The 105,463-nt window shown below is 44.7% G+C and carries 100 protein-coding genes (1 of these 100 running past the window's edge); 71 read left to right on the top strand and 29 right to left on the bottom strand.

Annotated features, from left to right (window positions below):
* Positions 1-596 precede the first annotated feature (596 nt).
* The gene (locus AKJ31_RS23180) at positions 597-872 is read left to right on the top strand and encodes a hypothetical protein (RefSeq protein ID WP_169780619.1); all 276 of its coding nucleotides are present in this window, start codon (positions 597-599) and stop codon (positions 870-872) included.
* A 228-nt stretch (positions 873-1,100) separates the two neighbouring features.
* Here the strand turns inward: AKJ31_RS23180 and AKJ31_RS22495 are convergent, their stop codons facing one another.
* Positions 1,101-1,256 carry a DUF3012 domain-containing protein gene (locus AKJ31_RS22495; protein ID WP_072161221.1) on the bottom strand — a complete coding sequence of 52 codons (156 nt, stop codon included), beginning with the start codon at positions 1,254-1,256 and terminating at the stop codon, positions 1,101-1,103.
* A 747-nt stretch (positions 1,257-2,003) separates the two neighbouring features.
* Here AKJ31_RS22495 and AKJ31_RS04910 point away from each other — a divergent pair.
* The 19 genes from AKJ31_RS04910 to AKJ31_RS04815 all read left to right on the top strand — a co-directional run bounded on the left by AKJ31_RS04910 (position 2,004) and on the right by AKJ31_RS04815 (position 14,956).
* A complete protein-coding gene (locus AKJ31_RS04910; protein ID WP_053407951.1) occupies positions 2,004-2,582 on the top strand; it encodes a hypothetical protein in 579 nt (192 codons plus the stop codon).
* A 134-nt stretch (positions 2,583-2,716) separates the two neighbouring features.
* Positions 2,717-3,226: a hypothetical protein gene (locus AKJ31_RS04905; protein WP_053407950.1), complete on the top strand. Its 510-nt coding sequence runs from the start codon at positions 2,717-2,719 to the stop codon at positions 3,224-3,226.
* A 148-nt stretch (positions 3,227-3,374) separates the two neighbouring features.
* Positions 3,375-3,641 (top strand): barstar family protein, encoded by a 267-nt coding sequence (locus AKJ31_RS04900; RefSeq protein WP_025527397.1) that lies wholly within the window; start codon positions 3,375-3,377, stop codon positions 3,639-3,641.
* A 221-nt stretch (positions 3,642-3,862) separates the two neighbouring features.
* Entirely contained in the window at positions 3,863-4,183 is a 321-nt protein-coding gene (locus AKJ31_RS04895) for a hypothetical protein (protein WP_029811223.1), read from the top strand.
* Positions 4,184-4,346: 163 nt separating this feature from the next.
* Positions 4,347-4,706, top strand: a complete 360-nt coding sequence (locus tag AKJ31_RS04890) for a VOC family protein (protein ID WP_053407949.1) — start codon at positions 4,347-4,349, stop codon at positions 4,704-4,706.
* 135 nt (positions 4,707-4,841) lie between these two features.
* Entirely contained in the window at positions 4,842-5,177 is a 336-nt protein-coding gene (locus tag AKJ31_RS04885) for a hypothetical protein (RefSeq protein WP_211263033.1), read from the top strand.
* 171 nt (positions 5,178-5,348) lie between these two features.
* Positions 5,349-5,813 carry a GNAT family N-acetyltransferase gene (locus AKJ31_RS04880; RefSeq protein ID WP_053407947.1) on the top strand — a complete coding sequence of 155 codons (465 nt, stop codon included), beginning with the start codon at positions 5,349-5,351 and terminating at the stop codon, positions 5,811-5,813.
* A 202-nt stretch (positions 5,814-6,015) separates the two neighbouring features.
* On the top strand, positions 6,016-6,684 hold the full coding sequence (locus AKJ31_RS23350) for a hypothetical protein (RefSeq protein ID WP_053407946.1): 669 nt from the start codon (positions 6,016-6,018) through the stop codon (positions 6,682-6,684).
* A 157-nt stretch (positions 6,685-6,841) separates the two neighbouring features.
* Positions 6,842-7,387 (top strand): hypothetical protein, encoded by a 546-nt coding sequence (locus tag AKJ31_RS04870; RefSeq protein WP_053407945.1) that lies wholly within the window; start codon positions 6,842-6,844, stop codon positions 7,385-7,387.
* A gap of 140 nt (positions 7,388-7,527) precedes the next feature.
* Positions 7,528-8,124 carry a hypothetical protein gene (locus tag AKJ31_RS04865; protein ID WP_053407944.1) on the top strand — a complete coding sequence of 199 codons (597 nt, stop codon included), beginning with the start codon at positions 7,528-7,530 and terminating at the stop codon, positions 8,122-8,124.
* Between the two features lie 145 nt (positions 8,125-8,269).
* Positions 8,270-8,770 carry a DUF2569 domain-containing protein gene (locus AKJ31_RS04860; RefSeq protein ID WP_053407943.1) on the top strand — a complete coding sequence of 167 codons (501 nt, stop codon included), beginning with the start codon at positions 8,270-8,272 and terminating at the stop codon, positions 8,768-8,770.
* A 162-nt stretch (positions 8,771-8,932) separates the two neighbouring features.
* Entirely contained in the window at positions 8,933-9,538 is a 606-nt protein-coding gene (locus tag AKJ31_RS04855; RefSeq protein WP_053407942.1) for a hypothetical protein, read from the top strand.
* 635 nt (positions 9,539-10,173) lie between these two features.
* Positions 10,174-10,422: a bacteriocin immunity protein gene (locus tag AKJ31_RS04850; protein ID WP_211263032.1), complete on the top strand. Its 249-nt coding sequence runs from the start codon at positions 10,174-10,176 to the stop codon at positions 10,420-10,422.
* 173 nt (positions 10,423-10,595) lie between these two features.
* A complete protein-coding gene (locus AKJ31_RS04845) occupies positions 10,596-11,027 on the top strand; it encodes an NUDIX hydrolase (protein ID WP_025579966.1) in 432 nt (143 codons plus the stop codon).
* A 137-nt stretch (positions 11,028-11,164) separates the two neighbouring features.
* Positions 11,165-11,686, top strand: coding sequence for a hypothetical protein (locus tag AKJ31_RS04840; protein ID WP_053407941.1), 522 nt, complete (start codon positions 11,165-11,167; stop codon positions 11,684-11,686).
* Positions 11,687-12,309: 623 nt separating this feature from the next.
* The gene (locus tag AKJ31_RS04835) at positions 12,310-12,762 is read left to right on the top strand and encodes a DUF6998 domain-containing protein (RefSeq protein ID WP_000349471.1); all 453 of its coding nucleotides are present in this window, start codon (positions 12,310-12,312) and stop codon (positions 12,760-12,762) included.
* A gap of 153 nt (positions 12,763-12,915) precedes the next feature.
* Entirely contained in the window at positions 12,916-13,530 is a 615-nt protein-coding gene (locus AKJ31_RS04830; protein ID WP_053407940.1) for a hypothetical protein, read from the top strand.
* Positions 13,531-14,163: 633 nt separating this feature from the next.
* On the top strand, positions 14,164-14,502 hold the full coding sequence (locus AKJ31_RS04820) for a hypothetical protein (protein WP_053407938.1): 339 nt from the start codon (positions 14,164-14,166) through the stop codon (positions 14,500-14,502).
* 133 nt (positions 14,503-14,635) lie between these two features.
* Positions 14,636-14,956 (top strand): hypothetical protein, encoded by a 321-nt coding sequence (locus AKJ31_RS04815; protein ID WP_053407937.1) that lies wholly within the window; start codon positions 14,636-14,638, stop codon positions 14,954-14,956.
* Between the two features lie 105 nt (positions 14,957-15,061).
* On the opposite strand, the gene AKJ31_RS04810 is transcribed toward AKJ31_RS04815, so the two are convergent.
* Entirely contained in the window at positions 15,062-15,352 is a 291-nt protein-coding gene (locus AKJ31_RS04810) for a type II toxin-antitoxin system RelE family toxin (RefSeq protein WP_053407936.1), read from the bottom strand.
* The gene (locus tag AKJ31_RS04805) at positions 15,342-15,590 is read right to left on the bottom strand and encodes a type II toxin-antitoxin system Phd/YefM family antitoxin (RefSeq protein WP_005377003.1); all 249 of its coding nucleotides are present in this window, start codon (positions 15,588-15,590) and stop codon (positions 15,342-15,344) included. The genes AKJ31_RS04810 and AKJ31_RS04805 overlap by 11 nt, the downstream gene beginning before the upstream one ends.
* A gap of 207 nt (positions 15,591-15,797) precedes the next feature.
* Between AKJ31_RS04805 and AKJ31_RS04800 the strand changes: the two genes are divergently transcribed.
* From AKJ31_RS04800 to AKJ31_RS04735, 12 genes are all read left to right on the top strand, one after another.
* The gene (locus tag AKJ31_RS04800; protein WP_157052310.1) at positions 15,798-16,244 is read left to right on the top strand and encodes a hypothetical protein; all 447 of its coding nucleotides are present in this window, start codon (positions 15,798-15,800) and stop codon (positions 16,242-16,244) included.
* 171 nt (positions 16,245-16,415) lie between these two features.
* On the top strand, positions 16,416-17,525 hold the full coding sequence (locus tag AKJ31_RS04795; RefSeq protein WP_053407934.1) for an HNH endonuclease: 1,110 nt from the start codon (positions 16,416-16,418) through the stop codon (positions 17,523-17,525).
* A 1,691-nt stretch (positions 17,526-19,216) separates the two neighbouring features.
* A complete protein-coding gene (locus tag AKJ31_RS04790) occupies positions 19,217-19,918 on the top strand; it encodes a hypothetical protein (protein ID WP_053407933.1) in 702 nt (233 codons plus the stop codon).
* Between the two features lie 852 nt (positions 19,919-20,770).
* On the top strand, positions 20,771-21,217 hold the full coding sequence (locus AKJ31_RS23395) for a DUF2971 domain-containing protein (RefSeq protein ID WP_342665530.1): 447 nt from the start codon (positions 20,771-20,773) through the stop codon (positions 21,215-21,217).
* Positions 21,218-21,344: 127 nt separating this feature from the next.
* Entirely contained in the window at positions 21,345-21,746 is a 402-nt protein-coding gene (locus AKJ31_RS04775; protein ID WP_053407931.1) for a hypothetical protein, read from the top strand.
* 203 nt (positions 21,747-21,949) lie between these two features.
* Positions 21,950-22,165 (top strand): DUF4177 domain-containing protein, encoded by a 216-nt coding sequence (locus tag AKJ31_RS04770; protein WP_010450692.1) that lies wholly within the window; start codon positions 21,950-21,952, stop codon positions 22,163-22,165.
* A complete protein-coding gene (gene yidD / locus AKJ31_RS22460; RefSeq protein WP_342665528.1) occupies positions 22,126-22,392 on the top strand; it encodes a membrane protein insertion efficiency factor YidD in 267 nt (88 codons plus the stop codon). Before AKJ31_RS04770 ends, yidD begins: the two co-directional genes overlap by 40 nt.
* On the top strand, positions 22,392-22,781 hold the full coding sequence (locus AKJ31_RS04765) for a hypothetical protein (RefSeq protein WP_053407930.1): 390 nt from the start codon (positions 22,392-22,394) through the stop codon (positions 22,779-22,781). Before yidD ends, AKJ31_RS04765 begins: the two co-directional genes overlap by 1 nt.
* Positions 22,782-22,985: 204 nt before the next feature.
* Entirely contained in the window at positions 22,986-23,246 is a 261-nt protein-coding gene (locus AKJ31_RS04760) for a hypothetical protein (protein ID WP_053407929.1), read from the top strand.
* 1,931 nt (positions 23,247-25,177) lie between these two features.
* A complete protein-coding gene (locus tag AKJ31_RS04745; protein ID WP_053407926.1) occupies positions 25,178-26,059 on the top strand; it encodes an acyl-CoA thioester hydrolase/BAAT C-terminal domain-containing protein in 882 nt (293 codons plus the stop codon).
* A gap of 145 nt (positions 26,060-26,204) precedes the next feature.
* On the top strand, positions 26,205-26,390 hold the full coding sequence (locus AKJ31_RS04740) for a hypothetical protein (RefSeq protein WP_053407925.1): 186 nt from the start codon (positions 26,205-26,207) through the stop codon (positions 26,388-26,390).
* Between the two features lie 136 nt (positions 26,391-26,526).
* Positions 26,527-27,213 carry a DUF4336 domain-containing protein gene (locus AKJ31_RS04735; protein WP_053407924.1) on the top strand — a complete coding sequence of 229 codons (687 nt, stop codon included), beginning with the start codon at positions 26,527-26,529 and terminating at the stop codon, positions 27,211-27,213.
* Between the two features lie 255 nt (positions 27,214-27,468).
* On the opposite strand, the gene AKJ31_RS04730 is transcribed toward AKJ31_RS04735, so the two are convergent.
* The gene (locus AKJ31_RS04730; RefSeq protein ID WP_053407923.1) at positions 27,469-28,944 is read right to left on the bottom strand and encodes a Na+/H+ antiporter NhaC family protein; all 1,476 of its coding nucleotides are present in this window, start codon (positions 28,942-28,944) and stop codon (positions 27,469-27,471) included.
* An 18-nt stretch (positions 28,945-28,962) separates the two neighbouring features.
* Positions 28,963-30,306, bottom strand: coding sequence for a glutamine synthetase family protein (locus AKJ31_RS04725; RefSeq protein WP_053407922.1), 1,344 nt, complete (start codon positions 30,304-30,306; stop codon positions 28,963-28,965).
* Between the two features lie 339 nt (positions 30,307-30,645).
* Here AKJ31_RS04725 and AKJ31_RS04720 point away from each other — a divergent pair, with 339 nt between their 5' ends.
* The 9 genes from AKJ31_RS04720 (at position 30,646) to AKJ31_RS04680 (ending at position 40,824) form a co-directional block, all read left to right on the top strand.
* Positions 30,646-31,392 carry a gamma-glutamyl-gamma-aminobutyrate hydrolase family protein gene (locus AKJ31_RS04720; RefSeq protein WP_053407921.1) on the top strand — a complete coding sequence of 249 codons (747 nt, stop codon included), beginning with the start codon at positions 30,646-30,648 and terminating at the stop codon, positions 31,390-31,392.
* Positions 31,393-31,409: 17 nt separating this feature from the next.
* Positions 31,410-31,967, top strand: coding sequence for an HTH-type transcriptional regulator PuuR (gene puuR, locus AKJ31_RS04715; protein WP_053407920.1), 558 nt, complete (start codon positions 31,410-31,412; stop codon positions 31,965-31,967).
* Positions 31,968-32,002: 35 nt separating this feature from the next.
* Positions 32,003-33,487 (top strand): aldehyde dehydrogenase, encoded by a 1,485-nt coding sequence (locus tag AKJ31_RS04710; protein ID WP_053407919.1) that lies wholly within the window; start codon positions 32,003-32,005, stop codon positions 33,485-33,487.
* Positions 33,488-33,524: 37 nt separating this feature from the next.
* A complete protein-coding gene (locus AKJ31_RS04705) occupies positions 33,525-34,802 on the top strand; it encodes an NAD(P)/FAD-dependent oxidoreductase (RefSeq protein WP_053407918.1) in 1,278 nt (425 codons plus the stop codon).
* A 17-nt stretch (positions 34,803-34,819) separates the two neighbouring features.
* The gene (gene aguB / locus AKJ31_RS04700; RefSeq protein WP_053407917.1) at positions 34,820-35,686 is read left to right on the top strand and encodes an N-carbamoylputrescine amidase; all 867 of its coding nucleotides are present in this window, start codon (positions 34,820-34,822) and stop codon (positions 35,684-35,686) included.
* A gap of 12 nt (positions 35,687-35,698) precedes the next feature.
* A complete protein-coding gene (gene aguA / locus AKJ31_RS04695) occupies positions 35,699-36,781 on the top strand; it encodes an agmatine deiminase (RefSeq protein WP_053407916.1) in 1,083 nt (360 codons plus the stop codon).
* A gap of 54 nt (positions 36,782-36,835) precedes the next feature.
* Positions 36,836-38,263, top strand: coding sequence for an NAD-dependent succinate-semialdehyde dehydrogenase (locus AKJ31_RS04690; RefSeq protein WP_053407915.1), 1,428 nt, complete (start codon positions 36,836-36,838; stop codon positions 38,261-38,263).
* A gap of 14 nt (positions 38,264-38,277) precedes the next feature.
* The gene (gene gabT / locus AKJ31_RS04685) at positions 38,278-39,549 is read left to right on the top strand and encodes a 4-aminobutyrate--2-oxoglutarate transaminase (RefSeq protein WP_053407914.1); all 1,272 of its coding nucleotides are present in this window, start codon (positions 38,278-38,280) and stop codon (positions 39,547-39,549) included.
* Between the two features lie 258 nt (positions 39,550-39,807).
* Positions 39,808-40,824, top strand: a complete 1,017-nt coding sequence (locus tag AKJ31_RS04680; RefSeq protein ID WP_053407913.1) for a manganese-dependent inorganic pyrophosphatase — start codon at positions 39,808-39,810, stop codon at positions 40,822-40,824.
* 54 nt (positions 40,825-40,878) lie between these two features.
* Here AKJ31_RS04680 and AKJ31_RS04675 read toward each other — a convergent pair whose 3' ends face one another.
* The 5 genes from AKJ31_RS04675 to AKJ31_RS04655 form a co-directional block, all read right to left on the bottom strand.
* Positions 40,879-42,726 (bottom strand): putative bifunctional diguanylate cyclase/phosphodiesterase, encoded by a 1,848-nt coding sequence (locus tag AKJ31_RS04675; protein ID WP_245639019.1) that lies wholly within the window; start codon positions 42,724-42,726, stop codon positions 40,879-40,881.
* A 94-nt stretch (positions 42,727-42,820) separates the two neighbouring features.
* Positions 42,821-43,294, bottom strand: coding sequence for a putative pterin-binding protein (locus tag AKJ31_RS04670; protein ID WP_053407911.1), 474 nt, complete (start codon positions 43,292-43,294; stop codon positions 42,821-42,823).
* Between the two features lie 325 nt (positions 43,295-43,619).
* The gene (locus AKJ31_RS04665; protein ID WP_053407910.1) at positions 43,620-44,486 is read right to left on the bottom strand and encodes a DMT family transporter; all 867 of its coding nucleotides are present in this window, start codon (positions 44,484-44,486) and stop codon (positions 43,620-43,622) included.
* 139 nt (positions 44,487-44,625) lie between these two features.
* Positions 44,626-45,627: an HD-GYP domain-containing protein gene (locus tag AKJ31_RS04660; protein WP_053407909.1), complete on the bottom strand. Its 1,002-nt coding sequence runs from the start codon at positions 45,625-45,627 to the stop codon at positions 44,626-44,628.
* Positions 45,628-45,644: 17 nt separating this feature from the next.
* A complete protein-coding gene (locus AKJ31_RS04655) occupies positions 45,645-48,995 on the bottom strand; it encodes an MHYT domain-containing protein (protein ID WP_053407908.1) in 3,351 nt (1,116 codons plus the stop codon).
* 202 nt (positions 48,996-49,197) lie between these two features.
* Here AKJ31_RS04655 and AKJ31_RS04650 point away from each other — a divergent pair, with 202 nt between their 5' ends.
* The gene (locus AKJ31_RS04650) at positions 49,198-49,611 is read left to right on the top strand and encodes a GNAT family N-acetyltransferase (RefSeq protein WP_245639018.1); all 414 of its coding nucleotides are present in this window, start codon (positions 49,198-49,200) and stop codon (positions 49,609-49,611) included.
* A gap of 55 nt (positions 49,612-49,666) precedes the next feature.
* On the opposite strand, the gene AKJ31_RS04645 is transcribed toward AKJ31_RS04650, so the two are convergent.
* Positions 49,667-50,560, bottom strand: a complete 894-nt coding sequence (locus AKJ31_RS04645) for a cation diffusion facilitator family transporter (RefSeq protein WP_053407906.1) — start codon at positions 50,558-50,560, stop codon at positions 49,667-49,669.
* A gap of 200 nt (positions 50,561-50,760) precedes the next feature.
* Positions 50,761-51,639, bottom strand: coding sequence for a LysR family transcriptional regulator (locus AKJ31_RS04640; protein WP_053407905.1), 879 nt, complete (start codon positions 51,637-51,639; stop codon positions 50,761-50,763).
* Between the two features lie 145 nt (positions 51,640-51,784).
* Between AKJ31_RS04640 and AKJ31_RS04635 the strand changes: the two genes are divergently transcribed.
* On the top strand, positions 51,785-52,363 hold the full coding sequence (locus tag AKJ31_RS04635; protein WP_053407904.1) for a class I SAM-dependent DNA methyltransferase: 579 nt from the start codon (positions 51,785-51,787) through the stop codon (positions 52,361-52,363).
* A 54-nt stretch (positions 52,364-52,417) separates the two neighbouring features.
* On the opposite strand, the gene AKJ31_RS04630 is transcribed toward AKJ31_RS04635, so the two are convergent.
* Positions 52,418-54,403: an acetoacetate--CoA ligase gene (locus tag AKJ31_RS04630; protein ID WP_053407903.1), complete on the bottom strand. Its 1,986-nt coding sequence runs from the start codon at positions 54,401-54,403 to the stop codon at positions 52,418-52,420.
* 221 nt (positions 54,404-54,624) lie between these two features.
* Between AKJ31_RS04630 and phhA the strand changes: the two genes are divergently transcribed.
* Both phhA and AKJ31_RS04620 read left to right on the top strand, forming a co-directional pair.
* A complete protein-coding gene (gene phhA, locus AKJ31_RS04625) occupies positions 54,625-55,416 on the top strand; it encodes a phenylalanine 4-monooxygenase (protein WP_053407902.1) in 792 nt (263 codons plus the stop codon).
* The gene (locus AKJ31_RS04620; RefSeq protein WP_053407901.1) at positions 55,409-55,735 is read left to right on the top strand and encodes a 4a-hydroxytetrahydrobiopterin dehydratase; all 327 of its coding nucleotides are present in this window, start codon (positions 55,409-55,411) and stop codon (positions 55,733-55,735) included. Before phhA ends, AKJ31_RS04620 begins: the two co-directional genes overlap by 8 nt.
* Before the next feature lie 75 nt (positions 55,736-55,810).
* Here AKJ31_RS04620 and AKJ31_RS04615 read toward each other — a convergent pair whose 3' ends face one another.
* Together AKJ31_RS04615 and AKJ31_RS04610 are read right to left on the bottom strand one after the other, a co-directional pair.
* Positions 55,811-58,135 carry a bifunctional diguanylate cyclase/phosphodiesterase gene (locus AKJ31_RS04615; protein WP_053407900.1) on the bottom strand — a complete coding sequence of 775 codons (2,325 nt, stop codon included), beginning with the start codon at positions 58,133-58,135 and terminating at the stop codon, positions 55,811-55,813.
* Between the two features lie 153 nt (positions 58,136-58,288).
* Positions 58,289-58,804, bottom strand: coding sequence for a hypothetical protein (locus AKJ31_RS04610; RefSeq protein ID WP_157052306.1), 516 nt, complete (start codon positions 58,802-58,804; stop codon positions 58,289-58,291).
* A gap of 96 nt (positions 58,805-58,900) precedes the next feature.
* Between AKJ31_RS04610 and AKJ31_RS04605 the strand changes: the two genes are divergently transcribed.
* From AKJ31_RS04605 to secF, 4 genes are all read left to right on the top strand, one after another.
* Complete coding sequence (locus AKJ31_RS04605) at positions 58,901-59,569, top strand: flagellar basal body-associated FliL family protein (protein ID WP_211263031.1); 669 nt, start codon at positions 58,901-58,903, stop codon at positions 59,567-59,569.
* A gap of 109 nt (positions 59,570-59,678) precedes the next feature.
* Entirely contained in the window at positions 59,679-60,155 is a 477-nt protein-coding gene (locus tag AKJ31_RS04600; protein WP_053407898.1) for a hypothetical protein, read from the top strand.
* Between the two features lie 138 nt (positions 60,156-60,293).
* A complete protein-coding gene (gene secD / locus AKJ31_RS04595) occupies positions 60,294-62,135 on the top strand; it encodes a protein translocase subunit SecD (RefSeq protein WP_053407897.1) in 1,842 nt (613 codons plus the stop codon).
* 2 nt (positions 62,136-62,137) lie between these two features.
* The gene (gene secF / locus AKJ31_RS04590; protein ID WP_053407896.1) at positions 62,138-63,037 is read left to right on the top strand and encodes a protein translocase subunit SecF; all 900 of its coding nucleotides are present in this window, start codon (positions 62,138-62,140) and stop codon (positions 63,035-63,037) included.
* An 83-nt stretch (positions 63,038-63,120) separates the two neighbouring features.
* On the opposite strand, the gene AKJ31_RS04585 is transcribed toward secF, so the two are convergent.
* Positions 63,121-63,852 carry a dienelactone hydrolase family protein gene (locus AKJ31_RS04585; protein WP_053407895.1) on the bottom strand — a complete coding sequence of 244 codons (732 nt, stop codon included), beginning with the start codon at positions 63,850-63,852 and terminating at the stop codon, positions 63,121-63,123.
* Between the two features lie 255 nt (positions 63,853-64,107).
* Here AKJ31_RS04585 and AKJ31_RS04580 point away from each other — a divergent pair, with 255 nt between their 5' ends.
* The 5 genes from AKJ31_RS04580 to AKJ31_RS04560 all read left to right on the top strand — a co-directional run bounded on the left by AKJ31_RS04580 (position 64,108) and on the right by AKJ31_RS04560 (position 70,651).
* Positions 64,108-65,925 carry an extracellular solute-binding protein gene (locus AKJ31_RS04580; RefSeq protein ID WP_053407894.1) on the top strand — a complete coding sequence of 606 codons (1,818 nt, stop codon included), beginning with the start codon at positions 64,108-64,110 and terminating at the stop codon, positions 65,923-65,925.
* A gap of 45 nt (positions 65,926-65,970) precedes the next feature.
* Positions 65,971-67,059 (top strand): microcin C ABC transporter permease YejB, encoded by a 1,089-nt coding sequence (locus tag AKJ31_RS04575; protein ID WP_053407893.1) that lies wholly within the window; start codon positions 65,971-65,973, stop codon positions 67,057-67,059.
* Positions 67,059-68,096, top strand: coding sequence for an ABC transporter permease (locus AKJ31_RS04570; RefSeq protein ID WP_053407892.1), 1,038 nt, complete (start codon positions 67,059-67,061; stop codon positions 68,094-68,096). The genes AKJ31_RS04575 and AKJ31_RS04570 overlap by 1 nt, the downstream gene beginning before the upstream one ends.
* Positions 68,097-68,098: 2 nt before the next feature.
* On the top strand, positions 68,099-69,691 hold the full coding sequence (locus AKJ31_RS04565; RefSeq protein WP_053407891.1) for an ABC transporter ATP-binding protein: 1,593 nt from the start codon (positions 68,099-68,101) through the stop codon (positions 69,689-69,691).
* Positions 69,692-69,847: 156 nt separating this feature from the next.
* Positions 69,848-70,651, top strand: a complete 804-nt coding sequence (locus tag AKJ31_RS04560; RefSeq protein WP_053407890.1) for a MetQ/NlpA family ABC transporter substrate-binding protein — start codon at positions 69,848-69,850, stop codon at positions 70,649-70,651.
* 54 nt (positions 70,652-70,705) lie between these two features.
* Here AKJ31_RS04560 and AKJ31_RS04555 read toward each other — a convergent pair whose 3' ends face one another.
* Complete coding sequence (locus AKJ31_RS04555; protein ID WP_053407889.1) at positions 70,706-72,478, bottom strand: sensor domain-containing phosphodiesterase; 1,773 nt, start codon at positions 72,476-72,478, stop codon at positions 70,706-70,708.
* Positions 72,479-72,849: 371 nt separating this feature from the next.
* Here AKJ31_RS04555 and AKJ31_RS04550 point away from each other — a divergent pair, with 371 nt between their 5' ends.
* Positions 72,850-73,740, top strand: coding sequence for a LysR family transcriptional regulator (locus AKJ31_RS04550; protein ID WP_053407888.1), 891 nt, complete (start codon positions 72,850-72,852; stop codon positions 73,738-73,740).
* On the opposite strand, the gene AKJ31_RS04545 is transcribed toward AKJ31_RS04550, so the two are convergent.
* Positions 73,721-74,353 (bottom strand): response regulator transcription factor, encoded by a 633-nt coding sequence (locus AKJ31_RS04545; RefSeq protein WP_053407887.1) that lies wholly within the window; start codon positions 74,351-74,353, stop codon positions 73,721-73,723. The two genes, AKJ31_RS04550 and AKJ31_RS04545, sit on opposite strands and share 20 nt — an antisense overlap.
* Positions 74,354-74,600: 247 nt before the next feature.
* Between AKJ31_RS04545 and AKJ31_RS04540 the strand changes: the two genes are divergently transcribed.
* The 5 genes from AKJ31_RS04540 (at position 74,601) to vctC (ending at position 78,856) form a co-directional block, all read left to right on the top strand.
* Positions 74,601-75,044, top strand: a complete 444-nt coding sequence (locus tag AKJ31_RS04540; protein ID WP_053407886.1) for an RNA-binding S4 domain-containing protein — start codon at positions 74,601-74,603, stop codon at positions 75,042-75,044.
* Positions 75,045-75,235: 191 nt separating this feature from the next.
* Positions 75,236-76,147 carry a siderophore ABC transporter substrate-binding protein gene (locus AKJ31_RS04535; protein ID WP_053407885.1) on the top strand — a complete coding sequence of 304 codons (912 nt, stop codon included), beginning with the start codon at positions 75,236-75,238 and terminating at the stop codon, positions 76,145-76,147.
* A gap of 67 nt (positions 76,148-76,214) precedes the next feature.
* A complete protein-coding gene (gene vctD, locus AKJ31_RS04530; protein ID WP_053407884.1) occupies positions 76,215-77,153 on the top strand; it encodes an iron chelate uptake ABC transporter permease subunit VctD in 939 nt (312 codons plus the stop codon).
* Positions 77,143-78,093, top strand: a complete 951-nt coding sequence (gene vctG, locus AKJ31_RS04525; RefSeq protein WP_053407883.1) for an iron chelate uptake ABC transporter permease subunit VctG — start codon at positions 77,143-77,145, stop codon at positions 78,091-78,093. The genes vctD and vctG overlap by 11 nt, the downstream gene beginning before the upstream one ends.
* Before the next feature lie 7 nt (positions 78,094-78,100).
* Entirely contained in the window at positions 78,101-78,856 is a 756-nt protein-coding gene (gene vctC, locus AKJ31_RS04520) for an iron chelate ABC transporter ATP-binding protein VctC (RefSeq protein ID WP_053407882.1), read from the top strand.
* Positions 78,857-78,927: 71 nt separating this feature from the next.
* Here the strand turns inward: vctC and cueR are convergent, their stop codons facing one another.
* Together cueR and AKJ31_RS04510 are read right to left on the bottom strand one after the other, a co-directional pair.
* Entirely contained in the window at positions 78,928-79,314 is a 387-nt protein-coding gene (gene cueR / locus AKJ31_RS04515; RefSeq protein ID WP_053407881.1) for a Cu(I)-responsive transcriptional regulator, read from the bottom strand.
* Positions 79,315-79,358: 44 nt separating this feature from the next.
* Positions 79,359-80,327: a helix-turn-helix domain-containing protein gene (locus tag AKJ31_RS04510; protein ID WP_053407880.1), complete on the bottom strand. Its 969-nt coding sequence runs from the start codon at positions 80,325-80,327 to the stop codon at positions 79,359-79,361.
* A gap of 118 nt (positions 80,328-80,445) precedes the next feature.
* Between AKJ31_RS04510 and AKJ31_RS04505 the strand changes: the two genes are divergently transcribed.
* The 9 genes from AKJ31_RS04505 to AKJ31_RS04465 all read left to right on the top strand — a co-directional run bounded on the left by AKJ31_RS04505 (position 80,446) and on the right by AKJ31_RS04465 (position 90,499).
* Entirely contained in the window at positions 80,446-82,443 is a 1,998-nt protein-coding gene (locus AKJ31_RS04505) for a TonB-dependent siderophore receptor (protein ID WP_053407879.1), read from the top strand.
* 83 nt (positions 82,444-82,526) lie between these two features.
* The gene (locus AKJ31_RS04500) at positions 82,527-82,817 is read left to right on the top strand and encodes a DUF2218 domain-containing protein (protein WP_053407878.1); all 291 of its coding nucleotides are present in this window, start codon (positions 82,527-82,529) and stop codon (positions 82,815-82,817) included.
* Positions 82,818-83,176: 359 nt separating this feature from the next.
* Entirely contained in the window at positions 83,177-84,370 is a 1,194-nt protein-coding gene (locus tag AKJ31_RS04495) for an acetate/propionate family kinase (protein ID WP_053407877.1), read from the top strand.
* A gap of 295 nt (positions 84,371-84,665) precedes the next feature.
* Positions 84,666-87,023 carry a hypothetical protein gene (locus AKJ31_RS04490; RefSeq protein ID WP_053407994.1) on the top strand — a complete coding sequence of 786 codons (2,358 nt, stop codon included), beginning with the start codon at positions 84,666-84,668 and terminating at the stop codon, positions 87,021-87,023.
* Positions 87,024-87,457: 434 nt separating this feature from the next.
* Positions 87,458-87,931, top strand: coding sequence for a GNAT family N-acetyltransferase (locus tag AKJ31_RS04485; protein ID WP_053407876.1), 474 nt, complete (start codon positions 87,458-87,460; stop codon positions 87,929-87,931).
* Positions 87,932-88,063: 132 nt separating this feature from the next.
* Positions 88,064-88,681: an HAD family hydrolase gene (locus AKJ31_RS04480; protein ID WP_053407875.1), complete on the top strand. Its 618-nt coding sequence runs from the start codon at positions 88,064-88,066 to the stop codon at positions 88,679-88,681.
* 121 nt (positions 88,682-88,802) lie between these two features.
* Entirely contained in the window at positions 88,803-89,366 is a 564-nt protein-coding gene (locus AKJ31_RS04475; RefSeq protein WP_053407874.1) for a sugar O-acetyltransferase, read from the top strand.
* A gap of 92 nt (positions 89,367-89,458) precedes the next feature.
* Complete coding sequence (locus AKJ31_RS04470; protein ID WP_053407873.1) at positions 89,459-89,854, top strand: VOC family protein; 396 nt, start codon at positions 89,459-89,461, stop codon at positions 89,852-89,854.
* 135 nt (positions 89,855-89,989) lie between these two features.
* Positions 89,990-90,499: a GNAT family N-acetyltransferase gene (locus AKJ31_RS04465; protein ID WP_053407872.1), complete on the top strand. Its 510-nt coding sequence runs from the start codon at positions 89,990-89,992 to the stop codon at positions 90,497-90,499.
* A gap of 62 nt (positions 90,500-90,561) precedes the next feature.
* Here the strand turns inward: AKJ31_RS04465 and AKJ31_RS04460 are convergent, their stop codons facing one another.
* The 8 genes from AKJ31_RS04460 to AKJ31_RS04425 all read right to left on the bottom strand — a co-directional run bounded on the left by AKJ31_RS04460 (position 90,562) and on the right by AKJ31_RS04425 (position 102,521).
* A complete protein-coding gene (locus AKJ31_RS04460) occupies positions 90,562-92,676 on the bottom strand; it encodes a TonB-dependent receptor (protein WP_053407871.1) in 2,115 nt (704 codons plus the stop codon).
* A gap of 115 nt (positions 92,677-92,791) precedes the next feature.
* On the bottom strand, positions 92,792-94,102 hold the full coding sequence (locus AKJ31_RS04455; protein WP_053407870.1) for a lysine N(6)-hydroxylase/L-ornithine N(5)-oxygenase family protein: 1,311 nt from the start codon (positions 94,100-94,102) through the stop codon (positions 92,792-92,794).
* Positions 94,103-94,168: 66 nt separating this feature from the next.
* Entirely contained in the window at positions 94,169-95,944 is a 1,776-nt protein-coding gene (locus AKJ31_RS04450; protein ID WP_053407869.1) for an IucA/IucC family protein, read from the bottom strand.
* Entirely contained in the window at positions 95,932-96,861 is a 930-nt protein-coding gene (locus AKJ31_RS04445; protein ID WP_053407868.1) for a GNAT family N-acetyltransferase, read from the bottom strand. The genes AKJ31_RS04450 and AKJ31_RS04445 overlap by 13 nt, the downstream gene beginning before the upstream one ends.
* The gene (locus AKJ31_RS04440) at positions 96,854-98,650 is read right to left on the bottom strand and encodes an IucA/IucC family protein (protein WP_083439952.1); all 1,797 of its coding nucleotides are present in this window, start codon (positions 98,648-98,650) and stop codon (positions 96,854-96,856) included. The genes AKJ31_RS04445 and AKJ31_RS04440 overlap by 8 nt, the downstream gene beginning before the upstream one ends.
* Positions 98,651-98,838: 188 nt before the next feature.
* Positions 98,839-100,836, bottom strand: coding sequence for a Fe(3+)-hydroxamate ABC transporter permease FhuB (gene fhuB / locus AKJ31_RS04435; protein ID WP_053407867.1), 1,998 nt, complete (start codon positions 100,834-100,836; stop codon positions 98,839-98,841).
* A complete protein-coding gene (locus AKJ31_RS04430; protein ID WP_211263039.1) occupies positions 100,836-101,705 on the bottom strand; it encodes an iron-siderophore ABC transporter substrate-binding protein in 870 nt (289 codons plus the stop codon). The genes fhuB and AKJ31_RS04430 overlap by 1 nt, the downstream gene beginning before the upstream one ends.
* A gap of 48 nt (positions 101,706-101,753) precedes the next feature.
* The gene (locus AKJ31_RS04425) at positions 101,754-102,521 is read right to left on the bottom strand and encodes an ABC transporter ATP-binding protein (protein ID WP_053407865.1); all 768 of its coding nucleotides are present in this window, start codon (positions 102,519-102,521) and stop codon (positions 101,754-101,756) included.
* 149 nt (positions 102,522-102,670) lie between these two features.
* Between AKJ31_RS04425 and AKJ31_RS04420 the strand changes: the two genes are divergently transcribed.
* The gene (locus AKJ31_RS04420) at positions 102,671-103,879 is read left to right on the top strand and encodes an MFS transporter (RefSeq protein WP_053407864.1); all 1,209 of its coding nucleotides are present in this window, start codon (positions 102,671-102,673) and stop codon (positions 103,877-103,879) included.
* A gap of 36 nt (positions 103,880-103,915) precedes the next feature.
* Here AKJ31_RS04420 and mtgA read toward each other — a convergent pair whose 3' ends face one another.
* The gene (gene mtgA / locus AKJ31_RS04415) at positions 103,916-104,593 is read right to left on the bottom strand and encodes a monofunctional biosynthetic peptidoglycan transglycosylase (protein ID WP_053407992.1); all 678 of its coding nucleotides are present in this window, start codon (positions 104,591-104,593) and stop codon (positions 103,916-103,918) included.
* 311 nt (positions 104,594-104,904) lie between these two features.
* Here mtgA and AKJ31_RS04410 point away from each other — a divergent pair, with 311 nt between their 5' ends.
* A protein-coding gene (locus AKJ31_RS04410) for a glutathione S-transferase family protein (RefSeq protein WP_053407863.1) crosses the window boundary here: on the top strand, positions 104,905-105,463 show its 5' portion. Its footprint extends 89 nt past the window's final position; the window shows 559 of its 648 coding nt (coding positions 1-559); the start codon lies at positions 104,905-104,907; the stop codon falls past the right edge of the window.

The following is a 105,463-nucleotide window of genomic DNA, read 5'->3' as shown; positions in this document are numbered from 1 at the left end:
GTGTTTACGGCACAATGTTTTAGGTAGGGTGGTGGCGTTGTTCACCCCTTAATGCGGCGTTAGTTGCCAACGAGGAAAACGCAGCCAGAACAGAATGTTCAGGGTTAATGCCCGTGTATTTTTGGTTAGGTTTACGTATTTCAATTTTTAGTTATTTAAGTTTTTGAAATCGTGCTTTGTTTCTTGTGTGGTTTGTTTTTCTGTTTCAGAAACTGATTTATATGTTGAAAGACAGCTCTGTAACATTGTCTTCCAAAAGAGCTTTTGGTGTTGTGAATCTCTTTTCTACGGCGTTTCATGTTCCAAGTGGTTTCAGTGACAGTTGCTTTGAAACTGCGCCTGATTTGAGTGCTCCAAAACACGTAAAGCTAGCGTTGGCAAAGCAGTAATTAGCTCCAAATCAAAGCTTTAGGTTTGGCAACTAACAAAGCATTCAAGAGGGATTCACAACGCTTGGCATTTTTGCTTCTACTTCAAATTTAGTGTTTATGGCACAATGCATTAGGTTTGGGTGGAGGCGTTGTTCACCCCTTAATTGGGCGTTAGTTGCCAACGAGAAAAACGCAGCTAAAACAGAATATTTAGGGCTAGTGTTCGTGCTTTTCTGGCTCGGTTTTGTATTTCAAATTTTAGTCTTTCAGGGTTGTGCAAATCAGGCTTTGTTTTTTGTGGTCGGACTTTCCGTTTCAGAAGCCGACTCACTTGTTGAGAGTCAGCTCTGTGATATTGTCTTTTTTAAAGAGCTTTTCGGTGTTGTTAGTCCGTTTTCTACGGCGTTGTGTGTTCCAAGTGGTTTCAGTGACAGGCGCTTTGAAACTGCGCCTGATTTGAGTTTCTTAAAACACGTAAAGCTAGTGTTGGCAAAGCGGTAATTAACATCAAATCAAAGCTTTAGGTTTGGCAACTAACAAAGCATTCAAGAGGGATTCACAACGCTTGGCGGTTTTGGTTTGAATCGGCTTTAGTGTTTACGGCACAATGCTTTAGGTCGGGTGGTTTGCGTTGTTCACCCCTTAATGCGGCGTTATATTTGCAGGTGAGTTTAAGGGTTGAGAAGTAGCAGTGCTAGGATAAGCTAATCCCTAGCACCACGTCAGATATTAAAGAATGCAATGCTTAGCGAAGTCAGCAGCTTCATTGGCTGACCAATCACCTTTTGGTTTTTCTTTTAAGTCGTTACACCACGCTTCGCTGCCGACTTCAGTACAAGCCGAAAGTGCGAAACAAACAAAGACTAAGCTAAGTAGCTTTTTCACGATAATAACTCCTTTCATATCGTATATAATTTGATTCATTAAATGTGTAATATCAGTTAATGTCAAATAAGTTATTAGTAATTGATAACAAAGAGTTAGTTCACCGAACAACAAATATAACAAGGCGTTTAAGGCGGATTCACAACGCTTGGCGATTTCAGTTCAAGTCAGCTTAAGTGTTTAAAGTACAATAGCTTAGGTTTAGTGGTCGCGTTGTTCACCACTTAACGCGGCGTTAGTTGCCAACGAGGAAAAACGTACCTAAGAAGAATGTTTAGGGCCAATGTCGTGTGTTTTTGGCGAGGTTTTCGTATTTCAATTTCTAGTTTTTGGGGTTTGTGAAAATCGTGCTTTGGTTTCTTGTGCGGTTTGGTTCTTCTGTTTCAGATATCGATTAGCTTGTTGAAAACCTGCTCTGCTGCCTTGTCGTTACAAAAGGTTTGTTTGGTGTAAAAAGTCCGTTTTCTACGGCGTTGTGAATCCCAGATGGTTTCAGTGACAGACGCTTTGAAACTACGCCTGATTTTAGTTTTTCAAGGTACGAAAAATGGGTGTTGGCAAAGCGGTAATTGACTTCAAATGAAAGCTTTAGGCCTGGCAACTAACAAGGCGTTCAAGAGGGATTCTCAACGCTTGGCAGTTTTGGTTCAAAGTTTAGCTTTTGTGTTTATGGCACAATGGATTAAGTCGGGTGGTATAGCGTTGTTCACCCCTTAACGCGGCGTTAGGGTAATTGTTGGAAGTCTTATGGACGTTGAAGTTCGAAAAATATCAGGCCACATGTATGGTCTTGGAAAATATCTATTGGCTCACGGTATAGAGCATGTGATTTTTACTGGCATGAGGAATCCATTTTGGTCATCGATGGGTGTCTTACATGTTGCTCAGGCTGCTGAGATTTTAATAAAGTCGGCGATTGCTCAAGAGCATCCGCTGTTAATCTTCACGGATTTGCCGAAACTATCTCAAAATACCGAAGAACGACTTACAACTTCTCAGTTGATGGCTAAAGCTAAAACTGTTCAATATAGTAAGCTTCCGGATTTGTTATGGGCTGCTACTGGTTATGAAATCAAGCATCTCGATGTTTATAGAGAAATGGGTGAACAGCGAAACCGTATTCAGCATTTAGCTGTACCTGATGATGATTTCAATGATCTAGTATTCCGTTTTTGCATCCAAGTTATCGATCCTTTAATGGTGCATTTTTTTTGCGAGCATTTCTTGGATAATTTGGATTTTGACGACCTCTACATCTATGAGGACAACCTTTTAAGCGACTCAATTGACGCTACGGGTTTGAAGTACGAGGGTAAATTACCCTAACAAACTGTTCAAGAGGGATTCGCAACGCGTGGCATTTTCACTATGCGTTGGTTTTAGTGTTTTAGGTGGTATGCGGCGACTTCGGTATTGCGCTGCTCACCCCTTAACAGGGCGTTATGTTTTTCGAGGATTAAATGTACTTAATAGAACTATTTTCGGCTAAGGAAGACCAAGTTAAGCTGATTACTTTCGTTTTCTCTGCATTACTAGCCGTTGGTGTTTTGCTTACAAATCAGTATTTTTCCCAACGTAGAGCGCGTCAAGAATATTTACTCAAAAAGATTGAAGAGTTGGCTCAATTATCAATCGAGTACACCGATCTATGTACTGAAATCCTAGATCATATACAAAGTCAAAGAGCTGACTACCCGACAGTAAGTCGAGAACACAGACGGCGCTTGATGGCTAATATCCGTCAAATGGAGTTAATCGTAGGGCTATACTTTCAAGACTCAGGTTTTGACCCGAATGATTACCATATGTGGAATATGCGAGTCCTAGACGTTTTAGAGAAAGGTATGGCTTGTGACGAAGGTGAAGTGTATTGTTTATTTGAAGACGCTCGTCAACATGTTGTGGACAGTGACGCTAAGTTAGCCGTGATTTGTTCTGGTTTGGTTAAGAGGTTCGGGCACAAAACATAACAAACTGTTCAAGAGGGATTCGCAACGCGTGGCATTTTAACTATGCGTTGGTTTTTGTGTTTAAGGTGGTATGCTGCGGCATCGGTATTGCGTTGCTCACCCCTTAACAGGGCGTTATAGCGCAGCGGTATTTATCAGAAGAGGGATTATGCGCATTGATTTAATAATGATCGAGAACGAAAATCAACTTCATGAATTAATGGCTAATTGCTTTGGTTTTCCAGATTATTATGGAAAAAACTGGGATGCTTTTTGGGATTGCCTTTGTGATTCGGATTTGCCTAAAGTCATAGAGTTTGTAGGTTCTAGTCATTTGAAGTCAGCTCACCCAGAGAGTTTCGAATCTTTAAAAAGTTGTTTTGATGACTTGAGCCGAGAGTATCCAAATATAGGTACCAGAGTAGATTGGAACTAATGCGCTATAACAAACAATTTAAGAGTGATTCAGCACGCTTGGCATTTTTGGCTTGGGTCAAGTTTAGTGATTAAGGTGTTCTAATTAAGTATCGTGGTAGCGTGCTTCACACCTTAATTGGGCGTTATGTGTTTCACGAACTACAAGCTAACTCTCAAAATTAACCTAAATCTAGTTGCATAATGCAGTTATGTATTATTTCACAATATTGGAGAGGGATTATGTCTAAAATACAGCATCTATTTGACTCTTCTGGCGATTGGTTAGGCTTTCGAATTGGTAAAAATGTATACAATTCAGACGCTGACTGGGTTGCTTGGTTACCTTGGGGAGACGATGATGTGGTGACTACTGATGGAGATTACCTAGGTACTATTACCAACGGCAATCGCTTGTATCATTTCAGTTCCAAACCTTATCGCGGATATCCGGGCTATCCTGGTTACCCCGGTTATCCAGGATACCCTGGCTATCCCGGATTTGCAGGTTATTCACCATTACCTTTCGGTGCTCGTGATGTAACTATGCCTAAACCAGAGTAAAACACACATAACAAACTGTTCAAGAGGGATTCGCAACGCGTGGCATTTTTACTATGCGTTGGTTTTTGTGATTAAGGTGGTATGCGGCGGCTTTGGTATTGCGTTGCTCACCCCTTAACAGGGCGTTATACGCTTATCAGGACAATCAAAAAGGAGCAAGGAAATGAATCAGCATGAAAAACTTAATTATGTTGAGTTTGGCGCAAAAGACTTAGAGTCGACAAAATCATTCTTCTCTTCAGTTTTCGGTTGGGAGTTTGTCGACTACGGACCTGAATATACAGCTTTTTCAAATCAGGGATTAGACGGTGGTTTCTTCAAATCTGATTGCTGCAGCCAAACTAATACGGGTGGAGCACTTTTAGTATTCTACAGCTCTGACGTTGAAGGTACTCTAAATAAAGTCGTTCAAAGTGGTGGTGAAATCATTCGCCCTATATTCGAATTTCCTGGCGGTTGCCGTTTTCATTTTCTAGAACCAAGTGGTAATGAGTTCGCAGTTTGGTCGGAAGCCCGCGTATAACAAAGCATTCAAGAGGGATTCACAACGCTTGGCAGTTTTGGTTTGAATCAGCTTTAGTGCTTACGGCACAATGGTTTAGGTCGGGTGGTTTGCGTTGTTCACCCCTTAATGCGGCGTTATATGCAGGAGGCAAATATGGATTATACTCCGAATAAGATCGCACTATCAGAGCGGGTAGCTTGTGCTCTTTTATCTGTATTTCTAACTGTCTACGGTGGCTACGGTTTATATAAAAACTATCTATACATTCCTGCAAAACGTGGTGGTGTTCATTTTAGCAATGAACCAGCGTGGCTAATGTATGGCGCATTCGTGTGTGGATGTATTGTCATGATCTCTGTGATTGTTGACCACTACGATGAACGGAATAATGAGCGTGGTTATAGGATTTTTCGTAACGTATTTAAATATATAGGTTTTGGGTTAAGTTGCTTTGCAGCACTGTGGAACTTGGAAAATCTAATCGAGTAATGCATATAACAAGCAATTTAAGAGGGATTCACAACGCTAGGCACTTTTGCTTTTACTTCAAATGTAGTGTTTTCGGTGCAGTTTGTTAGGTTGGGTGGTGGCGTTGTTCACCCCTTAATTGGGCGTTAGGTTTATTGTCGATATCAGGAGGTCAATTTGATCATTCGTTTAATGACGGAAAAGGATTTACCAAGTGCAGCTCTCGTTCATAAGTCTGCGTTTGTTAGGCAAAACTACTCAAATGAATGGTTAGAATGTAATTTGAATGCCTTCCCACGTTACTTGATTTATGTAGCTGATATTGATAATGAAATCGTCGGTTATATTATTTGGGTACAGAAAAGTGGCTTTCGTCCTGAAGCCGTTTTGGAATTAGAGCAACTAGCCGTCATGCCGAATTCTCAGGGAAATGGTATTGGTCGAAAGCTGATCGTCGAATCATTGCCTCAGGTAAAAAATCAGCTTGCTCTTAAACAATCAATTTTGAAGCACGTGTTAGTTACTACAAGAGCTGATAATTATGCTCAAGAACTATATAAAAGCACTTTAGGCGCTGAAGTCGAGACGACAATTTCCAATTTATATTCGGCCGATGAAGTGTTGATGATTGCTCGGAACATAGGCAAACAAACCTAACAAACGCTTTAAGACGGATTCGCAACGTGTGGCAGTTTTGGTTTGAATCGGCTTGTGTGTTTACGGTGTAATAATTAAGTGTCGTGGTAGCGTTGCTCACCACTTAAGCGGGCGTTAGGCAAACTATTCAAACTTATCGTATGTCTGATTGAACTTGGTTATTATATGGACTTTCATCCCATAAAGTATAAAGGGCAAATTTATGCGAAATATTCTGCTGGTTTTAGCTAGCTTTAGCGTTTTATCTGGCTGTACTTCACTAAAACATAATGGTGGAGGTGTTGAAGAAACACTTATTGATCACCCGCCGATTGGTGTTGAGGCTGTAGCTTATGTGGGTGATGAAATGCTAGCGAAAGGAAAGCAAACCACAGTGAATGCGATATCTTTGAAGCACAGCACCTCCGTAGGTGTGCTCGGTGGTTACACTTTTTCTCCGGGCATTTATACGCAAATAGGACACAGCCAAAATAAAATTTTCTATACACCGACACAATACGGTATGGTTCAAGCAAGCGCATTAGCAGACCCTTATGGTGGCATGTACGTAGATCAGAAAACCCGAGAAATTTGTGGCGTTTCTACTTTAGGAGGCACGGTGTGTACATCTGCTGAGTTTAAAAATATCAAGCATACAACGAACGACATGCTATCTTTTCAACAGACACTACTCTATTCCGGTAAAGTTGGTAATAAAATCAATATTAGCTATCGCGAATTTAGCAATGGTCAAGCACGAGCTGCGTTTACAAATGATGTTGAATATGACTTAAATTCATCAAAAGTAATCGGGTATAAAGGTGCTCAAGTAGAGATTATTGAGGCAAATAACCATAGTGTTAAATACAAAGTACTCAAAAACTTTCGATAACGCGTTTGCCTAACAAAGCATTTAAGAGTGATTCCCAACGCTTGGCATTTTTCATTCCATCGTTGGGTTTAGTGTTTACGGTGGTATCGTTAGGTTTAGTGGTAGCGTTGCTCACACCTTAATACGGCGTTATATTAATTTTTTGAGTTAGGTATTTATGGCAAATTTAATAGATAGAGTAGTAATTGCGAATGCTCCAATTGATCCCACTGCATCTGAATTTCTTGTTTCAATTAGCCCGCACTATCCATCTATAATCATTACTGCTCTTATTGGTATTGGCAGCATTTTCACTTCTGCTGCTGTTGTTTACATAACTCGTAAGAACCAAGAATCTCAGAACCGAGCAAAGCTATCGGAGCTTCGTTACGAATGGCTAAAAGAGTTTAGAGAGACCGCATCAGAATTTATAGGTGTTTGTACTCATATAAAATCTTGCTTCAACAATCATAGTTTCGAGAAAGGTCAATTCGACCTTCTTCAAATGCAAGCGTACTCTCTACGAAGTCGGTTAATTTTAATGTTAGATACGGATACTGACATTAAGTTAGTCATTGAAAAATTAACTCAAGACTTAATCGTTAGTGCCATCGATACAAATATAAATGACAGAGACTACCTGTCTTATTTGGACCAAAATCGAGCACAATTCATTGAAGTGGCCAATCAATTTTGGTCTCAAGTCCAAGCGGAACTAAATTAATATAACAAACGCTTCAAGACGGATTCGCAACGCTCGGCGGTTTTGGTTTGAATCGGCTTTTGTGTTTTCGGTGCAATAATTGAGTGTCGTGGTAGTGTTGCTCACCACTTAAGCGGGCGTTATAAATACGAGGAAGAATTGTGGTAGAAATTGATAATGAAGAACTGGAGCGAAGAGCAGCTATTACACTTGAGTGTGGTGGGGTACAGCCAATGCATAATTTGTTTTATACATACTCTGTAAGATATTCTGCCGAAAGAGCTATCGCCGCCTTCAAACAATATGACTATCTACTTACCCAAACAAATGACGCTTCAACACTAATTAGTGAGGTACAGGAAGCTATTCTTCACGTTGGGGCATTATCAAGATATTTTTGGCCTTCACCATCTGGGCGTAAGAAAGACAAACAGCAAAGAGCGTTGAGAATGCAGAGAGGTGAATACTTGAAGAATCTGTACAAGCTTACAGATGACTCACCTTTAGCAAATCGCGAACTTAGAAATGCCTGGGAGCACTTCGATGAAAAAATGGACACATACTTACTCACTCAAATGGCAGGGTCTTTTTTCCCGTCGCCAATCATAGGTTCACATGAGTTAGCGGATAGTCCGACCGGAAAAATATTTAAACTATTAGACCCAGAGGTTGAATGTTTAGTTTTACTGGGGCAAAAGTTCTTTTTCGCTCCCTTAAGGCACGAAGTCGAGCGCATATTTCCAGAATTTACGAAATAGTATTTATAACAAAGCGTTTAAGGCAGATTCACAACGCGTGGCATTCTCAGTTTAAATTGAGCTTTGTGTTTAAGGTGTAATGGTTTAGGTTAGGTGGCTGCGTTGCTCACTACTTAACGCGGCGTTATGTACTTAGGAGTAAAGTATGGAAACAACGGAAGTATCTGAAAGAAATGAGCCACTAAAAATTGGTGGTTGGCTAATCCTTATCGCTATTGGTGTTGTCATCGCACCTGTTAGATTGTTGTATTTTGTGGGTGTTACTTATCCTTCAATTTTTATTGATGGAACGTGGGAGGTGCTTACGACTTATGATAGTGAGATCTACTCACCGCTTTGGGGACCTATCATAATCGGAGAAATAGTGGGTAATCTACTGTTTGCATTCTTGGGAATTTATTTGGCTTACCTATTTTTTACGAAAAGGTCGGTATTTCCTAAGTGGTATCTTGGGTTGGCCATAACCTCTACGGCCTTTATCCTGATAGATGCGTATCTTGTATCTATAGTGTTACCAGAAATGGAAGTGTTTGACTCTGAAACAACGCAAGAAGTGGTGCGTAGCTTGTTTACCTTATGTGTTTGGTCTCCCTATCTTTTATTCTCTCAAAGGTCAAAAAGTACGTTTATAAAAGTACGTACATAACAAAGCGTTTAAGAGGGATTCTCAACGCTTGGCAGTTTTGTTTCAAAGCTTAGCTTTTGTGTTTATGGCACAATGGCTTAAGTTGGGTGGCATCGCGTTGTTCACCCCTTAACGCGGCGTTAGGCTTTCCATCGTTAATATTCATGATTGAGGAGTACATGAATGGATTGGCTACATAAGATAGGTACATTGCTACCAGTAACAGTTGTGGTAGCTATATCACTCTTTATTCTAAGAGAATGCGTTGATCTTGTTAAAAAATATCGTGAAAAACAAAGGAAAACTAGAGCAATCAAGTTACTACTAGCAGAAGAACTAGAACGGAATCATTGGGCTCTTTTGACGGTTTTCAATGTACTAAAAGAGATTAAAGAGTATACAGATGAACAAAAAGAAGTTGAATACTCATTGATTATCGCTCGGAATGGTTTGGAGCATTATCATGCCGAACTTGAAGATGGGCACTCTGGGTCGGGAATATTCCGGTTCGACTTCTCTGTCTATGAAAAGCTTTTAGTCTCGATAGCTGAACTTGATGAAAAATTATTTGAAGCGATCAGTGCAACGTATACTAAAACTAGAGAATTAAATCACTATCGAGATACACTTTTAGACTACCTCAGCGGCGAAGATCTTGCACCTACACCTGAAATCACAAAAGGCTTCTTATGTGGCTTGTCTGAAGAAGAAGCTGATTATTATGGGTACTTAAATGATTCCTACAAGCTATTAACGGGCACTACGTTAGAGAAAAAGCGATTGTGGTAACAAAAAGCCTAACAAAGCGTTTAAGACAGATTCCCAACGCTTGGCATTTTTCATTCCATCGTTGGGTTTTGTGTTTACGGTGGTATGGTTAAGTTTCGTGGTGGCGTTGCTCACTACTTAACGCGGCGTTAGTTGCCAACGAGAAAAACGCAGCTAAAGCAGAATGTTTAGAGTTAAAATCAGTGTGTTTTTGGTGGGGTTTCGTACTTCAATTTTGAATCGCTCGGGTTTGTGAAAATCGTTCTCAGGTTTCTTTTGTGGTTGGATTTTCCGTTTCAGAAATCGGTTTATATGTTGAAAGTTAGCTCTGTAACATTGTTTGTCCAAAGGCGCTTTTTGGTGTTGTTAATCCGTTTTCTACTGCGCTTTGTGTCCCAAGTGGTTTCAGTGACAGGCGCTTTGAAACTACGCCTGATTTGAGTTTTTCAAAGCACGTAAAAACAGTGTTGGCAAAGCGGCAATCAACTTCAAATCAAAGCTTTAGGCTTGGCAACTAACAAAGCATTTAAGAGGGATTCACAACGCTTGGCAGTTTTGGTTTGAATTGGCTTTAGTGTTTACGGCACAATGGTTTAGGTTAGGTGGTGGCGTTGTTCACCCCTTAATGCGGCGTTATGTGACTAAAGGAGGTTAATTTGAATATTGGGAAACTAAGTAAAGAGCAATTGATAGAGTTAGCGAACAGGTTTCTAAATGCTGAAAGTGAAGAAGAAAGCTCTTACTTGTACAACGAGTTCAATAAGCAATTCAGTCATCCCGATGCTGCAAACTTGTTTTTCTACCCTGAAAACTATAATGCTAGAAAAATGGGTTTGTCGGATTATGCTCCTACAGTCGAGGAAGTAATAGAAATCGCATTACGACATAAACCAATTCAGCTTTAAGTTCGTGAAAGTTCAGCTTGAAATCCACACATCACATAACAAACTGTTCAAGACGGACTGCCAACGCGAGGCACTTTTGTTTCTGGTTAGGTTAAGTGATTACGGTGGTTTATTTAGGTTTTGTGGTAAGTTGGCAGCCACTTAACAGGGCGTTATATGCACGGGAGAGTTCAGTGGAAGAAAGAATCCGAAAGAGGGAAGTCAAAGTCTGCCCTATAGTGCTTAGAAAATCAGGAAACAATCGCGAGTTACTGCTGTTTGAACATCCATTAGCTGAAGTTCAGTTGGTTAAAGGCACATTAGAACAGTCGGATATTTCTATTGAAAGTGCCGCCTTGAGAGAGCTGAAAGAAGAATCAGGGTTATCTAGCGTATCAAGAACTCGCTACCTAGGTAGTTGGGAAAGCGGTTTTCAAAATCATTTGTGGCACTTCGTGCTTTGTGAAATAGAGCAACAATTACCGAATAATTGGAGTTTCTTTACTCAAGACGACGGCGGGCATGAATTCAATTTCTTCTGGCATAAAGTAGGCAGTCAGCCCGATTTTAAGTGTCATAAAGTATTCTCTGACGCCATCAAACAAGTGGAAATTCTGTGCATATAACAAACAATTTAAGAGGGATTCACAACGCTTGGCATTTTTGCTTCTACTTCAAATTTAGTGTTTATGGCACAATGCTTTAGGTTCGGTGGTTGCGTTGCTCACCCCTTAATTGGGCGTTATACGTAACGGAGTTGGTTATGAGTTTTCTAACATTAACTGAATCAAGAGACTTATTAGATAAGTGTAAGTTTGAGCTTTCCTTACTGACGGCTTGCAAGTCGAACCCAGAGTGCGAATATCATGCCTTTAACTTAGTAGTTGGATTGAATCACCTTTTTGAATGGGCGTTCAAAGAAGGGGATTTCGAGCGTAAAGTCTCGTGCTTTGCTCGCTTCAACCCTTTCCAAGATGAAGTATCGCGTGATTTCAAGGAAGTATTAAGCGAGTTTAAGGAGCCCTGTAAAGTCAACCCTTACCAAATGACTATCCGTCAGCTTTGTAATGGGGCTAAACACTTCAAAAAGAAAGCGAATTATCAGTCTAAACGCAATGTCACTGCGGTTATGGGAAGTCTCCATATGGGCAGTGAAGTTGCTGCTATGGGGGCTTTTAGTCACTATAGTTATTTGGTCGATATCGATGGTACAGATGTTGAAATATTAGAGTTATTGAAAGTTCAGGTTGAGGCTTGGAGCGACTTCTTTGAAAGTAACGTATAACAATCAATTTAAGAGGGATTCACAACGCTTGGCATTTTTGCTTCTACTTCAAAATTAGTGTTTATGGCACAATGCTTTAGGTTGGGTGGAGGCGTTGTTCACCCCTTAATTGGGCGTTAGTTGCCAACGAGGAAAAATGTACCTAAAGCAGAATGTTTAGGGCCAATGTCCGTGTGTTTTTGGCTAGGTTTTCGTATTTCAATTTCTAGTTATTAGGTGTTGTGAAAATCGTGCTTTGGTTCCTTGCGCGATTTGGGTTTTCTGTTTCAGAAGCTGATTAGCTTGTTGAAAGCCTGCTCTGCTGCATTATCGTTCCAAAAGGTTTGTTTGGTGTTCAAATTCCGTTTTCTACGGCGTTGTAAATTCCAAGTGGTTTCAGTGACAGGCGCTTTGAAACTGCGCCTGATCTAAGTATCTCAAGATACGAAATATGGGCGTTGGCAAAGTCCAGTAAACTTCAAGTCACTGCCTTGGGCTTGGCAACTAACAAACTGTTCAAGAGGGATTCCCAACGCTTGGCGGTTTGGTGTTAAATTTGGTAAACGTGTTTACGGTGCTATTTTAAGTAAGGTGGTGGCGTTGGTCACCCCTTAACAGGGCGTTAGGCGAAAAGAGGTATTAAATTGGATCACGAGAAATTTCAAAGCCTAGTTAAAGGCTTGTACCAGACTGTATCAGAACTAGAAAATATGTTTCCTGGTAGACACTTTACTCCTGACGGTCACATGGTTGGTAGTCTGGGAGAATGTCTGGTAGCTGACGCTTATAGGCTTGAACTATTGACTGCTTCTAATAAAGGTTTTGACGCACTCAGTCCATCAGGAGCTAAGGTTGAAATCAAGGCAACTCAATCTACTCGTGTCGCTTTTAGAAGTTGTCCAGAGCATGCAATAGTAATTAAGATCCTCCCAGACGGGACATTTGAAGAATTCTATAACGGCAGTGGCTCACGTATTTGGGAGCTGTTTTCAGGCAAACCTCTACCCAGCAACGGGCAATATCAAATTGCATTGTCGAAGTTGGCTACCTTGAACAAACAAGTGCCAGAATCCGAAAAACTTGAGCAATTCGCCTAACAAACAATTTAAGAGGGATTCCCAACGCTTGGCACTTTTGCTTCTACTTCAATTTTAGTGGTTACGGTACAATGCTTTAGGTTGGGTGGTAGCGTTGCTCACCCCTTAATTGGGCGTTAGCTGGCATAGGCAGCATTACATTAAAGGCATAATATGGAAGTTAATTATAAGAACTACAATGCAAAGTCCCTATTGGAGGCTTTATCTACTATCGATGCTGACGCATATCCCGAGAACTATAAGAATTTGACTGAGCAAATTGCCCTCAGGCAAGAAGAAATAGATGCGTTTTATCAAGAGCAAGAATTGGCTCAGAAGTTAAAGTGGAGTAGAGCTTTAACTTTCGTAGGTGTCAGCCAAGTATTGGTTGCATTAATTGCTATTGTTATGTTGGTTCTTTCTCTGCCGACTTTAACAATGGCTAAGATTGGTATGTCAATTTTTATAGTATTGCTAAATGGTATTGCGGGGATAACGCTAATCAAGCGCCTTCCTAAAGGTTACCTGTTGTCGTTTGTTAACCTAGGCCTTCAAGTTTTTTCTTTTGGCGCTGGTCATTTCTATTTCAATTATTACGGATTAGGCGGTGTATTCTTAGCGTTGGACTGGGTAAGTGACACATACAATTGGTTCTCAGCATCATTTAATCTTGGCGGCTCTTTGTTTGAACTCTCAACCCAAAGTGAGCATGGCTTCTTGCAAGTGGACCTTCTAGCGATATTATATCTTTGGGTTGTTAGTAAGGCATCGTCAAAAATAACCAGCTAACAAAGCGTTTAAGAGTGACTCACAACGCGTGGCATTTTTGATTTGCGTTGGGTTGTGTGATTACGGTGCTTTGCAGGAGCATTTTTATTGCGTTGCTCGCACCTTAACGCGGCGTTAGGTTGCTTTTAAGATTGCAGGCTTGGTAGTTCTGCGCTAAGCCACTTCAAGTCCATCGGTTGAAGTTACTTTCGCGTCTGTGTGGATCGAGCATCTTCATGTGAAAGCGCCGTTTTGTGGCTAAATTTCGAGTTCAGTGGTTCACCGTATTTGAGTCTGAACGGCCAAAATAGTCGTCAGAAACCGCTTGTTCCAAAAAGCTCTGTGGTTCGGTGTTTTTAAATTCGGCGCACGTTGGTTTTGGTGAACCACCGCAAATTTAGTGAAGCGCTTGTTATTAAACTTCAGTGGCTGTTGCGGTGCACTCAGCATTGGTGTTTTATAGGTCAACCACTGCATTCCAAATCAGCAAAGGCGCATGAAATAAGCATTCCTAACAAACTGCTTAAGACGGACTGCCAACGCGCGGCGGTTTTACTTCTGGTTAGGTTTGGTGTTTACGGTGGTTTATTTAAGTTTGGTGGCAGGTTGGCAGCCACTTAGCAGGGCGTTAGGTGTTTTAGGGAAAACTCAACTATGAAAAAGTTTTTTGATTGGTTTTTTCAACAAAAACACATTGAGAGTTGGTTCAAGTGGCTCGAGTGGGTAACGCTTACCGCTGCAATAGGAGCTGCGTACTGGGAAACAAAAAGCAATTGGGTCTTAGCTTTAGTTGTTCTCAGCTTTATTTACGTTTGTTACGCAGCAATAACCGGAGTTGGTTATGTGTTTTGGAGTGCATTTGCTAGGTATGAGCCGAAAAAAGCGACGATAGAAAACATTTCTTACGTAGTAGGCCCCATAATTGGATTTGGTGTTTTCTATGTTTTGACGCTTGTTTTCATTGGGATATTAGAGCTTGGCAAAAACACCTAACAAACAATTCAAGCAGATTCGTAACGCTTGGCGAATTTACTATGCGTTGGTTTTTGTATTTTAAGTGGTTTGCAACGGCTTGGTCAGTGCGTTACTCACTACTTAATTGGGCGTTAGTTGCATTTAGGAGTTTATGAACGATAACGATAGAACAAGTAAGCTAAGAAAAATGGCTACGATTTATCTGCTTTGTTTGTTGTTGCCCTTTGTCTCATCTGCTTTTACAGGTAAGGATAATGGGCGCGCGCTGTTATTTATTGTCTGGCCGTTGGTATCACTTTGGTACTTCCTAGCCTACAGAAAAGTAGCAAATACTTACGAATGCGCAATCGCAAAACACTTAGCATTCAGTAAAGGTGGTGGTGGGACTTTTCACGGGGTTTTGTATAGCTTGTCATCATTTATAATATTCGTGTTGGTCGCGTTTCCTATCTACGAAATGTTTACGCAGTAGCAACTAACAAGGCGTTCAAGAGCGATTCCGCAACGCGTGCCAGTTTCGCTTCGCTCACAGTATGGCACGCATCACGTCACGCCTTAACGCGGCGTTATACCGCAATCAATCATCTAACCTTTTCATAGCGTTACGGTAAACATCGCTACGTTCGCGTTTCCCGACAGCTAAGACGGTTACAATGATGACATCGTCTTCAACTTTGTAGACGAGACGGTAGCCCGATTGACGCAGCTTAATTTTATACATGTTGTCAGCTCCAGAAAGCTTTGAAGCCGGGACATGTGGGTTATCTAAGCGCTCGATTAGCTTTTTCTTAAATTGTTGTTGCAGAGTAGAGCCAAGCTTTTTCCACTCTTTGAGTGCGCTCTTTTTAAAGTCGAGTTTATAGGTCATCAATATTTACCGAAATGCTCTCTTCAGACTCACGCTCTTTAGCGATAGCTAGTAGTTCAAGATCTTCGAGTCTGTCCATCATCATTTCGTACGCTTCGGCAGGTACACAATAAAATGCTGGCTCATTTCGGTTTAGTACAGCAACAGGTTCGCCGTAAGCACTAGTTGCAACTTTCATAGGATTAGCTTTCAACTCAGTAATGCTTGCAGCAACATCGGCTAAAATTCTAGTGGTCATATATTAGGTCTCTTAAGTGGTCTTTATGTTGGTCATTTTAGCCTCAACCAAGCGGTATAACAAGACGTTTAAGACGGATTCCCAACGCTCGGCATTTTCGGTTTGCTTCATCTTTGGTGTTTACGGCACAATACTTTAAATGTAGGGGTATGCGTTGCTCACCACTTAACGCGGCGTTAGCCATCAGTCGATATGGAGTTCGAAGCTTTGAAAGATTCTGAGTTTAAAAGTTTTTCGCATAAACTGCCTTTAGGTCATGAAATCTCAAGTAATGGTCAAAACATATCTGTAATAGGCAATTATCGACCAGATATCTCAATAAAGGATGCTAGTGGCACGATTCAAATTGTGCTTGAAAGTGAAACAAAGTCAGATAGAAAAGCGTTTATTGGCGCACTCACACATGCTTTCAAATATGCAGATGAGTCCAATGTGTCCTTTACCTTGGTATTTGTTATGAAAGAAACTGGTAGTCAAACTACAGTTGAGCAAGTAGCAAATAATCTAAGACCGTATTATGTTTGGTTGCAAGGGGTGGTTACGACAAAATTAAAAGGTACATTTTTAATTTCTGATGACGCTTACGTAAAATCTAAGGAATGTGGTGAAAGAATACTGTCCACAGAATTTCAAGCTAGGTGTCATCGCCTTTAAAGATGGCTAACAAACTGTTTAAGAGTGATTCGCAACGCGTGGCATTTTCACTATGCGTTGGGTTCAGTGTTTAAGGTGGTATGCGGAAGCTTCGGTCTTGCGTTGCTCACACCTTAACAGGGCGTTAGCATTACAGGGCTGTGGCATTCTGTTAAAGATAGATTGAATATAATGAGAATTGATAATTATAGATGTGCATATTGTGGGCTTGAACTTAAGTCAAACACTTATGGAAATATTGATCATATTAAGCCCAAAGGGTCGTATTTTGGTCAAAACTTTGAATTTGATAACTTAATTGTTATTTGCCCTGCATGTAATGCGCGACCTAAATTTACTGGAGTAGAGTTCAGTAATTACCTATTGCAACTATTGACTAAGTCCAAGGACTATTACGATATCGTAGAAGACCATAGATTTGATGGAAGTCACGTATTTGAAGCAGATATAACGGCCAAAAACAACAACAGGTCGTTGTTTTTTGTTTGTAAAAGCGTCGCTTCTTTTGTTACCTCTAATTTAACAAGTGTCATTAAAGAGATTGAGTCATATAGGTTGGAAACAGACTTTGATTACTATGTACTTGCATTTCCGGGAATCTTGTCTTCAGAGCAGACCACTCGGCTTAAAAAACACAATATTGTTGTATGGGATGCAAGGCATATTGCTAAACTATTCAGAACTGAAATAGATGAAGTGGGTGACGATAAATTTGGCTATTTTTACGGATTACTTGATAGTCATGGTTCCATATCTCAAGAAGAGATATTAGTAAACAAACTAAGGAACTGTGACGTTGGCATTAAGTCTTGGAGTTTATACCAGAAGCTAGTTGGCGAAATACTAGAGCATTTGTTTTGCCCACCACTCAATAAACCTATTTCTGAATCACCTGATTTAGAGGAAGCAAATCGAAGAGATTGGATTATTCCCAACTATAGTGATACTGGCTTCTGGCAGTATTTACGTGATAAATACCAAGCAGAATATTTAGTTGTTGATGCTAAGAATCACACAAAACCAATTAAGAAAACACATGTGCTACAAATGGCAAACTATTTGAAACCACATGGGGCAGGTATGTTTGGAATCCTAGTCACAAGAAATGGAGCAGATAAATCGTCGTTGCTTACTATCAGAGAGCAATGGGTCACCGCACAAAAGATGATAGTAGTTTTAACTGATTCAGATGTAGAAGCTATGCTGTTAGAAAAAGCAGCCTCTGGTGAACCTTCAAATGTATTAGCTGGGATTATTGAAAAGTTCAGGTTGTCGATGTAATGCTAACAAGCAATTTAAGAGGGATTCACAACGCTTGGCACTTGTGCTTCTACTTCAAATTTAGTGTTTATGGCACTATGCGTTAGGTTGGGTGGAGGCGTTGTTAACCCCTTAATTGGGCGTTAGTTGCCAACGAGGAAAACGCAGCTAATGCAGAATGTTTAGAGTTAAAGTCAGTGTGTTTTTGGTGGTTTTTCGTACTTCAATTTTGAATCGTTCGGGTTTGTGAAAATCGCTCTCTGGTTTCTTTTTTGGTTGGATTTTCTGTTTCAGAAACCGATTTACTTGTTGAAAGTCAGATTTGTAATATTGTCTTCTCAAATAAGCTTTTCGGTGTTGTCAGTCCGTTTTCTACGGCGTTGCGTGTTCCAAGTGGTTTCAGTGACAAACGCTTTGAAACTACGCCTGATTTGAGTTTTCCAACATACGTAAAGCAAGTGTTGGCAAAGCGGTAATACACTTCAAATCAAAGCTTTAGGTTTGGCAACTAACAAAGCATTCAAGAGGGATTCACAATGCTTGGCAGTTTTGGTTTGAATTAGCTTAAGTGTTTACGGCACAATGGGTTAGTTCGGGTGGAATGCGTTGTTCACCCCTTAATGCGGCGTTAGTTGCCAACGAGGAAAAACGTGCCTAAAGCAGAATGTTTAGGGTTAATGTCCGTGTGTTTTTGGCTAGGTTTTCGTATTTCAATTTCTAGCTAATTGGGTTTGTGAAAATCGTGCTTTGGTTTCTTGTACGGTTTAGTTTTTCTGTTTCAGAAACCGATTTATATGTTGAAAGTTAGCTGTGTAACATTGTCTGTCCTAAGGAGCTTTTTGGTGTTGTTAGCCAGTTTTCTACGGCGTTGTATGTTCCAAGTGGTTTCAGTGACAGGCGCTTTGAAACTGCGCCTGATTTGAGTTTCTTAAAACACGTAAAGCTAGTGTTGGTAAAGCGGCAATTAACATCAAATCAAAGTGTTAGGTTTGGCAACTAACAAAGCATTCAAGAGGGATTCACAACGCTTGGCAGTTTTGGTTTGAATCGGCTTTAGTGTTTACGGCACAATGGTTTAAGTTTGGTGGTCTGCGTTGTTCACCACTTAATGCGGCGTTATACGCAGAGTGACTCTTGCTGATTATTCCTTGTGCCAAAGTCACCTTTTCTTGTAGTTCTTCGCTTTGTATTTCCTTGTGTTTTCGTTAAATCATCAGGTAATGTCCCCGAAGTCTTCAGGCTCAAATTCGACGCGGTAGTGTTTGTTGAAACTCAGCTCTATCAAGTAGTCTGCCCAAAAGCTTACGTGCTTGCTGAAGTTCTGTTTTCTTTGGTGTTGTGTGTTTCAAGTGCGCTTCAATCAAAAATCGCTGAATGTCTTAGTCTCACAAAAGTGCATCAATACACATAAAAAATCGTGCTTACAAAGTGGGGCTTGGCTTAAAATCGTAGCTTCAGCGTTGGGCGTATAACAAAGCATTTAAGCGCGATTCACAACGCGTGGCATTTTTGGTTTGCGTCGAATCTTGTGTTTAAGGCGCAATGCGGTAGCCGTTGTGTATTGCGTTGTTCACGCCTTAATGCGGCGTTATGCTTGTTACCGATTTTCTGGTAGTGTATGATTTTCAATCGCTAGTACGGCGTTGAGCTTATCCTTTATTGCGATAACTCTTGCTTATCTAAATAATTAATGCAAAGCAATCGAGGTTCATGTGAATCAAGATAATTTTAAAAAAATTAATAATTTTTCTTTAATTTTTGTCGCATTTGTTCTTATCCAGCCAGTCATCGCGTTAATGATGGATTTGCCAAGCTCACTTTTTGTTTTTAAGAAAGTAGCTGATCTGCTAAATATTGATTTTATACAGAGTGGTGGTCGTTATGTTATAGCCGCAATTAACATTGTAGTTATTACTTGTTTATACATTAAAAAATATCGTGCTTTTACATTAAAGTTTTCCCTCGCTTTGTTGAGTTGTGCCATTATTGCTCACCTATTGATTGGCGTACAATTACCCTTCTATGGTAAAGCGCAGACATCTATGTATGGCATGATCGATAATGGCGACTATTTTTCTGCCATTTACGAAGCGAGGAATTATGGTTTTAGCAGCGAAGACGTCATATTAACCTCCAATGGTTATAAAATATTTGTGCCTGAAAGTTATGATTTTGGCTTTTCTTTTGTATCATATTTAATTGCCTTTGGATTGAATTTGGTATTGTTAAAATGGAACCGTAACAACAAGCCAGCGAAGACTAACCGTACTCCTAATGAGTTTAAGAAGTTTGATACTTACTATGATCCCAGACTGCCAGAGCGTTCATGTCCAAATTGCTCAAGTAGTATTAAGAAAGGCAAAGTTGTGTGCGGTAGCTGTGGGAAGTTGGATAGTAGCGTAATATCAACATAGCAAATTGTTCAAGAGTGATTCTTTACTATCTATACGCTGGTTTCAGGGATTAAGGTGTTATGCGGAGGTTTCGCAGATAAAGCAGAGTGTTTAGGGTTAAAGTCAGTGTGTTCTTGCTTGGGCACCGGATTTCAATTTTGAATCATTCGGGTTTGTGAAAATCTTGCTTTGGTTTCTTGTGTGGTTGGATTTTCTATTTCATAAACTGATTTAATTATTGAAAGTCAGCTCTGTAACACTGTTTTTCCAAAAGGGCTTTTTGGTGTTGTTAGCTCGTTTTCTGCGTCGCTGTATGTTCCAAGTGGTTTCGGTGATAGACGCTTTGAGTCTGCGCCTGATTTTAGTTTTTCAACGTGTAAGTATTGGCAAAGCGGCAATCAACTTCAAATCAAAGCTTTAGATTTGTCAATTAACAAAGCATTCAAGAGGATTCCACAACGCTTGGCAGTTTTGGTTTGAATAAGCTTTAGTGTTTACGGCACTTGGTTTAGTTTGGGTGTAATGCGTTGTTCACCCCTTAATGCGGCGTTATGACACAAAACCACGGGAGTTTATTTTGGATAACCTTTGGTTTAAATATAGAGGTATCTCGAAGTACACTCTTGCGATATCTCTAAACAAACAGATTTACTTACCTACTTCAAGCCAACTCAACGATCCGTTCGACGCTCAGTTACTTCCAAGTAGTTTCATGCAGAATTGAGAAAGTTGGGTGCTACTCCATCCAGAGATGATTTTGATTTACATGAATCCTACGCTAAAAAACAGCTGCAAAATTATGGTATTTACAGCCTCAGCAGAAAGCCCAATGATATTTTAATGTGGTCGCATTATGCGTAATCTCATACCGGTATCTGTATTGGTTTCAATGAAGACATAACTTATTATTTTTGTGGTTTTGACTGGACAATTTGGGTTATGGAAGTACCGTATGAGAGCGAGCTCACATTTAAAAAGATCCTCGAAGATCTGCAATCCAAATCAAGATTCAACAGTGTCCATGTTTTTGCTAACCATTGTATGCTGGGGCAGGCGTTGCTTGAAGCTGCACTGACTATAAAGCATGAAAGTTGGAAATACGAAAACGAGGTGCGTGTAGTTTCAGAGATGAATAGTTTTCAAAGTTTCATGAGCGCCGCAATAGACTGCGTAATTCTAGGTAAGGGCATTAGTAAATCTGACGAATTCACTTTACGTTCAATTCTATCTGCGTCTGAATGGAGCCATGTCAAAATTTATCGTGCTGTCCGCAGTGAGGCTGCTTTGGCATTGAAGCTAATAGAAGCAAATGTGCCATAACAAATCATTTAACAGTGATTCGCGAGGCTCGGTGTTTTCGGTTTCAATTGGTTTGTTGATTGCGGTGCTGTGTTTGATTAAGTTGTCAGCGTTGCTCATTACTTAACGTTGCGTTTGGAGTTTATGCATGAAATTCATCTTTAGTGGCGTTTTTGCATCGATTGCTTATAGCTCTATTGGAGCAGAGCAGGTAACAACTCAAGACTTATATGAGAAGTTCAACATGAGAACCATCTACAGTTCTTATGGCCAGCGTCTTAAGTATTATTGTGAAAGTTATCCTAAACAATTCTTTTCTATAGAGGGGGCTTCATTTGTTTCTGATAGTCGTCTTGAGTTAGTTTCAGGTGAAGATGTTTGGTTTTTTACTATTTCAGAGCCAAATATCATATCTGTGGGTAATCATATAACTTCAGGCACATATAATAGTGTTTCAACGTATGCACTTTACTTTGATCGCAAGGCTCAGGATTGGAAGGCAAAGGAAACATATATAGATATACCGAAGGATTGTGAGAGCTATGAATAAAACTACTAACAATAAATTTAGAGTGATTCAGCACGCGTGGCATTGATTCAGCTTAAGTGCTTACAGCACAAAGCGTTAGGTTGAATGTCCGCGTTGCTCGTACCTTAATGCGGCGTTATACAGCAAATGTCACAATATTCATCTTGATGCATTTTATTGCTTATTGTAATATCCCGTTTTTATGAAATTAGTTGGTTATAAAGATGACAAAGTTTACAGAGTATAAAGTGGTTCACATTGTTGAAGGTGGCTGTGGCACAATCCTCCTAGGCGCAAGTGGTTTGCCTGTGCAAAAAATGGAAGCAGAACTGAACAAATATGTACAAGATGGCTGGCAGGTTGTCTTTCAAGTTGTTGAGCAAAAGCGCTTTATGCTGTTTTGGAAGCGCGAGGCTGTGATTATTACTCTTGGCCGATAAGTTTGCTCAAGTATATCTCTCTGAAATTGATCCACCTCTATCAGGTTAGCGGTGGTTCAAGGCAATTGTTAAATATTGAATGTAATTTTGAGCCTACTTGTTCTGAATACACCAAACAATGTATTGCAAAGTATGGGGCGATAAAAGGTTGGAAACTTGGCTTGACAAGAATTAAGCGGTGCAATCAACCTGACCTCATTGAAAAAATATATGATGAGGTACCGTAATGCGCTTATTTGAACCGATTGAACAGTTAGAACAAAAAGAAGAGTTGTTGAGAAGCCGGGTAAATTCATTACCTGAAACCCAAAAAAAAGAATTCTATGAACGTCAATCAAAAAAACACAAGGATCCAGACACCTACGCAACGTTGAACTGGTTCTTCCTTGGCGGTTTTCACCACTGTTACATGGGCAAATATGCACTATTTGCATTGGAGCTGGCAGTGTTAATTGTAAGCATCATTGGCCTTATTCTAGGTCATTCTAGTGCATTTCTTATACTCGTATTGCTAGTTATCTATGAATTACCACAACTGTTTTTTTCACAGAAAATCGCGAGACAGCACAACTATAAGTTATCTTGTGAAATCTTCAATGACGTACGAAGAGACTAGGTTGGAGTTGCTGTATAACAAACTGTTCAAGAGTGATTCGCAACGCGTGGCATTTTTACTATACGTTAATTTTAGTGATTAAGGCGGTTTGCGGTGGCATCGGTGTTGCGTTAATCTCCCCTGAATTGGACGTTATGCTTTATAGGGTAATAAAGTAACATTTTATGGGTTTTTTAATATTACTATGTTAAATAGGATGGAAAAATGGAAGAAAAACAAGTAACTAAATCAACTCTAACTACTACAGCTATGGTGGCTATAATTGCTTGTATTATTGCGGTGAGTGTTTCTTATTCACACTTTATGGAAGCACAAGTGGTGGAGTATAATGATGGGGAATTATTTGGACAATATCTTGCAGCGATATCTATGGGTGTAATCGCCTTTGTATGCTTATGTGTAGCAGTGCGAAGTTTGCTGATTAAGTCAGGAAAAATAAAAGTAAAAAACTTAGAAGTAATATAAAAATAAATTTTGTTGTATTTTAAAGAAGAAAAACTATTGAAGTGCGAGTTACTTTGTTAATTAAAGGTGCTTTAAGAGTATCCACTGAGAAATTCATCGTTGAATCTCTAACATAACAAGTCATTCAAAGCGACTCGCAACGTGTGGCTGAGTTGTTTGAGTAAGTTTTTCGTTTGCGGCGCAATACGGTAAGTTAGTCATTGCGTCGCTCGCACTCTAATGCAGCGTTATGCGACAAGGCTAAAACTTTAGATTTCTTCAATTTAGTTCTCTTTAGCAACTCGTTTTCTGTTTCGGCAAACCAACATTTTCGGCTCAAGTTCTTAAATTTCTCAAATCGTCAAACATGTCAAAGTTCGTGAAGTGGCTTCATTAAAAATCGCTCTTGGGCGCGGAAAGTTTTCGGGCGTAAAGTGTGGAAAGGGCAAGTTCATGGAAGCCTGTATTTACTGGCATTGTGGTTCGTTAAGTTTCTCGCAAGAAAAAGACAATTCTTCGCTTTAAGGCAGCGTTCCGTGCTTGTGGCTGCCTTTTTAGGAGATGTTGAGTCCGTTGGTTCTTGAATTACAAAAAGCTATCTGCGCGTTTGTGGTTTTTCGTGTTTAAGGTAATGTTTTCGTTAGCCAATGTAGCAATGCCGAAAAACTGCATAACAAACAATTTAAGCAGATTCAGCACACGTGGCATTTTTGGTATACGTTGATTTCGTTGGTGAAGTGCTTTTCTGTAACTTCGGTATGGCGTGCTTCATCCCATATCTAGGCGTTATATTCTCACGGAAAAAATATGAACTATCTCGCTAAGTTTGTTTTCTTATTCCGGTGCTAAATATTCATGTTGCATACTATCTCCCGGAAGGTGGAGGCATGAGAGAATTGATAGTTAAGAACACGTTAGTAACCCTAGTGGTTGGTTCTTCCATTATATGGTTAATTTCGCTAGGTGACTTTCTAGCTACAGCATCAAGATATCCGGCTGATTATATGTATTTGGTCTTGGGAATAGTTTTGGCTGTCCTAATATCTATCTATACAGTTCGTGATCTTGAAGAAAATTCGTGGCATAAGTCTTTTGCAATTTACTTCGTATACTATTTCGGCGCATTGAGTTTGTTTGCAGATGGGCATCAAGCTGGGTGGAGTCACAGCGAGAGTCTTCTTGATAAGCTGTTTATGTCGGGGTTTTATCTTTTTGTGTTTTCATTTTCGTTTGTTGTCCCGCTTATCATTGGCTTAATATCTTTCACTCACGCCTACCTTCTTTCCATCGCGGTTACAAATAGACGCGTATAACAAAGCATTTAAGACGGATTCACAACGCTCGGTGGTATTGGTTCAAAGTTCAGTGTAAGTGTTTATGGCAAATACTTAAGTTTGGATGGTATAGCGTTATCGCCCCTTAACGCGGCGTTATTACTCACTATGGAGATTGATCGCAATAAGGTGTTTGAGTGATTTTTGTACAGGTATGCTTTGGTACTCTAAGGGGATAAGCTTAACTATGTCAGGCGCTTAAAATGCTAGATACTTGCTTGTCCAACACCAAAATTCTTATCATAGAGTTTGCTAAATATTATCTAGCGGCGGTTGTCGTTATTGGCCTGAAAGGTGAACTCTTCAATATCGCCTTAAGGGTTTGGTCTGATAATCAAATGTCTTTCTATGGTGACGGTTTGTGGCAAATCACTTTGATTTTAGCCTTCTTTGTAACTTGCTGCGTCTTGTTTAATAAGTACAGCCCGGAATAGTCGTGAAATTGCGTCATAACAAACATCCTAAGAGTGATTTGGCACGTGTGCCATTACTACTATGCGTTAGATTTAGTGGTTAAGGGTTGTCTTCATCGTCATCGGTATTACTTTGCTCACCCCATAAACCAAACGTTAAGCGGCAATCTAGCAGGTCGACATCTTTATAGCCTAAGAGAGAAACATGAGATTATCTAAAGCAGTGATTTTAGTTTCGACACTTTTATGTTCATTTTGTGCGTCTGCGGTTTCTCAACGACCTATCGATGACTCAGCGATCGTAGGTGAACTTTATTACACTGAAGGTAGGATGAATCAACCCGTTATTATGATTTTAGGTGGGTCTGGAGGTGGTGATTTCGTTGAGAAGTATGCTGTAGTCCGAGTGAGTGTAAACGAGTTGGTAAGTAAAGGTTATGCGATTCTTTCACTAACTTACTTTGATCAAGAGAGCCAATCATCGCGTATACCAACATCACTGAAGCGAGTGCCGCTTGAATACTTCGAACAGGCATTTAATTGGGTCCAAACTCAACCTGAGTTAAAGAAAAACTCTATTGCAGTATACGGTACAAGTCGTGGTGGTGAGTTGGCCCTGATTCTAGCGAGTAAATTCGCAATCATTGACCTAGTTGTTGCCGGTGTACCGAGTGCATATGTATGGAGCTCTTATGACCGATACCGGACTAGAAAAGATATCTTAAAACTAATTAAAACTGATCCATGCCAATCAGCATGGACATGGAAGGGGAAAGATATTGCCAATATTTGTTTAAAGTATTCAGTCAACTATAAACCTTGGTATAACGTCATAGATAATAAAGAACTGGTGGAAGGATTTTTGATCCCTGTAGAGAAGAGCAGTGCTGCGATATTGCTGACTTCTGCACGGTATGACACTGTATGGCCTTCCTACGAAATGTCAAAACAGATTATGTCTAAACTTGATTCAAGTAATTACGCTTATCCGTATAAACACATTAGCTATCGTTCAGATCACTTTATACATACTAGAAGCTGGCCTGATGTGTCTGAGTTTATTGAATTGCATTATCCTGCCCATTAGCAGGAAATTACGCATAACACAGCATTTAAGAACGATTCCCAATACTCGGAATTGTTAGCTTTCAAGAAAACTATAACTATCTCAAAGAAATAAAATCTCAACTTAATTAAACTGGTTGCTTATTGTCAGCTACAAGGAAATATATATGTCTGTAGACAATGATAAACAAGAAGTTACTGTTGTAGATGTAAAAATGCCATTTATGTCGATGGTTGTTTTTATGGTTAAGTTTGCTATTGCTTCGATCCCTGCCTTTATAATCCTAAGCGTTATTTTTGGTATTTTAATGGCATTGTTTGGTGGCATGTTCCACGGTATGGGACGGTATTAAAAGCTCCAAAGGGCTTCATAGGAGTTCAACGCTTTATTACTTTCGATTCTAATCGGCTTGAGTGTTTACGACACAATAGCCTAAGTCGAGTAAGCAGCGTTTCACCACTTAAGCGGACGTTAGTGATTGGAGGAGCATGGAAAAATTAGCGAATGAAATATGGATATTTGATGGTGAACCTGTTCAGTTCTTAGGGTTGCCTTATTCCACTCGAATGACGGTTGTGAGACTTTCTAGTGGAGATCTATGGGTTCACAGTCCAATCAAGTTATCAGCTTCAATTGCGGAGCAAGTTAACAGTCTAGGGTGGGTTAAATATTTAATTGCTCCCAACCATTTACACCACTTGTTCTTATCTGAATGGGTTTCCGCTTATCCTGACGCTGAAGTTTATGGCACCAATGAGGTGATTAAAAAACGTCGCGATATCTCTTTTCATACCTCTCTTAATAACCCGCAGAGTTACGCTTGGGAACCTGACATTGAACAAGAATTGTTTTCTGGTTCTCCGCTAATGGAAGAGTGTGTGTTTTACCATAGTAGTTCAAGTACCTTAATTGTTACCGACTTAGTTGAGAACTTTTCAGGTCAGGACTTTAACTACTGGCAACGGGTTGTGGTGAAAGGTGTTGGTATACTCGCCCCTAATGGGAAAATGCCTTTGGATTGGCGTTTAAGCTTCATGTTTGGTAAAGCTGACGCGCGGAAACACCTTAATAGGTTGTTGTCTTGGAACCCGCAAATACTAGTCATGGCTCACGGCGAAATTGTGCATGAAAATGCCGACGAGTTCTTACAGCAGTCTTTCAAGTGGTTAGTATGAGAACTCATTGACAAATCGCATAATAAAACGCTTATCCGATGTTTGGTGCTCCCACTTTCTTAAGGGCTATGAGTTCAAAGTTGCTAGGATAGACTTACACTCTAAATTTGTTGCGCAGAATAGCTGCACCGGCTAAAACACTTCTTCAATTGCTGATTTTAAACAGCGTATGCCTTTTTGGGTCAATACATTCAATTTCGCAAACACAAAGCCCCGCTAAAATTAGCGGGGCTTTAGGCGTTTGATAGTGCAGTGTTACGCGATAATTAAGAAGAAAATCGCGGTGGCAATAATACCGATCAGAGCATAAGGGAACTGAGTTGTCGCGTGTTGCATTGATGTACAACCAGAACCTTGCGCAGATAGAACAGTCGAGTCACTGAAGAAGCATGAGTGGCTCCCCGCTGCTGATGCAGACAATAGCGCTGCGACGGTTAAATGTAGTGGTACACCCAGTTGTTCGCCCAGAGGTAGAACAATTGGCATCGCCACTGCGAACGTTCCCCAAGAGGAAGCAGTCGCGAATACCAACGCACCCGTAATCATAAAGATAATTGCAGGGAAGTAAGACGGCGATAGGTAAGGACTCACGGTTTCAATCACATATTGGGTGACACCTAAAGAGTCGTTGACCGATTTCAGCATGAAACCACCAATAACCGTAGCCAAAGGTAGAAGCATCACTTTAATGCCGTCGTAAACCGCTTCGAACATATCGTTCATCGAAATCAGCTTTTGCGCGCCGTAGAAACTGATGGTAAAGATCAGTGCGACAAAAACACCCGCCAGTAGGTCGATACCGAAGTACCAGCTTGCCGCAACAAGGACGATCATTGGCAATAGGAAGTTGATAAGTCCCATCGTTGGATTGGTGTGCGCAGACACATCAGAGCCAAAATCGACATCTGTCGCGCCGTCTGGACGTACCTGACCATTCTTCGCACGCTGCTCAGCCTTTTTCATAGCGCCTAAGTCTGGGATTTTTTCCATTGCAACCAGCAGAACAATCACCAAAGTTACCCAGCCGTACGCCATGTATGGAATCGCTTCAATATACGCTTTGATACCCTCACCAGCTTCTGCCACGCCGTTTGCTTCTAGCAGCGAGCTAAAGAAAATTGCCCAAGTGGAAATTGGTACAAGGATACAAATAGGCGCAGCAGTAGAGTCGACTAAGTAAGAAAGTTTTTCACGAGAGATTTGGTAGCCGTCAGTGACTTTCTTCATCGAGGAAGAAATCGCAATCGCGTTGAGGTAGTCATCGATAAAGATCAGAATACCCAAAGCAAACGTCATTAGCATTGATTGCTTACGACTCTTTACTTTCGTGACCAGCATGTCAGAGAAGCTTAAAATACTGCCGCCTTTCTCCAACACCGCGATCAAACCGCCCATCAGACCACATACTAGGATGATCCAAGCGATGGTTTCGTCCATCATCACGCTCATTGAAATATCAACGATCTGTTCTACCGCTTCGGTTGGGTTGAGAAGTAGAACCCCTGCAATTGCGCCGCTAAAGAGCGCTTCTACCGTGCGGTGTGTTGTCAGAGCGAAAACTAACACCAGTGCAGTAGGTAAAAGGCTCATCCATCCATAAGCTTGTCCCTCTTGGTGGTTCAGCCCTATGGTCGTAAAAAATACGAACGTTGCAATAGAGATAAGAGAGACAATGATGTGTTGAATGTTGATTTTAAGCGGCGCATCCATCGCCTTTGTTTGCGTAGTCATAAAGTGCATTTCCTTTGTTTATGCCGAGTGCAACATCCAGTCGATTTCCAGAGGAGTAATCGCTCGCTCAAACTCTGCGAGTTCACTCCGTTTGCAAGCTAGATACAAATCGATAAAGTCCCTTGAGATGTATTGAGCCAGCTCACTGCGTTCCAGTTGCTCGAGAGCTTCTGACATACGCAGCGGCAACTCAATCGCATCTTCACTGAGAGTCGGTGGACATTGGTCTTTGGTATAGTTTTCACTCGCTAATACCGCGGAAAGTACTACTGCAGCGAGAATGTAAGGGTTAACGTCAGCGCCGGCAATGCGGTGCTCAATGCGGCGGTTTTTGCTATCGCTGATAGGCACACGCAATGCAACACCGCGGTGGTTCTCGCCCCAATCGGCTTTCGTCGGGACGTAAGCACCAGGAACAAAGCGGCGGTAAGAGTTAACGTTAGGACAGATCAGCGCCATGGCATCGGATGTTTGTTCAAGCATCGCAGCCATGGTTTGATAGAAGAGGGAGCTTGCTTGACCGTCTGGTTGACTAAAGTGATTGTTACCGTCTTTATCAACTAAGCTCAAGTGAATGTGCATGCCATTGCCCGCTTGTTCGCCAAACGGTTTTGCCATGAATGTTGCATCGAAACCATGTTGATGCGCGATTTGTCGAATCAAACGCTTGGCGATGATGATCTCGTCACAGGCTCTAAGCACATCTTTGGAATGATTAAAGTTAATCTCGAATTGCCCCGGTGCAGATTCAGATAAGGCACCAGAGGTATTTAAACCTTGCTCTAGGGCGACGCGGTTTAGGTCAGTTAGGAAATCCGCGTAGTCGTCTAATCCATCTAAATCGTAAACTTCCGTGTCTTTCTCACGTGTTTTCTTGGTTGGGTTAATCGCGGTTAACGGCTCACCGTTTTCGCCACGTTTTTTATCAACCAAATAAAACTCAAGCTCGAGAGCAACACACGGATATTGGTCTTTAGCGTGCAGCTTTTGCAGCATCTCAGCAAGAATATTGCGAATGAACAATCGATTCGGTTTCTCACCGCTGTCGTCCATCATACTTAACAGCACTTGGCCAACTTGCTCTTTTGCGGTTGGCATCAACGTGCCACTCACGGGAAAGCACAGATTATCTGGTTCACCCAAATCTTCTCCCAACCCTGCAGATTCGACCACGTTACCTTTGGTATCTAGCGTAATAGTAGAAAGAGGCAGCGCGACACCTTTGCTGAGCTTATCCAGTGCACTTACTGGGATTCTTTTCCCCCTAGGGGTAGCGTTAATATCGGTAAAGATAAGGTCGATAAACTCAATATCAGGCCACTGTTGTTTAAAATTTTGTACTTCCTGTAGATACAATTCCATGTACTTCTCCAATTAGCCTGACGAGTTAAACTACAGATAAGTAAATTAACAATTAACTTACACCTTATTGATGGAAGTGCGGTTTTATTCATTTATCTTTAGTTTAAACAAACACTTATATTGTGTTTTTTGGCTTTAGCTGGTTTGTTTTGCGTGTTTTTGTTAACTATTTTTTAACAGTCGATTTTATTTTGTTCAATATAATGAGCAGAAATATCGCTTTTATTGGTTAAAAAAGTGGCAGGAATCACGTTTTTGTTACATTTTTAAATATCTGTGTTGATAATTTTGTACATGGTTTGTAGTTTAAATGTTAAATAAATCGAACATGGAAATGTCATGTCAGGAACACGCAAACCCATCATTGGCGTTGTTAGCTGCACCAAGCAGTTGGGTGGTTATCAAATACAAGCGGTCAATGATTTTTATCTTCGCGCAGTCAAAGACTTTGGCGGGCTACCGATTATGTTGGCTCCAGAAATGTCAGGTGATGAAATCGCGCCTATCTTAAAGTTGTGCGATGGCTTCTTGTTTCCAGGTAGTCATTCTAACGTTGCTCCACACCGTTATAACGCGACGCACACTGAGAATAAAAAGGACGAAGCCCGTGACGAGCTATCGCTCACCTTGATTCGCCATGCGGTTGACCAAAACATTCCTTGCCTTGGCATTTGTCGTGGTTTTCAAGAGATGAATGTCGCACTTGGGGGCACGTTGAATCCGGCGGTTCATGAGTCTGGCTTCAATGACCATCGCGAGTCGCCTGTTGAAGATTTCGAACAAAAGTATGCGCCGGCACACGCCGTATTGGTTCAAAAGCAGAGTTTGTTCGAGCAATGGCTGGTACAGAATCATTGGGAAAGCACCGCCTTTTTTGAAGTGAACACGCTGCATAACCAAGGTGTAGATCAGCTCGCTCCGCAACTACAAGTAGAAGCTAAGGCCCCGGACGGCCTGATAGAAGCCTTTAGCCTACCGCAGCAAAAATTCTTCGTAGGTGTTCAGTGGCACCCAGAATGGAAAGCAAAATCGAATCATTTCTCACAAATATTATTTAAAGAGTTTATTATGGCAGCCTCACGTTAACGTTTGGAGCTGCATGAATGGACAATCAAGAGATTGGTAAAAATATTGTTCAGTTACGAAAAAAACATGGATTGTCACAAAGGGAACTAGCAGAACGAGCTGGTATTACCCATAGCGCTATTTCTTCAATCGAGAATGGCAAAGTGAGCCCGTCTGTCAGCTCGCTACAAAAAATCGTCAATGTATTTTCTTTATCACTATCAGAGTTTTTCATTTTTGAACAAACCACGAGCGATGAAGTGAAGGTTGTCGTGCCTCCAACAGAGCTAGTTGAGATGGGTAGCGAGTCAGTTTCGATGAAATTGGTGACAAACGGCAGCAAAGATCAGGTTATCGGATTCTTGATCGAAGAGTACGCACCACACGGAACGACTGGTGCGGCAGAAATTAAACACGAAGGCGAAGAGATTGGCACCGTATTAGAGGGTGAAATCACTCTGGAATACAAAGGAAAGTCTCACGTCATCAAAGCCGGCGAGTCGTACGTTATTGATACGACGCAGCCACACAGATTTACGAATCACACAGACAAGGCTTGTCGAATGATAAGTGCGCATACGCCGACCACATTCTAAGTGGCGCTTGCCTTGTGTGATCACAAGGAGAGCGTATGAAAACCCAAGAGCAATGGATAGAGCTAAAAAACAATCTAAACATCGAAAACAGGGCGTACATAAACGGCGAGTACAGCGCGGCATTAAGTGGACAAACGATCCCTGTCGTGAATCCCGCGACAGACGAAATATTTACCGAGATCGCCCGTTGTCAGAGTGAAGATGTCGACCTTGCCGTATCGTACGCTCGTCAAGCATTTCAATCAGGCCAGTGGAGCGAGAGTAGCCCAGCTCATCGCAAAGCGGTACTTAAGCAGTTTGCTGACCTGATTGACCAACACCAAGAAGAGTTAGCACTGCTAGAAACTCTTGATACTGGTAAACCTATCTCTCACAGCTTCTCTACCGATATTCCTGGCGCGGCGAGCTCTTTGCGCTGGTACGCCGAAGCGATCGACAAAGTGTACGGTGAAGTTGCCCCAACAGAAAAAGACGTACACGCTTTTATTTCTCATCAGCCAATTGGCGTGGTTGCTGCAGTTGTGCCGTGGAACTTCCCACTTTGGCTCGCGTGCTGGAAGCTTGGCCCTGCTTTATCGGCTGGTAACAGCGTGATCTTAAAACCCTCAGAGAAGTCATCACTGACCGCTATCTTCTTAGGCCAACTTGCGTCTCAAGCGGGCTTGCCAACAGGCGTTTTCCAAGTCGTGACGGGTTATGGTCATGAAGCTGGCGACGCGCTGGCGAAACACCAAGACGTAGACTGCATCGCATTCACAGGCTCGACGCGTATCGCTGGTCAACTGATGGTTAGCTCGGGTGAGAGCAACCTAAAGCGTGTATTTGCCGAAGCGGGCGGTAAAAACGCAAATATCGTGTTTGACGATTGTGATGATTTAGACCGCGCAGCAGCAGAAACCGCTGCAGGGTGTTTCTATAACCAAGGTGAGGTGTGCGTCGCGGCAACTCGTCTGCTCGTTCACGAAAGCATTAAAGAACAGTTCATAGAAAAAGTGATTCAAGCGTCGAAAGCGTTCACACCAAAAGACCCAATGGACCCAAGTTCATCCATGGGCGCGCTGATCGACCAAGACCATAAATCAAAAGTGTTGGAATACATCTCATTGGGCGAATCCGACGGCGCAAACGTACGTTGTGGCGGTGATGTCGATGGGCAAGGCGCGTTTGTTTCGCCAACCATTTTAGACAACGTCGACAACAAGATGCGTGTCGCTCAAGAGGAAATTTTTGGTCCGGTGCTTTGTGTCATTTCATTCAAAGATGAAGCGCAAGCAATTGAGATCGCTAATGATTCGAAGTACGGCTTAGGCGCTGCACTTTGGAGTAGCAATATCAACCGTGTTCATCGCGTAGCAAAACAACTGCAAGCCGGCTCGGTTTGGGTTAACAACTACAACGAAGGTGATATGACGGTCCCATTTGGTGGGTTCAAAATGAGCGGAAATGGTCGAGACAAGTCTCTACACGCGATTGAAAAATTCACTGAAACCAAAACCACTTGGATTCGCCTCCATTCTTAAGCCTGCTGACGATTACGATAAATAAAGGAATAGTTCTATGAACAAGCATACGGATTCGTTCTACGCGCACTCTGTGCCAAACATGCCGGATTACCCACAACTGCAAGACAACATCGAGTGCGATGTGTGTGTAGTCGGTGCGGGGTTCTCTGGTCTTTCTTCTGCGCTACACCTAGCGGAAAAAGGTTTTAAAGTCGTTGTGCTAGAAAGCGCAAAAGTGGGCTTTGGAGCAACTGGTCGTAACGGCGGTCAAATCGTTAATAGCTACAGCCGAGATGTTGACGTGATTGAAAGCCGTTACGACCAAAACCAAGCCAAAGCTCTGTGCGACATGATTTTTGAAGGCGGCGATATCATCCGTGGCCTGATCGACAAATACGACATCAACTGCGATTACAAGCAAGGCGGCTTGTTCACGGCACTGAACAGTAAACAACTCAAAGGGCTAGAAGAACATAAGAAGAACTGGGAGCGTTACGGCAACGACCAACTGACTCTGCTTGACGCAGGAGAAGTAGAACAAGCGGTAGGTACGAAAGTGTACACTGGCGGTTTGCTGGATATGCGCGGTGGTCACATTCACCCGCTTAAACTGGCGTTAGGTGAAGCCGCTGCGTTTACGTCTCTGGGTGGTCAAGTCTTTGAGCAGTCGGCGGTCGTGTCGATTGATAAAGGCATTAACCCAGTAGTGAAAACAGCGCAAGGCAGCGTGAAAAGTAAGTACGTGGTATTGGCAGGCAACGCCTACCTTGGCGGTTTGGCGCCAAACATCAGTAACAAAGCGATTCCGTGTGGCACGCAAGTGGTGGCGACTCAGCCTTTGAGTGATGAGCAGCTCAAACAAGTGCTGACCAGCGACTACTGCGTTGAAGACTGTAACTACTTGCTTGACTACTTCCGATTAACCGCTGACAAGCGTTTGTTGTTCGGAGGCGGCGTGGTTTACGGTGCGCGTGACCCAGAAAACATCGAAGCACTGATCCGTCCTAAGATGGAAAAAGTCTTCCCGCAGTTGAAAGGGATCAAGATTGATTACACCTGGACGGGTAACTTCTTGCTGACGTACTCACGCATGCCGCAATTTGGCTCGTTTGCAGACAACATTTATTACCTACAAGGCTACAGCGGTCACGGTGTAACTTGTACTCATCTAGCAGGCAAGTTGTTGGCTGAAACCCTGACAGGACACGCAGAACGTTTTGACGCGTTTGCTGCTCTGAAACATTACTCCTTCCCGGGTGGCCGCCACTTCCAAATTCCGTTTACGGCAATGGGTGCGGCTTACTACAACCTACGTGACAAACTGGCGATTTAAGAGATAAGGAATATCCAATGAGCAAAGTAGTGAAATTTGCGGCCCTTCAACTGACGAAAAGCTGGGATCTGGAAGATAACTTAGCTAAAGCAAAAAAGGCGATTCGTGAAGCAGCACAAAACGGTGCGAACGTGATTCTTCCACAAGAGTTATTTGCTGCCCCTTACTTCTGCAAAAGACAAGAAGCGAAGTATTTCGAGCTTGCGGAAGAAACGGAGAATTGTCGTCTTATTAAAGAGATGAGTGCGTTGGCGAAAGAGCTCGGCGTGGTTATTCCTGTCAGCTACTTTGAAAAATCGGGCAATACGTTTTTTAACTCGCTAGTGATGATTGATGCAGATGGCACGGTATTAGATAACTACCGCAAGTCACACATTCCTGATGGCCCGGGTTACAGCGAAAAGTACTACTTTAGCCCTGGCGATACCGGTTTTAAAGTGTGGCAAACAAAGTTTGGTAAGTTTGGGGCTGGGATTTGTTGGGACCAGTGGTTTCCAGAGCTTGCACGCAGTTTGGCTCTACACGGCGCGGAAGCGATTTTCTATCCAACTGCAATCGGTTCTGAGCCTCAAGATCCAACACTGGATTCTCGTGATCACTGGCAACGTACAATGCAAGGTCACTCGGCAGCCAATTTAGTTCCAGTCATCGCGTCAAACCGAGTCGGCACTGAAGTTGATGATGGTATCGAGACCACGTTCTACGGCTCATCTTTTATCACTGACCACACCGGTGCAAAAATTTCGGAAGCACCACGTGAAGGTGAAACCATCATTTACGCAGAAATCGACCTCGCTGCGACAGCGAAAGCGCGTCACGCGTGGGGCTTGTTCCGCGACCGTCGTCCAGACCTTTACACCAGCGTTGGTAAATTAGCTGTTTAAAGAGGCGTTAAAATGAAGTTATCGACAACACCAGCGCAAGATGGCTTCTATTTTCCGGCTGAGTTTCAGCCGGTTAGTGAAGTTTGGTTAGCGTGGCCAGAAAGGAAAGACAACTGGCGAGATGGCGCGTTACCCGCGCAAGAAACCTTTGCCAGAATCGCGAACTTAATCGCGGAAGTGACCAAGGTTTGCGTGGCGGTATGCTCGCACAACTTTGACCGAGCACGTCAAATGCTCCACTCAGATGTACGTTTGGTCGAAATCCCATTTAACGACGCGTGGATGCGCGATATTGGACCGACCGTGCTTGTGAATCAGGCGGGTGAACGCCGTGGGATTAGTTGGCAATTTAACGCGTGGGGCGGCGAATACAACGGGCTTTACGATAACTGGCAGCAGGACGATCTTGTCGCTGGTTCGGTGTGCGACATCATAGGTATTGATTATTACCGCGCTCCGTTTGTTCTTGAAGGTGGGGCGATTCACACCGATGGTGAAGGCACGCTTTACACTACAGAAGAGTGCTTACTCAGTCCGGGGCGAAATCCGCAGTTGAGCAAAGCGCAAATCGAAGAGCAGTTAAAGGTGTATCTCGGTATCGAAAAAATCATTTGGTTGCCAAATGGTTTATTCAATGACGAAACAGACGGCCATGTTGACAACCTGATGCACGTGATCGCGCCGGGTAAGGTGGTTCTGAGTTGGACCGATGACCCAAGCGATCCGCAATACGCGTTGTCTCGTCAAGCAGAGCAAGTACTGAGATCGCAGCAAGATGCGAAAGGGCGCGAGATAGAAATTGTCCGTTTGCCATTGCCGGGTCCGCTGCATTACAGCGAGCGCGAAGCTAATGGTATTGATGCCAGTTCAGGGATGAGCCGACAAGCTGGCGAACGCCTAAGTGCTTCTTATGCCAACTTTCTTATCGTTAACGGACATGTGTTCTTGCCGATGCTGGACGAAGAAACCGATGCCGTTGCGATCGAGATTTTGCAAAACGCGATGCCGGAATACCAAATCATCGCGATACCGTCGAGAGAGGTTCTACTCGGCGGAGGGAACATTCACTGCATTACGCAGCAGATCCCCGCTTAAACACAAGCTCGCCGCTGACTCAGCGGTGATGATGAGTTGTCAAAAGGAATGACCATGCAACAGATACAAAACCAAAGCCTTGTTTCGTTTATGGTAGCGAACCCACAACAGGGCATTGCAGTGACTAATCCGGCGACCGGAGAGCTTCTCGGGTACGCACCTGTCTCAACCGAGAATGACATTTTAAATGGCATTGAACGTGCTAGTGTGGCGCAGAAAGAATGGGCGGCACTGCCAGCAAAAACGCGCGCTGGTATGCTCAATCGTTGGTTCCAACTTCTATTGGAAAACAAAGCAGACCTTGGCCGTCTGATGACGTTAGAGCAAGGTAAGCCGCTAGTAGAAGCTCAAGGTGAAGTGCTTTACGGCGCGAGCTTTATCGAATGGTTTGCTGAAGAAGCGAAACGCACTTACGGCGAGACGATTCCTGCGCCGAGTGCAGACAAGCGTTTGGTTACCATCAAACAACCAATTGGTGTTGCCTGTGCGATTACGCCTTGGAACTTCCCAATTGCGATGATCACGCGTAAAGCAGGGCCAGCTTTAGCGGCCGGTTGTAGCTTTGTGGTAAAACCATCTGAATCTACGCCGCTGTCAGCGTTTGCGGTTGCAGAACTTGCCTACCAAGCTGGCATCCCGCGCGATGTGCTGCAAGTGGTACTGGGTGAAAACTCCCGTCAGGTAGGTGCTATCTTCACTTCGCATCCTTTGATTCGCAAGTTGTCATTCACAGGCTCGACTCAAGTTGGTCGCGTGCTGATGCAGCAAAGCGCGGCTGACATCAAACGTACCTCAATGGAGCTAGGTGGCAACGCGCCGTTTATTGTATTCGATGATGCGGATATTGATGCAGCTGTGGCAGGCGCGATGGCGTCGAAATTCCGTAACGCAGGCCAAACGTGTGTGTGTGCGAACCGTTTCTACGTACACAGCAAAGTGTATGACGAGTTCGTTGCTAAGTTCGACGCTGCGGTTCAGCAACTCAAAGTCGGTAACGGCTTAGATGAGGGCGTAAACATCGGCCCGGTGATCAGCGAGTCAGCGAAACGAGGCATTCAAGCATTGATCGATGGCGCCATTGAGCAAGGTGCGAAGCCAGTTTCAGCACTCAAAGAGTTGGATGGCCGATTTATGCACCCAGTGGTGCTCAAAGACGTTACTCACGACATGAAGATTGTCTCCGAGGAAATCTTTGGCCCTGTCGCGCCAGTGATTCGCTTTGACAGCGATGAACAACTGATCGAAATGGCGAACGACACCATCTACGGCCTCGCGTCGTACTTCTACAGCCAAAACATTCACCGTGTTTGGAAAATCGCAGAAGCGCTCGAATACGGTATGGTCGGCATTAACGAAGGCATGCTCTCTACTGAAGTGGCTCCTTTCGGTGGTGTTAAGCAGTCCGGCATCGGACGCGAAGGAGCAAAACAAGGTATTGATGAATACATGGACGTGAAATATCTCTGCTTTGGCGGCAACTAATTAAGGACAAAACAATGACAAACCAACAACTACATCAAAGAAGAAGCCAAGTTATCGCTCAAGGGATGGGCGCTCTGTACCCACTTTACGTTGAGAAAGCAAAAAACGCTTACGTGTGGGATATTGAAGGCAACAAATACATCGACTTTGCGGCAGGCATTGCGGTAACTAACACGGGGCATTCTCATAAACGCATTAGTGAAGCGGTAAAAGCTCAGTTGGATAACTTCTCGCACACGTGTGCAATGGTCACGCCTTACGCGTCATTCGTTGAGCTGGCAGAAAAGCTGACAGAACTTGCACCGGGTGAGACCAAGAAGAAAGCGATCTTCCTGACCACTGGCGCCGAGGCGGTCGAAAACGCGGTGAAAGTAGCACGCGCTCATACTGGTCGTAGCGGCGTGATAGCGTTTAAAGGCGGCTTTCACGGTCGTACAAACATGACGATGGGGTTAACCGGTAAAGTTGCGCCATACAAAGCAGGCTTTGGTCCTTTCCCGAACGAAATCTACCACGCGCCGTACCCCAATGCGTTCCACGGCATCGGCGTTGAGCAAAGCTTACAAGCGATCGACGATCTATTTGCTTGTGATATCGAACCTTCACGCGTTGCGGCGATCATCTTCGAGCCAGTGCAAGGCGAGGGCGGCTTCTACAAAGCGCCTGAAGCGTTTGCACAAGGCTTACGTCAACTGTGTGATAAGCACGGTATCATGCTGATTGCCGATGAAATCCAAACAGGGTTTGCTCGTACCGGTAAAATGTTTGCCACAGAATACCTAGGCATTGAACCAGACCTAATGACAATGGCGAAAGGCATTGCTGGTGGTTTCCCAATCTCAGCGGTGGTTGGGAAAGCGGATGTAATGGACTCTGCGCTGCCGGGTGGTTTAGGTGGTACTTATGCTGGCTCTCCACTTGGTTGCGTTGCTGGTCTTGAAGTGCTGAAAATCATCGAAGAAGAAGACTTGTGTGCCAAAGCGATGGGCATAGGTGAAGTGGTCAATGCACGTATGACCAAACTGCAACAGTCAGTACCTGCTATCGGTGAAATCCGTACTACGGGTGCGATGATGGCGATTGAATTTACTGACCCAGAATCAGGCAAACCACTGCAAGAGATGACCAAAGCGGTGATTTCTAAAGCGCAAGAAAATGGTCTTATCCTGCTTTCTTGTGGAGTAAAAGCGAACGTGATTCGTCTGTTGCCGCCGCTGACCATTGAATCTGAGGTACTGAACGAAGGTTTAGACAAACTGGAAAAAATCATTCTCGAAGTCGCTTAAACTGAGCATCAGACTAAGTGTTAACTAAAAAGGAAGCCGTTGTTGCGACGGTTTCCTTTTTTATTTTCATCGAGTCGGTGACACGTACGCCATGTGAGGTTAAAAACAGAGCAATACGAGATGTGAAATGTGTTTCATGTCGAAAATAATCGTCTGATGTAGTGATATCAGGTGCTTTGATGGTAAGAAGAAATTACATTTGAATCAATAGTCTACGTACTACCAATGGTTATTATTTACTTACTATTAAGGATTCTGATGAAACGTTCACTAATTGGATTAACCATGCTTGCTTCTTTCGGCTGCTTTGCCGATGGCGCACTGGATCTCAATACACTGTCAAATAACGATACCGACAATCTGGTCTGGGTCGGCCACCTAAGCCCTGATACCGACAGCGCGGTTTCGGTGATCCTAGCGTCACATATCTACGGCGGCGAAGCGGCGCTGACTGGCGAAGCCAATCCAGAAAGCAAGTTTGTGTTTGAATATTGTGGGATGGATGCGCCAAAAGTGAAGGCTGACTTCTCTTCTCACGATATTGGCTTGGTGGACTTCAATCAGTCTACTCAACTAGCAAAGTCGGTTGACCCAAGCTCTATTGTGGCGATTATTGACCACCATGCGATGGGCAGCTCACCAATCAGCATGCCTCAAATTGTCACTATGGATATCCGCGCATGGGGTTCTGCAGCTACGATTCTGGCTGCCAACGCGGAAGAGCTGCATATCAAGTTGCCAAAAAATATTGCGTGTGCGGGATTGGGCGCGATTCTCTCTGATACCGTTGTGTTCCAGTCTTCAACCACAACTGAATACGATAAGCGTTATGCTGAAAAACTGGCTGAGATTGCGGGCGTAAAAGATCTCAACGACTTTGGTCAACAGATGTTATTGGCTAAATCGGATCTGAGCCATTTTTCTGCAGAAACGATTCTGACGATGGATTATAAGAACTTTGAGTTTGCTGGGAAAAAGGTCGGTATTGGTGTCGCAGAAACATTGCGAGCGCAGCAGCTGATCAACCGTAAACAAGATTTCTTTGACGCCATTCAAGCGTATAAGAAAGCGCAGAATCTTGATTATCTGTTCTTCTCGATCACTGACACCAAGCATAAACGTGCGAACATCCTTTGGGCGGATGACGCGGATAAACAGGTTTTGTCAGAAGCGTTTAAAGTGAAGATTAAGAGCGATATCTTGGTGCTAGATGGCGTGACCTCTCGTAAGCGTCAGATTGGGCCAGCAATTCAACAAGCGATAGAAGCGCTGTAGTCTTCAATACAAAAAATACCAGACAAACCACCTTTTTACAGGTGGTTTGTGGTTTTATAGCTGAGTGACATCAAGAGCAAGTGGATGCTGAGTAAAGTACTCTTTACAGAATACGCAAAACTCTTGCTGTGAAACTGGTTTAGAGAAGTAATAACCTTGAAACTCGTCCACACCTAATGTCATTAAGCTGCGTAATTGCGAAGCATCTTCGATACCTTCGGCGACGACTTTAATGCCCAGTTGGTGCGAGAGAGTCACAATCGCTGAGATAAAGAAAGTCTGGTTTGGTTTTGTGCTAAGGTTCTTTACAAACGACTTGTCGATTTTAAGCTTACTAAAGCTTAAGTGGTTCAAGTTATACAGCGACGACCAGCCAGTACCAAAATCGTCCAGAGCTAAGCGCACGTTGAGTTTTTCTAAGCTTTTAATAATGTTACTACTGCGTTCAATATCATCGAGCGTCATGGTCTCGGTAATTTCTAATACTACCGCGTCGAGAAAGTTTGGCTCAGTTCCTAATACTTCAGAAACGAGTTGTGGCAACTCTTCGTCAAACAATGAATCAGACAGGTTAACCGCGACTTCGATACGATGGCGGAACTCGTGCCACTCAACAGCAAGAGCGTGCCGAACTTGCAGCAAAATCCATCGCCCTAAATCTTTAGCAATACCTGACTCTTCTGCAATTTGGATAAGGTATTCTGGGTTAATCTGTCCGTAAACGGGGTGATGCCAGCGTATTAACGCTTCACAACCAAGTACATCACTTCGCCGAGGTATAATTGGCTGGAAGGTCAAATAGAGCTGGTTTTGCTCACTTGACGCGAGTAGGTTCGCAAGTTGATCGGCGAGTTTGCGCTTTTTACGGTGTTCGGACGCTATCTTTTTACTAAAGAACACGATCTGTTGGCTATGGCTCTTTTTAGCAATATTGAGTGCGAAGTCAGCGTTGTTAAGCACGGTATCAAATTTTGTCGGATACGGATTGTTGTTATCAATCGCATCTTGACAGGTCGCCACCCCCATAGAGATTCTCATTCGCTTAGAACGGTCCATACGGGACAGGGTCTCATTCAAGTCATTGAGCAGTGACTTGACGAAAAATTCGAAGTCGATACTGTATTTTCCAGCGATGACAGCAAAATGATCAGCCCCAACCCTAGCACAGGAGAACTCAAACTTGTCGGCTTTACGCTTTATCTGTGCTGCCACTTCGCAAAGTACCCTGTCGCCATATTCGTAGCTGACGGTATCGTTAATTTCTTTAAAGTGGCGGATATCCAAGAGCACAATTGCGTGTTTTTGTTTGCTGTCGTTCAAACACTTTAGTTGCGTGAGCAAATAGGTGCGGTTTTTCAACTTAGTAAGCGGATCATGCCAGGTAATGAATTGCTGATGTTTGGAATCGCGATAGAGTCGTATCGAAAAAAAGGCCAGCACCGCCATAATCAACGCCATGTCGATGAATACCGTCTGTCGATTCTCGGCGATCAATGCTCGGTTTTTCAAAGAGGACAAGCCCGTAAAGTTAACCGTTAAGAGATTACGAAGTTTAGGATACACGTCTTCCATTTCTCCAAGCAGCAATGCTAATTGCTCTCTGTCACCTTTCACTACGCCTTGTTCGTACTTTTGTAAGATAGCGAATGCTTCTTCAACCACGTTTCCTGAGTTGTAATGTGTGCGTATATCATGGGTCTCGTCGCTATTTAAGAACGTATCATAGCGGCTCCATAAGATATCAAAACGTAAGTTTAAGTCGTGTTTGGTTTCTTCTTCACTGAGTAGATATTTTTCGCCTTGGTGAGTAAAATCCAGCGTTTCAATTTCGACTTGTGCTAGCGCCCAAGCTGATAGCTGAGTGTCTTTAGTCAAGGCATTATAAGCGTCGTTAAACTTCACCAATGTCCATAATGTGAACAATAATAAAGTGAAAACGAACAGTATAAATAGAGCGATTCGGCGGCTCATAGAATCCAACTAACCTCTATATTAGCTATTGGATCGTTTCTATTCGGCTCACTTGCCACACCATGCGACTGTGTAAGACCTCGTTATTTTGTTCACCAAACTCACTTAATGGATAAATTACCCATACTGGGCCTTTTTCTCGCACGCTCATGGCATGCCCATTCTTTTTGACGGCAAATAGCGGGTTGTATTTTTCGATATCTTTATATGGGATCTTTGACCAGTAGTTATTGAGTGCCGTTACTTTTAAGTCAGCTATATCAACACCTAGCATGTGCAACATTTCTTTGGCCGACACACCAACAAATGTTGTTTCACCGTTCGTCCAAGGCGTGGTGGTGACAATTTCTCTATCCATATGCGGCAACAATTGCTCAAGCGTAAATTGGCTCATATTGCCTTGGTTTTCTATTGTCAGAATCTTCTCTTCAGCATTGGTGGAGAGAGCGGTTAAGACAAAGACAGCTGTGACAGCCGAGCGAATCAAAGTTTTAAACATAACCTTACCTGTCTAATTTCATTAGGTTAGTGAATGTGATATTCGTTCCACATTTAATTTGCGCACAGATATATATTTAAAATAGTTCAAGAGCAAGCTGAGTGAGAACTTATGCAACTAAGGTCTTTTTTCTGTAACTGTCTGATATATAGATATATTTAAATTTGCAAAATGCAATGCAAATTGCACTGTCGGCTGGTTTTGCTGTAAATTTATGAAATATAGAAGGTTGTTTTTTTTAAACTAGGAATGGCATACCATTTACATGGTAACGACTTTATTTTGAGGTAAAGGTCGAAATTGTGATTACCATCAATCATTTCAGTTACTTAGTTTCTTTTGTTGCTTCTAGTGAACGCGCCAAAAAGACCAACGCAATGCCCCCAAGAATCACGCTGCTAGTCAAAACGCTGTGCATTGATAAGGATTCACCCAGCAACGCAGAGCCAATGACTAAAGTAATAACAGGTACCGATAGCTGGCTGATGGAGGCTTGAAGTAAGGAAAGATTTTTAAGCACGCGATACCACAGAATGTAGCCAAGTGCAGAGGCCACCGTACCAGAGGCTATAGCCAACAAGACGCCTTTTGTTGTTAGAGCGATATCATTGACTAACCAAGGTGTGAAAAACAAACCTATCGCAGACGCGGAAATAAACCCCCAGGTGATCCCAGAGCTGGGAGAAGCCACCTTTTTGCCTAAAGCGGTAAACAGTGCCCACGAAACACCAGACAACATCATTAACACCGCTGAGAAAAGATCAGGTCTAGTTGCAGATGGCAGCATTAACCAAACAAACCCAGCGACAGAACAGCCAATACCAATGATTTCCAGCCGCAAAAAGCGCTCTCCTTGCCACCAATGCATGACAAGCAAGCTTAACTGTACTGCACCAAACAACAGTAGCGCGCCTGTTCCTGCAGCAAGCTGAATGTAAGCAAATGAAAAGAGTATCGCATAGGCGAACAGCGTCGAGCCTGCCATAAGGCTAAATTTGAATCCCGGAAAGTTTGCTTTAGTGCCGCTCCGATTGAGCAACAATAGCAGTGCTAATGTTATCGCTCCCGAGACAATGCGGATTAGGGTAAAGCTTCCGGCATCAATACTGCCTTCTGCCAGTGCAAGTCGGCAAAGAATGGAGTTCGCGGCGAAAGCAAACATTGCAACCGCAACCAGTAGATATGTCGACATGCCAGTTCCTTTTGAATAGTCGAAAGTGATGATTTCAATAGATAATAGATGGGCAAGCCAACACTTGCTCGGGATACAGACCGGAGTGAAGAGATTTTTGTTTCAAGTGTGTATCTCGTCTTCCTTGACGAGATATTTGTTAGTCCCAGTGACCTTCTTCGTGGAACTTCGCTTTTATCTCAAGGATGTTAGGTAGCTGCTCCATGAAAATTGGCACCAGTTCTGGGTCAAAGTGCTTACCCGTTTGTTGCTCAATAAACATCACTGCTTCATCGATTGGCCAAGCCTTTTTGTATGGTCGTTCGCTGGTTAATGCATCAAATACGTCAGCGATAGCGGCCAAGCGTCCTTCAATCGGAATCTCTTTACCAACCAATCCTTCTGGGTAACCAGTACCATCCCATTTCTCATGGTGGGTAAGGGCAATGTTACGAGCCAACGAAATCAAAGAGGAGCGGGGAGTATCTAAGATGCTCGCACCGACTTTGACGTGTCTTTTCATGTGGTTGAACTCTTCTTCATCCAACTTTCCTGGTTTGAGCAAAATGTTATCTGGAATCGCGATTTTGCCGATATCGTGCATCGTCGCTGCCATGCGTAGTTCGTCAGCTTGTTCCTCGTCCATGCCGATGGCAAGTGCGAGAATTTTGACGTAGTGGCTCATACGCAGTACATGCATTCCGGTTTCATTGTCTTTGAATTCAGCTGCTCTGCCTAAGCGTTGGATCAAATCAACCTGAGTGGCTTTCAGTACATCCATCTTGACCATCGACAGGTGAGTTTTCACTCGCGCACGCACGATGGCGGGTACAATGGGTTTGACGATGTAATCGACACCACCAATTTCAAAGCCTTTTTCCTCATCTATCGACTCTCGTAGTGCGGTAACAAAAATAACAGGGATCGCAGAAGTTTCAGGATTGGCCTTGAGCTGTTCACACACTTCAAAACCTGTCATTCCCGGCATCATAATGTCGAGCAAGATTAAGTCGAAGTAGTCTTGCTTAGCGAGCTTTAGCGCATCTTGACCGGAGCGAGCGAAAGACAAGCGATAATGATCTTGGAGCACCTGCTTCATGACTTTTAAGTTGGCAGGCTCGTCATCAACAATGAGAATTCGCGGCAGTGGTTTTCTATACATAGACTAACGTTTCCTTCTTATTGAAGCGTTTCGAGTGCTGATTCCAAGTGGCTAGCAGCGACGTTAAAGTCAAAATCGTCAATCGCATTAATCGCATCAACGATCGGTTTCTTAACGGAAGCAGGGACGGCATGTTGCACGTTTTCCGCTATGTCTTCCCTCAATTCTCCCGCTTGAGTGGCTTTCAACCATTCGGTCAGCAGGTCTCGCAATTGTTCAGTGTCAATGTCATCCATCGTTGTCGTTGTTTTCGCTTCAATGACTAACTTGTCGGCGAGTGTCGCCACTTCTTTACAAAGCGTAGGCCAATTGTCGGTAATTTCCTTTACAACATGCTGAGCTTGCGAGATTTGGTGGTCATCGGCGGCTTTTTCCAACTGACTAAATAAATGATGTAGTGATATCAACGCAAAGTTGCCGGACAAGCCTTTCATTGCGTGCGACCGACCCGCGAGTTCTTCCCACTGATGGTTATCGACTAGGTGTTTGAACTGCGCAGGCAAATCGAGATGTTTTTCGACCATATTGCGCAGCTCGGTCGCGTAAAGGTGCTCATCTCCCCACAACTTCAAGCCATTGTGTAAATGAATCAGTTTAAATCGAGAGTTTGGTTTTGGCTGAGCTTGTTCGGCTGAAGATTCTACCGACAAACGGAGATTCATCGAGCGTGCGATCTCTTGAGTCAATTGCGCCATGTCGATGGGTTTGTTGGCGAAGCCATTCATTCCAGCCGCCTGAGCTTGATAGCGGTCTTCCGCCAAGACACTCGCGGTCAGTGCAACAATTGGCACCGCGTGTTTATCGTATTTTTGCTCCCAGTTGCGGATTTCTATACTCGCGCCAAGTCCGTCTAGGCGTGGCATTTGTAGATCCATCAGGATCAGTTCAGGCTCGTCTGTTTGATAGCGCTCTATCGCTTCAATACCATCGTCTGCGGTGATCACCGTGTGGCCGTCACGCTCTAACAAGATTTTTAGCAGGTTGCGGTTTTGCTCGATATCATCACAAACCAAAATGCGCAGTGGCGGTAGGGTGAGTTTGAGATCGGATTGCTCTTGAGACTCCAACTCACTCGCAGGTAGAGGTAAATCGAAGTAGAAACAGCTACCTTTACCTAATTCACTGGTTGCGTAGATTTCTCCACCCATCAGGTGGACTAACTGGCGTGAGATCGTGGTACCTAAACCCGTGCCACCAAAGCGACGGCTCATGGACGAATCTGCCTGAGTAAAAGGATCGAAGATAGCGCTGACTCGTTCTGGCGCGATACCAATGCCGGTGTCCGTCACGCTAAAGCGAATCATATCTTTCTCACCGTCGACTGCGGTAACGTCTAAGCTGACGCTGCCACTTTCGGTAAACTTGACGCCATTACCCACTAAATTCATTAGCACCTGACGAATACGGTCTTCTGCGCCGAATACCACCTCTGGTAGCTCATCAGACAGAGTCAGGGACAGGTCAATGCCTTTGCCTTTCGCATTGAGCCACAGCGTGGAAATCACAGTGTCGACGCAGTTGGCTAGGTTGAACGCCACGGGTTGTACATCTAGTTTGTTTTTCTCTAGCTTGGCGCTATCAAGAATGTCATTGAGCAAGTGAAGCAGTGAGCGAGAGGCTTTCTCAATCGTTTCAAGGTGGCGACGGTTTTCACCACTGATGGTTGAATCCAGCAGAATGTCGGTAAAGCCGATGATCGCGTTCATCGGTGTGCGTATTTCGTGGCTCATATTGGCAAGGAAGTTCGCTTTACTTTCTGCCGCTTCTTCCGCAAGTAGCTTCGCGTTGATCAGTTCTTGCTCGACCTGCTTCAGGTTCGAGATATTGATCATTACACCGTCAATCCACTTCACGTTACCTTGGTCGTCTCTCACCACTAGGCCATTTTCCAGTACCCAAACCGGCTCGCCATTTTGGTGCTTCAAACGGTATTCAATCGCATAGGTAGAGTTATGAGCATCGAGTGACTGAATGCGGTCACAGACATATTTAAAGTCGTCTTCGAACACTAACTTCGCGAATGACTTCTCTTGATTTAAGAACAAACGCGATGAATAGCCTGAGATATCGAACATCCCTTCACTTAAGAAAATGGGCGTCCATTCTTTGTCAAAGCGACGACGGAATGAGGCTCCCGGAATGTTCTGCATCAATGAGCTTAAGCGCTCTTGGCTTTCTCGTAGTCTTTCTTCCATCGCTTTACGGTCAGAAATATCTGCGACAAAGCCGACAAACAGTGTCTCTCCATCTTTGAGGTTGACTCGTCCAACCCCAAGGCGCACAGGAATAAGGTGGCCTTGTTTATGTTGCGCGTAAACTTCACGCGGAGAACCGATGATTCGCTCTTCACCCGTTTCAAAATAACGGCTGAGGTAAGAGTCGTGGGCGTCTCTATGTGGGTTTGGCATTAGGATAGAGACGTTTTTGCCAACCACTTCATGTTCTTGCCAGCCAAAAATACGTCTTGCAGCCCCGTTGATACCTTGAATAATGCCTTTGGCGTTAATCGTGATCACGCCGTCGGTGGCAGTGTCGAGAATCGCCTGCAGTCGCGCTTCGCCGGCGGTTTTTTCGGTCAATAGTTGACGATAGCGAAGTTGCGAGCTGACATTAACCGCTAATGTGGAAACAAATAAGGTCGCAATAGCAACGCCAATCGCGAGAAATGATTGTTCACTGACATGTGCAGTTGCTTCACTCATAGACATTGAGTCAGGAATAATAAAGCGTGCCGCTTCCATGCCAGTGTAGTGCATGCCCGCAATCGCGCATCCCATGGTGACTGAGCTGATAAGAATAATGTGCAAAGAACGCATCGATGGAAAACGTGAGCGTAATGCTCTGCGCGCAGAAAGGGCGATAAACGAAAGTGCTACAGCTACAACAATCGACAATGCAAACCAGTAAGGGTCATACAACAGATGAATATCCATCTGCATCGCTTCCATCCCTAGGTAGTGCATGGCACCGATACCTGAACCAACAACGATGCCATTGCGCACTAAGATTTTTAGCGAGTCGTTATTATCAATCAATGACTTGATCATGATGTAAGACGATATGATGGCTGGCAGCACAGAAAGGGTTGTGATTAATAAGTCGTAGCCGTGTTGATGGGGCATCTTGAAAGCGAGCATTCCGATAAAATGCATACTCCAAACACCGCCAGCCATGATGAAAGAACCTGATAGAAGGGCGATTCTCTGATGTGACGTATCGACGATATGACGCGCCATTGCGGCGAGTCGAAGCGCAAAGAATGACGTCATAGATGCCACAAAGACTGACAAAATCACAAGCCACAGCTTGTAACTGCCCGTCATTAGATTTACGTTCTCAACATCGGTGATAAAAAATTGATTCAGCATTAACAAAAAGCTCAATAAAAGTAAGGGTTTGGAGTGTTAGTGCAACTAAGTGATAAGTTACTACTGCTATTAATAAAAGTGTAGTGATTTGTACCGCAAATGATATGCAACACTATTGTTACAACACTCGATTCGGTCATTTTTAAGCGTTAGGTTTTATAATCGTATGAAAGTTGCACTAATGAACATCAAGGATAGTGAAATGGAAGTAGTTTTTTCAGTCACAAAAGTGGCGCTATTTCCGTATGTAGACGCAGTGTTTGGTTGGGATGACAACTTTCAGCGTGCAAGATTGGCCAACGATTATGATTTGAACTGGTATTTCTGGATTTATCAAGGTCGGGAAAGGGTAGGGCTTGTTTGCTACAAACATGTGACAACGCGCTTGCATCTTCACCTATTGATTATTTTCCCCGAATTCCAAGGAAGAGGTATTGGCGCGCAAGTGATGGATTTGTTGAAGCAAGAAGCTATCGATGCATCCCGCCAAATGATGACATTGTCGAGTTTTATCGCCAATTCAGAAGCGATTCGTTTCTATACCGATTTAGGTTACGTGATTGAAGAGAGTGATAAAGATTTTTATCACTTAACGTTGGCGATTGAAGATGCCTAAGGCGCAAAAAAGCCACCGTATTTGGTGGCTTTTCAATGTATGACTCTGCTTTGCGTTAACTTGCGATATTCATCGTCAGGTTCAGGTCGAGTGACAACTTAGAGAGTTTGTCTTTGAGGATGCGTCGCGTTCTTTCTACTTCCGCCACCTCGACTTGGTTACCTTTTGAGTGAACATCAAGTCTGACGCGCAGCTCACGACCTACCTTGGCTACTCCAACCACGTTAAGTTTTTGCGAGACCTGCTGCTCTAGTGCAGAGACTTCTTTGTCTACCGCGTGACAAATCTCGTCGCTTGGTGACATCATTAGTAGCTCTCGCAGCGCTTCGCGAAGCATATCGAACGGTACTTTGATGAAGTAGAACGACATTAAAATCATCATCATTGGGTCAGCGTACACTGCGTACTCAGCAAAAGGCGAGACAGATACCAACCAAGCAGAAATAAACCCAAGTGTTACAGCAACACTCAGTAGCGTATCCATTTTCCACTGTGTCGCTTCAGCGGCAATCAACCCTGATGAAAAGCGTTTGGATTTGTTGGCGATATACCACCACGCGTAACCACAACCAATAACGTTTACAACACCAAACAAAGTTGCGATAGAAGCGTCGACTTCTCGGCCGCCATTAAACATCGCGATGATCGCTGAATAGAGCGAGTAGCTCACGACCAACAAGATCACCAAACCTTTGATAGCAATGACAACGGGTTCAAGGATTGCTTTACCAAATGGGAAAAGTGACTTCGATGGACGCTGAATGTATCGCGATGCGGCCAGTGACAATAATGTTAACAGTAAACTGACTAGTGAATAGACGCCGTCAAAGACAATGACTAGTGAGCCAACAAGTAAACCGAGCACTAGACCACCACCCGCAAAGCCAGAGGCTAAAAGGGCTGAAAAGGTCAGGATTCGTTTCTCATTTAAGCTGGTTCTGGCACACATAACCAAAATCTCGTTGTAAAACACCTCTATAGTTTTCTCAAAATATGAGGATTTTACAAACGCATTCTGTGCTATAAACAAACACTTAACGATGGTTTTGATTTTTATTTGTTTAAAATCAATTGGTTATGTGTGTATTTTTGTGTCAATAAATTTGACGCTCAGTGATATTTGCTGTCTAAAAATGCATTCAGATAACGTTAGAAGTCGAACAAATATTCGTTGAGCTTATCCGCTAGCCACGACATGCCTGGATGTTCCGCCATACCTGCGGCAGTGAACATGCAGTAATCTTCTTGGGTTAAGCCGTAAGTATGTTTGATCACCGCCAGCTTTTGCTTTCTCAATAAATGACGAATCAGAGGCTCTGGCAGTACGCCCCACGCATCTTCTTCAAGAATGGTATTCAGCATGTAATCAAAGCTGGAAAAGCCGATATGGCGCAGAGAGAAAGGTTGCAGCTCTGGATTATCTTTTTCATTGAGGTACACCATCACCGCTTGCATCGCGTTTCTTAGTTCATCATCTGATACGCGGCGCATTTTACTCAGTGGGTTATCGGCTTTACACACCGACATCATGCGAATCTTACCCAAAGGTTGATAAGCAATGTGTGGATCATCGGTACGCTCGTAATCGACGCCGAACGCGAAATCAACCTGCTGGGTGGCGACTAAGTTTGCTAAGTCCCCAGAGGAAGCGAGAACGGTATTAAAAGACGTCGCAGGAAAACGTTTATTGAGCTTATGAGATAAGTCTTGCCACATTTCGTCTGGCAATGAATCGTCGCGAGCAATCCATACCTCGGCGTTAAACTCGCCTGAGACCTGTGCACAAGTTTGACGAATCCGTTGAGCCGTAACCAGTAGGTTTTGGCTATCTTTATAAATGGCTTTGCCAGCTTCTGAAAGGGTCAGGTTGTTACCGCTGCGGACAAACAACTCAATGTTGAGGTCTTTCTCTAATGCTTTGATTGCCATACTTAATTTTGTACGGTTGCATTCCAATTGTCGTGCGGCTTCCGATACGGAGCCCGTATCAGCGACACTACAGAAAGCTTCGATTTGAGATAAGTTCATTTATTAAGCGTTATCAGTGATCTTTTCATCGATAGTATAATAATATTCGCAGATTGTCCGTTTTCCGCTTTGAAATGCTAGGAATTTCATGCAGTTTTGATACTCTTGGGAGACGCCAAATGAATGAAGTTATAGGGAGATCATGATGGCTACGAGTTGGGATGATGTCGCAGTAGACTGGGAAAAAGAACAATCGACAGTGGTTTTCGCTGCAAAAGTATTTGAGTCACTGCAAGATATCATTGATCTTAAGGGTGCGCACATCCTTGATTTTGGGTGCGGCACTGGATTGCTAAGCCAAAAGCTTTCTCCTATCGCCAAAGATATTGTTGCTTTAGATAGCTCAGAAGCGATGATCGAGCAACTGGATAAAAAAGAGTTACACAACGTTGAGCCAGTGGTTGATATGCTCACCCGCGGTTTAGTGGCGATGCATCCTGCATTTCGCAATCAGTTTGATGCTGTGGTTGCGTCATCGGTTTGCAGTTTTATTCCTAATTACTCTGACGTCGCAGACATTGTTTACAGTTTGGTCGATGAAGGCGGCTACTTTATCCATTGGGATTGGTTGTCGGATAAAGATGAAGTCGGTGGAATGACAACGCAGCACGCAAAACAAGTGCTCACCAGCGTTGGTTTTGATGAAGTAACCGTAACAACACCTTTTGATGTTGATACTCCGCAAGGCACGTTCAAAGTGCTGATGGCGGTTGCGAAAAAGTAATTGTTGAGCAAATTAGAAAGCCCGGTGGATGACCGGGCTTTTTTATATCTTCGTCTATCGCTGAGCAAAATCAGCGACTTCTTCTAACACCCAAGGGTTAGCGATCGCGCCTTGGTTTTTCACTTCCAGCCCGTGTAACACCTGTTTTACCGCGAGTTCAACCAATTTGCCCGACTTGGTCTTTGGAATTTCGCTCAGTGAATAGATCTCACTGGGTACATGCCTTGGTGAACATTTGGCTTTGAGCGTTGTGCGAATTCGTAAAGCAAGCTGTTCATCCAGTTTGCACTCGGGCTTTAGTTGAACAAACAAAACGATCTTTTCATCTCCATCCACATGGCGAGATACCGCAATAGAATCAATTACGCCGTCTAACTGGTTCACTTGCTGGTAGATTTCCGCGGTACCAATTCGCACACCACCAGGGTTGAGCGTTGCATCGCTACGACCGTAAAAGACCATGCCACCGCTAACGGTTTGTTCTACGTCATCACCGTGGTGCCAAGTGTTGGTAAACTTCGCCCAGTAAGCATTGTGGTAGCGCTCACCATCGTCATGCCAGAAGCCAAGTGGCTGATTGGGGAAACTGTTGCGACATACCAGTTCGCCGCGCTCAGCGACAACCGATTCGCCGTGTTCATTGAATACCGCGACGTCCAGCCCTAACGCTGCGGACTGACACTCGCCGCGATAAACCGCAGAGATAGGGTTACCAATCACAAAACATCCGCAGATATCAGTGCCGCCAGAAATCGACGCTAAATGCAGGTCTTGCTTGATGTCGTTGTAGACATAATCGAACTGTTGAGGGTAAAGCACAGAGCCCGTTGAACATAAGGTTTTGAGTGGGCTGAGGTCGAATTGTTGAAGAGCGTTAAATTCACCTTTTTGCAATGCTTCAAGGTATTTAGCCGATGTGCCAAATAGACTGACTTCCGCTTTTTCAGCCAATTGCCACAGCACGTTTTGGTCTGGATACATTGGGCTACCATCGAAGATCACTAACGTCGCGCCACTCGCCAGAGCGGAAACGTGCCAGTTCCACATCATCCAGCCACAGGTGGTGTAATAGAATACTCGATCTTTGGGCTGAATATCGCTGTGAAGCTGGTGTTCTTTCAAATGGTTAAGCGTAATCCCGCCCACGGAATGGACAATACACTTTGGTTTCCCCGTTGTGCCCGACGAGTAGAGCACAAACAGCGGGTCGTTAAAGCTGATGCGTTGGTAGTGGAGCGCGTGGGGGATAAAGTCCGCCATGACGGACTGCCACTCGGTCAATTGGCCGCTGTTGTCTTGCTCTACCAACGGCAGATAATCAATCTGGCAGGTCGCTTTAAGGCTTGGCAACGCGTCGATGATCGCGCGGTTTTTCTCTCCCATTGGGAAAGCTTTTCCGTTGAATTGGTATCCGTTACAACAGAAAAGAACTTTAGGCTGTACTTGGCCAAATCGTTCAACCACGCTTTCTGTGCCGAAGTCAGGAGAGGTCGATGTCCAGATCGCACCTAAGCTGGTGGTGGCGAGCATAGCAATCACGGTTTCAGGCATATGAGGTAGATAACCTGCGACCACATCACCTTGGCTGATGCCTTGTTGTTCCAACCATTGTTGTACAATCGAAACCTTATCGCACAGCTCTTGCCAAGTGAGCGTTTGCTGCTCGCCTCGTTCATTGGTAAACCAAATAGCGATATCTGAAGGCGCTTGAAACGCGTAAGAGAGCAGGTTTTCTGCGTAGTTCAGTTGTGCCTGGGGAAACCAAATCGTATCTCTGCTTGGCGCGTGTTCACCCCATTTAGGTAGCCCTTCACCCGCAATGCATTCGCCCATGTACCCAATGACATCACAGAACTGCCACGTTTCCAGCCAAAAATCGCGCGGGTTCTCAATCGACCACTTGTGTAGTTCTGCGTAGTTGTGGATGTCGTGCCCTTGAATATTAATGTGTTGAATGAACTGGTGCAGGTTAGAAGATTCAACTCGTTGTTGGCTAGGAACCCAAATCGGTTCTGCTTTTGGTTGTACACACTGCTGCATGACGTCCTCGTCCAATAGTCCTTATATACCGCTTAAGTTTTGTTTGAAAACTAAACAAAGTCAAACATCTGAGCATAATCAGCTTGCTGAAAAATAAGCAAAAAAACGTCAAATGTAAAAATAATGTTACAGGTGCTTTTGCTCGAATATCATTGGCGTAATTGTCACCAATTCAGCATCGGGATAGGCTTTATGTAAAGGAATTGTTAAAAGGAAAGGCAATGACTCAGTATGTATCTAACCCAGTGAACGACAAAGGATTTGTTGACTGGAGTAGCGAAGAAGATCTCATTTGGCATGACTTAGTCACACGTCAATTGGGCTACGTTGAGCAACGAGCATGTAAAGAGTATTTACGCGGCTTAGAATTGCTTGACCTACCGTTAGATCGAGTACCGCAACTACCCGAAATCAACCGAGTTTTAATGCGTGAAACTGGTTGGCAGGTCGAGCCTGTTCCCGCGCTGATCAACTTTGACCGTTTCTTTGAACTGCTGGCGAATAAGAAGTTTCCGGTCGCGACATTTTTGCGTTCGAGAGAGGAGTTCGACTACTTGCAAGAGCCGGACTTTTTCCATGAAATCTTTGGTCATTGTGCTATGTTGACCAATCCCCAGTTCGCTGAATTTACCCATACTTATGGTCAGCTAGGTCAACGAGCAACCAGCAAAGAACGTGTCTATTTGGCTCGTTTATACTGGTTTACAGTTGAGTTTGGTCTGGTAAACGAGGGCGATGAATTAAAGATCTACGGCGGTGGTATTTTGTCTTCTCCGGGTGAAACCATTTACGCGCTTGAAGATCCAAAGCCGCTACGGGACAAATTCGATATCCACACTGTGCTGCGCACGCCATATCGTATCGACATTATGCAGCCAGAGTATTTTGTTTTAGACAGCATTGAGCAGCTTTATCGACTCAGCCAAATGGATCTGATGTTCCATGTAAGACAAGCGATGAAAGCTGGATTATTACCCCCATTATTTGAACCAAAGGAAGTGACACATGCTTGATGAATTACGTTGTGAATCGTGCAGCGGTGATGCAATTGCATTAGGTGCAGAAGAGCGCAGACTTTTACTCACGGAGTTGGACGGTTGGCAAATGCTGGAGCGAGACGGTATTCCGCAGCTTGAGAAAGTGTATACGTTCAAAAACTACAAACAGGCATGGGCGTTTGCCGATAAAATTTCTCAGTTGGCAGAAGACGAATTCCATCACCCGTCTATTCTATTGGAATGGGGCAAAGTCACGGTGACTTGGTGGAGCCATTCGATTAAAGGACTCCACCAAAACGATTTCATTTGTGCGGCTAAGTGCGACAAACTGTAACTGATTCATTTGTTCAAAACCAATGTAACTAAGAATAATCCACGGCCTGAAACTCTTTCCCGCATAGATTTTGTTTTAGGCCGTTTTTCTTGTTTGAGGGGACAAGAAAGTTTCCAGTTTACAGCCTGTGATCGGTTTAGATTTCAGATAGCCCTGAATGTAGTTACAGTCAAACGAAGAGAGCAATGCTAATTGCTCTGAGGTTTCCACCCCCTCTGCGACCACTTTCATCTTAATCGTATGCGCCATATTGATAATTGCTAAACACAAGTTGTCGCCGGTTGCGTCCCCTTGCGCGAGCCCATTGACGAAACTTCTGTCCACTTTGACGATATCGACAGGGTAATCTTTCAGTACCGACAGCGATGAATAGCCCGTACCAAAGTCATCCAGATAAAGCACGATGCCAAGTTGCTTAAGCTGCAATAGTTTCTCTTTACTGCATTTGCTGCGGCTAAGCATTAACGATTCGGTAATCTCTACGCCGAGACATTCTGGCGGAAAATCGTAGTTTGCCAATATGCCCTTTAAGCTGTGGTAAATATGGTTGGATTCAAACTGTTTAGCCGAGACGTTAATGTTAAAACGCAGCGGTCCATTTACGCCAGAGTCCCAATGGCGATCTATGGTTTTGCAGGTTTCTTTTGCTACCCAGTCACCGATTTTGATGATCAGCCCGGTTTCCTCTGCAATAGGGATGAACACATCAGGCGGAATAAATCCATGACTTGGGTGATTCCAACGCAGCAGCGCCTCAAAGCCAGTGACATGCTCACTACTGGTGTCATAAATCGGCTGGTAAACAAGGTTAAGCTGACGCAGCTCCATCGCGACGGCTAAGTCTTGTTCCAGTTGGAAACGCATCTGTGCTTTTTTGAACATTTCATCGTGGAAAAAGACCACTTTTTCGTGCGAAGCACTTTTCGCTTGGTACATCGCTGTATCGGCCTCACGCAGAATTGTGGTCAAATCTTGCTTGGGATCGGTCACGATAGAAATGCCGATACTGGCCGCGATGTGGAAGTCTTGCTGGTTGATGGTATAAGGTTCGCTGAGTAATTTACTGTAGCGCTGGCAAATTTGTGATAGCTCTTGAGGGTCGGTGAGTTCAGGAAGGTAGATAATGAACTCATCACCGCCAAAGCGAAAACCCATGTCTCCACGGCGACAGTTACCCTGAATACGCTTAGCCACTTCAATCAAAATTTGGTCGCCGAGTAAATGACCAAGCGAATCGTTAATCACTTTAAATCGGTCGAGGTCGATAAACAGAATCGAGAACCCTTTGCTTGCTCCTGCTCGTAGCTGTTCGAGCATCAAGTTTATTTCATGGGTTAAGGCCGAACGGTTGTACATTTTCGTCAATCCGTCAGTGACCGCTTGTCTTGCGAGTGATTTGGTTTTCTCTTCGATAATACGATTGGAAACGAACAAGCGAGTAGCGTAAAAGTTTGTGGCCAGCGTGACAGATAACGTCAGCAACAGAATCATGCCTACCGCACCAGCGCTGTACAACCAGATACTGGCAGACGTATTGAGCACGGTGATCGACACACGCCATTTTCGGTCAACCAGAGGTACGCTAATTTCTCGCGATACGCTGGTAACTTGTTCATAAAACCTGTGGGTATTGAGGTCGGTATTTAGGTGAGAGCGAAATAACATTTGCTCGCTGTCTAAGCTATCTACTTGAATTAAGGTATGGGTCGAGTTGAGCAGCTCTTGCCAAATGAAACCAAAGAACTCATGGACGATGATATTCGCTACCACAACGCCATCGAGTTGTTTATCGTTGGTGACAATCGGCAGAAATACGCGCGCAACGATTTGGTTGTCTTCTTCGCACAAAATGATTTTTGCCTGACCGCTTGCTAACGCATCCTCAATTGCTTGACGGCTAGTTGGTCGAGATTCTAGTCGCCAACCTAGGTAATTGCTCGCCTCGAAGCTAGAAGACAGGTAGAACACTGGCAACGTCATTTGACTGAATAACGCGGAATCGTCGGTGTCTGTGATAGGTGGGTACACATCATAGCCAAGGAAACCTTGTTGCTTAGCTTTCTCTTTGAATATTTCGAGTGAGTCTTTCCTGATCGCGGGAGCCCAGAGAATCGATTGCACGTTGGCGTTCATGCCCGTTCGGTTTTCAAGAAACTGCTCGAATTGATATTGCGTTGGCTGATTGCTATGGATCAGAAAAGCTCGAGTAGACTCTAAAAGTAGCTTGGTACTTTGTAACGATTGATTCAACGCGTGAATTTTATTGGATAACCGTGTTTCTAGTTGAGAGTGGAATTGCTGGTTTTCGTGGTTATAGATCGCAGAGACGGTATAGGCGGCGATACCAATACCCACCAGCCAAATAGTACAAAGCGTTTTTAAAGAGAGTGCGAATTTCAAGGGTATACATAAATATCACTAATAGTGATGTAATACTAAAGCATGAAGGCTATTGCTCGCAAATGATAATTGTTATCAAATCTTACCTAAGGTAACAAATAGGCGCTGATTATGAGGCTGTATGCATTGGAATAACAAGTTAACTGAAAGACGCTATTGCTGAGTTTTCGTGAGCAGATCCGCCTCGTATTGATAAATACGTTTGAGCTGATTCAACTTACTGACAAGTTTCTCTTGCTCGAGCTTGAGAATTTGGTTCGCCTGAATGTAGTTTAAGCTGGTGGCACTGTTGATAAATTGCTGTTGCTTTTCACACTGTTGGTTGATTGAGCGCCAGCGCGTAATGGCTTTGTCAATAATATCAGCGCCGTCAGACACAGTATGAATTTGCTGATCAAGCTCGCTTACCGTCTCATTGGCGGCCTGTATTTGCGCGTTCATTGTATTGATGAATATCCGCTTTTGAGTGCGCCAGAAGCGGCGGAGTTCTTGTTCACTGAATTGCTGGTGCAACAGTACACGTTGCTTGTGTAGGCTGAGAAAATCATTGTATTTGGTCGCTTGTTGGTTATACCAAGCGTCCACCCGTTTTTGAAAAGTGAGGGATTGATTCCAGCTCTTCTCGTCACATTGCGCGGCGAAAACAGGAATAGGTAAAGTGATCGACAATATGGCCGTTATAGTTATAAAGGCTCTAAGCCATCTCATAAGTTTAATAATCAATAGTTTCGGATGGTTTAAGTATAGGAAAGAGACTGACCAGAAATGAAAAAGTTAATTATGGTAGTCGTACTATTGCTGGGTTTGGCATGTGCAGGTGGTGGGTATTACATTTTTTATCTCAAACCACAGCAAGAGGCCGAGCTATTGGCTCAGCAAGAAACGCCAACCGAAATGCCAGAACCATCGATAGAAGATAAAAAGCCAGTTAAAGAGACAAAACCGCCCGTCACAGACTATTACGTAAGTCCGCAAAGGCTGGGGGTCAGAGAGAAGCCAGATAAAGATGCGTTTATCGAAAGTGTGCTCTATCGTGGTGATAAGCTACACGTGTTCGAAAAGAAAGACGGTTGGGGCAGGGTTTCGCGCTACTACGTGTACGAAGAAGGTGGTGAAGAGGTAGCAGAATGGGTACCTCTAGATGCGCTTTTGGAAGTGCCGCCAACCATCAGCAAAGAAGAGCGCATGGAAACCGTCAGCAGTTATATTGAAAAATCGGACGACTTCAAACGCTATTTTGATGTGTTTGTCGCCAAGACCGATCAGCTTTTGAAAGAGAAAACCTGCCGCCCCAGCGACTTTGAAGAAACCAAAGGTTGGATGCGTTCGGTCACATTCAAAGATCGTGATGTCTATTTCGTCTACTGTGGTGGCTTGAAGCAAGCGAACAAAGTATATCTGGACGTCGGCAGCGGTGAGATTTTCTATCGTTAAGAGGTTTTATTCTCACCAAATATGAAAGGTTATCTTTTAGATTTATTTAGTTGTGGAGAGACAAGCTTGGACTTATGATTCAGCTTGTCTCTTTTTGTTGGTTGAATGAATGACTCAGCGTCTCATTAAGCTGTTTTGGTTTTCTTTGCTTGCTATGGTCTTGCCATCGCAGGCCGCTGCATATTTTGCGCAAGCCGAAAGTGATGCTCGACGTTTACTCGATAATCCTCATTCAACACAAACCCCGTCAAGCGACGCTGCGTACCAGCAGTTATTTGAACAATCGCGCAGTGAGCAGAGCTCTCAAACCCAACCAGTTTCCAGTACAGACGACAGTGCAAGCGTTGTTGCGATTATCAATGCCACGCGTTGGAGCTTGTCTCAGCGTACTTTAGACGACCGAGAAGTCTCAGATGCGGACTCAACGCCGCTCAATCTAAGCTCGCTTCCACCATACAAACTGTATTGCCATCCGGTATTGGTCAATCAATATTGGGCATCCACATCTTTTACCCCCAACCACCGAATTGCCGGCTGGAAAGACACGAATGCGCTCTATGTGGCGCTAAACAGCCAATTCGCTTAATCCGCATCTTTTAAAACGCCAATTCAGCTAGATGACGCGAGCAGTCGGTTTTTACCCTGTGCTCAGGTTTCGTCGTGCTGTCAGTTTTTCTGTCTCGGTGTTATGGCCGAGAGCATATACGGATTGAAAACAAAGCTTATGAAGCGAAAAAGTGTCAATAAAACGCAGCGAGCTAAGGTGATGAACCATTACTCTGCGTGGAAATATTTAGTGTTAGTGGTGACAGTTGTGTTGCTGTTGCTCAGTGCCATTCCGACTTGGTACGGTGAAAAACCTGCGCTACAGGTGACAACGTCACAGAGTGCGAGTGTTTTGAACGACCCAATCAAACTCAACCAGTTTCTTGAGAGTAAGCAAATCCCTGTTGTTGAGATCTCCAGCCAAGGTGATAAGACAACATTGGTGTTTGATTCTGAGAGTCAACAAACCCATGCTCGAGAAGCGATTAGCCAGGTAATGAATGAAGAAGACAGCATCAGCTTCTCGTACATGTCTGTCGCGCCTAAGTGGTTGGGTGACATGGGTTTTTCGCCAATTAAACTTGGCCTCGACTTACGTGGCGGTGTGCAGTTTCTACTCAACGTCGATGTCGATAAAGCGTTTGAAGAGCAACGTAATACCCTGACCGACGAACTGCGCGACATGCTCCGCTCTGAACGTTTAAGAGGAGTGAAGGTCGAGAAGTTTGAGCAGCAAGGGTTTAAAGTCAGCAGCAAGTCTGTTGATGCACTCAATAAAGTCGTTGGTTTCCTAAACCAAAACTATCCGGATTGGGAAGTGCATCGCCGCACTGAAACCGTCACGGTGAATCCGTCAATGCAATATAAGAACGAGTTTCAAACCGCTACGGTGAAGCAAAACCTGAAGATCATGCGTGACCGTATTGAAGAGTTGGGCATCACAGAAGCTCTAGTTCAGCGTCAGGGTGAGCACAGCATCCGCATTGAGTTACCGGGTGTACAGGATCCTTCTCTCGCGAAGAACGTGATTGGTGCGACTGCTACATTGGCTTTCCATGAGGCGAAATCGCCGTCAGACGGGCTTGGTTACGGCGACATCGTGCTTAAAGACAATGACGGTCGAGACGTGATTTTAGCGAAGCGACCTGTGCTAACGGGTGAACACATCAATAATGCGCGCGCAGGCGTCGATAAAATGGGCATGTCTGAGGTGAACATCTCGCTTGACCACGCTGGCGGTAAGTTGATGAGCGAATTCTCGGGCAAACACATCGGCAAGCCAATGGCGACGGTCTATAGCGAATACACCACTAACTCTAAAGGGGAAACTGTCCGTAGCGAGCGCGTGATCAGCGTGGCGACAATTCAAGCTCAACTTGGCAGTCAGTTCCGTATTACAGGCGCAGGCAGCATGGATGAAGCACAAAACCTTGCGTTGTTATTGCGCGCAGGTTCATTGACCGCGCCAGTAACGATTGTTGAAGAGCGCACAATTGGCGCTTCACTGGGGGCGGAGAACATCCATAACGGCTTTACCGCGTTAGCTTTGGGTATGGCGATGACGCTGACGTTTATGGCGCTTTGGTATCGAAGACTGGGCTGGGTAGCCAACACGGCGCTTGTGATTAACATCATTAGCCTGCTGGGCTTAATCGCATTGCTACCGGGTGCGGTTCTGACGCTGCCGGGGATCGCGGGTCTGGTATTAACCGTTGGTATGGCGGTGGACACCAACGTGCTGATCTTCGAACGCATCAAAGACAAGATGGCGGAAGGGCGTACTTTTGCTCAAGCGATTGATATGGGCTTTAGCAGTGCATTAAGCACGATTTTAGACGCGAACATCACCACCATGATCACTGCAGTCATTTTGTACTCGATTGGTAATGGTCCGATTCAAGGCTTTGCGTTAACGCTTGGGTTAGGTCTGTTGACCAGTATGTTTAGTGGCATTTTCGCTTCACGAGCAATCATTAATTTAGTGTGGGGACGTGATAGTCGCCGCGAGGTGAGGGTGTAATCATGGTTAAGTATCTCACAAGCAACATTCGTCCTATCCGCTATATCACGAGCTTTGTCTCTATCGCATTGATGGTGGTGTCATTAATTTCGTTCGCTATGAACGGTCTAAATATGGGCTTAGATTTCACTGGCGGTATGGTGACAGAAGTTCAAGTCGATGACACGGTGACTCATAACCAGTTACTTGAGCAGTTGCAACCGACACTCGGTGAGTTCACAACGGTGACTCATTCGGATGAAGAAGGTCGTTGGGTAATTCGCTATCCAATTCCGGAGCAGGGCGCAGATGTGAATTTAAGCCAGTCACTGTCTGCGGTGTCTCACCAGGTCTCTATTGTTAGCAACAGCATGGTTGGATCGCAAGTGGGTCAAGACTTAGTTGAACAAGGTGGCTTGGCGTTACTTGTCTCTATGCTATGTATCCTTGGTTATCTGTGCTTTCGATTTGAGTGGCGTTTGGCAAGCGGTTCGTTGCTGGCATTAATCCACGACGTAGTTCTGGTTCTGGGTTTCTTTGCCGCAACTCAAATGGAGTTCAACCTGACGGTGTTCGCAGCAATTTTGGCGATTTTGGGCTATTCACTTAATGACTCGATTATTATTGCCGACCGGATTCGCGAACTGTTAATCGCAAAACCATCCGAAGATACCAAAACCATTAACGATCAAGCTATCTTGGCGACGTTCTCGCGTACGATGGTAACCTCTGGAACGACGTTACTGACCGTTGCTGCGCTTTGGATTATGGGCGGAAGCGCGTTGCAGGGGTTCGCCACTGCGATGTTTATCGGTATTTTGTCAGGCACTTGGTCATCGATTTCGATTGGTACTGTGTTACCAGAATGGTTGAAACTGGAGCCGAAACACTATCTACCAGTAGAGTTAGACTCTGCACCTTAGTATAGCGTTAAGTAAGAAAAACAAAGGGCTAGATAGGTATCTAGCCCTTTTGATATGGTTTGTAAGGTATCACGTAGGCTGTGCTACTGAGTATTGGTGGCGAGAAACTCTGAAAAGCGTTGCCAAGATTTCTTATCGGCATCTTCACGATAACGATCACTACCAAACACGGTAAACGCGTGTGGTGCGCCGCTGTAAGTAATCATTTCGTGTTTGGCTTTTTGTTCTTCAAGTTCTTTGGCCAAACCTGCAAAGTGGTCCATTGTGACCGACGAGTCCGCAGTGCCGTGCAACACTAAGATTGGTGCTTTTGCTGCTTGGTAATTTTGCCCTTCAGGTGTTTGTAACCCGCCGTGGAAAGTCGCAAAACCATCAACGACCATGCCTGCTCTTGCGGCTTCTAGTGTAACTGCGCCACCAAAGCAGTATCCCATCACAACGGTTTTGCCTTTTTTACCAGCGAGCGAGTACGCGTAGTCCAACCCACCTTGCATTAATGCGCGCATTTTTTCTCTGTCTTTGTACAAATCACCTGTCAGCGCGCGGCGATGGTCGACTTCTTCGGGACGGATGTCCTTACCGAACATATCCACCGCAAACACGTTGTAGCCCATTTCATTGAGCATACTTGCACGCTTCATTTCGTAGTCGGTTAAACCATCCCAATCGTGAACGATGACAACCAAAGGTGCGTCGTCACTTACTTTCGCCCAGTAGCCCTCGTACTCACTACCATTTACATTGTAAATTTTATTCTCTCCGGCCAGAGACATACTGCTTGCGATTGTCAGACCGATTGCCAGTGCTAGTTTCATAACTTACCTCCGTGTTAGTGAAGTGTAGTACGTAAAATAATCACATAGGTAACAACTTGCCCGTGAATTAATTTGTACAGGCTGGCGAATTGTCAGGATTTGTTGCTGTCTTATTGTTGTGAGTGGGGCGGGACAGGCGTTCAAATTGTTCACAGAAAAGGTGGTGACTTCTATACTTATCCAAGTATTTGAATTATTAATATTAATTAATAGTATAGTAGTCAGACTAAAAAAGAATTAAGAAGGGAGTCGTCTATGGGGATTGTGCGCAAGATTGTACTTGGATGTACATTGGCGCTGACAGCAAACTACGCATCGGCAGCAGTAGTGGAAACGTCAGTTTTGGTTGGATTTGGTGAGGCCAAGTACCAACCCGATTTCACTCACTTCGATTACGTTAACCCTGACGCACCAAAGTACGGCACTGTGACTTTTGGTCAAGTAGGCACATACGATAACTTTAACCGCTTTGCTTCACGTGGTGTCGCCGCCGCAGCAAGTGGTGAGCTATACGATACGTTAATGTACTCACCAGCCGATGAGATTGATGCGTACTATCCTTTGATTGCAGAAAGCGTACGCTACTCAGACGATTACACTTGGTTAGAACTGAAAATCAACCCTAAAGCGCGTTTCCATGATGGTGTGCCTATCACCGCCCATGACGTCGCATTCACTTTCGATAAGTTTATGAAAGAAGGGGTCCCACAATACCGTATCTATTACCAAGATATTAAGTCGGTGACCGCAAAAGACGATCTGACAGTGCGCATTGATATGGCGAAGCCAAATCGAGAGAAGCTATTCAGCTTTGCTCAGTCTGCTCGCGTACTTCCAAAACACTTCTGGCAAGAGAGAAACTTATCTGAGCCGTTATCTGAACCTCCAGTAGGTAGCGGTGCATACAAAATCACTGATTATAAGTCTGGTCAGAGTGTCACTTACTCACTAGCGGATGATTATTGGGCCAAAGATCTACCGGTTAATGTGGGCCGCAAGAACTTCAAGACCATTCGATACGACTACTACCGAGACGACACTGTCATGCTAGAAGCGTTTAAAGCGGGGGAGTTTGATTTCCGTTTAGAAAGCTCGGCAAAATTCTGGGCAAATTCGTATACCGGTGCGAACTTCGACAACGGTTACATCATTAAACAAGAGATCCCTCACCAGAAACCAGAAAGTACTCAAGGGTTTGTTTTTAATACTAAAAGTGACGTGTTTAAAGATCCTAAAGTACGAGAAGCGCTAACGTATGCGATGGATTTTGAGTGGATGAACAAGAACATGTTTTACGACCAGTACAAACGCACACGCAGTTTCTTCCAAAATACCGATTACGAAGCGAAAGGTCTGCCGTCTGAAGGTGAGTTAGCCATCCTTAATCAGTTCAAAGATAAACTGCCACCACGTTTGTTTACGGAAGAATACCAGCCGCCAGTCACCGATGGCTCAGGTCGTATTCGCTCGCAAATGCGTACTGCGTTTAAATTGCTGAAAGAAGCGGGGTGGGAGCTGAAAAACAAGGTGATGGTCAATAAACAGACTGGAGAACCACTGAGTTTCGAGCTTCTGATTTACAGTCCGACGACAGAACGTATCGCAATTCCAGTACAAAAGAATATGAGCTTGATGGGGATCGACATGAAGATCCGCACAGTCGATACAACGCAATACATCAAACGTCTGCGTGACCGTGATTTCGATATGGTCTCATCACCATTTAGTGAAAACGCCTACCCAAGTCCGAATTTGATGATTGTCTGGAACTCAAACTACCTAGACTCCACCTACAACACCGCTGGGGTAACCGATCCAGTGGTTGACTACCTCACTTCAGAAATTGCTAAAAATCAGCAGGACTCCGCTAAGTTACTTGATCTTGGACGCGCGTTAGACCGCGTGTTGCAATGGGGCTTTTATATTATTCCACAATGGCATTCAGGCACTTACCGCGTGGCAATGTGGGACAAGTTCGAACGCCCAGACGTGATGCCGAAATATGACCTTGGACAAGACACGTGGTGGATTTCACAAGAAAAGGCGATGAAGCTGCCTGAAAAGCGCCGCTGATTTTATGGATAAGTACTTAACCCGATATACAGGCTAGAGGTTTTAATGGCAGCCTACATTTTTCGACGACTCTTGTTGGTGATCCCCACGCTGTGGGCGATCATCACTATCAACTTTTTTATTATCCAGATCGCGCCCGGTGGCCCCGTCGAGCAAGCCATTGCGCAGATGGAAGGACATACCTCTGGAATTATGGAGCGTTTCGCGGGCGGCGGCAGCGAAGTTGACCTTGGTACTGGCGATGATATCAATCCGTCTGGCTACAAAGGTTCACGAGGTCTAGACCCAGAAGTCGTAGAGGCAATTAAAAAGCAATTTGGCTTCGATAAGCCGTTACACGAGCGCTATTGGGAGATGCTGAAAAACTACGCGACCTTTAACTTTGGCGAAAGCTTGTTTAAAGGTGGTAACGTGATCGATTTAATCGTCGAGCGATTACCCGTCTCTATTTCATTGGGGTTATGGAGTACTTTGATTATCTACCTGACCTCCATACCACTGGGGATATTGAAAGCGATCAACCACGGCTCTCGCTTTGATATCTGGTCAAGTGCGGTGGTGATTGTCGGGTACGCAATCCCTGGATTTCTGTTTGCGATTATCTTGATTATCTTGTTTGCCAGCGGCAATTATTTCAGCTGGTTTCCGCTGCGTGGCTTGGTTTCGAGCAACTTTGACCAATTGACGTGGTATCAGCAAATCATCGATTACTTTTGGCACTTGGCGTTACCCATTACCGCGATGGTGATAGGCGGTTTTGCAACCTTGAGTATGCTAACCAAGAACTCGTTTCTTGACGAAATCAACAAGCAATACGTTGTCACCGCGAGAGCAAAAGGGTTGGATGAGCGCAGTATTCTTTACAAGCATGTTTTCCGTAACGCGATGCTGATCATTATTGCGGGCTTTCCTGCGGCGTTTATCAGTATCTTCTTTACCGGTTCTATGTTGATTGAAGTGATGTTCTCGCTCGAAGGCATTGGCTTGCTGGGCTTTGAATCGACTATCCAACGAGACTATCCGGTGGTATTCAGTTCGCTCTACATTATGACGTTACTCGGTTTAATTTTGAGCATCATTTCCGACCTAACTTACACCTGGGTTGACCCAAGAATCGATTTTGAGGCGCGTTAATGTTGACGAAGAAAAGAAGTAATCCGTTGAACGAAGCGCGTTGGTTAAGGTTTAAAGCAAACAAACGTGGCTATTGGTCGCTGTGGATCTTTATGGTGCTGTTCGTGATTAGCTTGTTTGCCGAGCTGATCGCCAACGATAAGCCGTTGCTGGTGGAGTATAACTCGCAGTGGTATTACCCAATTGCCGAACAGTATGCTGAAACCGAGTTTGGTGGTGAGTTTGAAACAGAAGCAGACTATACCGATCCTTACGTTATCGAGTTAATAGAAGAAAACGGCTACATCGTATGGCCGCTGATCCGCTTCAGCTACGACACCATCAACTTCAACATTAGCGGCAGTGTGCCTTCTGCTCCGGATGACGTGAACTGGTTAGGCACCGACGATAAAGGGCGGGACGTTCTCGCGAGAATCATCTACGGTTTTAGGATCTCGGTGCTGTTTGGTTTTGTTCTGACCATAATATCAAGTGTGATTGGCGTAGCGGTTGGGGCGACGCAAGGCTATTACGGTGGTTGGTTAGACTTATTTGGTCAGCGATTTATTGAAGTTTGGTCGGGTATGCCAACACTGTTCCTTCTTATTATCCTCTCGAGTTTTGTCGAACCTAATTTCTGGTGGCTGCTCGGAATCATGGTAGCCTTCAGCTGGATGAGTCTAGTTGGTGTGGTTAGGGCAGAGTTCTTGCGCTGTCGTAATTTCGATTATGTCCGAGCTGCGCACGCGATGGGTGTCAGCGACAAGCGAATCATGCTGCGTCATATGTTGCCGAATGCGATGGTCGCGTCTTTGACCATGATGCCGTTTATCTTGTCTGGTTCCGTTACCACGCTGACATCGCTTGATTTCCTTGGCTTTGGTTTACCTGCGGGCTCTCCGTCTTTGGGTGAGTTACTTGCACAAGGCAAAGCTAACTTACAAGCTCCGTGGCTTGGATTCTCTGCGTTCTTCGTTTTATCACTCATGCTCACTTTATTGGTTTTCGTCGGTGAAGCTGTTCGTGATGCCTTTGACCCACACCAACAAGGAAGATAAGCATGAGTAAACCAGTATTAACGATCAACGGATTATCGGTTGGGTTTGGGCGCGGTGATGCGATTGAGCAGGTGACCCATCAAGTTTCTCTATCGGTGAAGAAAGGCGAGACTCTAGCTCTGGTAGGCGAGAGTGGTTCAGGTAAGTCAGTAACGGCAAACTCGATACTTAAGCTATTACCGAAAGGGTCGTCACATTACATGGAAGGCAATATCGACTTTGACGGCGTTGACATGCTGTCGTGCTCTGAGCGGCAACTGCGTGGTATTCGCGGCGGGCGTATCGGCATGATTTTCCAAGAGCCGATGGTGTCACTCAATCCACTGCATAAAATCGGTAAACAGCTGGTGGAGACGTTGTCGATCCACCGTGGTGTAAGACAAAAGAAAGCCGAAAGTATTGCAATCGAATGGCTTGGAAAGGTGGGCATTCGTCATCCTGAAATCAAGGTCAATGCGTATCCTCATGAGCTGTCTGGCGGTGAGCGCCAACGTGTGATGATTGCCATGGCGCTAATTAATGAGCCAGAGCTTTTGGTCGCCGATGAACCCACAACCGCGCTCGATGTGTCGGTTCAGGCGCAGATCCTAGACTTGTTAAAAGAGCTACAGCAAGAGCTGGGTATGGCGATGCTGTTTATCACCCATGATTTAAGCATTGTAAGGCGCATCGCTGACCGAGTTGCGGTAATGCAGGACGGAAAACTGGTTGAACAAGGCGAATGCCATGCTTTGTTTCATGCGCCTAAGCACCCGTACACCAAGTTGCTAATCGATTCTGACCCGCGTGGTGAGCCAGTACCAGTTCAATCCGAGTCACAAAACATCCTTAAGGTGAACAACCTGAGAGTATGGTTCCCGATCACTGGAGGGATCTTCAAGCGTGTGGTGTCGCATGTAAAAGCCGTGACGGACATGGGCTTTGAGCTGAAAAAAGGTCAGTCGATCGGTTTGGTTGGTGAAAGTGGTTCGGGTAAATCGACTACTGGCATGGCAATCCTCAAACTGGTGCGCTCTGAAGGCTCAATTAGCTATGAAGGGCAAGAACTACAAGGACTTGACCGCAACGCAATGCTCCCTTATCGCAGTAAGATGCAAGTGGTGTTTCAAGACCCGTTTTCAGCGCTTAACCCGCGTATGTCGGTAGCGCAGGTCATCGGCGAAGGTTTGCGTGTTCATCAACAGTTGGATGAGCAAGAAATGGAACGCATGATCGTCGAAGTAATGGAAGAGGTTGACCTTGATCCTGCATCTCGCCACCGTTATCCCAATGAGTTTTCTGGTGGGCAAAGGCAGCGTATTGCGATAGCGCGTGCGTTGATCTTAAAACCAGAGTTTATTCTGTTGGATGAACCGACTTCTTCGCTCGATCGAACCGTGCAAGCGCAGGTGTTAGATTTGTTGAAATCGCTACAGAGTAAGTACGGCTTGAGCTACCTGTTTATCAGCCATGACCTCAATGTGGTGAAGTCGTTATGTCACTACACGATAGTGATGAAACAAGGGCAGATCGTTGAACAAGGCGACACCCATACCTTGTTTAGCCAACCTAAACACGCGTATACGCAAGAGCTGGTCTCGCTCTCCTCATTTTAATTCTTCACGCTAACAAGACGCCGCCTTAAATGGCGGTTTTTTCATATCTGGATTCGGCGTTTTTATTTTAATAAAGCTATTGCATAACGTTAGGTTATCGGTATTATGGCGGTTTAGATGGCTAAACGTCTATATTCTAATAATAAGGAGTTCATAATGAAGGGATTGAAAAAAGTTGGTCAATCTTTGGGTATCGTTGCGTTGGTGTTTGGCTTAGCTGCCTGTGGGGAACAGGAAAGTAAAGAAATCAAAGTCGGTGCGACAGTTGGACCTCACGCTCAAGTGGTTGAAGCAGTAGCCAAAGAAGCCGAAAAGCACGGTTTGAAAGTTAAGGTTGTTGAGTTTTCAGACTACATTACGCCCAACGCGGCTTTGGAAGATGGCAGCATCGATCTGAACAGTTATCAGCATCAGCCGTTCCTAGACAACTACAACAGCAGTCAGAATGCGAATCTGGTTTCGACAGGCAATTCTATCTTGATGCGCATGGGCGTTTACTCTAACAAGTACCGTTCGATTGAAGAACTTCCTGAGCAAGCGCGTATCGCGATTCCAAACGATCCCACTAACGGTGGCCGTGGTTTGCTCTTGTTTGCTGATGCCGGTCTTATCAGCTTAAAAGACGGTGTCGGTTTTAAAGCGTCGTTGAACGATATTGTTGAAAACCCAAAACAATTTGAATTTGTTGAAGTAGACGCAGCGCAACTGCCTCGTACGCTTGACGACGTTGATGCTGCTGCAATTACGATGAACTATGTGATGTCTGCAGGTTTAGATCCTAAGAAGCAGGGCATTTACCTAGAAGCGAAAGACGCGCCTTTAGCGGTAATGGTGATCGCCAGCCGCGCGGAAGATAAAGACAATGCTGAGTACAAGAAGTTTGTCGAAATCTATCAATCGCAACCGATCCGCGATTACCTACAGCAGACCTTTAACGGTACGATTGAAGCGGCGTTCTAATCATTAATATCGATAATAGAAACGGTCCTTAATGGGACCGTTTTTTGTTTCTGGCTATATCAGAGTGTAGTGGCTGGCGCTTGCTAGCGAGAGCGGCTTAGAGAACCAATAGCCTTGCAGGTATGACGCCCCCATCTCAGTAAACATCCGCTGCATTTTGGCGTTTTCGATACCTTCGATAACAATGTCGACGTCATAGGTTCGGCATAATTGCGTTACAAACGATAGATACTCAAACGTTGCTGGGTTTGTCATCGAGCGTTGAGCGATTGAACGGTCGACTTTTATCTGCTGCAGCGGTAGGTCAAAGAAGCTGTTCAGAGAGCTGTATCCCGCCCCAAAGTCATCAAGTGATAGCTGGAATCCATATTCTTTCAGTCGGTTGAGTTGGATAACGGCGTTTCTGTTGCCATCTAGGATGAGTGTTTCGGTGAGTTCAAGGACGATATTGTGCGGAGAGATTTGGTATTGGTCGGCGATGGTTTTGACGGTGTCAGGGAAGCTATGGTTAAGCAGTTGAATGACAGAGACGTTGACATTAATGCGTACTGGGTTTTCATGTGTGGTGTTGTACTTATGTAAGAACTCACACGCTTTGCTGAAGACCAAGTACCCTAAGTCAACTATCAATCCTTTCTTTTCCGCGACGGAGATAAATTCATCGGGGAAAATATCGCCAAACTCTTTGGACTTCCAACGAACCAGCGCTTCAAAACTGGCGACCTTGTTGCGTTTTGCACAAACTATCGGTTGGTATTTGACCGAGAGCGTTTCCTGCTTAATGGTGTTACCGAGCTCTCTCTCGATGAAAAAATGTCGGTCTACTTTTGCTTTGGTCTTGCCGTTGTAGATGCTGACCTGATGAGAGTCTTGCTGGCTAGCAAACTGACTGGTGCGTGAGGCTACTTTTATTGCCTCGTCGGTGCCTTTATGTTTCGGAAAGTTCGGATAAATACCTAAGCTGATTTCTGTGCCGTAAAGAAAGTCGTTGGCTTTGACCGAGTCATAGTAGCGCTGCGAAATCTTTTGTCCTAACTCTAACAACTCGTCTTGGGTGTAGTCGCCGCTAATTAGAATGGCAAAGTCATCGGAGCGAATACTGTAGAGGTCAAGAGAGTGGAGTGGGAAGTAGTTCAGAGCGTGTTTCAGGTGATTTAATACATCGCTAATGATGCCGGTGCCGTATAAAGATAAGTAGGAGCGAATGTTGGCGATTTGAATGTAGATTAAACTGTGTTTTGCGGGACCGAGCGAGGCGTTTTCAATGTCCAACTCGAGTTTATGTTCGTTCGCCAATGTTTCACCGCTTTCAACAAACCGAGAGTGTTGGGCAAAGGCATGTTTTCGTTTGGTGTTATAAACCCCTTTATGACACCCAATGATCACGCGTTTGCCATTGATGATTTTAGTGACAGCCGTGCCTTGTATCCAAATGTAATTGCCTTCTTCATTCCTTACCCGATATTGTGTGCAGAGCTTACGTCCCTCGTGTCGGATGTATTCATCCACTTTGCTCTGAAGTAAATCGCGGTCAAGTGGATGAACACGCTCAAGCCAAGTCTGCAGGGTAGAACAGCCCGTTAGGTTGCCAAATTGTTCGTAAAAGGTAGAAGAGTAGAAACGCACGTGTCCGGTATCGGACATATAGAACAGGCCATCATTCAACACATCCGCAATATGGCGAACGTTTTTATCCATCAACTCATCTAATTCTGCTTCTGTCAGAGTCAAAGGTTGTGACTCTTGTTCCTCATCGACAGAAATCGCGTAATCGGATTGATCTGTAACCTTGGGAGTGAATGCAATACTACTAAGAGATTGTGACATAAATTATGACGTACCTACCGCAACAAACGTCAGGCTAAAGGATTAACCATCGGCTCGATAACACTGATTTGTTGATCATTTGTTTAAAGATATGCTACTGCAATACTATGAAAGCTAAGTATTTTACTTCTTTATATCGCGAGTTGATCAACTAAACGAGATTACACTTTTATATTCAATGGCATTGGGGTTTTATTGTGAACTCTGTCGTTAAAATGGGGTTAATTTGCGTTTAGTTCGTGAACTAAAAATTTAGTGTTGTGCAAAAATATGAATAACCGCTTTCATGTACTAGTAAGTATGTATTAACCTTAGTATTTTGTGTGCTCGCGTCCTGCATACACTTCAAATTTGAAAGGTCTTAAGTATAGATGAAATCGCAACTTGATCTGAACTTACTCAAAGTGCTGACACTATTAGACAAGCATCGACAACTGAAACCTGTTGCTAAAGAGTTAGGTAAAACGGAAAGTGCGGTGAGTAAGTACTTTGCCAAACTCCGTGAGCAATTGGGTGACCCACTTTTTGTTCGCGGCGCGCATGAATACGAACCAACAGACTACGCACTGCAATTGTTACCTGTCGTCAGGCAAGGCTTAGATTTGATTGATGGCGCAGTGCGAAAAGAAGACTTTGACCCACTGACCTATGACGAGCCGATTTATATTGCTCTTCCTAGCGTAGTTCAGTTTTTAATCGGCAGTGATCTGCTGATCGACCTTATTACCACTTTTCCTAATGCCGAAATCAACATCACTTCTTGGGGTGACAATTCAGTTCAAGACATCTTTGAAGGCAATATTGACCTAGGTGTGCAGTACTTTAATCCTGAGGTGAACAAGGTTATTTATCAGTGCCATCTGGGTAAGTGTGAAGGGGCGATTTTGTGTTCGAGCAAATACGCAGAAAGAACCATCGAAGAAAAGCTCAAAATGCCGGTTGTGATTATGGAAATGAAAGGCTGGCAAGAGAAGAAAGCGGCGATTAAGTTGGCACTTGAGAACAATGGCTACGAAGTCAAAAAGCTTGCGACGGTTGATAACATTACGTGTTTATTCGAGTTATTGAACAAGCTTGAGTGTACGACGTTTATGCCGCTAGTTAAGTCGCTCGAAAAGAGAACGGATATTAATGTGACGGTTTTGCCCCAATGCCTTGAATTGGAGCAACTACCGTCTGTTGTCGCTTATCTAAAACTCGTTAATCAAAGTAGCCCACTGCATCAGCTTTTGATTTCAAAGATCAAGCAACATCTTTTTTGAGTTCGGCCATCTCAACGTACATATGCTCTTGCAGGTTCATCAGTTCAACAATCGAGCTAACGCTGTACTTCTCAAGAATACGTGACTTGTACGTACTGATGGTCTTTGAGCTTAACGATAGAAGCTCCGAGATCTTTTTGTTGGTGTAGCCTTTCACTAGATAGTTGAAGACGATGGTTTCGCGGTTGGATAGAGCAACATTACTGCGCTTACGGCAAGGCGCTTGTTTAAACATTGCATAACCTCTCACTACACTGATGATTGCTTCTTTCAGAGCTGGAATCGGTTCGTTTTTCGCGATGTAGCCATTCGCGCCCAGTTTTTGTGCCGTGTTGACATACATTGGGTGCGAGTTGCTTGAAATAAACAAGATCTTTCCGCGATAGCCGTGTGCTCGAGCGCGGCGGACAAACTCAAAACCGTCCGAGTTTTCTAAGCTCACATCTAGAATAACCAAATCAATGTGTTGGTTGCGTACCATCTGCGCGCCAAAAATCGCTGAGTTAGTTTGGAATACTTGCGCCTTTGGCAGACTCTCTAAAACCAATTGCTCCAACGCATCACGCATTAGTGGCTGGCTATCGATAACTAATGTTTTGGTTTCTGACATCATGATTTTTTACTCTTGTTATTCATTGTTTAAATCATCCATGTGTTTGTTCCGTGGAGATAATGTAAGTCAAACCTGACGGAAAAGGTGGAAAGCAAACCTTTCCAGTTAGGAAAGATGGTCATCAGTGTGTCAGTTATGTCAGAGGTTTGTTATGCCGTTCGGTAAAGCGTGGCGAACTTTAGTTTATTTCTATTGATAGAGCGATTAGACTCAGCAACAAATGATATTAAGTAATTAAGAGAAGGCTATGAGCGAAGAATTCGATCAAGGCGAAGAGATTGAAATTGAAGCTATCGGTATTGAAGTTTCATCGCAACCTATTGAGCTATATAAAGTATTTAAGATTGCTAACTTGGTTGGTGGCGGTGGTGAAGCCAAACATTTGATTGCCGAAGGATACGTAGCAGTTAACGGTGAGCTTGAGACACGTAAACGTCGCAAAATGTACGACGGTGACTTTTTCGAGTTCAACCAAGAATATTATGTGGTGGTTTGCGATGCTCCGGTTAGCGAACCTGAGCCAGAAGCAAAAAAAGTAGCACCTACGCTGAAACCGGCGAAGAAAAACAGCAATAAAAAAGCCAGTAAGAGTAAATCTAGCGCTAAACCAGAACGCAATAAGAGTGCTGATAAACCTGAAAAGGGCAGCGACAAAAAGCGTAACGGGCGCTCCGAAATCGACTTTTTCTAGCTTTATCTTTCTAACGTTAAGGAGACCTCTGGTCTCCTTTTTTGATCCCGCGAGTTTCTGTTTTCTTTTGTACTTTATCGACAATTGCCTACTCATTAGCCGCTTGGTAGCAAAAAGCGAGATTGGGTAGTGACAATAATGCAAATCTAAATGATAATGCATTGCATTTGATACGCATAAGGATTAATAGCATGAAACTTAAGGCAGTTGCGCTAGCGATGACCATTGTGGCGATGGGCGCCAATGCAAAGGTTGTTGAGATTGAACATACCCAAGGTAAAACCAAAGTCGAGACAAACCCAGAGCGCGTTGTCGTGATTGGTCTTGGTCCTTTAGATACGGTAAAAGCATTTGGTGTCGAGCCAGTGGCAGTCTCTACCGTAAGTATGTTCCCAGAGTATCTTGCGCAGTACCGCAACGGTGATTTTGTTTCTGCTGGCAGCCTGTTTGAACCTGACTTTGAGACGATTTACTCGCAAAAGCCTGATCTGATTATTGTTGGTCCTCGCGGCGCAGATAAGTACAAAGAGCTCTCTGAGATCGCACCAACCATCGTTTATGCGTTGGATGCTAATAAAGGCTACTGGGAAAGCACGCAGCAAGAATGGCGCAAACTGGGCGAAGTATTTGAGAAGCAGCAGTTTGTTGAAGACCGAATCGCTCAATTGGATGGTGCATTCAAAGAGATTCGCGAATACAACCAAGCAAACAAAGTGGATGCATTAACGGTAATGAGTGCGGGTGGCAACATCACAACCTTCGGTTCAATGTCGCGTTTTGGCTCTATCTATAAAGATTTCGGTTTTGTGCAAACGGTGGATGGTGTGAAAAACACCCGTCATGGTGATTTGATCTCTTACGAGTTCATCCGCGAGAAGAACCCTTCAACGCTGCTTATCGTTGATAAAGATATTTTGATCAACAAAGGTAAGAGCAGCAACGTTAAACGTGATTTCGAAAACGACCTTGTAAAAGCGACCGACGCTTACAAGAACGACAAAATGGCGTACCTAGATATCAACGCTTGGTACTTGTCGATCGGCGGTATGCGCGCGACGGAACAGATGATTGAAGACGTTAAGTTCGCCTCAAGCGTGAACTAATTTTCGTCGGATATGCAAAAGAGCCTCGAGCCATGCGCTTGAGGCTTTTTATTTCAAGAGGTTTGTTTTGAAGAAGTTATCGTGGGCACTGATTGTTTTAAGTGTCGTGTCTTTGTTTGTCGGTATTGGTAAGCTCAACTTACCGTTACTTCTTAGTGGTAACGTCGACAGCTGGGATCTATTGTTTACCAGCCGAATTCCCCGCTTAGCCGCTGTACTGCTTGCTGGCGCAGGTTTGAGTATTGCAGGCTTAATCATGCAGCAAATCAGCCAGAACAGGTTTGCATCGCCGTCCACATCGGGAACGATTGAATGTGCCATGTTGGGGTACGTGCTGAGTTTGGTCTTTTTCGGCAACGGTAACCAGTTGTGGCTCATTTTCGCGGTATCGATGGGCGGCACGCTGTTGTTTGTGCAGTTTATCAACCGCATCCAGTTTAAGAATGCCGTGTTCGTGCCTTTAGTCGGTATCATTTTTGGTAACGTGGTCGATTCATTGGCGACGTTTGTTGCGTATAAATACGATGCGGTGCAAAACCTTTCAAGCTGGACGGTCGCGAACTTTGCCAACTTACTGCAAGGTGACTACGAACTGCTGTACGTCGCGATTCCATTTGCGATTTTCAGCTATATCTACGCGACGCGCATTTCCGCGGTTGGTCTAGGCAAAGACTTTGCGGTTAACCTCGGCTTGAACTACCAACAAGTGCTGATCATCGGTGTGTTGTTGGTGTCAGTAATGTCGGCTTCGGTGGTGATGATTGTAGGCATGCTGCCGTTTCTTGGTCTAATCGTGCCGAACTTGGTGAGTCGCTTCTACGGCGATAACCTAAGACGCAATATTCCTCTTACCGCGTTACTCGGCGCTTTGATTGTCTTGTGTTGTGATTTGGCTGGCCGTCTGATCATCTTCCCTTATGAGATCCCAATTTCAACCATCATCAGTATTCTCGGTGGTAGCGTGTTTATCTTCTTTATTCTTAAAGGAGAACGTCATGCAAGATAGAAGCAAACTTCTGCTACTTGCGCTGATGGCGCTGGTGTTTTCTGCATTGTTTATCGGTATCGGCCTGAATGCAGACAACTATCAATACTTCCTTTCGCGTCGAGTCCCTAAGGTGCTTGCGATTGTGATCGCCGGGATAGCGATAGGGCAGTCTGCATTGGCGTTTCAGACGATTACCCACAACCGCATTCTAACGCCGGGCATCATGGGCTTTGACTCGCTCTACATGTTCACCAAAGTGCTGGTGGTGGTGATGTTTGGTGGCCTTAGCGGCATTGCGATGAACAGCTACTTCAACTTCGTGATCTCTGTTATTGCGATGCTGGGCTTCTCGTTCTTGCTGTTTAGTTTCTATTTCCGCGGTGAGAGACAAAACCTGATGGTGCTCTTGTTATTGGGTGTGATTCTGGGCCAGCTGTTCGGCAGCATCTCATCGTTCTTCGTTATGTTGATGGACCCAAATGAGTTTGCCAGCGTGCAAGCCAATATGTTTGCCAGCTTTAACAACATCGATGTGGATTTGGTCTATCTGTGTACGCCGCTATTGCTGTTTATCTCGTGGCGACTGTACCGACTCAACCTCACGCTGGATGTGTTTTGGTTGGACAAAGATAACGCAACCAGCTTGGGCGTTGATGTTAAAAAGGTCACCTTGCACGTACTGATGCTTTCCGCGGTGTTAATCACCATCGCCACGGCGTTGATTGGACCGTTGATGTTCTTCGGCTTGCTTGTGACCAACCTAACCAGAGAGCTGTTTAGAAGCTACCAACACAAGGTGCTGCTTGCGGGCGTGTCGCTGTTGTCTGTCGCGGCGCTGCTTAGCGGCCAATGGGTAGTGGAAAACTTGTTTGGCTTCGAAACGACACTCAGTGTTGTGATTAACTTTATCGGCGGGCTGTACTTCTTAAGCATGCTGCTACGCAATAAGATCGTTTAGGGTAGATATGATTACATTAAAGAACCTGAAAAAAGTATTTGGTCACTCAGCGGTGGTCGACAATGCGAGCGCCGAGTTTGAGAACGGTAAAGTGACCGCGATTATCGGCCCTAATGGCGCAGGTAAAAGTACCTTGCTGTCGATGGCGAGCCGACTGGTCAGCAAAGACAGTGGCGAAGTGTATATCGATTGCAAAGAGCTCGCAGAATGGGACAGCAAAGAGTTGGCGAAACGTTTGGCGGTATTGCGTCAGGCAAACAACATCACGATGCGCTTTACGGTTCGCGAGATGGTTTCGTTTGGTCGTTTCCCTTACTCGCAAGGCAAGCTTACTGCAGAAGACAACAAGATCATCGACCAAGCTATCGAGTATTTGGACTTGAACGAGATTCAAAATAAATACTTGGATGAGCTCAGTGGCGGCCAGCGTCAGTTGTCGTTCATTGCCATGGTTATGGCGCAAGACACCGATTACGTCTTTTTAGACGAGCCACTGAACAACTTGGATATTAAACACTCGCTGCAAATCATGCGTAATGTCGGCCGTTTGGCGCACGAGATGAAAAAAGCTGTCGTGGTGGTTATCCACGATATCAATTTTGCTGCTTGCTACTCAGATAAGATCATCGCGCTGAAGAACGGTAAAGTGGTCGCACAAGGTAAGGTTGAAGAAGTGATTCAAGCTGACATTCTAGAAAGTATCTACGAGACGCCATTCAACATTATTGAAGTTGATGGCAAGCGAATGTGCACTTATCACTAAGGCGCATAGTGAACTAAAAAAAGCCCGAAGCTGATGCTTTGGGCTTTTTATTGTGTTCGTTTTGTTTAGAGTTATTTACTCAGCTCCGCAATAATAGGGCACTGGCTGCCTTCATCACCCGGACAGGCAGATACCCAACTTTTAAGCTGCTTTTCAATCTCTTTCAGCTCGCGGATTTTCTCTTCGACTTCTTTGAGTTTCTGTTGGGTCTTCTCTTTCACTTCGCGGCTGGTTCGGTTTGGATTGTGTGCCAGCTCGACAAACTCTTTACACTCAACGAGCGAAAAGCCCGCATTTTTAGCGCGCGAAACCATGTTAAGTTCGTGAATATGCAACTCACGGTACTCTCGATAACCCGCTTCGCTGCGACCCGGCGGGGTGATCAAACCTTTGTCTTCATACAGTCGTATAGATTTGCTGGATAGTCCCGTTAGTTTTGATACTGCACCGATATTCATCATTTACCTCGAAAGCCCAAATGCACTTGAGCGCGTAGCCGTTACTATGTTTTTACTACTTTTGCGGGTGGAATGCCAAATGCTTTTTTAAACGCAATGGTGAAGTTGGCAGGGTGGTTGTATCCAGCTTCGTAGGCGGCTTCTGTAATGGTGACGAGTCCTTTTTCCAGATTATGCTTCGCCAGCCTTAGACGTCGCTGGCGTATATAACTGTTGATGGTAATCCCGACATGGGATCGAAATACCCGCTGCAGGTTTGAACTGCTCATCGAAAAGTGCGCGGCGATACAATCTATCGTTAGCGTCTGCTTTAAGTGCCTTTCAATGTAGTTCAGCACATCTTCAATACGGCTGCTGATGGCGCTCGGGAGCGCACTTTGATCGTATTGGCTGGTGGAATCGGGCAGATGGTCAAACATCTCTTCTACGACTTGCAGGGCGAGAGATTCGATCTTCAAGCGAGTACTGAAACATTGCGGCTGTTCACACTGCAATATGGATAACACCAGTTCACGCATTTTTGGACTGACTTGCGAGCGAACATAACTGAGGTGTTGAGAAGTGAACGAGAAAGGATCGCCAAGCTCGCTTAAACGCGACATCACCCATTGAGAGTGAAACAACAAGTTCACTTTCAGTAGTCGATTGTGCTTTTCAATACCGCGATGAAAACTGGCCGCTTGGGTGAGGTTCACCAGTATGGCTTCAGGTTGTGTGTTTCCGTCGATAGTGAACTCAAGCTCGTCGTAGCCGAACGTCAAGCTTCCTTCTAGCACGACTGTGATGATCATCGCTGCAGAAGTCGACGCGACAACATGCGAATCCACTAACTCCGTGCTTTGCCCACCATAGATAGCGAAACATTGCGGCACTTCGTAGTTGATCAACTTGCCTTCCACAATCGGAGTATTGCTAAAACGGTTTTGACTCATAATCACCTGTTTGTCATTTTCCACCACGGTTTGGGTTAAAACGACCTTAGGGACATTGGTTTGCGCGTGACCAGACTCCATTTGGCGATTCCTCATAACAGTTATGCGTTTTTGCATAACTGGAAATACTTCTCGTTAATCACATTGATATTTATCATACATGCGAATTGTTATCATTACCAGTTAGGAAATTAAGCTCATGGGAAGGGTTAATCGCAAACCTCTAAACAAATCATTGCTTTGTTGCGCGGTCGGTATCGCGATAAGTAGCACTACCGCCTTTGCGAATGATGAAACCAGCCATTTTGACGAAGTGCTGGTTTGGGGAACCAAAGTGTCATCAAACACTGAAACGGTCGGCGCGCAAGATATGTCGCTGAAACAAGCGGGCCATATGTCGGATCTACTGCGGGACATTCCAGGTGTGGATGTGGGTGGCACTCATTCGGTCAATCAACGGATTAACATTCGCGGCCTAGGCGAAACAGATCTAGATATCCGCCTAGACGGCGCGTCGCAGCACGCTAACATGTTCCACCACGTAGGCAACTTAACCTTAAACCCAGATATCCTCAAAGCGGCGGATATTCAAGTGGGTAACAACTCGGTGACGCAAAACGGCATTGGTGGCTCGGTATACTTTGAAACCAAAGACGCCAAAGACTTGCTGCGCAGCGGCGAAACATACGGCGCGCGCGTATTTGGCGGTTATGCATCGAATGCGAACCGACAAGGTTCATTAACCGTATACGGCTTGTTGACGGACTCGGTTGACGCAATGCTGTATGGTCACTTTATTCGTCGTGACGACTTTGAAGATGGCAACGGTAACGATGCTTTCGGCACAGAAGGGGATACTTACAACATTCTCGGCAAATTGGGTTTTGAGTCTTCTGAAAATCATCGTTTTGAACTCGCTTATGATCTCTATCGCGACAATGGCGATTACCGCCCACGTCCAGATATGGGCGCGGACGCAAACCAAGGTTTATCTCAAGACCTCTTGTTACCGACCGATTATGACCGTGACACCATCACACTTAGCTATGAGTTAGATACCGACAACCACTCAGGCAAAGTGGTCGCGTACAGCAGCCAAACCACCATTGACCGAGATGAAAGTGAAACGGGTTGGGAGCGCATGGGGCGCGCTTCAAGAAACGAAGCAACCAACCACAACTTAGGTATCAATGCCAAATTCCAATCTGACTACACACTGGCGACCGTGGACAACCGTGTGACTTACGGTGCGGACTACATGGACAAAAACAGCTCCAGTAAGTATGGCGGCGTGAAGTATATGGACGAAACCGCCATCTCGACCGCTGTGTTTGCCGAAAACCAAGTTTACATCCTCGACAACTGGAGCGTGACGGCTGGTCTTCGCTACGACCATTACAAACGAGAAGCAGAAACCAGCAACAAAACGTTTGACGATGTGACATGGGCGCTGGCAACCGAATGGGATATTACTGAAGACTGGACCGCATTTGCGAGTGTTCGCAGCCTGTTTAAAGGCCCAGAGTTACTTGAGTCCTTCGTTAAGTACCAACAAGCCTCTGTTTTAGCGGATGACATTGAAGCGGAAACCGGTTTAAACCGCCAAGGTGGTATCCGTTACAACTCTCAATTCGGTGGCCACTTTGTTGGCGCGAGTGTCACCGTGTTCCAAACCGATATCGACGATTACATTAACGAAGAGTGGAATGGCAGTGGTTACACTTTCGAGAACATGGGCGACGTGGAAATCGAAGGTTTTGAAGTCAGTGCCTCGTACGGCTATGAATCATTCAACTCTAAAGTCTCTTACTCGCGTTCAGACGTGGAAGATAAAACCAACGGCGGCCCGGTAATGCGTGTCGACGGCAGTATGGATATGGGGGACAGCATCGCGTTAACCCTTGATTACACAGCAGATAGTATTGACACCATCTTTGGTTGGACATCATTAGTCGTTCTTGAAGAAGACAACGTGCTCGAAGGCACAGATCCAAAAGAAGCCTACGATGTGCACAACATTTATGCTCAGTGGGTGCCTGCGAGTTACCAAGACTTCTCAGTGACCTTTGGCGTCGACAATATCTTTGACGAAGCTTACGTTTCTCACTCGTCAAGAATCGGTGATGCTCGTGGCTTTGTTGCGAATGACTACGAGCCAGGACGCAACTTTAAGCTGTCTGCCGCTTATCAATTTTAACAACAACGCAAGTAGGCTAGTAAGGCTGCTCGAAAGGGCAGCTTTTTATATAACAACCACCAATAAAAATGTAAGGAAGTCACATGGAGCAGTTCACGGTTATCCAATCAGAGCACGCCAGTAAGTATTTGGTTGTGCTGTGTCGACACTTTGGTCGCAAAGTCACCGCCACATGGGATGACGAAAAAGGTGAAGTTCAGTTCCCAGTTGGGCAGGCTTACATGACAGTAAATCCCGAGCAAAGCAGCTTAACCATCCGCTGCGTCGCTGAAAGCGAAGATAAGCTAAAAGGGGTCATTGCGATTATTGACTCACACGTTGATATGTTTTCAAGGCGAGAAACCATCAACTTAACTTGGCAGCCATGCAGTTAGCGGCTAACAATTGAATCAAAGGTAGATCGTCGCCACCATTCAAAAATAGTTGAGTGGTGGCTTTTTAGATTGATTTTTCCTCGTGATACGCCCGTTTATCGACTGTTACCCAGTAAAATAAAGGGGTGAAAGGTGCAGTTGCATAAGAAAAATCTGAGAACAAAGTGCTCTATTTGTGAGCGAAATATTAATTTCTAACTTCGAAATAAATTGAGGGTTGTGTTAGATCAACAAAATTTGATTGATTGCTGGAAAAGACATCAAATAAAGTTGAAAGATTCAAAAAATATTGAATAATGGTAAGCATAAGTATCGAAGCATAGTGCTTTCACAACTTGGTCTGAAACAGGATACCCCCAATGTCTAATTCGTATGTACTGGTGATTAACTCTGGTAGCTCTTCACTAAAATTCGCAGTTATCGATTCTAAATCAGGTGACGCGATTGTATCTGGTCTAGGCGAATGCTTTGGATTACCAGAAGCGGTAATCAGCTGGAAGTACAACGGTGAGAAAACCGAAGAAGCGATTACAGCAGCGGATAATCATCACCAGCATGCGATCAACCGAATTGTTGCTCTAATCGAAACATTAGGCTTCAGCGAAAACCTAGTTGCCGTGGGTCACCGTATCGTACATGGCGGAGAAAAATTCACGTCTACAGTTCGTATCAACGACGAAGTACTAACAGAAATTGAAAACTTGTCTGACTTAGCACCGCTCCACAACCCGGCAGGCGCAAAAGGCATTAAAGCAGCTATGCTCGCTTTCCCAAGCCTTCCTCAATTTGCTGTTTTTGATACTGCGTTCCACCAAACAATGCCTAAAAAGGCGTTTACTGGCGCGATTTCTAACGAGCTGTACAAAGAATATGGTATCCGTCGATACGGTTTCCACGGCACTAGTCACTACTTCGTGAGCCGTGAAGCGGCAAAAATGCTCAACAAACCAATCGATGAAGCGAGCTTCATTTCTGTTCACCTAGGTAACGGTGCATCGGTTTGTGCGATCAGCAACGGCCAATCTGTTGATACATCAATGGGCTTTACTCCACTTGCAGGCCTAATGATGGGCACACGTTCTGGTGACCTAGACCCAGGCATCATCGAGTTCCTAATGAAGAAAGGTTGGACGCAAGAGCAAGTATTCGAAACGCTTAACAAGAAGTCTGGTTTCTTGGGTGTTTCAGGCCTAACTTCAGATGCGCGTGGCATTCTTGAAGCGATGGAAAACGGTCACGAAGATGCGAAACTGGCGTTCGAAGTATTTACCTACCGCGTAGCGAAATACATTGGTTCTTACCTGATCCCACTAGACAACCTAGATGCGGTTATCTTCACAGGTGGTATCGGTGAAAACTCACTACCAATTCGTCGTGAAATCCTAAGCAACCTAAAACTGCTTGGTTTCGTGGAAGACGAGAAGGGCAACGAAGACGCTCGTTTTGGTAACTCAGGTGTGATTGCAAAATCTGAGTTACTAGATGCCGTAGCGATGGTTATCCCAACCAACGAAGAATGGGTTATCGCACAACAGTCAGTAGAGTTGCTGTAATCTGAGATTAAAAATGAAAACAAAAAGCGAGCCTAGATGGCTCGCTTTTTTGTATGTAGGACAAAGAGTTAATTGATAGGCATGCTGTGCTATTTAAGGCGAATTCGGAGATATAGAGTTAAGGCTCTAGCTTGTTTATGCCCCAAAGTTTGTTAGCTCCAGTACTGCTCGTTTTTGCGCAAAAGCACAACCAAATATGCAACAGAGTGATATTATTGATAGTGCTATAACCGCGTATCCTATGGTTCAGAAACTAATCCACAGGATTAAAGGAAGAAATAACTCGGACAGAATCATGAGTAAAAATAGTAAGCTTCGCAGAGATGCTAAACGGAAAAAAGCTAAAAAAACGAACAAAAATACAAATGCTACCCCACAAAAATCAGACACTGCTTCTATGCCAGTTATGACACAGGTCAACAATCCATTTTCGGGATTATCCGACGAACAACGCAAAGAAGCACTATCTAAAATGGGAGAAAAAAGTAAAGAGGTCGTTATTGAATCTCTCGATTTTTTTGAGGACACGTTGCGTAAGTATGACGCTATAACATTGATCTCTAATATTGCGTGTTATGGCCTTACTGTTGGTGTAAGTGATTCAGGAGTATCGTCAAGGGATTCTGCCTCTGGAGTACAACAAGCGCATGTAGAGTTACTTCAAGCAATTTTGTTAAAAATACCTGAGGATGAAGTTGGTTTATACCCGATAACTCCAGATGTTGTGCAAACTGTTATAGATAAACTTCAGGAAGTTAGTCAGGCGTTTGCATTTAGTCGAATTAGTGATAGTTCGATTGAACTTTCCGATAGCGAAAGTGCAATAAGCCTCATTCAAGAAAAGCTAAGAGGTCACACTCAGATAGTTCGAAACTGGGGTTTCTACTCTCAAGTTAAAACGGTGTGTAAAGAGTTATACTCAAATTTCGATGGCTTGCTGTCTAATAAGTTGGGCTTTACCGCTTCGGATATCATTGCAACTTTCGAAGCCCTAACAGACATCATGGAAGATAATTTATCACAACGCTTTAAAGTATTGTCTGAGCTTACCACGGCAAAGAAACCATTTGATCTGCTGTTAAGGTATCACCAGTTGATTGGTCAAGGACAAAAGGAAGCTGAAGAATTTGCACGCCAGATAGATATATCGCGCATGTCTAAGCAGAAAGTGTTTGCAATGTGTTTGTTCCATTTCGATTTGAGAATGGCGGACTACTATCTGATTGACTTCGATAAGGTCTCTGAAGCAACAGGCTTGGATCCTTGCAAAGTAAAAGAGATTGCTGATTTGTTCTCGTATTCTCTTGGTGATTTAAAAAATAAAAAGACCTTCTTCTTTTTTCTAGATAACCCTGTTTGGCACAAACCAATAATTGTTTCTGGAAACAAGTACTACTGCATGCTACCTCAGCTATTCTTTAGTTTCGCTCTAGGTACGTTAGACGAGATAGTTGAAAAATATGATAAAGAGGGGCTACATAAGCGGCGAGCCCTATATTTAGAAAATAAAATTGAAAGCATTGTAAAGACACGCTTTCCTACCTCTAAAGTCGTCTCTGGGATTAAGTGGATCCATGATGATGCGCAGTACGAAACTGATCTTATCGCTTTTATTGATTCGCATGCGATTATCATAGAAGCCAAATCTCACAAAATCTCGAAACCAGCGTTGAGAGGCGCCCCAGATCGAATAAGAAGGCACCTTCAAGAAGTACTGATTGATCCTAGCGTTCAGTCCTATCGTTTAGAGCAAAAACTTAATGAAATTCGAGATGAAAATTTACTTGATGATTTAGTTGAGAACTTTCCGATTAATATTCACGACATTAATAAGGTTCTGAGAGTTTCGGTATCATTGGAAGACTTTGCTACCCTTCAGTCAAACTTACGCTTATTCGAAGCAACTGGCTGGCTTCCTGATGAGTTTGTAGCTTGTCCTTCTATGAATATCGGGGATTTTGAAACCTTGTTCGACCTCTTAGAACATCCAGTTCAGATAGTGCATTACCTATTGAGAAGGACAGAACTTGAAGAGAATTACAAGTTTGTTGGTGATGAATTAGACTTCTTAGGACTATATCTTTCAACTTTGCTGAACATGGGAAATATGGCTGATGATCCATCTGTGGAGATGATTATTACTGACATGTCAAACCCAATAGATCTCTACTATATGTCTAAAGAACAAGGGATTAATGTAGATAAGCCTCAGCCAAAGACGTCGCGTTGGTTCAGAGATATATTCCACACACTTGAACAAAGAGCGACACCCCGATGGAGTGAGATCGGCTGTATTTTGAATCGCTTTCCTCCAGACGATCAAAGAAAGATGGTGAAGCATATTGAAGACCTTTCGAAAATTGTCCAAAGAAACTGGAAAATCGAAGGTCACAAAAATAGCCTGATCTACAGTCCGCCTGAGAGTTCAGAGTATGCTTTAGCTGTCGTGCTATTTAAAAATGAAAACCGTGAAAAGCGCTATGATTTTATTGACAATGCATCGTCAATGGGATTAGAGCCTGACCATGTAAAGTACTGCCTAGTTATTGCAGTGAATATTGATCAGGAAGACCATCCTTATCACTTCATTGCACTGACTGAGAAAGAAATATCAGATGCCAAGAGTCTAGAAGAAGTAGCTAACGTAAGTTAGCACTTAGCTTAGCTCCAATTTCGGTGGACAAGGGAAGTTCACCAACCACATTAAGGAAGGTCATTTAGCTGCAATATTGGAAGAAATCCGAACAGTCAGATTCCTCCATGGGTAGTAACTCACTTTTGTCCAAAAGTTTGCTGGTTATGCTGTACTAATGACGAGTGGTTTATCGCAAAACAGTTAGTAGAATTACTGTAACCCGAGATTAAACGTTAAAACGAAAAGCGAGCCTAGATGGCTCGCTTTTTTGTAGATTGGTCTTTGTAATTTTAAGCTATATGCGATGCAGAGCTTTAGAGTGAAGTCACTCGTTCTGTCATGCTCTTCAATCAGTTTTGGTCAATGAGATCATAGGGCTTTGCGAACAACGTTTACTTTGCTAAAACTTGTACTTGGTTTCACACCAATCAAAATCATCACAAGGAATAGTAATGATTATTACCAATACGCTAGTACCAGGTGATCTGGGACAGATAGTACAACAGCATGGGGTGCTGTACTCACAAGAATACGGATATGATTTTACCTTTGAAGCGTATGTTGCTGAGCCACTCGCCCAGTTCGTGAAACGAAGAAGTAATCGAGAACGTATATGGTTAGCTAAAATCGACAGCAAGTTAGTTGGCTCAATTTGTATATGCGAGATATCTGAATCCATAGCGCAACTTCGTTGGTTTTCTATTGATCCAGTGGCTCGTGGTAAAGGGTTAGGAAAGAAACTGCTTGATGAAGCGTTGACCTTTTGTTTAGAGCAAGGGTACTCCAAAGTAATTCTGTGGACCGTAGCAGGTTTATCTGCTTCTAAGTCACTATATCTACGTAATGGCTTTCAGTTAGTTAAAGAAAGTGAAAGAGAATTATGGGGTAAAGTTCAGCTTGAGCAGTGTTACGAAAAAGATTTATAACAAAGCACCTAAGAGGGGGTTAGCTCCGGTTACACTTTTACAGTGCTTTGGATTCGGTGTTTTAGGTGTTGTGCTTAAGCGTTGGTATGGCATTGCACACCTCAACGTGGAGTTAGTTGAAAGGAGAAAACTATGGGTTCAGAACACATCAAAAATGTCGTCTTTGATATCGGTAACGTAATTGTTCGTTGGTCTCCCATAGAAATTGTTAGACTCACACTTGGTGAAATTGAGTCTCCGGAACAAGCCGCAAAGTTAATTTTTCAGTCTGAAACTTGGCTTGAGTTGAATAAGGGAGCTATTTCTGAATCAGAGGCTAAAGCCCAGTACCAACATTTACTGGGGTTATCTGATTTGGAGTGTGAATGCCTGTTTTATTACGTCAAAGAAACACAACTCCTTATTTTTGGCTCTGTAGAACTCCTCAAGCGCGTTAAGTCGGCGGGTTACAACGTTTATGCGCTAACAGACAATGTCCATGAAATTGTCTCTTATCTTAAGGCTAAATACTCTTTTTGGCCTTTATTTGATGGCGCGGCAGTGTCTGCGGAGTTAGGGATGCTCAAACCTCAAGCTGAAATCTATCAGTCGTTACTGACCCTGTATAAGTTAGATGCTTCGGAAACCGTATTTATCGACGATATGCCACATAATGTTGAAGGCGCAAAGGCAGTGGGTATAGCTGCGGTTCAATTCAAGAATGTAGCCCAATGCGAAGACGATTTGAAAGCACTCGGTTTATCTTTCTAATCAATACTCTTTTTCATGACAGGGTGTTTTCGTCGGATTCTCTACGCTTGGTATTCTGGGCGTTCGCAGAACGGTGTTTGTTTAAGCGTTGTGATCAATTTGATCTTGGAGTCTACGTGTAATGTCAGAAAGAGAAAAAATGTTAGCTGGTGAGCTATATGATCCCAGTGACGATGAATTATTAAAGCTAAGATTGAAAGCTAGGCTGTTAACTGAAGAATTAAATACAACCTCTGTTGAGCTGCAATGCAAACGTGTTGAAATAACTAAGCGCCTGTTTGGCACAACTGGCGACAATATCTATATTGAATCGTCTTTCAATTGTGATTATGGCTCTAACATCCACGTTGGCGACAACTTCTACGCTAATTTCGGCTGCGTGATTTTGGATGTTGCGGAAGTAAAATTTGGTAAGAACTGCTTGCTAGCACCTCAAGTAGGAATTTATACCGCGACGCATCCTTTGGATCCTGTCGAGAGAAACAGCGGTTTGGAATTTGCACAGCCAATTACTATCGGTGACAACTGCTGGATAGGTGGTCACGCCGTTATAAATCCAGGCGTCACCCTTGGAGACAATGTGGTGGTCGCTTCGGGTGCAGTAGTCACAAAAAGCTTTGGAGATAACGTCGTTATCGGTGGTAATCCAGCAAGAGTGTTAAAAGAAATTAGTACTAAGGCATGATTTAGTCTCAGCAAATCATTTAAGTGTGTTTTTTTAACGTATGCTATTGCCGTTCTAGGTTAAGTTTTGTGTTCACAGAACAAGGAAATCATATGAAAACGAATAAACTGTCTACATGCTTTTGTACCACTGAAGTAGATTCTTGCCGTGAGTACTACATCAAGTATTTTGCAGCAAAACCAGTTTTTGATTGTGGTTGGTATGTTGTGTTGAAAATGGATCAAGGTGGTTCGGAAATTTGCTTTATTCAGCCGCAAGAGAATATGCCTGTGTTTGGTGGTCAGGGAGTGATGCTTAATTTCAATGTTGATGACGTAGACGCTGAGTATGCTCGCCTCACCAAAGCTGGATTAGACGTTATCATGCCGCTAGATGATCATCCTTGGGGGGATAGAGGGTTTTCTGTCTTAGACCCGATAGGGAACTCTGTATACGTATACTCTGACAGAGAGCCAAGTGATGAATTTAAGCAATATTTCATCGGCTAACAACGCACTTTAAGAGCTTTGCCCAACGCCTAGCATTTTTGCCTTCGCGTTGGGTTTTGTGTTTAAGGAGTATTGGTTAGGATTGGTGGTACACCATAGCGGGAAGTGACAAAGCGCAATTAAAAAGGACATTTCATGGAAATTCGAATAGGGAAGCTATCAGATGTGGCAGGTATCACTGATATCTTTAACTTCTATATTGAACATACTCATGCTCGCTTTGAGGAAGCCCCATTTACACTGGGAAATCGGCAAAAGTGGTTCACACAATTCTCAAGTGACGGCAAGTACCAGCTCTATGTCGCAACGGAAAATGGAGAGCTGTTGGGTTTCGCGTGTTCTCAGCAGTACAGAGCGATGTCAGCCTTTGACGATACGGTAGAAGTGTCAGTGTATCTAGCACCAGACGTCAAAGGGAAAGGTGTCGGCTCCAAGCTGTATGCCCAGTTGTTTGCATCCATAAGCGCTTTCGGTGTTCATCGAGTGTTGTCTGGTGTTGCGCTACCCAATGACGCGTCCATTGCTTTACACAAACGTTTTGGCTTTAGAGAAGTGGGTATTTTCAACGAGTACGCACAGAAGAACGGACAATACATCAGTTCGATGTGGTTAGAGAAAGCATTGGATGTAGAACCAGTTGTGTAATCAAGCACTTTAAACGCTTAAACAAAAGCGAGCCTAACCAGCTCGCTTTTCATTTCTAACGGTTAAAACTTCACTTGGTAGTTCAAAGTGTAAGTGCGGCCGCGACCTTGATACTTGAACATATCTGAATCGCCGTACCAGTACTGTGCTCGCTGGCTCCAGATTGTTTCATAGTCTGCGTTCATTAGGTTCTTAATACCAAAACCTAGGCTACCGACAGGCAGTTGGTAGCTACCGACGAAATCAACCACTGTGTAGCCGTCCAGTTCGCGTTCGTCGTCGTCTTCATAGTCGAACATCGTCACGCTCTGTAGTTTCAGGCTGTAGTCGTTTTCATGCCAGCCGATCCAAGCGTTCGCTTTAGATGTACTCGCTTCCATCACGTCGTGGTCTTTCCAACCTTCGTCCGTTTCGGTTTCTGTGACTACGTATTGACCCGCAACACCAAGTTGAAGCATATCGGTTAGCCAGTAGCTAACTTGAGCTTCAGCGCCGTAGACGCGTTTAGGATCTGCTAAGCCGGAAATCGAGAAGTCATCTTCATATTGCACTGTCGCGCTTGAGTATGAGTAGTAAATTGCAGATTGCAGAGACAGCTTCTCTAAGTCGTTTCGGTAACCAATCTCGTAGCTGTCGGTCTTGATCGCTTCGAGTTTAGAGGCACCAACATCTTGCGTTGGGCTCTTGCCGTAGAAACGGTATAGCTGAGGTAAATCGAAGCCTTGAGAGAAGTTTGCCCAAACTTGTGAAGACGGGGATAGACGATAAATGGTACCCACGTTGAACAGACCTTCTGAGTAGTCGGTGCTGCCGCCTGGAATGAAGTCTGAGCTAGAGCTTGCTTGGAAGTCTTTGATCTCTACATCCATATGTTGGAAACGGTAACCACCTTGAATTGACCAGTCGTCAGTGATGTTGTATTCCGCTTGAACAAAGCCCGCCAACGATTCTGTATCCATTCCAGGGTAGCGGCCTTGCTTCTCAGCAATGTCGTGAACCAAACCACCACTGGCTTCAGTTTTAGCTTGGTCGTACAGCGCTTTGTCACTGTCGAATTTGTCGATAAAGCCATCGACACCATAGGTCAAATTCAGATCGCCGAATGAACGACTCAGCGCGGTACGCATCGCTAAAAGATCGGTTTCTTGGCGTGAAGAGTTGGTCGCTAACGTTGATCTGCCTTCTCGGGTGTACGGAGTAAAGGTGTGGTCTTCGGTTCTGTACGACAACTCAGCGTTGAGCTGGTGGCCTAAGAAGTTGCTGTTTGCGTATGTCGCGCTAAGCATCACACGTTCTGTGCCTTGCTCGCGATCCGCTGAGTAGCCATCACGCACGTCAACATACTTGAAGTTGCCACTCGAATCTTTTTCGAAATACAGACCGTAAGGTGAGTCTTGCTGGCTATCATAGTACTGCGCCAGTAGCGTCACTTGTTGCTCGTCAGAAATCGCAAACTGTAGGTTACCTAATAGGTCGATGGTTTCGTTGAATTGAGAAGAGCCTTGGGTAATATCAGGCGTGATAATCTCTCCATCGCTATCAAAGAAGCCTTGCGTTTTAGTGTAAGCAACCGATGCGCGGCCTTGAACTTTATCGTTCCCGCCTGCGATAGATTGGGCGAGTTTGTAGTCGAAATCTTCGCTCGAGTTGAAGCCGGTACTACCACCAACAAACGATTCAAACTCCAATTCAGAGCCTGATGCTTTTTTGGTGATGATGTTAATAATACCGCCAGAAGAACCCGCACCATAAACAGAGGTCGCGCCTGACAGCACTTCTATGCGTTCAATGTTGAACGGGTCAATAGAATCGAGCTGGCGGCTAAGAGAACGTACAGATTGAAGTGAGACGCCGTCGATCATAACCATAATGCTACGCCCACGCAGGTTTTGCCCTGAGTGAGTTCGGCCGCCACTGCTGACGTCAAGCGATGGAATGGTTGCTGCTAGAATTTCGTCTAACGTTTTACCGCCACGATATTCTTGCTCGATTTGCTCTGAATTGATGTACCAGACAGTACCAGGAATGTCGCTAATCGCTTTTGGCGTTCGGCTAGAAACCACCACCATTTCGTCAAATATCGTCGATTCTGATGCAACCACAGGCGTGGTCAGAATCGCGCTAGCAACGGCGATGGCCGCCGTAGAGAGTTGCAAATTTCCTTTTTTAACTTTCATTTTCTTCTCTATGTATATCGTAGTAATAGGCCCACGAACGGTGAATGGACGACCAGTTCGTTACTTGGGCAGGTTAAAGTGCCACTCACCGATGACGGAGAGTGGCAAAAGTGAATTACGCGACCAGTTGTTCCACGAGTGCGCTCGGTGACAGCCAATCGATCATTCCCTGGCCTGATTCGGTATCAAAAACAGCTTGTCCTACTAGGCTGTTGATGATGCGCGCACTGCGCCATGCCATCAGGCTGAGTTGTGGCTCAGCAATGCCGTGGGTATGCATTCCGGCGTTCACAGCAAAAATCTTGTTTCGCTGCTGGCCTTGCCACTGGATTTCAAAATCTGGCGTCATTTGGTAGCGGTTGTGTTGGTCGAGATCGAACAGCGGCAAAATTGAATCCAAACACGCTGGGTAAGGTGCTTCGAAGCCCGTTGCCAGTATCACGATGTCTGCTTGGTGAGTTTCCATACTCTGGCCTAGCGCGTTGCTGGCGGTGAGTTGGAACGAGTTACCCAGAGAACTCATCTGAGTCAGAGTGCGGTGTGGCAGCAGTCGAACCCATTTGTCTTCTTTAAGCACATCGAATCGGTGGTAGAGCTCTTGATAAATCGTCAGCAAGGCTTTTTGCGTGATGCCATCTGAGGTGAGCTTTTGGTTGGTGACTTCTTGTTGCTTCACTTCTGGCGATAAGTTAACGAAAGCGTCAACGTAGTCAGGGGTGAAGAACTCGTTGGTAAACGCGGCTTCATCAAGAGGTTGGTAGTTGGAGCGGCGTGATAGCCAGTCAAGAGACTGAGGTTTGCCCCATTTGTGTTGCAGTGCGTTGATGAAAATATCCGCGCCGCTTTGACCACCACCAATAATCATCACGCGTTTACCGGTAAAGTCGCGCTCACGCAGTCCTATTTCGGCAGCATGGAACACACGCTCACTAATGTGCGCTTTGGCACAATCTGGAATCGCAGGGACTTTACCTGTACCAATGCAAAGGTTATCCGCTTGGTAGCTACCTTGGCTGGTGTGCAGTGTAAAGTTCTCGCCGTTGTACTCGACATGCTCAACTTTGGTCGAGAACTGAACATTCTCCAGTTGATGCGCAGCCCACGCGAGATAGTCAGAGAACTCAGGACGGCTAATGCATTGCAGCTCTGCCGATAAGAATCGATAGAACTTTTTGTTTTGCACTAGGTAGTTAAGGAACGAGTAACGGCTTTGCGGGTTGACGGCCGTGACCAGATCTTTCAAGAACATAGTTTGCATGTGGGTGTTGTCTAGTAACAACCCTGGGTGCCACGCAAAGCTATCTCGGCTTTCAAAAAAGCGCGAACTGATTTGTGGTTTGTCCGCGAGTAGGGCAGCGACGCTGAGGTTAAATGGACCAACACCGATACCAGCGAGGTCGAGTTTGACGTTGTTAGTGTGTTCCATAAGAACAATCCTTTTCTTGGTTAATGACGGCTTAACTGCACGCTAAATTTATAGTTATGTGATGATTTAGCTTTGGGTTTCAGTTTCCAGTGCGGCGACCAGTGGGTTGTCGAGCATGTCATCCATGTCAGGTAACATTCTCGAGGCACTAGCGTCGGTGCTATGGCGAAACTTAGCCAAGTTAAGTCCGATGCGTAAAATTCTCGGTTTGAATAGATCGAGTTGCTTAAACCGATGTTGATACTCACTGTGAGACGCCATGTAGGCTTTAAGCCTGTCACCAAGCAAGCGGTAGAACTGCTGCTCGGAGAAGCCTAGTTTGGCGACTAGTGGTGAGATAAAACGTAGTGTTGTGACAAAATGGCCCGTCTGAAGGTCATGAATAATCAGGTGTTCTTCTAAACGCACCGTAACCTGCTTAACGCTCTCATCCAGCGAGTCCTGTTCTGGATAATCGCTGCTAACTAAACGCATATCGCCTTGGAAGTCTTTAAGCAGAATGCGTTTGGGTGCGTTGCCTTCCAGTACCAGTGTGACGTTTTGTCCGTGAGCAATCAGCGAGACGCCGTATTTGCATAATAAGTGGTAGTAAGGAATAACGACCGCATCAAATAACTTGCTCAGCCAAGATTCGATGCTCAAACCCGATGCCTGCACGTACTCGGCGATCAGCGGTTGGCCTTGGTTGTCGCTTTCCATCAGCGCCGCCATCAAGATGGCATGTTCGTTAGCTCGAAGTTTTGATTGCGCCGATTCGCGCCAAATCACACCTAACAACTCGTGATAGCGATAAGGTGCATTTTCCAATAAGGCGTAATCTGCTTGTGCGGTAAACGCGGCTGCTGGTTCTTGCAGTACCTCTGCTTGCTTTTCGACTAGCAGCGAATCGGACTTGAATACGTGATCAATCCAGTCTGAAGCGGTTGGCCCTGCAAGGATGTAGCGCCCAGGAATCCCACGATAACAGGAGGTATTCATGATGGTCAGCGGTAGCTTGACGTCGTAATTCTGCGGACGAGTAACGTTGCTTAACGTGCGCAGTGACAGCTGCGGCAGGAACAAATCGCCGATTTCGCCAAGGTAGATTAGCTGCTTGTTTGCTAACTCGCGCACAAACAGCAGTGACAACTTCTTACTCCATTGCCACGGGTGAACAGGCAGATAATGGTAGTCGCTGATATCGACGTTAAATGCCGCGAGCGCGCTGTCCATCTGCTTGAACTCTTGTTCTGACATACACGCTTGCACCAGTTGCTGCCAGTTGACGTTATCGTTGGTCGCCAGTTGCAAAATCGAGTGGTGTACCGCGACCCAACCGAGCTTAAATGCTCGCTGAGCTTCTGGCGCGTACAAGTTCAAATCGTCACTGCCCCAGCCACGACGTCCCTTGTTGAAAGCAAACTTAGGATGACCATCAAAGTAAGTTTGTTGTTGCTCACATGGCAACATAGCGAGATCGCGCGCGGTCATCGTCTGTTTACGCTGCATCAGCTTACAGTCACCAAGCAAGGTCGCGTTGAGGTCTTCAAGATGCTCGGCAAAAGCTTCATCGGGCATATTGAGTAGAACCTGCAAGTCGCGCATCAATAGGGCAGCACTGATTGGTTGCTCGTTTGCGATTGAAGACTCACGGCGAATGGAACTCGGGTCAATCACAACCTGACCCCAGATATTCTCCTCACCGTCAAAGCAATATCGAGTGCCGTTTTTGAGCTTGAGCTGGTAGCCGTGTTCGGTCTTTTCAAATTGGAATGCCTGCTCATAGGCAAATTCACTTAGAATTTTCGCCACCATGTTCTGGTTGGTGACCGACCAGTAGTGATGTAGTGCTAGCTGTTCCATGACCACTGCTCCGTAAAGAACTGTTCACGTTCCAGCATTAATAGCGCTGAACGTTTGTGTGGGAAGTTGAACTCGAAGCACTTGCGGTAACCAAGTGGCAAGATTCGATTGAATAGGCGTTCATTGTCAGCACGGGGTTCGAGTACGATACGGTTAGTGCGTACATCGTCGATAAACAGATAGTGGCTAATCGCGCGCATCCAGGCGTTAAAGAACTTAGGTCCTCTGAACTGTGGTTCTCCGACTAACAGGTGAATACCACGGTCGAAATCTTGCACGTCGTAATAAGGGCTAAGTCTATCTTCGGCGACCCAGTAGGCTTCGACGTAGCCAAATGGTTCACCATTAAACTCACCAATCAGTGGGATGATGTGCGGGTCAGACAGCCGTTGCTGGATAAACTCCGCCAGTTTTTCTTCGCTCCACGCTTGCTCCCAAAAATGAGCAACGCGTGGGTCATTCATCCAGCGGGTGAAGCGCGCCAGATCGTTTTCTAAGTCGATAACGCGGAAGCTGACATTCAGCTCTGCGTCATAGTCATACCTTTGGTACACCTGGCCTTGCGGCATAGGCGGACGTAAAGGGTGATGGCGGAACTGATCGTTGGACTGAACTAAACGCTGTGGGAAACCGCTGGATGGTTTGTGTTGGTGCCCGACTAGCGGCAATTGGTAAAAAGCTTGTCGCGTTACCTCTTGTTCAATCAAAGGCAGAAGCTGCTCAACCCACTGTTTCACTTCATGGTCAACGGTAGTCACTTTGCAACAATCAAGCTGTTTGTTTTGGCTAAATAGCTGGTCGATTTCACGCACGAGTTGATCGCCAATTTCTGAACAGACTAAATCGCTAGCGTGCAGAGTAAGCTCAATGGTCGCCTGTGGTTGAGCGTGATAGATAAAGGTGTTGAATTCAGGCATGGGTAAGCTCCTCTACCTTAGCGAGTGGGTTGACTAAATCGAAGTAGATCACCGCCGGATCTGGGATAGAGTTTTCGTTAAAGTTCTGTAGGTAGCAGAAGAAGTTACCTTTGCAGCACAGCGCATCGCTAGACAGCACGTAGCGCAGGCAAAGGTCATCTTTGACGCCGCTGTCTAGCAGGGTTTGTAAGTTGCGGTGCAGCACTTGAATTAACTCCATCTCTTCAACATCAAGATTGGCGCATATCGCTGAGATAACGTTGAAGGTTGAGTTGATCACTAAGTAGTAGGCAAAGTAGCGGCGTACTTTGTCTTGGTTCCAGTAATTTTCCAGAGCTTGTTTATCGTCGCCAAGCTTGTCGCCAAACAGACCAAAGGCGAGGTCGGTGTAACCCGTGCCCTGACAGTCTCGGTAATACATACCGACAGGGAAACCTTGCTCCAACTGCATAACGATATTTTGCTGGTGGGCGAGGAAGACAATTCCCCAGTTGGCCTGCAAGTTAAACAGCGGTACGACCGCGTGACGGCAATAAGCGTCAAACCATCGTGTAGCGGCATCTCGGGGAGTGATGTCTTGCTGCTCTGCGTAGTGCTGAATTCGCTGTGCAACTAGGCTGCTACCACCGTACGGATTTTGCTGAGTTAAAGTTGCCAGCACCACCGCTTCTTGCGCTGGGTTATACATCAAAGGATTGTCTCTAAATGCCACGAGACTTTCGTCAATAATTTCGTCGCTCAGATCATTAATACCGATAAAAGCCGGTTCCTGCATCAGCTGGAAGCCTTCGCGCTCACCAAGCTGCTCAGCGAGTTCAGGGAGCTGGAACAGCTCATTGAGTCGAGTACCACGTACCACTTCTTTAAGCGATAGGTTGCGGATTGAATTGGTCAATTTGACGCTCAATGAGAACTTAAGCATATAAGGCAGATTTGGCGCGTAGAGCGAACGAGTGGATGAGGTCGGATACCAAGTCGCGCCAATCTGACCGAGGTTTTCGATCTGCTTAGTTGCTATGTAGGCTTTAATTGATGGGTTGTCTGCCATCACATGCCATTGCCACGGATGGACAGGAAGCAGTGTTTTACCTTGTTGCAGGGCGTTGTGTAGTGCGTCGACTAGGATAGGATCGTGAGCGACAAGCGCTTCTAGACGCTTAGTAAAATCAATGCTTGCGGAGCTGCCAGTAGTGACAATCTCTTGAGTAATCGCCAACCAAAACAGTTTGAACTTGCCACCCAGCTCTGGTGAGTAACGCTTGGCATCACTGAGACTAAATTGTTCGCGGCTTTTTGGCGCAGGGTGGAATGAGTGACCAATCAGCAGGCCTTGTTCTGCGGTTTTAAAATCAAGTTGGTTGTTGAAGAGTTGTTGTTGGTAAGGCGAATGGTCAATGGCTTGCTGCGTATTGTGGTGACTTTCGAGCACTCGTTTGGCGAAGATGGATTTTTGCTCTTCACTCACAACACCAACTAGAGCGGGTTCATTGACGATATGTTCAATAAGCTGCTCGGGTGTGAGCTCTTCTGTGCCTTGCTCAGTCAGCAGTTGTGCTGGTAAGCGATATTCGTGGCTACCCAAAGTGGAATAGTAACTGAGGGGAATATGAATGGAGCGTGAGTGAGATAGCGGTAGCTGATAGCTATGCTCGCCATCTTGGTTATGAAGCAGTTGTACTGACTGACTTTCTCGGGCTAATGAGTTGAGAAAACACGCAAGAGATGGTTGGTTTTTGTTAACCAAATTTGCTGAGTTTTCGAGGTTGAGCCGATCGTTGTTACGATTCATTTTCTTTCTCGTTATTTTATTAACTAAACTGACAAGAGAATGCTAATTATTATCATTCGTATGATCAACTTATTTTTAACGATTTAAGAAAATTTATTGTCAGGAATGCGATTTGATCGATAAATCAATAATTTATGTGTGGAGTTAGCGAAAGAGTATTGATTTTACTCTTCCGCTATATCAGAAACTTATCGGCGCATAAGATAAAGAAAATAACCACCGCCGATCAGCGATGCGAGTAAACCTGCCGGAAATTGCCATGGGAACCAGAGGTTTCTACCCAGCCAATCGGCGAGCACCATCACAATCGCGCCGAGTAGTGCGGCAGTCAGCATTTGTTCTCTTGGCCGATATTGGTGCAGTGAACGCGCCATGTGCGGCGCTAATAGGCCAATAAAGCTCAACGGACCTATCACTATGGTACAGAGTGTGGTCATCGCTGCGACAAGCAGTAGAAGTATCAAACGAACTTGCGTGGCATTAATGCCAATGCTGATGGCGGTAACTTCGCCGAGTTCGATAATTGCAATCCAGCGTTGTAACAACAAAGCAGCGGTAGCGACTAAACCAACGCCAACCGCCAGCAGCAAGATATCGGAACTGGCGACTAAGTACGTGGAACCAGAGAGCCAAGTGAGCAGAGAAGTCGCATTGTCGTGCCCTGAACTCATCGCGATACGCAGTAATGCGTCGAGCCCGGCGCTGAGTGCAATCCCCGTTAATAGGGTTTGGCTTGGTGCGAAATTGTGTTTTCGTCCAATAAACCACAGCAACAAGGTGACCGACAGAGCACCGATAGTGCCCAGCAACATCTGCTGCTCGCGCTCGACAGCAATGCCCAACATGCTGCCTAAAACCAACGCTAACGCGGCGCCAGAGCTTAGGCCGAGGACTTCTGGGCTCGCCATCGGATTGTTGGATACGCGCTGAATGATTGTACCTGCAAACGCCAAGCCCACGCCTGCCAACAGAGCTGTTAGGACTCGAGGTACGCGAAGCTCCAACAGCTGTGGGTCAAGTGTTAAGCGCCACCCCGTCTGGCTTTGGCCGATAACTAAAGCGAATAGGGTGATTAACGTGAGTAGACCTAACATCGCACTCAACACTAAACGAGGACTCATGTGTCGATAACGTTCGACGTGTTCATCACGAGCGCGCAGCTCTGATTGAAGTTTGGTGCGTTGAAGTAACCATAATAAAAACGGCGAACCGATTAGCGCGGTCATCGCGCCCGTCGGCAGTAACTCACCACCAACGCCCGAAAATGGCTGAACAACCAAATCAACGATCAACAGCATCAAAGCACCAATGATTCCGCTGCTAATAATTTGCAGTTGTAGCTGCCTGACTCCTAGCAATCGGGCGATAGCGGGGGCGACGATACCAATAAAGCCAATCAGACCGACTTCACTTACTACTGCTGCGGTAATGAATATCGCCAAACCAAGGCATATTATTTTTACTTGCTTGATATTGACGCCGAGAGACGACGCAACGTTTTCACCAAACTGTAGTGCTGAAAGAGGGCGTTGCAACAGATAGAGCAACACTGTAGGCAAAGCAATCAACGGAAGTAGCAGTTGAGCGCTGTCCCAACCATTTTGGTTTAGCGCGCCTGCACCCCAAACAAAGATGCTCGTGAGCTTTTGTTCATGCAGCATCAATAACATGGTATTGAGCGAGCCAAAAAACAGGCTCACCACCATACCGGCTAAGATCATATGCAGTGGAGCAAAGCCGCGACTGGCACTTAACACAAATACCAGCGCAGTGGCTAAGCAACCACCAATAAAAGCAGGAATAAACGAAGGCAGCGCTATTCCTGCGGGGAGCAATAATAAACCCAACACCATCCCCAATTCGGCACCCGCTGCGACGCCCAGTGTTGTCGGCGAGGCGATAGGGTTGCGCAACACAAATTGCATTACGCAGCCTGCGACGGCAAGAGCAAATCCGCACAGCAATGCCACACTAAGGCGAGGCAGATAAGTGAGATGAGTGATTAAGTGCTGATAATTGCTTTGGTCGAAATGCCACAGCGTATCCCACACCAACGCCGCTCCCTGTGAGTAGGGAGCGGTGAGATGGACTAGCGAAGCAATTACAGACACCACCAGTGCTGCGAACAACCAAGCAGTGACGGGAAATGTGCGCTTTTTGGTCAAGGTGAGATTAACGCTGTTCATTATTGTCCGATTAACTGCTCGGTGATGTTGTGGCTAAAACGCTGCGCTGCAATCAGCCCGCCAAATGTCCAGATTGCAGGCAGTTCATACACTGAGTCACTGCGGGTAAACGCCATTGCTTGCCAGAGAGGTGAGTTTTGTAACGCTTGACGCTCTTCTGGTTTGAGTGGGCCAAAAATCATCACATTGCTTTGTTGATGTTCAGCCAGCTTTTCTATACCCGAGGTGGTAAATCCCCATAAGTTGGTTGGCTCTTGCCAGTCATTCTTTAGCCCCATCGCCATGATGGTTGCGTCGGCAAGAGAGCCTTGGCTGTGAATACGCAAGGTTTTGTCATTGATAAAACGAGCAAAGAGTAGGCTTTTCGTTGAGTTATTTCGAGCTTTCACGCGATCACCGTTCGCGCGCAAGATTTGCTGGGTTTCACTGATCACTTGTTCAGCTCGTTGCTGTTTGTCGAACAACACGCCCAATGAGCGGGTAATTGATTCAGCCGATTGCAGCGGCTGTTTATGCTCATTGTAGATAGTAAATACCAACACTGGCGCGATTTTGTTCAGTTGTTGATAAGCGGCAGCCATGTGGTTGCTGATCAAAATGACATCGGGTTTTAGCTCGCTCAATAGCTCGATATTTGGTTCGCGCCTTGAACCCACGTCAGTCACAATCTGATTAAGAGCAGGCTCAACCACCCATTGTTGGTAGCCTTTCACGTCGGCTACACCTTGTAGTTTGACGTCTAGACTCAGCACTGTTTCCGTTAGCGCCCAATCAAGTGCCACTACATTTTTCGGCGTTGTTTCAAATGAGGCCACGCCCATCTCGTGTTTGATATCCAGCGCGTACGTTTGCAACGAGAACAGTGACATTAGAATGAAGAAAAGTCTTTTCACAACAGAATCCTTTTTACTTGTTGTTTAGGGGATATAGCTAATTGGCTGGCCAGTTTGAGGGTGGGGGAAAAGTGCCAGCTCCATGCCGTAAATCTTTTGTAAGGTGTCGCGGTTCATCAATTGTTGCGGAGAGCCGCTGGCGATCACTCGGCCAGAATGCAGCGCAACCAGATGGTCACTAAATTTGGCTGCCATGTTGACGTCGTGCAGCACCATGATCACCGTTAGGTTCAAACTCTGGTTTAACTCGCGTATTAGGGCGAGTAACTCGTGCTGATGCGCAACATCGAGAGCCGATGTTGGCTCATCGAGCAGAATGGTTTGGCTTTGCTGGGCGAGCAGCATAGCAACCCACGCCCGCTGCCTCTCACCACCAGAAAGCGTGGCAACAAAACGGTCTGCAAACTTGCTTAAACCTACTTTGGCAATTGCATCATCAACAATTGCGTAATCCTGATCGTTGTAGCGACCAAATGCGCCTTTCCATGGATAACGACCAAAGCAGACGAGTTCACGAACCGTGACGCCATCCGTTAGTGGCGGGTGTTGCGGTAAGTAGGCGACTTGGTGGGCAAACTCAATGTTACTGAGTGCTTCTACTGGCTGTTCTTTATAGAGCACGCCGCCGCTTGTTGGGTGGTTTTGTCTGCTGAGCAATTTGATTAGGGTCGACTTTCCGCAGCCGTTATGGCCGAGCAACGTAGTGATTTTTCCCTCTGCAAAGGTGAGGTTAGTAGCGGAGAGAATCTGTTTGTCATCAATAGCAAATGAGGCGTCGACGAGTCGAAACATAATGCAATACAAATTTGAGTTATGGGTTACGAGTCGTTAATGTTAGCATAACAAAATAACAATGATAATTGTTTTCATTATCAATATTTCTGTTATTAAATCCATCATCAATAGGGGTGATGGTCAGTTCAATAGCAGCGACGGTCAGTATGTCTGGAATTAAAAAACAATCTTCTCAATTGGCTGTTATCGGCCTAGCCGCGGCTCTTATGGGCATCGGTCAAAATGGCTTATTAGTATCACTTCCGTTTCTGGTAGAGCAGTCAGCGTTTGATTTACCAACGTGGTCGATACTTATCGCGATTGGTAGCTTTCTATTTCTTCCTTCTGCGCCATTTTGGGGACGAGTGAGTGACAGGCATGGGCCGAAACGAGTGGTCATTCAAGCTTTGGCCGGAATGGCGGTGAGCTTTAGCTTGCTGGCGTTATTTGCGATTGTCAGCCGTGACTCTAGTCTTTGGTATGTGTGGTGTTTGAGCGGGTTGGTTATTGCGCGGGTCATTTACGGTTGTACGGTGTCGGGTATGGTGCCTGCCAGTCAACATTGGGCAATCATGTTGTGCGGCGAGCAGAGCCGTTTACAAGCGATCACCTCGGTGAGTATTGGATTGAGTGTTGGGCGTTTGGTCGGACCGGTGATTTCTATCTTTGCGCTCAAAATCTCTCCTTTTGCGCCTTTGATGATTATGGTGTTGTTGCCTGTTATCGCTTTATGTGGCGCGCTGCTTCTGCCGGCACCGCAGCTTACTAATCAAAGCGATAAGGTTAAACTTTCGCTACCTTGGTTACCAAGCCGCCGTTTATGGCGCTATTTAACCAGTGGCTTACTGTTGTGCGCGGCGATTGCCTTGCTCCAATACAGTTTCTCTCCATTGATTGGTGCTTTGACTGATTGGCCGACTGGGCAAATTAGTGATGCCATTGGTGTTCTGTTGACGATCAGCGCGGCGTGCACGTTTGTCACTCAAGTGGTGGTGATTAAGAAAAAACGCATCACGCCCGAGCAAATGTATCGCTTGGGCTCGCTAATGTTATTGCTGGGGCTAGCGATGTTCTTGGTAAGTCAGATATGGATGCTTACGCTGGCGATGGTATTCACTGCTGCTGGTGCGGCGCTATTGGTTCCCGCTTATACTTCGGCGGCGACGGCGCAATATGCGGATTCACCGGGGGCGGTGGCGGGATACATTTCGATGTCACACACAATTGGCTATGGTTTGGCGTCGCTACTCGCATTTACCGCGACGCTCTCGCCAAGTTATCCGATTTATCTGTGTGTGTTGTTTGCATCGATCATTGTAATGACTGCATTTGCACCAATGCAGCAAAATGCGCTTAAGGCTGAAACTCGTCTTTAATAGCTGCGCTTCTTGACACAGGTTACGTCGATTTATTTACAGAGCAACATGCCCAAGGTTTTGCATTTGCCTAAGGACCCAGCTAACGCGATTTTGTACGTAGTTGGTCATAGGAACAGGTTGAATCTTGTATGGGTTAGGGAGCACTACTGCTAGTTGCGCCGCTTGATATCGACTTAGTTGGTTGGCAGAAACGCCAAAGTAGTGCTTGCTGGCGGCCTCGACACCGTAAATACCGGGACCAAACTCGACCACGTTCAGATACATTTCCATGATGCGCTCTTTGCCCCAAATCACTTCCATAAGCAGGGCTATGTAAAGCTCGTAAGCCTTACGTACATAGCTATGACTCGGGAAGAGGAAGACATTCTTAGCGGTTTGTTGGGTAATTGTGCTGGCGCCACGCGCAGGCCCATTTGGTCCGCTTTGTTGAATGACCGAGAGCAAAGCGTTGAAATCCAATCCCCAGTGATGAGGAAAACGTTGATCTTCTGCTGCTATGATCGCAAGTGGTAGCGACGAAGAGATCGACGATAAAGGCACCCATTGATGCTGTGAACTTTGAGGATAACCTTGTGGCGGAAAGAATGTGCGTGATAACTGCCAGCCCCACAACGGCGGGTTTACAAACTTCAGCAATAGAACCAAAACGATCGGTGCGCCCAATAACACGGTTAAACCGGTAATAATCACTGACTTTGCTCGACGTTTGATTCTTCGAATTGAAGCTTTCACTATGCTGCCTTATCTCTAATTACTCAAAATGCTTGGCCTTTGCTCGCTAGTATCGTCACACGAGGCAAAACAATCCCGCTAAGGTTACTTATATTGATACGGTGAATTGTCCGTTGAGTGTAAAAGCCACAACCTGGGGAATGTTACAAAGTTTTACTGCTAAATAAGCTGGAGACGTAACATTTTGATTTGGCATATCATAATCACTGTGACAGTCTGAATACTGGCTAAACCATTAAAGTGCACTTGAATCGCCTTAATAACGGTGAAAAAAGAGAAGGGAGTCTATTTTGTTCAAGCTTTATTACTATCCAAACAATGCCAGTCTGGCACCACATTTTTTGCTTCGTCACGTCAATGCCAACTATGAGCTTCTACTCGTCGACAAAAAATCTAATTCACAAAAATCTGCGGAGTATCTAAAGCTCAACCCAGCAGGCCGCATTCCAACGCTTGTTGTTGATGACCAACCGATATTTGAAAGTCCAGCCATCTGCATTCATATTTGCGAGCTGTTCCCTGAATACGAGCTCATCCCTGCAATAGGGGATGCGAAACGTCCTTTGTTCTTCCAATGGTTAGCTTTTCTGAACAATACTCTTCAGGCTGAACTCATGGTTCGTTACTACCCGCACCGACATACCAACGACGAAGCAACGATACCCAATGTTATTGCTGCGCAAGATGAGCGCATTGCAGACGCGCTATCGATCATCAACGACCAACTTGCCAAAAATGAATACTTGTTAGGAGATAAGCTGTCGGCATGTGATTACTTCCTATTTATGTTGGCAGAGTGGTCCTTGCTCGCCAAACAGTCGCCGCTCAAATTTGCCCATCTAGCTGATT

Origin of the sequence: Vibrio hepatarius, from assembly GCF_001274785.1 — a bacterium.
GTDB lineage: Bacteria > Pseudomonadota > Gammaproteobacteria > Enterobacterales > Vibrionaceae > Vibrio > Vibrio hepatarius.
This window is presented reverse-complemented; position numbering and strand designations above follow the sequence as displayed.

Bases quoted from the DNA above. Each gene is read 5' to 3' on its own strand.
- AKJ31_RS04490 (WP_053407994.1), top strand. From the start codon at position 84,666: ATGAGTAAAAATAGTAAGCTTCGCAGAGATGCTAAACGGAAAAAAGCT.
- vctC (WP_053407882.1), top strand. From the start codon at position 78,101: ATGATTACATTAAAGAACCTGAAAAAAGTATTTGGTCACTCAGCGGTG.
- AKJ31_RS04505 (WP_053407879.1), top strand. From the start codon at position 80,446: ATGGGAAGGGTTAATCGCAAACCTCTAAACAAATCATTGCTTTGTTGC.
- AKJ31_RS04910 (WP_053407951.1), top strand. From the start codon at position 2,004: ATGGACGTTGAAGTTCGAAAAATATCAGGCCACATGTATGGTCTTGGA.
- AKJ31_RS04710 (WP_053407919.1), top strand. From the start codon at position 32,003: ATGAAAACCCAAGAGCAATGGATAGAGCTAAAAAACAATCTAAACATC.
- AKJ31_RS04500 (WP_053407878.1), top strand. From the start codon at position 82,527: ATGGAGCAGTTCACGGTTATCCAATCAGAGCACGCCAGTAAGTATTTG.
- AKJ31_RS04510 (WP_053407880.1), bottom strand. From the start codon at position 80,327: ATGGAGTCTGGTCACGCGCAAACCAATGTCCCTAAGGTCGTTTTAACC.
- AKJ31_RS04655 (WP_053407908.1), bottom strand. From the start codon at position 48,995: ATGCTGAATCAATTTTTTATCACCGATGTTGAGAACGTAAATCTAATG.
- AKJ31_RS04725 (WP_053407922.1), bottom strand. From the start codon at position 30,306: ATGGAATTGTATCTACAGGAAGTACAAAATTTTAAACAACAGTGGCCT.
- AKJ31_RS04485 (WP_053407876.1), top strand. From the start codon at position 87,458: ATGATTATTACCAATACGCTAGTACCAGGTGATCTGGGACAGATAGTA.
- AKJ31_RS04425 (WP_053407865.1), bottom strand. From the start codon at position 102,521: ATGTTTCGACTCGTCGACGCCTCATTTGCTATTGATGACAAACAGATT.
- AKJ31_RS04560 (WP_053407890.1), top strand. From the start codon at position 69,848: ATGAAGGGATTGAAAAAAGTTGGTCAATCTTTGGGTATCGTTGCGTTG.
- AKJ31_RS04735 (WP_053407924.1), top strand. From the start codon at position 26,527: ATGGAAAAATTAGCGAATGAAATATGGATATTTGATGGTGAACCTGTT.
- AKJ31_RS04745 (WP_053407926.1), top strand. From the start codon at position 25,178: ATGAGATTATCTAAAGCAGTGATTTTAGTTTCGACACTTTTATGTTCA.
- AKJ31_RS04570 (WP_053407892.1), top strand. From the start codon at position 67,059: ATGTTGACGAAGAAAAGAAGTAATCCGTTGAACGAAGCGCGTTGGTTA.
- AKJ31_RS04760 (WP_053407929.1), top strand. From the start codon at position 22,986: ATGGAAGAAAAACAAGTAACTAAATCAACTCTAACTACTACAGCTATG.
- AKJ31_RS04550 (WP_053407888.1), top strand. From the start codon at position 72,850: ATGAAATCGCAACTTGATCTGAACTTACTCAAAGTGCTGACACTATTA.
- AKJ31_RS04810 (WP_053407936.1), bottom strand. From the start codon at position 15,352: ATGACCTATAAACTCGACTTTAAAAAGAGCGCACTCAAAGAGTGGAAA.
- AKJ31_RS04665 (WP_053407910.1), bottom strand. From the start codon at position 44,486: ATGTCGACATATCTACTGGTTGCGGTTGCAATGTTTGCTTTCGCCGCG.
- AKJ31_RS04740 (WP_053407925.1), top strand. From the start codon at position 26,205: ATGTCTGTAGACAATGATAAACAAGAAGTTACTGTTGTAGATGTAAAA.
- phhA (WP_053407902.1), top strand. From the start codon at position 54,625: ATGACTCAGTATGTATCTAACCCAGTGAACGACAAAGGATTTGTTGAC.
- AKJ31_RS04460 (WP_053407871.1), bottom strand. From the start codon at position 92,676: ATGAAAGTTAAAAAAGGAAATTTGCAACTCTCTACGGCGGCCATCGCC.
- vctG (WP_053407883.1), top strand. From the start codon at position 77,143: ATGCAAGATAGAAGCAAACTTCTGCTACTTGCGCTGATGGCGCTGGTG.
- AKJ31_RS04640 (WP_053407905.1), bottom strand. From the start codon at position 51,639: ATGAACTTATCTCAAATCGAAGCTTTCTGTAGTGTCGCTGATACGGGC.
- fhuB (WP_053407867.1), bottom strand. From the start codon at position 100,836: ATGAACAGCGTTAATCTCACCTTGACCAAAAAGCGCACATTTCCCGTC.
- AKJ31_RS04720 (WP_053407921.1), top strand. From the start codon at position 30,646: ATGTCAGGAACACGCAAACCCATCATTGGCGTTGTTAGCTGCACCAAG.
- AKJ31_RS04900 (WP_025527397.1), top strand. From the start codon at position 3,375: ATGCGCATTGATTTAATAATGATCGAGAACGAAAATCAACTTCATGAA.
- AKJ31_RS04555 (WP_053407889.1), bottom strand. From the start codon at position 72,478: ATGTCACAATCTCTTAGTAGTATTGCATTCACTCCCAAGGTTACAGAT.
- gabT (WP_053407914.1), top strand. From the start codon at position 38,278: ATGACAAACCAACAACTACATCAAAGAAGAAGCCAAGTTATCGCTCAA.
- AKJ31_RS04600 (WP_053407898.1), top strand. From the start codon at position 59,679: ATGACTCAGCGTCTCATTAAGCTGTTTTGGTTTTCTTTGCTTGCTATG.
- AKJ31_RS04430 (WP_211263039.1), bottom strand. From the start codon at position 101,705: ATGTCACTGTTCTCGTTGCAAACGTACGCGCTGGATATCAAACACGAG.
- AKJ31_RS04840 (WP_053407941.1), top strand. From the start codon at position 11,165: ATGAGTTTTCTAACATTAACTGAATCAAGAGACTTATTAGATAAGTGT.
- AKJ31_RS04535 (WP_053407885.1), top strand. From the start codon at position 75,236: ATGAAACTTAAGGCAGTTGCGCTAGCGATGACCATTGTGGCGATGGGC.
- AKJ31_RS04450 (WP_053407869.1), bottom strand. From the start codon at position 95,944: ATGGAACAGCTAGCACTACATCACTACTGGTCGGTCACCAACCAGAAC.
- AKJ31_RS04890 (WP_053407949.1), top strand. From the start codon at position 4,347: ATGAATCAGCATGAAAAACTTAATTATGTTGAGTTTGGCGCAAAAGAC.
- AKJ31_RS04795 (WP_053407934.1), top strand. From the start codon at position 16,416: ATGAGAATTGATAATTATAGATGTGCATATTGTGGGCTTGAACTTAAG.
- AKJ31_RS04475 (WP_053407874.1), top strand. From the start codon at position 88,803: ATGTCAGAAAGAGAAAAAATGTTAGCTGGTGAGCTATATGATCCCAGT.
- AKJ31_RS04605 (WP_211263031.1), top strand. From the start codon at position 58,901: ATGAAAAAGTTAATTATGGTAGTCGTACTATTGCTGGGTTTGGCATGT.
- secD (WP_053407897.1), top strand. From the start codon at position 60,294: ATGAAGCGAAAAAGTGTCAATAAAACGCAGCGAGCTAAGGTGATGAAC.
- AKJ31_RS04575 (WP_053407893.1), top strand. From the start codon at position 65,971: ATGGCAGCCTACATTTTTCGACGACTCTTGTTGGTGATCCCCACGCTG.
- AKJ31_RS04730 (WP_053407923.1), bottom strand. From the start codon at position 28,944: ATGACTACGCAAACAAAGGCGATGGATGCGCCGCTTAAAATCAACATT.
- secF (WP_053407896.1), top strand. From the start codon at position 62,138: ATGGTTAAGTATCTCACAAGCAACATTCGTCCTATCCGCTATATCACG.
- AKJ31_RS04580 (WP_053407894.1), top strand. From the start codon at position 64,108: ATGGGGATTGTGCGCAAGATTGTACTTGGATGTACATTGGCGCTGACA.
- AKJ31_RS04895 (WP_029811223.1), top strand. From the start codon at position 3,863: ATGTCTAAAATACAGCATCTATTTGACTCTTCTGGCGATTGGTTAGGC.
- AKJ31_RS04545 (WP_053407887.1), bottom strand. From the start codon at position 74,353: ATGATGTCAGAAACCAAAACATTAGTTATCGATAGCCAGCCACTAATG.
- AKJ31_RS04440 (WP_083439952.1), bottom strand. From the start codon at position 98,650: ATGAATCGTAACAACGATCGGCTCAACCTCGAAAACTCAGCAAATTTG.
- AKJ31_RS04860 (WP_053407943.1), top strand. From the start codon at position 8,270: ATGGAAACAACGGAAGTATCTGAAAGAAATGAGCCACTAAAAATTGGT.
- AKJ31_RS04635 (WP_053407904.1), top strand. From the start codon at position 51,785: ATGGCTACGAGTTGGGATGATGTCGCAGTAGACTGGGAAAAAGAACAA.
- AKJ31_RS04905 (WP_053407950.1), top strand. From the start codon at position 2,717: ATGTACTTAATAGAACTATTTTCGGCTAAGGAAGACCAAGTTAAGCTG.
- AKJ31_RS04820 (WP_053407938.1), top strand. From the start codon at position 14,164: ATGAAAAAGTTTTTTGATTGGTTTTTTCAACAAAAACACATTGAGAGT.
- AKJ31_RS04765 (WP_053407930.1), top strand. From the start codon at position 22,392: ATGCGCTTATTTGAACCGATTGAACAGTTAGAACAAAAAGAAGAGTTG.
- AKJ31_RS04690 (WP_053407915.1), top strand. From the start codon at position 36,836: ATGCAACAGATACAAAACCAAAGCCTTGTTTCGTTTATGGTAGCGAAC.
- AKJ31_RS04775 (WP_053407931.1), top strand. From the start codon at position 21,345: ATGAAATTCATCTTTAGTGGCGTTTTTGCATCGATTGCTTATAGCTCT.
- AKJ31_RS04420 (WP_053407864.1), top strand. From the start codon at position 102,671: ATGTCTGGAATTAAAAAACAATCTTCTCAATTGGCTGTTATCGGCCTA.
- AKJ31_RS04455 (WP_053407870.1), bottom strand. From the start codon at position 94,102: ATGGAACACACTAACAACGTCAAACTCGACCTCGCTGGTATCGGTGTT.
- AKJ31_RS04855 (WP_053407942.1), top strand. From the start codon at position 8,933: ATGGATTGGCTACATAAGATAGGTACATTGCTACCAGTAACAGTTGTG.
- AKJ31_RS04680 (WP_053407913.1), top strand. From the start codon at position 39,808: ATGAAACGTTCACTAATTGGATTAACCATGCTTGCTTCTTTCGGCTGC.
- AKJ31_RS04495 (WP_053407877.1), top strand. From the start codon at position 83,177: ATGTCTAATTCGTATGTACTGGTGATTAACTCTGGTAGCTCTTCACTA.
- aguA (WP_053407916.1), top strand. From the start codon at position 35,699: ATGAAGTTATCGACAACACCAGCGCAAGATGGCTTCTATTTTCCGGCT.
- AKJ31_RS04770 (WP_010450692.1), top strand. From the start codon at position 21,950: ATGACAAAGTTTACAGAGTATAAAGTGGTTCACATTGTTGAAGGTGGC.
- AKJ31_RS04805 (WP_005377003.1), bottom strand. From the start codon at position 15,590: ATGACCACTAGAATTTTAGCCGATGTTGCTGCAAGCATTACTGAGTTG.
- puuR (WP_053407920.1), top strand. From the start codon at position 31,410: ATGGACAATCAAGAGATTGGTAAAAATATTGTTCAGTTACGAAAAAAA.
- AKJ31_RS04480 (WP_053407875.1), top strand. From the start codon at position 88,064: ATGGGTTCAGAACACATCAAAAATGTCGTCTTTGATATCGGTAACGTA.
- AKJ31_RS04660 (WP_053407909.1), bottom strand. From the start codon at position 45,627: ATGTATAGAAAACCACTGCCGCGAATTCTCATTGTTGATGACGAGCCT.
- cueR (WP_053407881.1), bottom strand. From the start codon at position 79,314: ATGAATATCGGTGCAGTATCAAAACTAACGGGACTATCCAGCAAATCT.
- AKJ31_RS04830 (WP_053407940.1), top strand. From the start codon at position 12,916: ATGGAAGTTAATTATAAGAACTACAATGCAAAGTCCCTATTGGAGGCT.
- AKJ31_RS04585 (WP_053407895.1), bottom strand. From the start codon at position 63,852: ATGAAACTAGCACTGGCAATCGGTCTGACAATCGCAAGCAGTATGTCT.
- AKJ31_RS04705 (WP_053407918.1), top strand. From the start codon at position 33,525: ATGAACAAGCATACGGATTCGTTCTACGCGCACTCTGTGCCAAACATG.
- AKJ31_RS04540 (WP_053407886.1), top strand. From the start codon at position 74,601: ATGAGCGAAGAATTCGATCAAGGCGAAGAGATTGAAATTGAAGCTATC.
- AKJ31_RS04565 (WP_053407891.1), top strand. From the start codon at position 68,099: ATGAGTAAACCAGTATTAACGATCAACGGATTATCGGTTGGGTTTGGG.
- AKJ31_RS23350 (WP_053407946.1), top strand. From the start codon at position 6,016: ATGCGAAATATTCTGCTGGTTTTAGCTAGCTTTAGCGTTTTATCTGGC.
- AKJ31_RS04650 (WP_245639018.1), top strand. From the start codon at position 49,198: ATGGAAGTAGTTTTTTCAGTCACAAAAGTGGCGCTATTTCCGTATGTA.
- AKJ31_RS04445 (WP_053407868.1), bottom strand. From the start codon at position 96,861: ATGCCTGAATTCAACACCTTTATCTATCACGCTCAACCACAGGCGACC.
- AKJ31_RS04670 (WP_053407911.1), bottom strand. From the start codon at position 43,294: ATGTTTAAAACTTTGATTCGCTCGGCTGTCACAGCTGTCTTTGTCTTA.
- AKJ31_RS04815 (WP_053407937.1), top strand. From the start codon at position 14,636: ATGAACGATAACGATAGAACAAGTAAGCTAAGAAAAATGGCTACGATT.
- AKJ31_RS04645 (WP_053407906.1), bottom strand. From the start codon at position 50,560: ATGTGTGCCAGAACCAGCTTAAATGAGAAACGAATCCTGACCTTTTCA.
- AKJ31_RS04630 (WP_053407903.1), bottom strand. From the start codon at position 54,403: ATGCAGCAGTGTGTACAACCAAAAGCAGAACCGATTTGGGTTCCTAGC.
- AKJ31_RS04470 (WP_053407873.1), top strand. From the start codon at position 89,459: ATGAAAACGAATAAACTGTCTACATGCTTTTGTACCACTGAAGTAGAT.
- AKJ31_RS04880 (WP_053407947.1), top strand. From the start codon at position 5,349: ATGACGGAAAAGGATTTACCAAGTGCAGCTCTCGTTCATAAGTCTGCG.
- AKJ31_RS04885 (WP_211263033.1), top strand. From the start codon at position 4,842: ATGGATTATACTCCGAATAAGATCGCACTATCAGAGCGGGTAGCTTGT.
- aguB (WP_053407917.1), top strand. From the start codon at position 34,820: ATGAGCAAAGTAGTGAAATTTGCGGCCCTTCAACTGACGAAAAGCTGG.
- AKJ31_RS04465 (WP_053407872.1), top strand. From the start codon at position 89,990: ATGGAAATTCGAATAGGGAAGCTATCAGATGTGGCAGGTATCACTGAT.
- AKJ31_RS04870 (WP_053407945.1), top strand. From the start codon at position 6,842: ATGGCAAATTTAATAGATAGAGTAGTAATTGCGAATGCTCCAATTGAT.
- AKJ31_RS04620 (WP_053407901.1), top strand. From the start codon at position 55,409: ATGCTTGATGAATTACGTTGTGAATCGTGCAGCGGTGATGCAATTGCA.